Origin of the sequence: Chthonobacter albigriseus (genome assembly GCF_013839445.1) — a bacterium.
Lineage (GTDB): Bacteria > Pseudomonadota > Alphaproteobacteria > Rhizobiales > Pleomorphomonadaceae > Chthonobacter > Chthonobacter albigriseus.
Genome location: NZ_JACDIT010000008.1, coordinates 57,472 through 172,814 on the forward strand (window position 1 = coordinate 57,472; position 115,343 = coordinate 172,814).

Annotated in this window: 99 protein-coding genes, 1 tRNA gene and 1 pseudogene (1 of these 101 running past the window's edge); 56 read left to right on the forward strand and 45 right to left on the reverse strand. The window is 67.2% G+C overall.

The genetic code is table 11. The features are described from left to right. Positions 1-65: 65 nt before the first annotated feature. Entirely contained in the window at positions 66-1,055 is a 990-nt protein-coding gene (gene iolG, locus HZ321_RS17915; RefSeq protein ID WP_181703773.1) for an inositol 2-dehydrogenase, read from the reverse strand. Positions 1,056-1,206: 151 nt separating this feature from the next. Here iolG and HZ321_RS17920 point away from each other — a divergent pair, with 151 nt between their 5' ends. The 5 genes from HZ321_RS17920 (at position 1,207) to iolB (ending at position 8,018) form a co-directional block, all read left to right on the forward strand. Next, complete coding sequence (locus HZ321_RS17920; RefSeq protein ID WP_244635977.1) at positions 1,207-2,070, forward strand: MurR/RpiR family transcriptional regulator; 864 nt, start codon at positions 1,207-1,209, stop codon at positions 2,068-2,070. Between the two features lie 152 nt (positions 2,071-2,222). After that, a complete protein-coding gene (locus tag HZ321_RS17925; protein WP_181703774.1) occupies positions 2,223-4,133 on the forward strand; it encodes a bifunctional 5-dehydro-2-deoxygluconokinase/5-dehydro-2-deoxyphosphogluconate aldolase in 1,911 nt (636 codons plus the stop codon). Between the two features lie 49 nt (positions 4,134-4,182). Beyond that, entirely contained in the window at positions 4,183-6,057 is a 1,875-nt protein-coding gene (gene iolD / locus HZ321_RS17930; RefSeq protein WP_181703775.1) for a 3D-(3,5/4)-trihydroxycyclohexane-1,2-dione acylhydrolase (decyclizing), read from the forward strand. A 266-nt stretch (positions 6,058-6,323) separates the two neighbouring features. Further along, positions 6,324-7,208, forward strand: coding sequence for a myo-inosose-2 dehydratase (gene iolE, locus HZ321_RS17935; protein ID WP_181703776.1), 885 nt, complete (start codon positions 6,324-6,326; stop codon positions 7,206-7,208). Between the two features lie 12 nt (positions 7,209-7,220). After that, positions 7,221-8,018: a 5-deoxy-glucuronate isomerase gene (gene iolB / locus HZ321_RS17940; RefSeq protein ID WP_181703777.1), complete on the forward strand. Its 798-nt coding sequence runs from the start codon at positions 7,221-7,223 to the stop codon at positions 8,016-8,018. Positions 8,019-8,025: 7 nt separating this feature from the next. On the opposite strand, the gene HZ321_RS17945 is transcribed toward iolB, so the two are convergent. The 14 genes from HZ321_RS17945 to HZ321_RS18010 form a co-directional block, all read right to left on the reverse strand. Continuing rightward, on the reverse strand, positions 8,026-8,340 hold the full coding sequence (locus tag HZ321_RS17945) for a Dabb family protein (RefSeq protein ID WP_181703778.1): 315 nt from the start codon (positions 8,338-8,340) through the stop codon (positions 8,026-8,028). Further along, positions 8,337-9,998, reverse strand: coding sequence for a GMC family oxidoreductase (locus HZ321_RS17950; RefSeq protein ID WP_181703779.1), 1,662 nt, complete (start codon positions 9,996-9,998; stop codon positions 8,337-8,339). Before HZ321_RS17950 ends, HZ321_RS17945 begins: the two co-directional genes overlap by 4 nt. Before the next feature lie 46 nt (positions 9,999-10,044). Further along, positions 10,045-10,809 (reverse strand): 3-ketoacyl-ACP reductase, encoded by a 765-nt coding sequence (locus HZ321_RS17955; protein ID WP_181703780.1) that lies wholly within the window; start codon positions 10,807-10,809, stop codon positions 10,045-10,047. Beyond that, positions 10,806-12,326: a GMC oxidoreductase gene (locus HZ321_RS17960; RefSeq protein ID WP_181703781.1), complete on the reverse strand. Its 1,521-nt coding sequence runs from the start codon at positions 12,324-12,326 to the stop codon at positions 10,806-10,808. Before HZ321_RS17960 ends, HZ321_RS17955 begins: the two co-directional genes overlap by 4 nt. A 68-nt stretch (positions 12,327-12,394) precedes the next feature. Then, on the reverse strand, positions 12,395-13,510 hold the full coding sequence (locus HZ321_RS17965; protein WP_181703782.1) for an ABC transporter ATP-binding protein: 1,116 nt from the start codon (positions 13,508-13,510) through the stop codon (positions 12,395-12,397). A 5-nt stretch (positions 13,511-13,515) separates the two neighbouring features. Then, positions 13,516-14,397 carry a carbohydrate ABC transporter permease gene (locus HZ321_RS17970; RefSeq protein ID WP_181703783.1) on the reverse strand — a complete coding sequence of 294 codons (882 nt, stop codon included), beginning with the start codon at positions 14,395-14,397 and terminating at the stop codon, positions 13,516-13,518. Further along, positions 14,387-15,316, reverse strand: a complete 930-nt coding sequence (locus HZ321_RS17975; RefSeq protein ID WP_342343874.1) for a carbohydrate ABC transporter permease — start codon at positions 15,314-15,316, stop codon at positions 14,387-14,389. The genes HZ321_RS17970 and HZ321_RS17975 overlap by 11 nt, the downstream gene beginning before the upstream one ends. 171 nt (positions 15,317-15,487) lie before the next feature. Continuing rightward, on the reverse strand, positions 15,488-16,729 hold the full coding sequence (locus tag HZ321_RS17980) for an ABC transporter substrate-binding protein (protein ID WP_181703785.1): 1,242 nt from the start codon (positions 16,727-16,729) through the stop codon (positions 15,488-15,490). Between the two features lie 101 nt (positions 16,730-16,830). Further along, positions 16,831-17,898, reverse strand: a complete 1,068-nt coding sequence (locus tag HZ321_RS17985) for a LacI family transcriptional regulator (protein ID WP_181703786.1) — start codon at positions 17,896-17,898, stop codon at positions 16,831-16,833. A gap of 33 nt (positions 17,899-17,931) precedes the next feature. After that, positions 17,932-19,458: an aldehyde dehydrogenase family protein gene (locus HZ321_RS17990; protein WP_181703787.1), complete on the reverse strand. Its 1,527-nt coding sequence runs from the start codon at positions 19,456-19,458 to the stop codon at positions 17,932-17,934. A 1-nt stretch (position 19,459) separates the two neighbouring features. Next, entirely contained in the window at positions 19,460-20,239 is a 780-nt protein-coding gene (locus tag HZ321_RS17995; RefSeq protein ID WP_181703788.1) for an enoyl-CoA hydratase/isomerase family protein, read from the reverse strand. Then, positions 20,236-21,819, reverse strand: a complete 1,584-nt coding sequence (locus tag HZ321_RS18000) for an acyl CoA:acetate/3-ketoacid CoA transferase (protein WP_181703789.1) — start codon at positions 21,817-21,819, stop codon at positions 20,236-20,238. Before HZ321_RS18000 ends, HZ321_RS17995 begins: the two co-directional genes overlap by 4 nt. 52 nt (positions 21,820-21,871) lie before the next feature. Further along, positions 21,872-22,870: a Gfo/Idh/MocA family protein gene (locus HZ321_RS18005; RefSeq protein ID WP_181703790.1), complete on the reverse strand. Its 999-nt coding sequence runs from the start codon at positions 22,868-22,870 to the stop codon at positions 21,872-21,874. Then, on the reverse strand, positions 22,867-23,886 hold the full coding sequence (locus HZ321_RS18010; RefSeq protein WP_425305418.1) for a LacI family DNA-binding transcriptional regulator: 1,020 nt from the start codon (positions 23,884-23,886) through the stop codon (positions 22,867-22,869). Before HZ321_RS18010 ends, HZ321_RS18005 begins: the two co-directional genes overlap by 4 nt. 211 nt (positions 23,887-24,097) lie before the next feature. Here HZ321_RS18010 and HZ321_RS18015 point away from each other — a divergent pair, with 211 nt between their 5' ends. From HZ321_RS18015 to HZ321_RS18025, 3 genes are all read left to right on the forward strand, one after another. After that, complete coding sequence (locus HZ321_RS18015) at positions 24,098-25,267, forward strand: dihydrodipicolinate synthase family protein (RefSeq protein WP_181703791.1); 1,170 nt, start codon at positions 24,098-24,100, stop codon at positions 25,265-25,267. 122 nt (positions 25,268-25,389) lie between these two features. Next, positions 25,390-27,774 carry a methyl-accepting chemotaxis protein gene (locus HZ321_RS18020; RefSeq protein ID WP_181703792.1) on the forward strand — a complete coding sequence of 795 codons (2,385 nt, stop codon included), beginning with the start codon at positions 25,390-25,392 and terminating at the stop codon, positions 27,772-27,774. Between the two features lie 383 nt (positions 27,775-28,157). Next, positions 28,158-30,785: a metallophosphoesterase family protein gene (locus tag HZ321_RS18025; protein WP_181703793.1), complete on the forward strand. Its 2,628-nt coding sequence runs from the start codon at positions 28,158-28,160 to the stop codon at positions 30,783-30,785. 18 nt (positions 30,786-30,803) lie between these two features. Here the strand turns inward: HZ321_RS18025 and cobD are convergent, their stop codons facing one another. Then, positions 30,804-31,823, reverse strand: a complete 1,020-nt coding sequence (gene cobD / locus HZ321_RS18030; protein WP_342343875.1) for a threonine-phosphate decarboxylase CobD — start codon at positions 31,821-31,823, stop codon at positions 30,804-30,806. Positions 31,824-32,070: 247 nt separating this feature from the next. On the opposite strand from cobD, the gene HZ321_RS18035 reads away from it, so the two are divergent. The 4 genes from HZ321_RS18035 to HZ321_RS18050 are packed head-to-tail and all read left to right on the forward strand — an operon-like array spanning position 32,071 to position 35,279. Continuing rightward, complete coding sequence (locus HZ321_RS18035) at positions 32,071-33,591, forward strand: 4-hydroxyphenylacetate 3-hydroxylase family protein (RefSeq protein ID WP_181703794.1); 1,521 nt, start codon at positions 32,071-32,073, stop codon at positions 33,589-33,591. A gap of 35 nt (positions 33,592-33,626) precedes the next feature. After that, positions 33,627-34,154, forward strand: a complete 528-nt coding sequence (locus HZ321_RS18040; protein ID WP_181703795.1) for a flavin reductase family protein — start codon at positions 33,627-33,629, stop codon at positions 34,152-34,154. 29 nt (positions 34,155-34,183) lie between these two features. Beyond that, positions 34,184-34,600 carry a RidA family protein gene (locus tag HZ321_RS18045; protein ID WP_181703796.1) on the forward strand — a complete coding sequence of 139 codons (417 nt, stop codon included), beginning with the start codon at positions 34,184-34,186 and terminating at the stop codon, positions 34,598-34,600. A 4-nt stretch (positions 34,601-34,604) separates the two neighbouring features. After that, positions 34,605-35,279 (forward strand): DUF1028 domain-containing protein, encoded by a 675-nt coding sequence (locus HZ321_RS18050; RefSeq protein WP_181703797.1) that lies wholly within the window; start codon positions 34,605-34,607, stop codon positions 35,277-35,279. On the opposite strand, the gene HZ321_RS18055 is transcribed toward HZ321_RS18050, so the two are convergent. Continuing rightward, entirely contained in the window at positions 35,216-36,358 is a 1,143-nt protein-coding gene (locus tag HZ321_RS18055) for a glycosyltransferase family 2 protein (protein WP_342343876.1), read from the reverse strand. The genes HZ321_RS18050 and HZ321_RS18055 overlap by 64 nt on opposite strands. 228 nt (positions 36,359-36,586) lie before the next feature. Here HZ321_RS18055 and HZ321_RS18060 point away from each other — a divergent pair, with 228 nt between their 5' ends. Then, positions 36,587-37,564: an NAD-dependent epimerase/dehydratase family protein gene (locus HZ321_RS18060; RefSeq protein ID WP_181703799.1), complete on the forward strand. Its 978-nt coding sequence runs from the start codon at positions 36,587-36,589 to the stop codon at positions 37,562-37,564. Between the two features lie 19 nt (positions 37,565-37,583). Continuing rightward, on the forward strand, positions 37,584-39,374 hold the full coding sequence (locus HZ321_RS18065) for an ATP-binding cassette domain-containing protein (RefSeq protein ID WP_181703800.1): 1,791 nt from the start codon (positions 37,584-37,586) through the stop codon (positions 39,372-39,374). 22 nt (positions 39,375-39,396) lie between these two features. Here HZ321_RS18065 and HZ321_RS18070 read toward each other — a convergent pair whose 3' ends face one another. After that, a complete protein-coding gene (locus tag HZ321_RS18070; protein ID WP_181703801.1) occupies positions 39,397-40,875 on the reverse strand; it encodes a DUF2264 domain-containing protein in 1,479 nt (492 codons plus the stop codon). A gap of 135 nt (positions 40,876-41,010) precedes the next feature. Between HZ321_RS18070 and HZ321_RS18075 the strand changes: the two genes are divergently transcribed. From HZ321_RS18075 to HZ321_RS18140, 14 genes are all read left to right on the forward strand, one after another. Continuing rightward, positions 41,011-42,009, forward strand: coding sequence for a LysR family transcriptional regulator (locus tag HZ321_RS18075; protein WP_181703802.1), 999 nt, complete (start codon positions 41,011-41,013; stop codon positions 42,007-42,009). A 209-nt stretch (positions 42,010-42,218) separates the two neighbouring features. After that, positions 42,219-43,205: an ABC transporter substrate-binding protein gene (locus HZ321_RS18080; protein ID WP_181703803.1), complete on the forward strand. Its 987-nt coding sequence runs from the start codon at positions 42,219-42,221 to the stop codon at positions 43,203-43,205. 65 nt (positions 43,206-43,270) lie between these two features. Further along, positions 43,271-44,059, forward strand: coding sequence for an ABC transporter permease (locus HZ321_RS18085; protein WP_342343877.1), 789 nt, complete (start codon positions 43,271-43,273; stop codon positions 44,057-44,059). Then, positions 44,047-44,886, forward strand: coding sequence for an ABC transporter ATP-binding protein (locus tag HZ321_RS18090; protein WP_181703804.1), 840 nt, complete (start codon positions 44,047-44,049; stop codon positions 44,884-44,886). The genes HZ321_RS18085 and HZ321_RS18090 overlap by 13 nt, the downstream gene beginning before the upstream one ends. A 108-nt stretch (positions 44,887-44,994) precedes the next feature. Continuing rightward, a complete protein-coding gene (locus HZ321_RS18095) occupies positions 44,995-47,091 on the forward strand; it encodes an oxidoreductase (RefSeq protein ID WP_194304064.1) in 2,097 nt (698 codons plus the stop codon). Next, positions 47,088-49,181, forward strand: coding sequence for an oxidoreductase (locus tag HZ321_RS18100; RefSeq protein ID WP_181703805.1), 2,094 nt, complete (start codon positions 47,088-47,090; stop codon positions 49,179-49,181). Before HZ321_RS18095 ends, HZ321_RS18100 begins: the two co-directional genes overlap by 4 nt. Positions 49,182-49,572: 391 nt before the next feature. After that, on the forward strand, positions 49,573-51,933 hold the full coding sequence (locus tag HZ321_RS18105; protein ID WP_181703806.1) for a polysaccharide biosynthesis tyrosine autokinase: 2,361 nt from the start codon (positions 49,573-49,575) through the stop codon (positions 51,931-51,933). 23 nt (positions 51,934-51,956) lie between these two features. Next, positions 51,957-52,775 carry a hypothetical protein gene (locus HZ321_RS18110; RefSeq protein WP_181703807.1) on the forward strand — a complete coding sequence of 273 codons (819 nt, stop codon included), beginning with the start codon at positions 51,957-51,959 and terminating at the stop codon, positions 52,773-52,775. Between the two features lie 518 nt (positions 52,776-53,293). Next, entirely contained in the window at positions 53,294-54,151 is an 858-nt protein-coding gene (locus tag HZ321_RS18115) for a WecB/TagA/CpsF family glycosyltransferase (protein ID WP_181703808.1), read from the forward strand. Positions 54,152-54,320: 169 nt separating this feature from the next. Further along, on the forward strand, positions 54,321-55,178 hold the full coding sequence (locus tag HZ321_RS18120; protein ID WP_181703809.1) for a glycosyltransferase family 2 protein: 858 nt from the start codon (positions 54,321-54,323) through the stop codon (positions 55,176-55,178). Between the two features lie 414 nt (positions 55,179-55,592). After that, on the forward strand, positions 55,593-56,762 hold the full coding sequence (locus HZ321_RS18125) for a glycosyltransferase family 4 protein (RefSeq protein WP_181703810.1): 1,170 nt from the start codon (positions 55,593-55,595) through the stop codon (positions 56,760-56,762). Between the two features lie 19 nt (positions 56,763-56,781). Then, positions 56,782-58,161: a hypothetical protein gene (locus tag HZ321_RS18130; RefSeq protein WP_181703811.1), complete on the forward strand. Its 1,380-nt coding sequence runs from the start codon at positions 56,782-56,784 to the stop codon at positions 58,159-58,161. A gap of 106 nt (positions 58,162-58,267) precedes the next feature. Beyond that, positions 58,268-60,217 carry a right-handed parallel beta-helix repeat-containing protein gene (locus tag HZ321_RS18135; RefSeq protein ID WP_181703812.1) on the forward strand — a complete coding sequence of 650 codons (1,950 nt, stop codon included), beginning with the start codon at positions 58,268-58,270 and terminating at the stop codon, positions 60,215-60,217. A 20-nt stretch (positions 60,218-60,237) separates the two neighbouring features. Further along, complete coding sequence (locus tag HZ321_RS18140) at positions 60,238-61,374, forward strand: glycosyltransferase family 4 protein (RefSeq protein ID WP_181703813.1); 1,137 nt, start codon at positions 60,238-60,240, stop codon at positions 61,372-61,374. A 138-nt stretch (positions 61,375-61,512) separates the two neighbouring features. Here HZ321_RS18140 and HZ321_RS18145 read toward each other — a convergent pair whose 3' ends face one another. The 6 genes from HZ321_RS18145 to HZ321_RS18170 form a co-directional block, all read right to left on the reverse strand. Further along, positions 61,513-62,028, reverse strand: coding sequence for a D-glycero-alpha-D-manno-heptose-1,7-bisphosphate 7-phosphatase (locus HZ321_RS18145; RefSeq protein ID WP_181703814.1), 516 nt, complete (start codon positions 62,026-62,028; stop codon positions 61,513-61,515). Between the two features lie 135 nt (positions 62,029-62,163). Beyond that, positions 62,164-62,709: a DUF4256 domain-containing protein gene (locus tag HZ321_RS18150; RefSeq protein WP_181703815.1), complete on the reverse strand. Its 546-nt coding sequence runs from the start codon at positions 62,707-62,709 to the stop codon at positions 62,164-62,166. A 91-nt stretch (positions 62,710-62,800) separates the two neighbouring features. Further along, positions 62,801-63,865 (reverse strand): aldo/keto reductase, encoded by a 1,065-nt coding sequence (locus HZ321_RS18155; RefSeq protein ID WP_181703816.1) that lies wholly within the window; start codon positions 63,863-63,865, stop codon positions 62,801-62,803. Positions 63,866-63,878: 13 nt separating this feature from the next. Continuing rightward, entirely contained in the window at positions 63,879-64,319 is a 441-nt protein-coding gene (locus tag HZ321_RS18160; RefSeq protein ID WP_181703817.1) for an RbsD/FucU family protein, read from the reverse strand. A gap of 29 nt (positions 64,320-64,348) precedes the next feature. Continuing rightward, positions 64,349-65,275 carry a ribokinase gene (rbsK, locus tag HZ321_RS18165; protein WP_181703818.1) on the reverse strand — a complete coding sequence of 309 codons (927 nt, stop codon included), beginning with the start codon at positions 65,273-65,275 and terminating at the stop codon, positions 64,349-64,351. Between the two features lie 36 nt (positions 65,276-65,311). Continuing rightward, positions 65,312-65,764: an RbsD/FucU family protein gene (locus HZ321_RS18170; RefSeq protein WP_181703819.1), complete on the reverse strand. Its 453-nt coding sequence runs from the start codon at positions 65,762-65,764 to the stop codon at positions 65,312-65,314. 475 nt (positions 65,765-66,239) lie between these two features. Here HZ321_RS18170 and HZ321_RS18175 point away from each other — a divergent pair, with 475 nt between their 5' ends. From HZ321_RS18175 to HZ321_RS18205, 7 genes are all read left to right on the forward strand, one after another. Beyond that, entirely contained in the window at positions 66,240-67,226 is a 987-nt protein-coding gene (locus tag HZ321_RS18175) for a sugar phosphate isomerase/epimerase family protein (RefSeq protein ID WP_181703820.1), read from the forward strand. Positions 67,227-67,257: 31 nt separating this feature from the next. Then, complete coding sequence (locus tag HZ321_RS18180) at positions 67,258-68,118, forward strand: MurR/RpiR family transcriptional regulator (RefSeq protein ID WP_181703821.1); 861 nt, start codon at positions 67,258-67,260, stop codon at positions 68,116-68,118. A 3-nt stretch (positions 68,119-68,121) separates the two neighbouring features. Next, positions 68,122-69,015 (forward strand): PfkB family carbohydrate kinase, encoded by an 894-nt coding sequence (locus HZ321_RS18185; RefSeq protein ID WP_181703822.1) that lies wholly within the window; start codon positions 68,122-68,124, stop codon positions 69,013-69,015. Positions 69,016-69,080: 65 nt separating this feature from the next. After that, positions 69,081-70,133, forward strand: coding sequence for an ABC transporter ATP-binding protein (locus tag HZ321_RS18190; protein ID WP_181703823.1), 1,053 nt, complete (start codon positions 69,081-69,083; stop codon positions 70,131-70,133). A gap of 231 nt (positions 70,134-70,364) precedes the next feature. Further along, the gene (locus tag HZ321_RS18195; RefSeq protein WP_181703824.1) at positions 70,365-72,020 is read left to right on the forward strand and encodes a type 2 periplasmic-binding domain-containing protein; all 1,656 of its coding nucleotides are present in this window, start codon (positions 70,365-70,367) and stop codon (positions 72,018-72,020) included. A gap of 160 nt (positions 72,021-72,180) precedes the next feature. Next, positions 72,181-73,227, forward strand: coding sequence for a carbohydrate ABC transporter permease (locus HZ321_RS18200; protein WP_244635979.1), 1,047 nt, complete (start codon positions 72,181-72,183; stop codon positions 73,225-73,227). A 17-nt stretch (positions 73,228-73,244) separates the two neighbouring features. Continuing rightward, positions 73,245-74,171, forward strand: coding sequence for a carbohydrate ABC transporter permease (locus tag HZ321_RS18205; protein WP_244635980.1), 927 nt, complete (start codon positions 73,245-73,247; stop codon positions 74,169-74,171). A gap of 19 nt (positions 74,172-74,190) precedes the next feature. Here HZ321_RS18205 and HZ321_RS18210 read toward each other — a convergent pair whose 3' ends face one another. Both HZ321_RS18210 and HZ321_RS18215 read right to left on the reverse strand, forming a co-directional pair. Then, positions 74,191-75,348 carry a DUF1972 domain-containing protein gene (locus HZ321_RS18210; protein WP_181703826.1) on the reverse strand — a complete coding sequence of 386 codons (1,158 nt, stop codon included), beginning with the start codon at positions 75,346-75,348 and terminating at the stop codon, positions 74,191-74,193. A gap of 468 nt (positions 75,349-75,816) precedes the next feature. Continuing rightward, entirely contained in the window at positions 75,817-77,361 is a 1,545-nt protein-coding gene (locus HZ321_RS18215) for a xylulokinase (RefSeq protein ID WP_244635981.1), read from the reverse strand. A 136-nt stretch (positions 77,362-77,497) separates the two neighbouring features. Here HZ321_RS18215 and HZ321_RS18220 point away from each other — a divergent pair, with 136 nt between their 5' ends. The 14 genes and pseudogenes from HZ321_RS18220 to HZ321_RS18285 form a co-directional block, all read left to right on the forward strand. Further along, the gene (locus HZ321_RS18220) at positions 77,498-78,142 is read left to right on the forward strand and encodes a helix-turn-helix domain-containing protein (protein ID WP_194304065.1); all 645 of its coding nucleotides are present in this window, start codon (positions 77,498-77,500) and stop codon (positions 78,140-78,142) included. Positions 78,143-78,238: 96 nt separating this feature from the next. After that, positions 78,239-79,138 carry a class II glutamine amidotransferase gene (locus HZ321_RS18225; RefSeq protein WP_181703827.1) on the forward strand — a complete coding sequence of 300 codons (900 nt, stop codon included), beginning with the start codon at positions 78,239-78,241 and terminating at the stop codon, positions 79,136-79,138. After that, entirely contained in the window at positions 79,135-79,836 is a 702-nt protein-coding gene (locus HZ321_RS18230; protein WP_425305417.1) for a protein glxC, read from the forward strand. Before HZ321_RS18225 ends, HZ321_RS18230 begins: the two co-directional genes overlap by 4 nt. Positions 79,837-79,853: 17 nt before the next feature. Then, positions 79,854-81,188: an FMN-binding glutamate synthase family protein gene (locus tag HZ321_RS18235; protein ID WP_181703828.1), complete on the forward strand. Its 1,335-nt coding sequence runs from the start codon at positions 79,854-79,856 to the stop codon at positions 81,186-81,188. A 145-nt stretch (positions 81,189-81,333) separates the two neighbouring features. Further along, positions 81,334-82,629, forward strand: a complete 1,296-nt coding sequence (gene glnT, locus HZ321_RS18240; RefSeq protein ID WP_181703829.1) for a type III glutamate--ammonia ligase — start codon at positions 81,334-81,336, stop codon at positions 82,627-82,629. Positions 82,630-82,638: 9 nt separating this feature from the next. Next, on the forward strand, positions 82,639-83,889 hold the full coding sequence (locus HZ321_RS18245; RefSeq protein WP_181703830.1) for a sarcosine oxidase subunit beta family protein: 1,251 nt from the start codon (positions 82,639-82,641) through the stop codon (positions 83,887-83,889). Positions 83,890-83,900: 11 nt separating this feature from the next. Further along, a complete protein-coding gene (locus HZ321_RS18250; RefSeq protein WP_181703831.1) occupies positions 83,901-84,179 on the forward strand; it encodes a sarcosine oxidase subunit delta in 279 nt (92 codons plus the stop codon). Beyond that, on the forward strand, positions 84,176-87,151 hold the full coding sequence (locus tag HZ321_RS18255; protein ID WP_181703832.1) for a sarcosine oxidase subunit alpha family protein: 2,976 nt from the start codon (positions 84,176-84,178) through the stop codon (positions 87,149-87,151). Before HZ321_RS18250 ends, HZ321_RS18255 begins: the two co-directional genes overlap by 4 nt. After that, positions 87,141-87,626, forward strand: a complete 486-nt coding sequence (locus tag HZ321_RS18260) for an aminomethyltransferase family protein (protein WP_181703833.1) — start codon at positions 87,141-87,143, stop codon at positions 87,624-87,626. The genes HZ321_RS18255 and HZ321_RS18260 overlap by 11 nt, the downstream gene beginning before the upstream one ends. Positions 87,627-87,758: 132 nt before the next feature. Then, a complete protein-coding gene (locus tag HZ321_RS18265; protein WP_181703834.1) occupies positions 87,759-89,081 on the forward strand; it encodes an NAD(P)H-dependent oxidoreductase in 1,323 nt (440 codons plus the stop codon). 89 nt (positions 89,082-89,170) lie between these two features. After that, complete coding sequence (uxuA, locus tag HZ321_RS18270) at positions 89,171-90,349, forward strand: mannonate dehydratase (RefSeq protein WP_181703835.1); 1,179 nt, start codon at positions 89,171-89,173, stop codon at positions 90,347-90,349. A 148-nt stretch (positions 90,350-90,497) separates the two neighbouring features. Beyond that, a tRNA-Arg gene (locus tag HZ321_RS18275) sits at positions 90,498-90,574 on the forward strand. 323 nt (positions 90,575-90,897) lie between these two features. Beyond that, positions 90,898-91,335, forward strand: coding sequence for an RrF2 family transcriptional regulator (locus tag HZ321_RS18280; RefSeq protein ID WP_181703836.1), 438 nt, complete (start codon positions 90,898-90,900; stop codon positions 91,333-91,335). Between the two features lie 11 nt (positions 91,336-91,346). Next, positions 91,347-91,511, forward strand: a pseudogene (locus HZ321_RS18285) (FAD-binding protein); the annotation flags it as partial. Here the strand turns inward: HZ321_RS18285 and HZ321_RS21735 are convergent. Beyond that, on the reverse strand, positions 91,498-91,722 hold the full coding sequence (locus HZ321_RS21735; protein WP_244635992.1) for a hypothetical protein: 225 nt from the start codon (positions 91,720-91,722) through the stop codon (positions 91,498-91,500). The pseudogene HZ321_RS18285 and the gene HZ321_RS21735 overlap by 14 nt on opposite strands. Between HZ321_RS21735 and HZ321_RS18290 the strand changes: the two genes are divergently transcribed. Beyond that, entirely contained in the window at positions 91,708-92,208 is a 501-nt protein-coding gene (locus HZ321_RS18290) for a class I SAM-dependent methyltransferase (RefSeq protein ID WP_342343878.1), read from the forward strand. The two genes, HZ321_RS21735 and HZ321_RS18290, sit on opposite strands and share 15 nt — an antisense overlap. Positions 92,209-92,271: 63 nt before the next feature. Here the strand turns inward: HZ321_RS18290 and HZ321_RS18295 are convergent, their stop codons facing one another. Beyond that, on the reverse strand, positions 92,272-93,051 hold the full coding sequence (locus HZ321_RS18295; protein ID WP_181703838.1) for an SDR family oxidoreductase: 780 nt from the start codon (positions 93,049-93,051) through the stop codon (positions 92,272-92,274). Next, the gene (locus tag HZ321_RS18300) at positions 93,051-93,371 is read right to left on the reverse strand and encodes a nuclear transport factor 2 family protein (RefSeq protein ID WP_181703839.1); all 321 of its coding nucleotides are present in this window, start codon (positions 93,369-93,371) and stop codon (positions 93,051-93,053) included. Before HZ321_RS18300 ends, HZ321_RS18295 begins: the two co-directional genes overlap by 1 nt. Before the next feature lie 100 nt (positions 93,372-93,471). Here HZ321_RS18300 and HZ321_RS18305 point away from each other — a divergent pair, with 100 nt between their 5' ends. Both HZ321_RS18305 and HZ321_RS18310 read left to right on the forward strand, forming a co-directional pair. Further along, positions 93,472-94,374: a LysR family transcriptional regulator gene (locus HZ321_RS18305; RefSeq protein WP_181703880.1), complete on the forward strand. Its 903-nt coding sequence runs from the start codon at positions 93,472-93,474 to the stop codon at positions 94,372-94,374. 162 nt (positions 94,375-94,536) lie between these two features. After that, on the forward strand, positions 94,537-95,511 hold the full coding sequence (locus tag HZ321_RS18310; RefSeq protein WP_181703840.1) for a squalene cyclase: 975 nt from the start codon (positions 94,537-94,539) through the stop codon (positions 95,509-95,511). A 118-nt stretch (positions 95,512-95,629) separates the two neighbouring features. On the opposite strand, the gene HZ321_RS18315 is transcribed toward HZ321_RS18310, so the two are convergent. Then, positions 95,630-96,616, reverse strand: coding sequence for a threonine ammonia-lyase (locus tag HZ321_RS18315; RefSeq protein ID WP_181703841.1), 987 nt, complete (start codon positions 96,614-96,616; stop codon positions 95,630-95,632). Between the two features lie 90 nt (positions 96,617-96,706). Here HZ321_RS18315 and HZ321_RS18320 point away from each other — a divergent pair, with 90 nt between their 5' ends. Further along, positions 96,707-97,168 (forward strand): Lrp/AsnC ligand binding domain-containing protein, encoded by a 462-nt coding sequence (locus tag HZ321_RS18320; protein WP_181703842.1) that lies wholly within the window; start codon positions 96,707-96,709, stop codon positions 97,166-97,168. 634 nt (positions 97,169-97,802) lie between these two features. After that, a complete protein-coding gene (locus HZ321_RS18325) occupies positions 97,803-98,513 on the forward strand; it encodes a L,D-transpeptidase (RefSeq protein WP_181703881.1) in 711 nt (236 codons plus the stop codon). Between the two features lie 44 nt (positions 98,514-98,557). On the opposite strand, the gene HZ321_RS18330 is transcribed toward HZ321_RS18325, so the two are convergent. The 5 genes from HZ321_RS18330 to ytfQ form a co-directional block, all read right to left on the reverse strand. Continuing rightward, positions 98,558-99,280, reverse strand: a complete 723-nt coding sequence (locus HZ321_RS18330; protein ID WP_181703843.1) for a hypothetical protein — start codon at positions 99,278-99,280, stop codon at positions 98,558-98,560. Between the two features lie 152 nt (positions 99,281-99,432). After that, complete coding sequence (yjfF, locus tag HZ321_RS18335) at positions 99,433-100,410, reverse strand: galactofuranose ABC transporter, permease protein YjfF (RefSeq protein ID WP_181703844.1); 978 nt, start codon at positions 100,408-100,410, stop codon at positions 99,433-99,435. 7 nt (positions 100,411-100,417) lie between these two features. Further along, positions 100,418-101,410: an ABC transporter permease gene (locus HZ321_RS18340; protein ID WP_181703845.1), complete on the reverse strand. Its 993-nt coding sequence runs from the start codon at positions 101,408-101,410 to the stop codon at positions 100,418-100,420. Then, complete coding sequence (locus HZ321_RS18345) at positions 101,407-102,930, reverse strand: sugar ABC transporter ATP-binding protein (RefSeq protein ID WP_181703846.1); 1,524 nt, start codon at positions 102,928-102,930, stop codon at positions 101,407-101,409. The genes HZ321_RS18340 and HZ321_RS18345 overlap by 4 nt, the downstream gene beginning before the upstream one ends. Before the next feature lie 108 nt (positions 102,931-103,038). Then, on the reverse strand, positions 103,039-104,004 hold the full coding sequence (gene ytfQ / locus HZ321_RS18350) for a galactofuranose ABC transporter, galactofuranose-binding protein YtfQ (RefSeq protein WP_181703847.1): 966 nt from the start codon (positions 104,002-104,004) through the stop codon (positions 103,039-103,041). A gap of 513 nt (positions 104,005-104,517) precedes the next feature. Between ytfQ and HZ321_RS18355 the strand changes: the two genes are divergently transcribed. Continuing rightward, positions 104,518-105,558 (forward strand): rhamnan synthesis F family protein, encoded by a 1,041-nt coding sequence (locus tag HZ321_RS18355; RefSeq protein WP_181703848.1) that lies wholly within the window; start codon positions 104,518-104,520, stop codon positions 105,556-105,558. On the opposite strand, the gene HZ321_RS18360 is transcribed toward HZ321_RS18355, so the two are convergent. The 10 genes from HZ321_RS18360 to HZ321_RS18405 form a co-directional block, all read right to left on the reverse strand. Next, positions 105,516-106,439 (reverse strand): class I SAM-dependent methyltransferase, encoded by a 924-nt coding sequence (locus HZ321_RS18360; protein ID WP_181703849.1) that lies wholly within the window; start codon positions 106,437-106,439, stop codon positions 105,516-105,518. The genes HZ321_RS18355 and HZ321_RS18360 overlap by 43 nt on opposite strands. Beyond that, complete coding sequence (locus HZ321_RS18365; protein WP_181703850.1) at positions 106,436-107,488, reverse strand: GNAT family N-acetyltransferase; 1,053 nt, start codon at positions 107,486-107,488, stop codon at positions 106,436-106,438. The genes HZ321_RS18360 and HZ321_RS18365 overlap by 4 nt, the downstream gene beginning before the upstream one ends. A gap of 68 nt (positions 107,489-107,556) precedes the next feature. Further along, positions 107,557-108,606 carry a glycosyltransferase gene (locus HZ321_RS18370; protein ID WP_181703851.1) on the reverse strand — a complete coding sequence of 350 codons (1,050 nt, stop codon included), beginning with the start codon at positions 108,604-108,606 and terminating at the stop codon, positions 107,557-107,559. Next, positions 108,603-109,412, reverse strand: coding sequence for a PIG-L deacetylase family protein (locus tag HZ321_RS18375; RefSeq protein WP_181703852.1), 810 nt, complete (start codon positions 109,410-109,412; stop codon positions 108,603-108,605). The genes HZ321_RS18370 and HZ321_RS18375 overlap by 4 nt, the downstream gene beginning before the upstream one ends. Positions 109,413-109,423: 11 nt before the next feature. Next, the gene (locus HZ321_RS18380; RefSeq protein ID WP_181703853.1) at positions 109,424-110,344 is read right to left on the reverse strand and encodes a glycoside hydrolase 5 family protein; all 921 of its coding nucleotides are present in this window, start codon (positions 110,342-110,344) and stop codon (positions 109,424-109,426) included. A gap of 8 nt (positions 110,345-110,352) precedes the next feature. After that, positions 110,353-111,135 (reverse strand): TIGR04290 family methyltransferase, encoded by a 783-nt coding sequence (locus tag HZ321_RS18385; RefSeq protein ID WP_181703882.1) that lies wholly within the window; start codon positions 111,133-111,135, stop codon positions 110,353-110,355. Next, a complete protein-coding gene (locus tag HZ321_RS18390) occupies positions 111,135-111,962 on the reverse strand; it encodes a sugar phosphate nucleotidyltransferase (RefSeq protein WP_181703854.1) in 828 nt (275 codons plus the stop codon). Before HZ321_RS18390 ends, HZ321_RS18385 begins: the two co-directional genes overlap by 1 nt. Positions 111,963-111,966: 4 nt before the next feature. Further along, positions 111,967-113,070 carry a glycosyltransferase family protein gene (locus HZ321_RS18395; protein WP_181703855.1) on the reverse strand — a complete coding sequence of 368 codons (1,104 nt, stop codon included), beginning with the start codon at positions 113,068-113,070 and terminating at the stop codon, positions 111,967-111,969. Beyond that, entirely contained in the window at positions 113,067-113,669 is a 603-nt protein-coding gene (locus HZ321_RS18400) for a histidine phosphatase family protein (RefSeq protein ID WP_181703856.1), read from the reverse strand. The genes HZ321_RS18395 and HZ321_RS18400 overlap by 4 nt, the downstream gene beginning before the upstream one ends. After that, on the reverse strand, positions 113,669-114,769 hold the full coding sequence (locus HZ321_RS18405) for an inositol-3-phosphate synthase (RefSeq protein ID WP_181703857.1): 1,101 nt from the start codon (positions 114,767-114,769) through the stop codon (positions 113,669-113,671). The genes HZ321_RS18400 and HZ321_RS18405 overlap by 1 nt, the downstream gene beginning before the upstream one ends. A 192-nt stretch (positions 114,770-114,961) precedes the next feature. Between HZ321_RS18405 and HZ321_RS18410 the strand changes: the two genes are divergently transcribed. Then, positions 114,962-115,343: the 5' portion of an IclR family transcriptional regulator gene (locus HZ321_RS18410; protein WP_181703858.1), read on the forward strand. 422 nt of this gene lie beyond the right edge of the window; the window shows 382 of its 804 coding nt (coding positions 1-382); it begins with the start codon at positions 114,962-114,964; the stop codon falls past the right edge of the window.

Sequence of the window (115,343 nt, forward strand, 5' to 3'; positions counted from 1 at the left end):
CGAGAAGGAAGCGGCGGCGACCGTCACCCCGGCGCCGCCGCTTCGATTCCAGGATCCTTGCGGGTTCAGAGCGTCACGACCCGCTTTTCCGTTGCGCTGAGCACGGCCGCCTCGGCGATAAGGAGCGCCTTCAGGCCGTCCTCGCCCGAGGGGGCGAGCGGAGCGTCGCCGCTCACGCCCTTGAGGAAGGCGGCGATCTCGTTGGCGTAGGCCTGGGTGTAGCGGGTCATGAAGAAGTCGAGCAGCGGATCGCGGCGGTAGCCGTCCGCGTCGGCGACCTCGACGGTGGTGGCGCGCAGGTTTTCCGCGGAGACCATGCCCTTGGAGCCGAGCACCTCGATCCGCTGATCGTAGCCGTAGCTGGCGCGGCGCGAGTTGGAGATCTGGCAGATCCGCCCCGAGGCGGTGGTCAGCACCACGGAGGCGCTGTCGACGTCGCCGAGTTCGCCGATCTTCCTGTCGACCAGCACGGAGGCGGCGGCGTAGACAGTCACCGGTTCCTCGCCGAGAAGGAAGCGAGCCATGTCGAAGTCGTGGATCGTCATGTCCCGGAACATGCCGCCGGAGCGCGGGATGTAGTCGAACGGCGGCGGGCCCGGATCGCGGGAGGTGATGGAGACCATCTCCACATCGCCGACGACGCCGGCGTCGATGCGGCGGCGCACTTCCATGAAGTTGGGATCGAAGCGCCGGTTGAAGCCAACCATCAGCTTGGCGCCGGTCTCCTCGACGACGGCGAGGCATTCCCGGACGCGGGACACGGAGAGGTCGACGGGCTTCTCGCAGAAGATCGCCTTGCCGGCCCTGGCCGCCTGCTCGATCATGGTCGCGTGCAGGTCGGTGGGCGTGGTGATCAGCACGGCGTCGATGTCGCTGGCGCCCATGATGTCGTCGACGTCGCGGACCTCTGCGCCGTACTGACCGGCGAGCGCCGCGGCCGCCTCCGGGAAGGCATCGGCCACGGCGACCAGGCGCGCGCCGGGGTTGGAGGCGATCGCCCCGCCATGCACCTTGCCGATGCGCCCGGCGCCGAGAAGTCCCAGTCTTACGGTCATGCTGCTCTCTCATCCCCCGCGGCCGGCGCGAGCCGGGATACGGAACCAGTTTACTATTTTTGACGATTGTGGAATTGGTATTCTGATTTCGGCGCGCGAGTCAAGCTGCGTTCCCGTGCGGACCCGGGCTGGCAGAGGGGGATGACGGGGCATGGTCGACGACCTTGGAGATGGATACCCGGCGATGAGCGAGGGCCTTCCTCCGCGCGACTTCCAGTCCCTTCGGGACCTGATGGTCAGCCGCCGGATCAAGCTGCCCAAGCGGCTGGCGCAGGTGGCGTCCTTCGCGATCGGTCATCCCGACGAGATCGCGTTCGGAACCGTCGCCAGCATCGCGGAGAAGGCCGACGTGCAGCCGTCGACGCTGGTGCGCTTCTCCCAGGCGATCGGCTTCCAGGGCTTCTCGGACCTGCAAGCGATCTTCCGCGAGCGGCTGCGCGACCGGGTGTCGACCTATGACGACCGGATCCGGCGCCTGCGGTCGGACACGAGCCCGGATTCGCGGACGGCGCAGCTTTTCGACGGCTTCTGCCAGGCGGCCAGTGCCTCGATCGCGGCCATGCACGACCGGATCGAGATCCGCACGATCGAGGCGGCGGCGCAGCGGCTGGCGGCGGCGGAGACGGTCTACCTGATCGCGCAACGGCGGTCCTACCCGGTCACCGCCTATATGAGCTACGCCTTCGGCAAGCTCGGCGTGAAGACGGTGCTCGTCGGGTCGGCGGCCGGGACCGATGCGGAGACGCTCTCCTTCGCCACGGACAAGGACGCAGCGGTCGCGATCAGCTTCACGCCTTATGCCTCCGCCACCCTCGCCCATGCCCGGCAGGTGGCACAGCGCGGCACGCCGCTGGTCGTCATCACCGACAGCCCGTTCAGCCCGCTGGTGGCGGACACGGACGTCTGGTTCGAGGTCGTGGAGGCGGACTTCCAGGGTTTTCGCTCGCTGTCCGCCACGCTCGCCCTGGCGATGACGCTGACCGTCGCGGTGGCCGAGATCAGGGCGGACCAGTAATGGAATGATTGTTCCAGATTGACGCGATCGGAAACGTGTGCTTCATTCCGACGCGATAAAGCTCCGCCACCCCACAGCTTGGCGCCGGTCCGTCCGGCCGGAGAGCGGCCATCCCGCCAAGCGCCCGAAGCGGACGGCGGACGGAGGATTCCATGCAGCGAACTCTCGACGTCGTGACGATCGGACGGTCCTCCGTCGACCTCTACGGCCAGCAGATCGGATCGCGGCTGGAGGACATCACGTCGTTCGCCAAGTCGGTCGGCGGCTGCCCGGCGAACATCGCCATCGGCACGGCGCGGCTCGGCCTCAAGTCCGGCCTGATCACCCGCGTCGGGGCTGAGCAAATGGGCGGCTTCATCCGCGAGCAGCTCGCGCGCGAGGGCGTGTCGGTCGACGGCGTGAAGACCGATCCCGCGCGGCTGACCGCCCTGGTGCTGCTGGCGGTGGAGGACGAGGGCGTCAGCCCGATGATCTTCTACCGGACCGACTGTGCCGACATGGCGCTCGACGAGGGCGACATCGATGAGGCGCTGATCCGCTCCGCCGCGTCGATCGTCGTCACCGGCACCCACTTCTCGCGCCCGAACAGCGACGCGGCACAGAAGAAGGCGATCCGCATCGCCAAGGCTGCCGGCACCAAGGTGGTGTTCGACGTCGACTACCGCCCGAACCTCTGGGGCCTCGCCGGCCACGACGCGGGCTTCGAACGCTACGTGAAGTCCGACAGGGTCTCCGCCCACCTGAAGGCCGTCCTGCCGGATTGCGACCTCGTCGTCGGCACCGAAGAGGAGATCATGATCGCTTCCGGCGAAGGCGACGTGCTTTCCGCTCTCAAGGCGATCCGCGCCGTCTCCGATGCCACCGTCGTTCTCAAGCGGGGCGCGATGGGCTGCATCGTCTACGACGGGCCTATCTCCGACGACCTGGAGGACGGGATCGTCGGCCGCGGCTTTCCGATCGAGGTCTACAACGTGCTCGGGGCCGGCGACGCCTTCATGTCGGGCTTCCTGCGTGGCTGGCTGCGGGGCGAGAGCCTCGCCACCGCCGCCACCTGGGCCAATGCCTGCGGTGCCTTCGCGGTCTCGCGCCTGCTCTGCTCGCCGGAGTATCCGACCTTCGACGAGCTGGAGCTTTTCCTCGCCAAGGGGAGCCGGTTCCGCGCCCTGCGCCTGGATCCGGACCTCAACCACGTGCATTGGGCGACCACGCGCCGGGCCCAGCCGGACAGCCTCGTGGCACTCGCCATCGATCACCGCATGCAGCTGGAGGAGGTGGCGGACCGGGTGGGCGCCTCGCGCGAGCGGATCGCCGACTTCAAGGTGCTCGCCGTCGAAGCCGCGGCGCGGGTGGCAAAGGGCCGGCCGGGCTTCGGCATGCTGCTCGACGGCACGCATGGCACGAAGGCGCTGTTCAAGGCCGCCCGGCAGGGCTTCTGGATCGGGCGGCCGGTGGAGAAGCCGGGATCGCGCCCCCTCGACTTCGACGGGATGCCGGATCTCGGCAGCCACCTGACGGAATGGCCGATCGGGCACACCGTCAAGTGCCTCTGCTTCTACCATCCCGACGATCCTGAGGACCTGAAGGCGAAGCAGGAGCGGGAGTTGCTCCGGCTGAACGACGCCGCGCGCACCGTCGGTCGGGAGCTGCTGGTGGAGATCATCGCGGGCAAGCACGGACCGCTGACCGAGACCACTGTGGCGGACGTCGTGCAGAGGCTCTACGATCTCAAGATCCGGCCGGACTGGTGGAAGCTGGAACCGCAGGAGAACCCGGCCGCCTGGCGGCGGATCGAGGCAGTGATCCGCGCCAATGACCCGTATTGCCGGGGCATCGTGATGCTTGGCCTGGAGGCGCCGACGGAGGCTCTTCAGGCGGCGTTCCGGGCCGCGTCGAGCTCCGCGCTGGTCAAGGGCTTTGCCGTGGGGCGGACGATCTTCGCCGATGCGGCCGCCCGCTGGCTCGCCGGGGAGATCACCGACGAGGCGGCGGTGGCCGACATGGCCGGGCGGTTCGAGACGCTGGTCCGGGCTTGGTCCGAGGTCGTCCGCACCAAGGCCGCCTGAGCGCGAACAACAAGGCCGCAAGGGCCGACCGGAGGCAGAGGAAACCGCAATGACAACGATCCGCCTCACCATGGCGCAGGCGCTCACCCGCTTCCTTGCCGCCCAGAAGACGGAGATCGACGGAGAGGTCGTGCCGATCTTCGGCGGCGTGTGGGCGATCTTCGGCCACGGCAACGTGGCCGGGCTCGGGGAGGCGCTCCACCAGATCCGGGACGAGCTGCCGACCTTCCGCGCCCACAACGAGCAGGGCATGGCGCACGCCGCCATCGCCTACGCCAAGGCGAACTTCCGCCGGCGCATGATGGCGGTGACGACATCCATCGGACCCGGCGCGCTCAACGTCGTCACCGCCGCCGCGCTCGCCCACGTCAACCGGCTGCCGATGCTGATCCTTCCCGGCGACGTGTTCGCCAGCCGTCGGCCGGACCCGGTGCTGCAGCAGGTGGAGGATTTCGGCGACGGAACCGTTTCCGCCAACGACTGCTTCCGCCCGGTGTCGCGCTACTACGACCGGCTGACTCGGCCGGAGCAGCTCGTCCCGGCGCTCACCCGCGCCATGCAGGTGCTGACCGACCCCGCCGACTGCGGACCGGTGACGCTGTCGCTCTGCCAGGACGTGCAGGCGGAAGCCTACGACTATCCCGAAACGTTCTTCGCTGAGCGGGTCTGGCGGTCGCGGCGGGTACGGCCGTCGGAGGACGAGTTGGCGGAGGCGGTTCGCGCACTGCGGGGCGCGGCGCGGCCGCTGATCGTCGCCGGTGGCGGCGTGCTCTACTCGGGCGCAACGCAGGCGCTGACGGCTTTCGCGGAGAAGCACGGCATTCCGGTTGCCGAAACGCAGGCGGGCAAGTCCAGCCTGCCGCACGATCATGCGCTCAACCTCGGCGCCATCGGCGTGACGGGCTCGTCGGCCTCCAATGCACTCGCGGAAGAGGCGGACGTGATCCTGGCCGTCGGATCGAGGCTGCAGGACTTCACGACCGGCTCCTGGGCGCTCTTCAAGGACGAGCAGGTGCGGATCATCGGGCTGAACGTGCAGCCGTTCGACGCCGGCAAGCACAGCGCGCTGCCGCTCGTCGCCGACGCGCGGGCGGGTCTCGGAGAGCTCTCGCTGGAGCTCGGATCCTATGCCGCCCCCGCCGATTGGCAGGCGCGCGCCGCCCGCGAGCGGGACGGCTGGCTTGCGGCGGTGGCCGACGCGACAGCGTCGCGCGAGACCGGCGGCGCGGGCGAGCGGGCCGGCAACAGCCTTCCGTCGGACGGGGAGGTGATCGGCGCCGTGCAGCGGGCGTTCGGCTCGACCGCCACGCTGGTCTGCGCATCGGGCGGGCTGCCGGGCGAACTGCACAAGCTTTGGCAAGCCGGCGCGCCGGGCAGCTATCACCTGGAATACGGCTTCTCGACCATGGGCTACGAGATCGCCGGGGGCGTCGGCGTCAAGATGGCCAAGCCGAATGAGGAGGTCGTCGTGATGGTCGGCGACGGCTCCTACCTGATGATGAACTCGGAGATCGCCACGTCGGTCATGCTCGGGCTGAAACTGACGATCGTCGTGCTCGACAACCGCGGCTTCGGCTGCATCAACCGGCTGCAGATGGCGACCGGTGGCGCGAACTTCAACAATCTCCTGGAGCACACGCGGCACGTCACGCTGCCCGACATCGATTTCGCCCGCCACGCCGAAGCCCTCGGCGCGATCGCGCGGAAGGTCGGCGGGATCGGAGAGCTTGAAGCGGCACTCGGCGAAGCGAAGGGCAACGACCGCACCACCGTCGTCGTGATCGACACCGACCCGCTGATCACCACCGAGGCCGGCGGCCACTGGTGGGATGTCGCCGTGCCAGAGGTGAGCGTTCGGCCGGAGGTCAACCGCGCCCGCTCGGCCTACGAGACGGCCGTCCAGCGGCAGCGGCTGGTGAATTGAGAGGATGGTGCGTTGTTTGGGGACAGCCGCGCCGTCGATGGCTTCGACCGGACGGTTGATGTCTTCGTCTCCACCGCTCGTCGTCATGGTCCGCGCAGGCGGACCACCCACGCATGTTTCCGGCGCAACCGTGCCGGACGCGCTGCGGGGCCGATGACGGAATGCGTGGGTGGTCCGCCTGCGCGGACCATGACGTGTTTCGATCGGCACCGCGACCATTCAGCGGCACGCGCCGCCCTTATGTCTGACCCGGGAGCAAACCATCCATGATCCGCATCGGCGCCAACCCGATCTGCTGGTCCAACGACGATATGATCGAGATCGGCGGGAACATCCCGCTGGAGACCTGCCTGTCGGAGGCCAAGGCCATCGGAATCGAGGGCATGGAGCTCGGCAACAAGTTCCCGAAGACGGCGGAGGCCCTGAAGGGCAAGCTGGCCGAGTTCGGGCTCGTGTTCGTGTCCGGCTGGTACTCCACCTTTCTCCTGGAGCGTGACGCCGAAGCCGAGTTCGCGGCTGCTGCGGACGCCATCGCCCTTCGCAAGGGGGCGGGAGCGGAGGTGCTGATCGTCTGCGAGTGCACCCGTACCGTCCATGGCGTGAAGTCCGCGCCGCTCTCCACGCGGCCCGTCATGACAGAGGCGGAGTGGGCGGTGTTCCTGCCGCGCATGACGCGCTTCGCCGAGCTGGTCCGGGAGGCGGGGCTGCAGCTGGTCTATCACCACCACATGGGAACGGTGATCCAGACCGAGGCGGAGATCGACCGGTTCATGGCCGGTACCGGCCCGGCGGTGAAGCTGCTGCTCGATACCGGACATGCGACCTGGGGCGGTGCGGATCCCGTGCGGCTCGCCCGACTCTACCGCGACCGGATCGGCCATATCCACTGCAAGGACGTGCGCGAGGCCGTTCGGGCGGAGAGCGAGGCGGGCGACTGGTCGTTCCTCGACAGCGTGCTCGCCGGGGTCTACACGGTGCCCGGTGACGGACGCGTCGACTACGTCTCCGTGTTCAAAGAACTCCCTGATTATTCCGGCTGGGTGGTGATCGAGGCCGAGCAGGATCCGGAGAAGGCGAACCCGAAGCAGTATGTCACGCTGGGCTACGCCAACCTTGTCCGCTTCCTCGCCGAAGCGGGCCTCAAGCGCTGAAGGGCGGGACCCATGTCGAAGCTCCTCGTCAAGCCGTCCGGTGACCATGGCCCGATCGTGTCGGTGACGCCGGAGACCGCCGGCTGGACCTATGTGGGGTTCGAGCTGCAGCGGCTCGCGCCCTACGACCGTATCGCCGGCGACACCGGCACGCGCGAGGTCTGCCTGGTGCTGGTCGAAGGCAAGGCGCACATCTCGGCGGGCGGTGTCGACTTCGGCATCGTCGGCGAGCGGATGTCGCCCTTCGCCGGCAAGCCGCATTCGGTCTATGTGCCGGCCGGCTCGGACTGGAGCGTCCGGGCGGACACGGCGGCAACCGTGGCGATCTGCTCGGCGCCCGGGGTGCCCGGTGCGCGCCCGCCGCGGCTGATCGGCCCGGACCAGGTCTCACAGGAGGTACGCGGCAAGGGCTCCAACACGCGCCACGTCACCAACATCCTGCCTGAGGGAGAGCCGGCGGATTCGCTGCTTGTGGTGGAGGTAATCACCCCCGGCGGCAACACCTCCAGCTATCCGCCGCACCGGCACGACGAGGACGACCTGCCGCGCCAGTCGTTCCTGGAGGAAACCTACTATCACCGGCTGAACCCGCCGCAGGGCTTCGCCTTCCAGCGGGTCTACACGGACGACCGGTCGCTCGACGAAGCGATGGCGGTGGAGAACGGCGACGTGACGCTGGTGCCGAAGGGGTATCACCCCTGCGCCACCATCCACGGCTACGACCTCTACTACCTCAACGTCATGGCCGGTCCGGTGCGGACCTGGAAGTTCCACAACGCCCCGGAACACGAATGGCTGCTGAAGGCGTGAGCCAAGGTCAGTCCGGGGTTTCCAGGTCGAAGACGATCAGGCCGTCGATGCCGCCCTCGGCGGCTGAAACGAGGCGGGCGCCGACGCGGCCGTGCTCCTCGTCGGCGAGGTAGCGGTCGCGCCCCTCGGGGCTATCGAAAGTCACGACGAAGCCTTCCGTGAAGCCGCGGTCGAGGTTCTCGGGCGACACGTTCGGCCCGGCGGCAAAGGCGAGGAAGCCCGGGACGCGCGCCTTCAGCGCCGCCAGATCGGCGAAGATCTCGTCGCGCTCTTCGCGCGAGACGTCGCGGGCGAACTTCACGAGCACCACGTGTCGGATCATGCGGAAACCTCCTGCGGGACGGCGGACCGGGCAGCCGCGGCCTGCCGATTCAGCGTTACCTTTGGCAGCATCGCACGGCCGCGGATGTGATCGGCGGCTTTTTCCGCAATCATGATCGTCGGGGCGTTGGTGTTGGAGGAGTTGACGCGCGGCATCACCGAGCTGTCGCAGACGCGCAGGCCGGGCAGGCCGTGCACCGTCAGGTCCGGCGCGACCACGGCCATGGGGTCGACGCCCATCTTGCAGGTGCCGGCGGGGTGGTGGTCGGTCTTGGCGTTGGCGCAGCCGTAGTGGAAGAGATCCTCGTCGGTCATCCGATCCGGGCCGGGCAGCACCTCGCGCATCACGAAGGGCTCCAAGGCCTTCTGACGGACGATCTCGCGGGCGAGCTTCAGGCCTTCGATGGACATCCTGCGGTCGTACGGGTCCTCCCAGTAGTTGGGATCGATCAGCGGCATCGCCGCCGGATCGGCGGAGGCGAGGCGGACGGTTCCGCGCGAGCGTGGGCGCAGGAAGGCAGAGTTCAGCGTCACGCCGGGGTTGGACATCTTGGCAACGCCCGCCTCGATGCCGGAGCCCTGGCCGAGGTGGAACTGGATGTCCGGCGAGCGGGCGGTCTTGTCGGCGTACCAGAAGCCGCCGGTCTCGAAGAGGCTGGAAGCGGCCGGGCCACGCTTGAAGAGGAGGTACTGGAGCCCCGCCCAGGCGGTGCGGTGGAGCTTGGCGTAGTTGTCGTAGGTGTGGTCGCCGGTGCATTCGGCGATGACGAAGAGGTCCAGGTGGTCCTGCAGGTTGGAGCCGACGCCCGGCAGGTCGTGGACCGGCTCGATCCCGACCGAGCGCAGGTGGTCGGCCGGGCCGATGCCGGAGAGCATCAGGAGGCGCGGCGAGCCGATCGCGCCGGCCGTGACGATCACCTCGCGGTCCGCGCGCGCGACCAGCTTCTGACCCGAGCCCTCCAGCGCATATTCGACGCCAACGGCCCTGCCCTTCTCCACCACGACCCGCAGCACGTTGGCGCCGGAGGCGACCGTCAGGTTCTTCCGGTCGCGGATGGGGTTGAGGTAGGCGACCGAGGCAGAGGAGCGGCGGCCGTTCTTCTGGGTGAGCTGGTAGGGGCCGATGCCGTCCTGGACGGCGCCGTTGAAGTCGTGGTTGTAGGGGATGCCGAGCTCCTGCGCCGCGCGGAAGAAGGCATCGCAGATCGGCAGCATGGCGAGCGGGTTGGAGACGCCGAGCGGCCCGCCGTAGGCGTGGTAGTCGTTGACGAAGGACTGGTTGTCCTCGGCGCGCTTGAAGTAGGGCAGCACCTCCTCGTAGGACCAGCCGGAGCAGCCGTGCTCGCCCGCCCACTCGTCGTAATCCGCCCGGTTTCCGCGGGTGTAGAGCTGGGCGTTGATCGACGACCCGCCGCCGATCACCTTGGCCTGGGTGTACCAGAGCACGCGGTCCTGCATATGGCGCTGGGGTACCGTCGACCAGCCCCACGAGGCGATGCCCTTGGTCATCTTGGCGAAGCCCGCCGGCATGTGGAACAGGAAGTGCCGGTCGAGGCCGCCGGCCTCCAGGAGGAGCACGGAGACGGTGGGATCCTCCGACAGGCGGTTGGCCAGCACGCAGCCCGCCGGGCCGCCGCCCGCGATGATGTAGTCGACCATGGCATTCACCTCTTGCGGTCCCGGCCGGGACCCATTCCTCAACGTGTCAAAGCCGCGGCAGCGAAAGTCCGCCGCCGACGTCGACGATCTGGCCCTGGCTGAAGGCGAGGTCGCCGCGCGCCAGCATCACCACCGCCCGCGCCACGTCGGCCGGCTCGCCCCAGCGGCGCTGCGGGACGAGGCCGCCGTCGATCAGCCTGTCGTATTTCTCCGCCACGCCGGCGGTCATGTCGGTGCGGATGATGCCGGGCCGGACTTCGTAGACGCCGATGCCGGTGTCGGCGAGGCGGAGCGCCAGCGTGCGGACGAACATGGAGAGCCCGGCCTTGGAGATGCAGTAGTCGGCCCGTTCGGGGCTGGCGGCCTCCGCGCTCACCGAGGAGATCGTGACGATCGAGCGCAGATGCTCGGACGGCGTCTCCAGCATGCGGCGAACCACCGCCTGGGTGAGGAACAACGTGCCCTTCAGGTTCACGTCCATCACCGCGTCGAAGTTCTCCGGCGTGAGGTCGAGCAGGTCGCCGCGGACGACGGCGCCGCGGCCGGCGTTGTTGACGAGGCAATCGATGCGGCCGAGCGCCCGCTCGATGCCTTTGAGCGCCTCCGCGTGGCCGGCGACGTCGGCGACGTCGAGCACCTCGGCATGGGCGTAGGCGCCGTGCTTCTCGACGGCGGCGACCGCCTCGGCCATCGCCTCGTCGGCGACGAGGTCGGCGATGGCGATGTCGAAGCCGGCAGCGGCGAGCTGTTCGGCGACGGCCCGGCCGATGCCGCGGCGGCCGCCGGTGACGAGGGCGACGGGCCGGCTCATGCTAGGCCTCCGGCGGCTGCGAATTCGGTCTTCAGCACGTGGTCGGCCGCCCGGAGCGCCTGGGCAGCGACGGTGAGCGCCGGGTTTACCGCGGCGGAGGTGGGCAGCACACTGGCATCCACCACGAAGAGGTTCGGGTGCTCGAAGGCGCGGCTGAAGACGTCGAGCGGCGCCTCCGCCGGGTCGCGGCCGATACGGACCGTGCCGCACTGGTGCGACGGCGTGCGGCGGTCGAAGCCCTTGGCAAGCACGATCGGAAAGCCCGCCGCCCGGCAGCGCTCGCGCATGACGGACACCAGCCGGGCATGCGCCTTCATGTTGGACCGCTTCCAGTTCAGGCGGATGCGCGGGCCGTCGAGCGTCACTCGGCTTTCCGGGTCGGGCAGGTCCTCGCTCATGAGGTACCAGTCCACCGCGTGGTCCGCGAAGGGCTTCAGCGCGAACTCCGGCAGGCGCGGCAGGTTGGCCTTGAGGATGGGCGCGGTGACGCGGCCGAGCAGTTGGACGTTGCCGAGCGGCGGGCCGCCGGCGCCGTCGGTGAAGTAGAAGTCATTGATGCCGAGCGTCTTCTGGTAGACGGAGGTGTTCCGCCAGCGCGGGTCGATGGCCAGCATGGCCGACGAGTTGTGGTTCATGAAATTGCGCCCGACCTGGTCGGAGCGGTTGGCAAGTCCGGTCGGGTGCGCCTCGTCGGCGGAGGCGAGCAGCAGGGCGGCCGACTGCACGGCGCCGGCGGCAAGTACGACCAGCTTGGGCGTCAAGCGGTGCACCTCCCCGCCCTTCTCGTACTCGACGGCCGTGATTTGGCCACCCGCCCCGGCGACCAGCCGGGTCACCCGCGCGCCGGTGACGAGGCTGATGTCCGGGTCCTTCAGCGCCGCCTTGAGGCCGCAGGTCTCCGCGTCGGACTTGCCGAAGTCGGTGTTCGGATAGGCGTCCCACGGCGTCGAGGCCCGCTTCAGCCAGCGTTCGATGTCGACGCCGAGCGGAAGCGAGAAGGGCCGCAGGCCCGCTCGGGCCATGCGCTCGCGGACGATGGCGATCGCCGGTTCGTCCGGCACCGGCGGGTGGGGATAGGGCGCGGAATGCGGCGGCTCGGTCGGGTCGTCTCCGGCCTTGCCGCGGACTTCGTAGAGCCGTTCGGCGGCGGTGTAGAAGGGTTCGAATTCCTCGTAGCTCACCGGCCAGGCGGGCGAGACGCCCTCCATGTGCTCGAGAACGTCGAAGTCCTCGCGCCGATAGCGGATCAGCACCGCGCCGTAGAACTTGGTATTGCCGCCGACATTGGCGTAGTTGCCGGGATTGAACGGCACGCCGGCCGCGTCCACCCACATCTCCTTCGGGCGGAAATGGCCGCGCTGGAAGATGGCGCGCGGGTCGCGGTTCTCCGGCAGGTCCGCCAGCCGCTCGCCGCGCTCCAGGATGGTCACCCGCGCGCCGTGCCCGGCGATCCCGGCGGCGAATGTGGCGCCGCCCATGCCGGAGCCGATGATGACGATGTCGGGGGAACCAGTCATATTGGAACGTTCCAAATCTTACGCCTTGGAGTGCCCGGCGTCTGCCGCCGGGCCTCGACGAACCATTGTCAGGCGACGCGAGCCTGGGTCGCCGGATCGAAGAACACCGCCTTGTCCATGTTGAAGGCGAAGTCGACCCGCTCGCCGGGGCGGACGCGGGCGTCGGAGCGCATGCGCGCGATCACTTCGCGGGCGCCAAGGCGCGTCACCACGAAGGTGTCGGATCCCGCGGGCTCCACGACGTCGACGTGGCAGCCGGCGTGGACCACCGTGCGCGCGGTGCGGTCGGCGCCGTCGGTGTCGGTGATCGCCTCAGGGCGGATGCCGAGCAGAATCTCGCGGCCGTCGTGGCGGGCGAGCGACGCAGCGCCACGGCCGGCTTCCAGGAGAAGATCCGGCTCGTTGTCGCGCTTTAGGGCCACCGCCACCGCGCTGCCGTTGGCCGTCACGCGGGCGGGGACGAGGTTCATCGCCGGCGAGCCCATGAAGTCGGCGACGAAGACGTTGACCGGGTCGTTGTAGATCTCCGCCGGGGTGCCGAACTGCTGCAGCACGCCATCCTTCAGCACGGCGATCTGGGTGGCGAGCGTCATCGCCTCGATCTGGTCGTGCGTCACGTAGACGATGGTGGTGCCCATCTTCTGGTGCAGCCGCTTGATCTCGGTGCGCATATCGACGCGCAGCTTGGCGTCGAGGTTGGAGAGCGGCTCGTCGAACAGGAAGACCTGCGGGTCGCGCACCAGGGCGCGGCCCATGGCGACGCGCTGGCGCTGGCCACCGGAGAGCTGGCTCGGCTTGCGGTTGAGGAGGTGACCGATCTGCAGCATGTCGGCGACGCGGGCCACCGCCTTGTCGCGTTCGGCCTTGTCGACACCGCGCATCTCCAGGCCGAAGGCGATGTTCCCGCCCACCGTCATGTTCGGATAGAGCGCGTAGGACTGGAACACCATGGCGATGTCGCGCTGGGACGGCGGCAGCTCGTTGACCCGCTTGCCCTTGATGCGGATCTCGCCCTCGCTGATCGTATCGAGGCCGGCGATCATGGACAGCAGCGTGGACTTGCCGCAGCCGGACGGGCCGACGAGCACCAGGAAGCCGCCCTCCTCGACCTGGAGGTTGATGCCCTTCAGCACCTCCACCGGGCCGAAACGCTTGATGAGGCTGTCGATCTCGAGGAATGCCATTGGTTTCAGCCCTTAACTGCGCCCGCCATCAGGCCGCGCACGAAGTAGCGTCCGGAGACGATGTAGACGACGAGGGTGGGGAGCGCGGCCATGATCGCGCCGGCGAAGTGGACGTTGTATTCCTTCACGCCGGTGGACGAGGACACCAGGTTGTTGAGCGCCACCGTCATCGGCATGGAGTCGAAGTCGCCGAACGAGGCACCGAAGAGGAAGTCGTTCCAGACGTTGGTGAACTGCCAGATGACGGTGACCACGATGATCGGGCCGGACGACGGCAGCAGGATGCGGAAGAAGATCTGCCAGAAGCTCGCCCCGTCGATCTGCGCGGCCTTCACCAATTCGGTCGGGAAGGCCTCGTAGTAGTTGCGGAAGAAGAGCGTGGTAAAGCCGATGCCGTAGACCACGTGCACCATCACGAGCCCCGGCGTGGAGCCGGCGAGGCCGACGAGGCCGAGGATGCGGGCCATCGGGATCAGGACGATCTGGAACGGAATGAAGCAGGCGAGCAGCATCATGCCGAAGACGATGTCGTGGCCGGGGAAGCGCCACTTGGTGAGCACGTAGCCGTTGATCGCCCCGAAGACGGTTGAGAGCGCCACGGCCGGCACCACCATCAGGATGGAGTTGATGAAGTAGGGCGAGAGGCCGGTTGGCGAGACGCCGATCTGCGCGGAGTTCCAGGCGGTCAGCCAGGGCTCGACGGTGAAGAGCTTGGGCAGTGCAAGCATCGCCCCACCGCGGATCTCGTCCAGCGGTTTGAACGAGTTCACCACCATCACGTAGAACGGCAAGAGGTAGTAGACGGCGAAGACGATCAGCAGCGCGTAGATCAGCGCCCGCGTCACCCGGCCCGTGCGGACCGCCGTATCGGGAGAGCTAACGGCCATTGGACTGCCCTCCTTTCACTTCCGCGTAGATGTAGGGGACGATCACAGAGGCGATCATCACCAGCATGATGACCGCCGAGGAGGCGCCGATGCCCATCTGGTTGCGGGTGAAGGTGTAGGAATACATGAAAGTGGCGGGCAGCTCGGTCGCCCGTCCCGGGCCGCCGTTGGTGAGCGCCACGACGAGGTCGTAGGACTTGATGGCGAGGTGCGCCAGCACCACGAAGGCGCTGAGGAACGCCGGCTTCAGGAGCGGGATCACGATGCGGCGGTAGAGCTGAAAATTGGAGGCGCCGTCGATCTGCGCCGCCTTCAGTATCTCGTTGTCGATGCCGCGCAGGCCGGCGAGGAACATCGCCATCACGAAGCCGGAGGACTGCCAGACGGCGGCGATGACGACCGTGTAGATCGCCATGTCGTTGTTCTTGATCCAGTCGAAGGTGAAGGTCTCGAAGCCCCAGGAGCGGACGATCGTTTCCACGCCGATGCCGGGATCCAGGAACCACTTCCAGGCGGTGCCCGTGACGATGAAGGAGAGCGCCATCGGGTAGAGGTAGATCGGCCGGAGCAGGCCCTCGCCGCGGATCTTCTGGTCGAGCAGGATCGCGAGGCCGAGCCCGACAATCGTGCAGATCACGATGTAGAGGCCGCCGAAGATGGCGAGGTTCGACAGCGCGGTCCACCAGTTCGGCGCGGCGAACAGCTTCTCGTAGTTCTGCAGGCCGACAAAAGTGAAGTTCGGCAGGATCTTCGAGTTGGTGAAGGAGAGATAGAAGGTGAAGAGGATGAAGCCGTAGACGAACAGCAGCACGGCCGCGAAGCTCGGCGCCAGGACGAGCCTCGGCAGCCAGCCCTGGAGCCGCTCGCGCGCGGTGGCCGTCGTCACGATCGGCACGGTTTCGGTCTGCGTGATCGACACGGGTCTATCCTCGCGGGAGATGTCAGGGGGATCCCCGGCGGACGAGCCGCCGGGGACAGATCGAGATGCGGACGGTGAAAGCCCCGGGGGCACCCGGCAACGCACCGGGAGTCCGCGGTGGTCCGGCATGGCGGGCGAGCGCCGTAACGCCGCCCGCCAAGACCGCACCCGTCACTGCGCGGCGGCGACCGCTTCCACCAGCTGCTTGGTGGCGGCCGCCGGATCGACCTGGCCGTTGAAGGCCGCGGTGACCACGTCGTAGACGGCCTGCTTGACGGCAGCCGGGGCGGCGTGGCCGTGGGCCATGGAGCCGAACAGCTTGCCGGAGGCGGAGGCCTCGGCGAGGTCCTTCATGCCTTTCTTGCCGCAGTCGTCGAAGTCGGTGTCGGGCACGTCGGTGCGTGCCGGGACCGAGCCCTTGACCACGTTGAAGGCCGACTGGAAGCCCGGCTCCGCGATGGCGGCGGCGAGCTTGACCTGGGCGGCCTGCTTGTCTTCACCGACCGAGAACATGGCGAACTGGTCGGAGTTGAAGGTGACCGTTCCCTGGGTGCCCGGGAAGCGGAAGCAGCTGAAGTCGACGCCCGGCTTCTGGCCGGCCTTCAGGAACTCGCCCTTGGCCCAGTCGCCCATGAACTGAACGCCGGCCTTGCCCTCGATGACCATCGCGGAGGCGAGGTTCCAGTCGCGGCCGGAGAAGTTGTCGTCCACATAGGTGCGCAGCTGCGCCATCCGCTCGAAGGCGGTCTTCATGGTGTCCGAGCCGAGGGCCTCGGGGTCGAGGTCCACCAGCGCCTTCTTGTAGAAGTCCGGTCCGCCGGTGGACATCACGACGGCGTCGAAGATGGTCGCGTCCTGCCAGGGCTGGCCGCCGTGGGCGACGGCGACCTTGCCGGCGGCCTTGATCTTGTCGAGCGCGGCGATCAGCTCGTCCCAGCTGGTGGGTTCGGCGATGCCGAGTTCGTCGAAGATCTTCTTGTTGGCCCACACCCAGTTGGTGGAGTGGACGTTGACGGGCGCGGCGACCCACTTGCCGTCATACTTGGAGAACTTCTGCAGCGCCTCGGGGACGACCTTGTCCCAGCCTTCCTTGGCCGCGAGGTCGTTGAGATCGGCGAGCGCACCCTGCTCGGCCCAGTCGGTGATGTCGAAGCCGAGCATCTGCACGGCCGTCGGCGGGTTGCCGGAGGTGACGCGGGCGCGCAGAACGGTCATGGCCTGCTCGCCACCACCGCCGGCAACCGGCATGTCCTGCCAGGCGACGCCTTCCTTCTCCAGGTTGCCCTTGAGCACGTTGAGCGCCGCGGCTTCACCGCCGGACGTCCACCAGTGCAGAACCTCCACCTGCTCCGCAGCCATTACGGATCCGGTGAGCGCGACCGAGAACACGGTCCCCATCAGAAGCTTATACATATGTTCTTCTCCTCCCATGCCCCATTGTATAGGGCTTCGGCCATATGGCCTGTGCTACCTGTAACGTTGCAGGTGACCGCCTGTCAACGAACCAGGATCTCTCATCCGACCGGTTGCATGGCCGCCCTCAACCGTTGCGTCGCGTCGGGCTGCTCCACCGCCTGAAGCGTCGCCGGGTCCTCGCCTGCGATCGCGCGCAGCAGCAGAGCCGCCAGTTCGCGGCCGGCGAGGCGGATGTCCTCGCCGATCCGCCCGACGGCCGGCATCTGCATGCCGAGGATCGGCAGCGTCTGCTTGGCAACGATGTGGTAGTCGCGCCCGATCACCAGTCCCTCGGCCTGGAAGGCGGAGACGATGGCGGCGGCCGACACGTCGCCCGGCAGCACGAAACCGTCCGGGCGGTCCGGCCCGAGGGCGATCCGACGGGCCTCGGCGACGATCGCATCCACGGGGGTGTCGAGGTCGATGCCGGCGAGAATTTCTCCGGAGACGCCGTATGCTTCGACCGCCGCGCGGAAGCCGTCCACCGTGTGACGGTGAAAGGTGAGCGCGGGGGACGGCTCCAGCAGCGCCAGGCGTCGGGCGCCCGCCGTTACGAGCCGCTCCACGGCCATCCGGGCGAAGGCCTCGTTGTCGTAATCGTAGAAGGCGTGCGGCTCCGGCAGCGCCGAGCGTCCGTGAGTGACGAAGGGAAAGCCGTGCCGCTGGAGATAGGCGATCCGTTCGTCGTCGGGGCTGGTGCGGGTGAAGATCACGCCGTCGGCGGACTTGGTCTCCACGAGGTAGCGGATCGGGGCCATGGTGTCGCGATCGAGGAAATGCGGCGTGACCACCAGGTGGTAGCTGGAGCCGCGCAGCACCTCGGAGATGCCGTAGATCAGCTCCAGGCCGAAGGAGATCAGCTCCTCATGGGGCGAGAGCACCAGGCTGATGACATTGGTGCGGCCTGTGCGCAGGCGCACGCCGGCCCGGTTCGGGCGATAGCCGATCTCGTTGGCGATGCGGCGGACGCGCGCCTTGGTGGCCTCGCCGATGTCGGGTGCGTCTTTGAGCGCCTTCGACACTGTGGTGACGCCGAGACCTGCGATGGTCGCGATCGTGCGCAGGGTGGCGGACCCGGGCGGGTGCGCGACGGCGGCGTCGTCGGTCGGCATCGGCTCCTCCGTCATCGGGTTTCCTCTCTCGTTCACGATCGGTCGCGCTCAGTCTACGGTGGCCGGGGTGGCCCACCAGCCGGTACGCGGGCCGGCGTGGAACTGGATCGTTTTCGTCTCGGTGTAGTCCTCCACGGCCGCCTTGCCGAGCTCGCGGCCGAGGCCGCTCTGCTTGGCGCCCCCGAAGGGAAGTTCCGGATATCCGTCCATGAATGTGTTGACCCACACCGTACCGGTCCGGGCGGCGCGTGCAAGGTTCATGCAGGTGTCGATGTCGCGGCTCCAGACGCCGGCCGAGAGGCCGTAATCGGTGCCGTTGAGCAGCTGCGCCGCCTCCTCCGCCGTCCGGAAGGAGAGCACGGAGAGCACCGGCCCGAAGATCTCGTCGCGGGCGACCGGCATCTCGGGCTTCACGCCGGCGATCACGGTCGGGCCCATGTACTGGCCGGCTGAGGCTCCGATGCCGCGTCCGTCGGCAAAGAGGCGCGCGCCGGCGGCTTCGGCCGAGGCGACGGCGGCATGGATCTGGCGGAGATGGTCCGGCGTGATGATCGCGCCGACCTTGGTGCGGGGATCGAGGGGATCGCCCACGACAACGTTGCGGGCGCGCACCTCGAAGGCCGCCAGGAACTCGGCCTCGAGACCCTCCTGGAGAATGACGCGAGAGCCGGCGTTGCAGCATTCACCGGCGTTGAAGAAGGCACCGAAGACGGCCGCGTCCACGGCGGCTTCCAGGTCGGCGTCGCGGAAGACCACCTGGGCGTTCTTGCCGCCGAGCTCAATCGCGACCTTCTTCAAGGTCGGCGCGGCGGCCTGCATGGTCGCCTGGCCGACGCGGGTGGATCCGGTGAAGGAGACCATGTCGACGCCGGGATGGGCGGTCATGTGGGCGCCGACGTCCGGGCCGGTGCCGAGCAGGATGTTGACGGCGCCGTTCGGCAGGCCGGCTTCCATCAGGATCTCGCCGAGCACCACCGTGGAGGCGGAGGTCATCTCCGACGGCTTCACCACGGCCGTGCAGCCGGCGGCAAGCGCGAAGGGCAGCTTCTGCGCGATGATCAGGAAGGGGAAGTTCCAGGGCGTGATGAGCGCGACCACGCCGATCGGCTCGCGCAGGACGACGCCCAGCATGTCGTCGCCGAGATTGGCGTAGCTCTCGCCGTGCAGCGTGCGGCAGAGGGCTGCGGCGTAGCGCCAGATGTCGGCGGCGCCGGCGATCTCGCCCAAGGCCTGGGAGATCGGCTTGCCCGACTCGATCACGTCGAGGCGCGCGATCTCCTCGCGCCGACGGTCGATGATGTCGGCGGCCCTGAGCAGCACAGCGGACCGCTCGGCGGCTTTCAGGCGCGGCCAGGGGCCCGTGTCGAAGGCACGGCGGGCGGCGGCGACGGCACGGTCCACGTCGACGCGCGTGCCGAAGGCGTAGCGGCTCACCTCCACCCCGTGGCCCGGCGAGACGCGCGACCCTTCGCGCCCCTCCGCACCGTCGACGAAGGCGCCGTCGATCAGCATGCGGTAGCGCGTCGGGCCGGCGGCGGCCTCGGCAAGCGCGGCGGGGTTGATGGCGAGCGTCATGTCAGCGGTCCTTGAATGCGGCGGGGCGTTTCTCGCGGAAGCTCGCGACGCCCTCCTTGAGGTCTTCCGTGGTGGCGACGAGCGCGCCGGCGATCGCCTCCATGGCGGCGTCGCGCTCCTCGCCCTCGGCGGCGTTGATCAGCGCCTTGGCGACCTGGACGGCGACCGGTCCGCGCGCGGCGATGCCGTCGGCGAGGGCGAGCGAGCGGGCAAGGCCCTCGCCAGTTGCGACCACCTCGTCGAGGATGCCGGCAGCGAGCGCTTCCTCGGCGTTGTACATCCGGCCGGCCAGCGACATGCGCTTGACGGCGCGGCTGCCGAAGCGGCGGACGAGACGCTGGGTGCCGGACCAGCCCGGTACCATGCCGAGACCGCTCTCGGGCAGGCCGACGCGCACGTGTGCCTCGGCAATGATCAGATCGGCGGTCGCGGCGAGTTCCAGACCGCCGCCGAAGGCGTGGCCGTTGAGGACCGCCACCAGCGGCTGGCGCAGCCGGGCGAGCCGGTCGAACACGCGGTGGCCGTTGCGCACCCAATCGCGGCCGAAGCCGATGGGGTCCATCCCGGCCCAGGCGTTGATGTCGCCGCCGGCGGAGAAGGCCTTCTGCCCGCTGCCGGTGATCACCGCTGCGCGCACCGTGCGGTTCGCCTCGGTCGCGTCGATCCAGGCCTCGATCTCCTCGATCAGGGGCTGGTCGAGCGCGTTCAGCTTCTCCGGCCGGTCGATGGTGAGGATGGCGACGTGGCCGACGATCTCGGCCTTGAGGCGCGACGGGGTCATGCGGCGCCTCCGAGGTCGAGGCCGATCGGCTCCGGCCGGAACAGCCGCTCCGGCATGACCTTGAGGTCCTTCGCCACGATCAGCGGCACGTCGGACTGGGCGAGCACGTCGCGCTCCAGGTCGATGCCGGGGGCGATCTCGGTGACGACGATGCCGTCCGCGGTCAGCGTCATCACGCAGCGCTCGGTGACGTAGGTGATGTCCTGGCCCTGCGCGACCGCGCGGCGGCCGGAGAAGGAGACGTGCTCCACCTCGGGCACCAGCTTCTTCACCTTGCCTTCCCTATCGATCCGCACCGCGCCGTTCTCCACGGCGAGCTTCGCGCCGGCATTGAAGTAGCCGGAGAAGACGATCTTCTTCGCCCGCGCCGTGATGTCGACGAAGCCGCCGGCGCCGGCCGTCACGTGCGGGCGGACGGAGAGCTTGGAGACGTTCACCGAGCCGAAGCGGTCGATCTGGAGGAAGGAGAGCAGCGAGCAGTCGAAGCCGCCGGCCTGGAAGTAGGTGAAGTTGTAGGGGCTCGGAACGATCGCCTCGGCATTGGAGGCGCAGCCGAACTGGAAGTCGAGAAGCGGCACGCCGCCCACGGCGCCCTGCTCGATCACCCAGGTGACGTCGCCGTGCCGGCCCTCCTCAAGGAGGATGCGCGGCACGTTGGCGGAGATGCCGAAGCCGATGTTGACGGCCCACCCGGCCTTCATCTCCATCGCCACCCGTCGGGCGATCACCTTGCCGATGTCGAAGGCGGGGATCTCGAAGCTTTCCAGCGGGCGGAAGATCTCGCCGGAGATGGCGGGCTCGTAGACAGTCTGGGTGGTTTGCATCTGGTCCGGGGCGACCACCACATGGTCGACAAGGATGCCGGGAACGTAGACCTGCTGCGGCTTCATGGTGCCGGATTTCGCCACCCGCTTGACCTGCGCGATGACGATGCCGCCGTTGTTGTGCGCGGCCATCGCCTGGTCGAGCGGTCCGAGGAAGGCGCCCTCGTGCTCGTAGGTGAGGTTGCCGCGCTCGTCCGCCGTGGTGGCGCGGATGATCGCGACGTTGGGCGTGATGGCGCGGAAGTAGAGCCATTCGTCGCCGTCGAAAGTCTGCCGCGAGACGATCGGGCGGGCGGCGGCGCGGGCGTTCATGGCGCAGCCCTCGCGCGCCGGGTCGACGAAGGTGTCGAGGCCTACCTTGGTGAGCACGCCGGGGCGCTTGGCCGCCGCCTCGCGGTGCATGTCAAACAGGATGCCGGAGGGGATGTTGTAGGCGGCGATGCTGTTGTCGCCGATCATCCGCCAGATGGCTGGCGGCTCTGCCGACGACGGTCCGGAGGGATAGGAGCCGGCCAGCACGGTGGAAAGCAGGCCTTCCCGAGCGATGTGGTCAATGCCCTTGATGCCCCACATGTCGCCGGCCGCGATCGGATGCAGCGTGGTGAGGTTGCGCGGGTGCCCCTCGGCCTCGAAGCGACGGCCAATGGCGGCGAGCACCGCGTCCGGACAGCCGAGTCCGGAGGACGAGGAGACCGTGACGACGGCATCGTCGGGGATGAGGGCGGCCGCCTGGTCGGCGGTGATGATCTTCGACATCGGGCTTCTTCGCGTCTCTTCAGTCTTTGGTCTCGTCGGCCGGCGTTTTCGCCTATCCGAGCTTCACGGTCCTGCCGGTGCGTGCGGCCTCCAGCACCGCCAGCCCGAAGGCCAGCGAGCGGATACCGTCGTCGGCGGTGGCAGCCGGCTGGCCCTCGCCGCGCACCGCCGCGTGGAAGGCGCGGAGCGCGCGGACGTAGAGGTTCTCGCGGTCGACCTCCAGCTCCCGCTCACCGTCGGCATTGCGGAGGACCACCGAGCCGATCGGCTTCTGGGTCATGCAGTCCCGCGCGATCAGCGAGCCTTCCGTGCCGTGCACCTCGAGGCCGGTTCCGGCGAACTTCGCGGTGAAGGCGTCGTGGGTCTGGGCGATCAGGCCGGAGGCGAAACGCACGGTGGTCATCACCGCGTCCTCCAGCCCCTCGCTCGCCATGCCGGACGACTGGACCAGGGCGGCGACCTCGACCGGCTCGTCGTCGAGGTCGAAGCGCAGCGTGTCGGCGTCATGGACGGCGATGTCGAGCACGACGCCGCCGCCGGCACGCGGGTTGGTGATCCGCCAACCCTGCAGGTGCGGGGGCAGGTAAACGGCGTGGAACACTCGCGCCGCCAGCGGCCGGCCGATGAGGCCGTCCTTGATCGCCTGGCGGATGGCACGGTGGGTGCCGGCGTTGCGCAGGTGGTGGTTGGTCGCCATCACGACCCCCGCAGCGGCGCAGGCATCGCGCATGGCGATCGCATCGTCGAGCGTGAGGGCGAGCGGCTTCTCGGCCAGCACGTGCTTGCCGGCCCGGGCGGCGGCGATGGTCTGGTCGCGATGAAGCTCGTTGGTGGTGGAGATGTAGACCGCGTCCACCTCGGAGTCGGCAAGCAAGGCATCAAGGCTGTCGAAGGCACGCGGAATCCCGTTCTCCGCCGCATAGGCCTTGGCGCGGTCGGCGCTCGACGACATCACGGAAACGACCTCGCCGCCCGCGTCGCGGATTGCGCCGATCACCCACTCCCGGGCGATGGTGGAGGCACCGATCAGGCCCCATCGGATGTTGGTCATGGCTTTCCTCCTTCGGCCGCGCCGCAGCTTTCGCGGATGATCAGGGAGACGTCGCCGACGTGGTCCTCCGCCCGCGTGTCGCCATGGATCATGCGCAGAACGGTGTGGGCGGCACGCTCGCCGAGGCCTTGGCTGTCGACGCCGACCGTGGTGAGCGGCGGGCTGGTGAAGCGGGCCTCGCGCACGTCGTCGAAGCCGATCAGGCCGAAGTCGACGCCGGCCCGCAGGCGGCGCTCGGCGAGACCGTCCATCACGCCGAAGGCGACCACGTCGTTGAAGCAGAGCGCGGCAGTGGCGCCGGTGGCGATCAGGCGGGCGACGGCCATGTGGCCGGTCTCGCGGTTCGGCGCCCCTTCGACGACCAGCGACGGGTCGGCGGCGATGCCGGCGCTCTCCAGCGCGGAGAGATAGCCGCCACAGCGCTCGTTCTGGGCGATCATGTCGGCGTAGCCGCCGACGAAGGCGATCTTCCGGTGGCCGAGGCGGATCAGGTGCTCGGTGGCGCGGCGGGCGCCGCGGACGTTGTTGGGCGCGACGCTCGGCAGGCGGGTGCCGGCGAGCTTGCGCATGGCGGTCACCACGGGCATGCCGGCCTTTGCCAGACTGGCGAGGTCCTCGCCGCGGGTGCCCCGGGCCGGGCAGACGATCAGCCCGGCGATGTCGTGCTCGCGCATCGACTTCAGCACCTCGGCCTGGCGCGCCGGGTTCTCCTGGGTGTTCGCCATCAGGGGAATGAAGCCGGCGGCCTGGAAGACGCGCTCGATCCCGACGGCGAGCTCGGCGAAGAAGGGGTTGGCGAGATCGTTGATGACCATGCCGACGATGTTGGTCCTGGCGCGCCGGAGGTTGGCGGCGCCACGGTTGTAGACATAGCCGAGCGCATCGATCGCCGCGGAGACCTTCTCCCGCGTCTCCGCCTTCACCAGCGGACTGCCCTGCAGAACCAACGAGACGGTGGACTTCGACACGCCGGCGTGGCGGGCGATGTCGACCATCGTTACCCTTCCCGCCGCCAAGATGTCGCCGTCGATGCTCACGCCGTCCGCCCGCCTGTTTTGGAACGTTCCAGTTCAATAGGCGCGATCACCCGGTCCGTCAATCCCCTGCAAATCCCCGAACGGCGTTGATGCGGCGCAGCAATCAGCCGGAGGAGCCGCGATCGACGGTCAAATGCGGTTGACAAGTTTGGAACGTTCCAATTATTGAGACCGGAAAAGGGAGCGTCTCATGCCGGTCGAACTCCGACTTCCCACCGCGGTGCGCAGCCTGGAACGGTTCGTCGTGCCGGAGCCTCGCGGCTTCGGTCCTGTTGATCCGGCGCGCTTCAACCGTGTCGCCTACGCAGCCGCCCATGTGGTCGCGGACCCGCTGGCAACCGGCAACCCGTGGTCGGACGTCGCTGTCGACTGGGACGCGACGCTTGCCTATCGGCGGCACCTGTGGAGCCTCGGCTTCCGGATCGCGGAGGCGATGGATACCTCGCAGCGAGGCATGGGTTTTGCCTGGGTGAACGCGCAGGAGCTGATCCGGCGCTCGATCGCCGAGGCCCGGACGATCCCGGGCGCAGATCTCGCGTCGGGCGTCGGCACCGACCACCTCCCCGCCGATGCACCGCTCACCCTCGACGACGTGATCTCCGCCTACGAGACGCAGCTCGCCTTTGTGGAAGGCCTCGGCGGCCGCGCCATCCTGATGGCGAGCCGGGCGCTGGCGCGCACCGCCCGCGGCGCCGATGACTACATCCGCGTCTACGACCGGATCCTGTCGCAGGCCTCGGGCAAGGTCGTGCTGCACTGGCTGGGAGACATGTTCGACCCGGCCCTTTCGGGCTACTGGGGCGGCACCGATTTCGAGACGATGCTGCCGACGGTGCTTGCGATCATCGAGGCCAATCGGGACAAGGTGGAGGGCATCAAGATCTCGCTGCTCGACGCGGCCTACGAAGTCGAGCTACGGCGCCGGCTGCCGGAGGGCGTCTTGATGTACACAGGCGACGACTTCAACTACGCGGACCTGATCGCCGGCGACGGCGAGCGGCACAGCCATGCCCTGCTCGGCATCTTCGACGCGGTCGCACCGGCGGCAGCGGCGGCGCTGACCCGGCTCGGCGATGGCGACGAGGCCGGTTTCCGGGCGATCATCGAGCCCACCGTGCCGCTGTCGCGCAAGATCTTTGAAGCGCCGACCCAGTACTACAAGGCCGGCGTCGTCTTTCTCGCCTGGCTGAACGGGCACCAGGACCATTTCCGGATGGTCGGCGGCCTGGAATCGAGCCGCTCGATCCTGCACTACGCCGAGGTGTTCAGGCTGGCCGCGGCCGCCGGCCTGCTTGCCGATCCGGAGCGTGCATCCCATCGGATGCGGCTGCTGCTCGGTGTCTCGGGTATCGCGGGATAAATGCGCGTTAATCCGTGCATATATGTGATCTGCAGTTCGTCCGGACCAACATATTATAAATAAATACGCATTAGGGTTTGCCCTCACAACCGGCAGCAGTCCGTCCTGAGGGAAACGTCTCCATGGCATCACGCGATCCTTCCGTCACCCGGCCGATCGGCCTGAAGATCGGGGCCGGCGTCGCCGGCCTTGCGGCGGTGGCCGCCCTGGTGGGAGCGGTGGGCTGGACCGGCCTTTCGGGGATGGGCCGTGCTGTTGAGCAGACCGGCCTTTCCGCCAAGATCCTGTCCGACGTCAACGGCGCGAGCGCTTCGGTCAACGCCTTCCTGGAGAACCGCCGACCGGAGGTGGCCGAAGGAGCCAAGACCGCGATCGCCAAGGTGGTGACCGACGTCGGGGGGCTAGCGGCGACCGGGGATCCCAAGATCGCGGAGGCGAGCGAGAGCGTCCTGCGCTTCGGCACGGCCGTCGACACGCTGGCGGTCAAGACGGTGGAGAGCGACGCCGCCCTCGCCGCGGCGCTCACGGCCCTGGCGGATCTGCGCGCGATCGGGGAGCGCGTTCAGTCCGACAGCTTCGCCAAGGCGGACAGTTTCGCAGCCGAGGCCGACAAGGTTTCGCGCACGCTGTCGGAGGCGCGCGTGATCGCCGGCCAAGTCGGGCAGGTCCAGATCGCGGGCCTGCGCACCGCCGCCGCGCTGAAATCCCATGCGCTCACCGGTGAGGACCGCTTCATCAAGGCGGCCGGGGCCAGCGTCGGCGGCATGGTTCCCCTGGTCAAGAAGGTCTCGTCCGGCCAGGTGACCGAAGCCGCCAAGCCGCACATGGAGACCCTGGCGGCGGAGACGAAGACGCTGGTTTCGCTCGCCGGAAAGCTGCGTGCGGCCGATGCGGCCACCGTGCCGGCCCTGCGCGACCAGACCATTGCGGCCGTCGACAAGGCGATGGCGGCCGCCGACGAGATCGGCCGGCTGCAGGCGACCGCGGCGGAGAAGATGGCCTACGAGGAGCGCGCCAAGAATGCCAAGCGCGCCGAGGCGATCACCACCAGCAAGCTCGGCGCGACCTTCAGCGCCCGGATCGCCGCGCTGGCGGCGGACACCTTCCTCTACCGGCTGGAGGGATCGGACGAGGCGGAGAACCGCATCGACGATCTCGTCTCCGAGCTCAAGGCGTCGGTCGGCGACATCGTCAAGGCCGGCTTCCCGGAGGCCGCCGACAAGGTTGCGGCCTTCGCTGCCGCGTTCGACGACCTGGCGGTCGCCTCCACCGGCTTCGCCAAGGCCCGCACCGACGCGCGCAGCGCGGCGATGAGCGCCACCGGCGCCATCCGCGGGGTGGTCGAGACGCTTGCCGGCTCGGCGGCGGAAACCCGCCAGACCGCGACGCTCGCCATGGCGGCCGCCGTGGTGGTGGCGCTGTTGCTCGCCGCAGGGATCGCGATCGGTCTCGATCGCGCCATCGCCCGACCGATCCGCGGCATCACCGGCGCGATGCGCCGGCTGGCCGACGGCGACACGGAAATCGCGCTTGCTGAAACCCGGCGCCGGGACGAGATCGGCGGCATGGTCGAGGCGGTCCGCGTGTTCCGCGACAACGCGGTGGAGCGGGTCGCGCTCGCCGCGGCTTCCGAGCGGGAGAACCACCAGCGCGCCGCGCGGCAGGAAAGGATCGAAGCCCTGATCTCCGGGTTCCGGACGGAGATGGCGGGCCTGCTTGAAGCGGTGGGCGGCAACGCCGATCGGATGGAGCGGACCGCCAACGGGCTCGCCGAGACGGCCGCGCAGGCGGCCGGCCGCGCCCGGACGGCAACCGACGCATCCGGCGCGGCAGCCGGATCGGTGCAGACGGTGGCGTCCGCGGCCGAGGAGCTTTCGGCGTCGATCCAGGAGATCGCACGGCAGGTCAGCGGCGCCATGCAGGTGGTGTCGGCGGCCACCGGCAACGCGCGCGCCACCAACGCCACGATCGGCGAACTCGCCAATGGCGCATCGCGGATCGGGCAGGTCGTGTCGCTGATCCGCGCGATCGCCGAACAGACCAACCTTCTCGCCCTCAATGCCACGATCGAGGCGGCACGGGCGGGCGAGTCCGGCCGCGGCTTCGCAGTGGTCGCCGGCGAGGTGAAGAGCCTCGCCAACCAGACTGCCAAGGCGACCGACGAAATCGCCCAGCAGGTCGCCGAGATCCAGCGGTCCACCCAGGCCGCGGTGGACGCGATCCAGGTGATCGTCGCCAACATGACCGACGTGGACAGCTACACCTCCACCATCGCCGCGGCTGTGGAGGAGCAGGGCGCTGCCACATCGGAGATCTCGCGCAACGTGCTGCAGGCCGCGGGCGGAACCGAAACGGTTGCGGAGGCGATGGACGTGCTCGGCGAGGCCGTCGGGGCGACCAGCCGGTCGGCCGCCGACGTGCTCGACGTATCGCGCGACGTCAACGGCAAGGCTGGCGATCTTCGCGCCGCCGTCGACCGTTTTCTGCATCAGGTCGCAGCGGCCTGATCAATCGGCGGCGCCGCCGACGTCAGATCCATGGAAATCAAGAAGGCCCGCCGGGGGGCGCCGGCGGGCCTTCTTTTCTTTTGTCAACGCTGCACCGAAAAACAATGGCGGCGATCGGCTGGGCCATCGACCTCAATAGACTGTAACGCATCATCAATTTGCCGCCACGGTGACTGCCGAACTTCAGCCCCGCCCAAAGCGGCGTCCATGCGATCAAAACGGATGGGGACAAGCGCCTATTCCCTCGTGCGTTATTTTTTTGTAACACCAGGAATGCGATTCGCCCCAATTCGGCACAGTCAGGTCACCGAGCCTAAATGCGGGGAGACATCTGGCCGTCGTTGCGTTAACCTGAACGCAATTGATGTACGGATTATTTTATCATGACGACCCATTTCAAGACACATGGCTACCAGCCCGCGGGCAATAGTCCCGATAGTGGCCTCCATCGTCTCCTTCCGGCGAACGCGATCGTCTATGCCGTCGGCGACGTGCACGGATGCCTGCGCGAGCTGATCGAACTGGAGCGCCGGATTGTTGCCGATGCGGCGAGCCATGCCGGTCCCCGCTATATCGTTATGCTGGGCGACTACGTGGATCACGGCCCGGATTCGGCCGGCGTGATCGACCATCTGCTGACCGAGCCCCCGGCCGGTTTCAAGCGCATCTGCCTGAAGGGCAACCACGAGGCCTTCTTCGAGAACTACCTGCAGTCGCCGTCCAGCAACGCGTCGTGGCTGCAGATCGGCGGGCTGGAGACCCTCGCATCCTACGGTGTCGAACAGCTCGGCAAGCCAGGCCGTTCCGACCGCAAGCGGATCGCAGACGATGCGCGCCATGCCGTGCCGCGGGAGCACCGCGAGTTCCTGGCCGGCCTGCCGCTGACGGCACGCATCGGATCCGTGTTGTTCGTGCACGCGGGCCTCAAGCCCGGCGTGCCGCTGGAGCGCCAGTCGCCCACCGACCTCCTGCTGATCCGCCATGAGTTCCTGGAGAGCGACCACGACTTCGGTATGCTCGTGGTGCACGGCCACACGGCGCGCCTCAGCCCGGAGGTGCGCCGGCATCGGATCGGCATCGACACCGGCGCCCACCGCACCGGCTGCCTCACCGCCTTGAAGGTGCACCCGGGCGGCCTGCACATCCTCTCCACCGTGGATGCGCGGCCCGTGTCCATTCCGCGTGAAGCGGTCCAGCGCGGTCCCGGTTCGATGAGCGCGCTGCCGGAGTGGGTGGAGCTCGCGCTTCCCGCCTCCGGACACAAGCACATCACCCCCGGCGCCGTCACGGCGGCGCGACGCATCCTGCCGCGCGCCATGGCCTCGGCCGTCGCGGCCGTGTCGCTCGCCGCCATTGCGCTCGGTGCCGAGCCGCTGATCCGCTCCAGCTGGTCCAGCTGGTTCCCGGACGCCACGACGCCGCCGGTGCAGACCGCCAGTGCCGATCCGCAGGATGTGACCGGCGCGCTGCCGCCGTCCGCGGAGCCGCGAACCACCGTCACGGCGCTTGGTTCCGAAAAGCCGGCGCTTCCGCCGCGCGCCGACGACGTGGCCGAAGCGGATATCGTCGACGTCGCCGCGCCGATCGAAGACCCGGTCGACCGCCGGCCGATCCTTGCGGCGGACGAGGCGATCCTGCCGGAGGAACCGGTCACCCCGGCGCCGCGTCCGGAGGAGATCCGGACCGCCGCTGCGCCGACCGAGATCCTCGAACCCGTTCCCGTTGGGCCGACGGCGGCCGTGGCTGTGGAGACGCCGCCACCTGCAGAGGTCGCCGCTCCGGCGATCGTTCCGCGCGCTCCGTCTCAGGCCGCCAAACCGGCCGAGCCGATCGTCACCGCGGCGATCGAACCGGAGACCACTACACCTGCGAAGATCGCGAGCCCGTCGACGGCGCCGCTGTCTGTGCGCTCGGTCACCGTTCCCGGCGCCGGCGCGACCCAGACGTCGGCGAGCAACCGTCCCGCCAGCGTGCCGATGAAGGCGCCGACGCCCGATGCCGCCACCGCGCTTGCGCCGACGGCCATCGTCATGCCCGAGCCGACACGGACGACGACGCCGGACGCCGCGCCCGCGCGGCCGGTCGAGGTCGCGGCGATCGATCCGGACATCGCCAGCGATGCCACCGCCCCCCTTGTGGGCGAGTCGGAAGCCGCGCCGAGCTTCACGACGCTGACGCCGCCGCTGCCGACGCCGCGTCCGCGCATCGCAACGCTGCCGACGGTGACGACGCCCGAGGCGACCACACCGCGCAAGCCCGCCAAGCCTGCCCAGCAGACCACCCGCAAGCCAGCGACCACCGAGACGGCCGCTCGCAAGCCCGCAACCCAGCCGCAGGCCCGGGTCGCGGCGGTGGAACCTGCTCCGCAAGCCCAGGCGCCGGCCGTGCGTCGCCAGCAGAAGGCGGCGCCGGTGCTGATGAAGGTTTGCGAGAAGAAGCTCTTCTGGGAGAGCTGCGAGTACATGATGGTCGAGGCCGACCAGCTGCAGCCGATTGAGCGGCCCCGGGTGGCCCGGTCCGAGAACCGCAGGGACAACAGCGATCGCGGATCGTCGGACACGGACAACCGGAACTCCTCGGTCGACAACAGCACGACGGGTGGAAACACAGGTAACACCCCCGGCGGCTCGGATGGTACGGGCGGGACCGGCGGCTCAGGTGGGACCGATGGAACCGGTGGCACGGGCGGGACTGGTGGCACGGGCGGAACCGGTGGCACGGGTGGAACCGGTGGCACGGGCGGAACCGGTGGCACGGGTGGAACCGGTGGCACGGGCGGAACCGGTGGCACAGGCGGAACCGGCGGCACGGGTGGGACCGACGGCGGTGCCGGGTCCGGCTCGGGCGGCTCCGGTTCCGGTGGGTCCAGCAGCGGCGGGTCCAGTTCCGGTGGGTCCAGCAGCGGCGGGTCCAGTTCTGGCGGGTCTGACTCCGGCGGCGGGTCTGACTCCGGCGGCGGCGGCGGTTCCGGCGGCGGCGGCGGTTCAGACGGCGGCGGCGGGGAAACCTGACAGGCGTCGAGTTGAACTTCAGCCCGACAATACGGCGTTCACCCTCGCCCAATCCCCTTCCCCGGGGATGCCGAACCTCAGCCAGTCCGACCGGTAGCTGAACGGTCGGACGAGCACGCCGGCAGCCGCCAGCCTGTCGAACCAGGCGGCGGCCTCAGGCGCCTCGGCCAGTCGGAACAGCGGCGTTCCCCCGACCACGCGCAGGCCCGCGGCAACCAGAAGCGCATCCAGCTTTTCCGCATCGGCCACCAGTCGGCCGACGAGCCGCTTGCTCCAGTCGGTGTCGGACAGCGCCCGGCGACCGATCTCCAGTGCCGGTCCCGGCACCGCCCAGGGCCCGAGCAGAGCCCGCAACCTTCCAATCCGATCTGCGCTTCCGAGCGCGAAACCCAGCCGCACGCCGGCGAGGCCATAGGTCTTGCCGAACGAGCGCAGCACCAGCACGTTGTCGGGCAGGCCGGCGGAGAGCAGGCTGGCGCCCGGGATCACATCCACGAACGCCTCGTCGACCACCAGCGTCGCGCCACGCCGGGCGAGGCGGGCGGCCTCGTCGAGGAGGTCCGCCGATGCGACCAGCCGGCCGTCCGGGTTGTTCGGGTTGACCAGGACCACCACGTCCGCGTCCCCGGCCGCGTCCAGCGCCGGCGCCTCCGTGACCGCTGAGCCGCCCGCAATCCAGGCGGCCGCGTGCTCGCCGTAGGTCGGCCCGACGACCGCCACGCGGCGGGCCGGCAGGATGCGCGGCAGCAATTGGATCAGGATCTGCGTGCCCGGCGCCGCGACGATCGCGACGTCGGCGGGCGCCGCGTAGGCGGCGCGCGCGGCGCCCAACAACGCAGCCTCGGCGTCCGCCTCCGGCAGGCGGGTGAAGCAGGCGGAGGGCAGGTCGCCGAAGGGGTAGGCGTAGGGGCTGATGCCTGTGGAGAGGTCGATCCACGGTTCCGGCGCCCGCGGGAAGGCGCGGCGCGCGGCAGCGAGGTTGCCGCCGTGGCGGCTCATCTCAGCCGCGACATCAGCCGAACCGTCTGCGCACGTCACCGGAGTCCCCTTCTTTCGGCCGCGTCGGGCGGTGGATGCATCCACCAGAACAGCGTGGGAATCAAGCCGGACGCTGGTCGGGGCCGCGGCGGAGGGCCCGGACTCCGTCCAGCTGCGACCGCCGTGGTTCGGAAAACCCGAACCTCGGCTCTTGAAACAAATATTTTCCTGAAGGGGCCTGCGGCGCTTTCATCAGGCGGATACCGCAGCAGCGGTCCCCCACGCTCCTCTTCCGGGACCTCAATCCATGATCCGCACAGGCGCCGAATACAAGGACAGCATCCGCGACGGCCGGGAGGTCCACGTCGGCGGCGAGCGGGTGAAGGACGTCACGGCCCACCCGATGTTCAAGCCGCTGGTCGACATCCGGGCGCGGATCTACGACATGCAGCACGAAGCGGCGACGCGGCATATCCTGGCCTTCGAACAGGACGGCGAGACCCACGCGGTCGCCAACAAGCTGCCGATCACCCAACAGGACTGGTGGGACAAGCGGCGGGCGACCGACACCGTGCTGGAGACGATCGGCGGCGTGGTCACCCGCGTCGGCGACGAGACCGTGGGCGAGATGTGGTCGCTGTTCGACGGGCAGGACGTGCTCAACGAGGTGGACCCGCAGTTCTCGGCGAACATTCGCACCCATATCGACAAGGTGCTGCACACCGACCCCTTCCACGTCTCGGCCAACACCGATCCCAAGGGCGATCGCTCCAAGCCGCCGCAGGACCAGGACCCGGACATGCTGCTGCATGTGGTGCGGGAGACTGATGCCGGCATCGTCGTGCGCGGCGCCAAGTACGAAACGGCGGCCGCCTACGCCAACCAGGCCTTCACCAAGCCGACGATCGCCAACTGGGGCAACTCGGCGCTGTCCGACTATGCGGTCGGCTTCATCTGCGACCTCGGCTCGGCGGGCCTGAAGTTCATCTGCCGCACGGGTTTTGCGGGCCGCGCGCCGGCGGAGGACTACCCGCTCTCCAACCGGTTCGACGAGGTCGACACGCTGGTGATCTTCGACGACGTGCTGATCCCGTGGGAGAACGTGCTGTTCTACCGCCACACCAAGGCGGCGATGTTCATCCGGGCGACGCTGCACCGCTATTCGGCCTATGCCTTCGTCCAGCGCAACCTGAAGCTCGCCGACATGCTGATCGGCGCTGCCCTCTTCAACGCGCGCCAGACCGGGCTGGACAAGCAGCAGGCCGTTCAAGAGAAGCTCGCGCAGCTCGCCGTCTATCGGGAGGGCATCAACGCTCACCTGACCGCCGCGATCGCGCTTGCCGAGCGCTCGCCGGGCGGCCTCCTGATGCCCAACCAGTCGCTGCTCTATGCCGGGCGCGTGCTCGCCTGCTCGCAGCTGCACGAGATGATGCACATCGCCCGCGAGCTCTGCGGCGGGCAGATCTGCGTGACGCCGGACAAGGCTGCGTTCGACGCGCCGGAGACCAAGCCCTGGCTCGACAAGTACTACACCGTCAACGAGGACTGGGTGGCAGACGACCGGCGCAAGCTGCTCGCCTTTGCGCGCGACATGCTGAACTCCGACTACGCCGGGCACCGGCTCACCTTCCAGCTGTTCGCCCAGTCGCCGCCCTATGCGCATCTGGCCGCGGTCTACCGGAACTTCGACTGGGACGGGCCGCTGGAGTTCGTGCAGAAGGCGGCCGGCCTCTCCGACAGGGTGCTCGGCGCCACGACGCGCACGCCCGGCGACAGCGCGGTCAGCCGCTGGTTCAACGCCGGGATCACCCGCACCGCGGCGGAATGACGAGCGGTCGGCCTCGGCCGGGAAAGGGCGGTCCGATGAACGCGGTCGCAAAGCATGAGGGCGATCCTCTCAAGGCGAAGTTCCTCGGCGGCATGAGCTCGGCCGCCGCCACGGTCAACGTGGTGACCACGGACGGGCCGGCCGGACGCTTCGGCGTGACCGTTTCGGCGATGTCGTCGGTGTCGGCTGACATGGAGCAGCCGACGCTGCTGGTCTGCGTGCACGAGCGGAGCGCCACGGCCGGGGCGATCCTCGCCAACGGCGTATTCTGCGTCAACGTCCTGCGCGACGACCAGGCCGAGGTCGCCGACGTCTTCGCCGGACGACGGCCCGCAGAGGCCGGCGACAAGTTCTCCGGCATCGGCTGGACGCCCGGGACGACCGGCGCCCCTGCCCTCGCGGGCGCGCTCGTGGTGTTCCACTGCCGCCTCCTCAGCCACCAGCAGGTCGGCACCCACCATGTGCTGATCGGCGCGGTGGAGGACGTGACCCGGGGGCACGCCGGCCTGCCGCTGATCTATCAGGATCGGTCCTACGGCCGGCCGGCGCGCCTCTCCCCCTGATCCCCAGCCCCCTTCCCCAAGGATCGACGATGGCCGTCCACAAGCGCATCCGCCCGTTCAACACCGGCGCGACCTATCCGGAGCAGAAGCTCGACAACGATCTCTGCCAGGTGGTGGTGGCCAAGGGCACCTTCGTTTTCTGCCGGGGACAGATCGGGCAGAACCTCGACACCAGCGAAAGCGTCGGCATCGGCGATGCGGCCGCCCAGACCGAGCAGGCGATGGCCAACATCAAGATGCTGCTGGAGGAGGCGGGGTCCGACCTCTCGCACATCTGCAAGATCACCATCTACATCGTCGATCCGCGCTACCGGGAACCGGTGTACCGGGTGGTCGGCAAGTGGCTGAAGGGCGTGTTCCCGGTCTCCACCGGCATCGTGGTGTCCGGCCTCGCCCGTCCGGAATGGCTGGTGGAAGTGGACGCCACCGCCGTGATCCCGGAGTGAGTCGATGACCTTTTCGATCTCCGCCCGCTGCCCGCGCACCGGCGCCTTCGGCATCGCCATCTCGTCTTCCTCGCCGGCGGTGGCGGCGCGCTGCTCGCACGCGCGGGCCGGCGTCGGGGTGGCGGCGAGCCAGAACATCACCGATCCGCGGCTGGGGCAGCGGGCGCTGGAGCTGATGGCGGAGGGCCTTTCCGCGGATGCGGCGCTCACCGCTCTTCTGGATGGTTATCCGCACGGCGCGTACCGCCAGCTGGCGCTGGTCGACGCCGACGGCGGTGTCGCCTTCCATTCCGGAGAGAAGGCGCTCGGCACGGTCGGCGCGGCGATCGGCTCCGGTGTGATCGCGATCGGCAACCTGCTCGCCCACGCAGGCGTTCCGCAGGCGATGGTGGAGGCCTATGAAGCGGCACGCGGGCCGTTTCCGTCGCGGCTGCTGGCGGGGCTGGAAGGCGGACTGGCGGCGGGCGGCGAGGCGGGCCCGGTTCATTCGGCCGGGCTTCTGGTGGTGCGCGACGTTCCCTGGCCGATCGCCGACCTCCGGGTCGACTGGGCCGACGACGACCCGATCGGCGCGCTGCGGCGGCTCTGGGACATCTACGCGCCGCAGCTCGAGGCCTACGTCACGCGCGGACTGGACCCGACTGAGGCGCCGAGCTTCGGCGTGCCGGGCGACCCCTGAGCCGGCGCCATGTCTGCAACATCAGGCAGGGCCCGCGAAAGTCCGGATTCATCGACTTCACAGAGCCGCTGGAAGCGCGCGGTCTGGAAGCGGCCGATCGGGCCGCGCGAGGCAAACTCCAGCGGGTCGGCTTCCAGGTAGGGTATCCTCGGCTCCGGCTCCCGATTGCGCAGCAGCCTGATCGGGTTCAACGAGCCGATGAGGTTCATGACGAAGTGCTTGCCCATCCGAAGAAGCACCGGCGGGTCCAGGCGCGCCAGTTCCCAGGTGGACGCGAAGAAGCGGTCGAAACGGCGCGCCCTCAAGAAGTTGACGCGGGCATAGTGGAGCGCCCCCGCCATGATCCAGCGCCTGGTCTCCTCGGACAGCTGGGGATTGGCCTCCAGATGGTTGCGGGTGGTGGCGATCATGCCCTCGGCCATTCGCGCCCGGTTGCTGGACATGCTGCCTTCATAGACGCGGTAGCCAACCAGGAACTCGGGCACGAAGGCCACCTTGTAGCGGGCGACGATCTTCATCTCGAAGTCGAAATCCTCGCAGCCGCCGATCCCCGCGGCGCGGTAGGAGCTGTCGTAGCCGCCGACCGCCAGCGCAGCGTCTCGGCGCACCAGAAGGGCGCTGCCGTTGCCGACGCTCTTGAAATAAAAATGCCGGGCAAGGATATCGCCGCTGTAGATCACGGTGGCGCCCTGGCTGATGACGTCGTCGAACTCGTCAATCCGGCGGTGGAGCGTGAACACAGCGCCCCATTCCGGGCCGTTGCAGCTTCGCAGAGCATCCACCTGCCGACGGATCTTCTCGGGATGCCAGAGATCGTCGGCGTCGAGGAAGGCGACGAGTTCTCCGGCGGCGGCGGCAAGACCGGCGTTGCGGGCGGCGGCCACACCGCCGTTCGGCGTGTTCAGGATCCGGATGCGCGGATCCGACGCCGCAAACTCCTGAGCGATACTCAGAGTCGAATCCGTCGACCCGTCGTTGACGATCAGGATCTCGACGGTGCGGTAGCTTTGATGAACTGCCGTGCGGAGCGTTCTCGCCAGATAGGTTTCAGCGTTGTACGCCGGTATGATTATGCTCACCAACGGATCTTGGCGATCTCCAGCGATCTCTTCACTTCCATGCATCGCGACGACCTTTTGTCAGCCTTTGCGACACATGCTAACAGGCAAATGTTTTTCTTCCGCAGCCAGACACGATAAAAATGCGATTAAACATATCGATGTATATTCACAATATGTGATGTTTCCACTTTTTCCCGACAATCGGGATGTTATGGTGAAGACCTATTGCCGATAGGGGTCTTTGCCGTGAAGAACATACTAGTTGCCGGGGGATGCGGTTTCATTGGCTCCCACCTCTGCGATCACCTTCTTCAACGTAGCGACGTAGGGTTGTGCGTCGTTGTCGATAATCTCTGGACCGGCCGCAAGGAGAACCTCGCCCACGTCCAGGATCCACGTCTCAAGATCGTGGTCACTGACGTCGAGGCCTTCCAGAGCGACGTTCTCTTCGACGAAGTCTACCACCTCGCCTCGCCGGCTTCGCCGCCGTGGTACATGACCGAGCCGAAGCGGACGATCTCCGCCAACCTCCTCGGCGCCATGCGGCTGCTGCACCTGCTGAAGCCCGGCGGCCAGTTTGCCTTCACCTCCACGTCGGAGGTCTACGGAGACCCCCTCGTTTCGCCGCAGCCGGAAAGCTACCGGGGTTCGGTGGATTGCACCGGCCCGCGCTCGTCCTACGACGAGAGCAAGCGGTGCACGGAGTCGCTGCTGTTCGAGATGCGCCGCACCGAGAAGCTTAACGTTCGCGTGGTGCGCCTCTTCAACGTCTACGGGCCGCGGACGCGCCCGGACGATGGGCGCGCGGTGTCGAACTTCATCACGCAGGCTCTGGCCGGCAAGCCGATCACGATCTACGGCGACGGCATGCAGTCCCGCAGCTGGGGCTACGTGGACGACATCGTGGAAGGCCTCGCCCGCTTCTTCTGGCGGGACCAGCACGGCTACGACGGCCCGCTGAACGTGGGCAACGAGCGCGAGATCCCGGTGATCGAGGTGGCGCGCCACATCGCCCAGCTGGTGCCCGGCACCACCCTGGTCCACCGCGATCCGGTGCCGCAGGATCCCACCAACCGTCGTCCCGACCTCACCATCGCCAGAAAGGTGTTGCCTGGCTGGGAGTGCCGGATACCCTACGAACTCGGCGTCCAGCTGAACCTGGAGTGGTTCAAGGACCACCTCAAGGCCGGCGGCCCGGACCAGCAAGACGTCCGCGTGGCCTGACGCCAAGAACGGATGACCCGTGGTCCGCCTGCCTGACTTCAGCTACGAGCGTTCGATCGTCTCCCTGCTCCTGAGGATGCTCGGCGGGAAACGGTTGACGCTCGTGCTCGTCGTTGTTCTCGGGCTGCTGGCGTCGGCCTTCGAAGGCGTCGGCCTCTACCTTTTCCTGCCGCTGCTCGACGCCCTGGACGGTCCGGTCGACCTTTCCCAGCTGCCGGGCTGGCTGCGCGCCGCGGTGCAGGCCATCCCGGAGGGTTGGCTGGTGCCGGCGCTCGTCGGCCTGGTGCTTCTCAGCGTGATCGCCAAGAATGCGATCGGCTATCTCAACGCGGCGGTGTTCACCTCGCTCGATACGGCCGCCGCGCATACGATGCGCCGCGAGTTCTACAGGAGCGTCCTCCGGGCGAGCTTCGGCTTCCTCAATGGCGAGCCCTCGGGGCGGATCGCCAACGCTCTCTTCTCGGAGACCTGGCGCGCGGCGAGTGCGCTCGGCGTGGTCTATGCGCTGATCACGGACGCCACCGCGGCCGTCATCCTGATCGCCGTGCTGGCCTACATCTCGTGGTCGACCACGCTTCTGGTCATCCCCTTCGTCGGGTTGATCCTCGTCGTGCTGCAGCTGCTCACCCGGCAGGCCAAGGACCTCGGCCGCAGCGCCACCGAGGCCAACGCGGCGCTCACCAAACGCGGCTGGGAGGGCCTGGCGGGCCTGAAGACCATCCGGCTGTTCGGACGGGAGTCCTACGAGCTTGACCGCTTCGCCGCCGCCTCCGACACGGTGCGTAGGTGCTTCCGCCGGATGAACCTGATCTCGCTGACGATCCAGCCCGCCTTCGAGGTGCTGATCGCCTTCGCAGTCTGCACCTGGATCATCGTGCTGCACCAGACGGGAACCGGCCTTTCGACGCTGGCCGTGTTCCTGCTGGTGCTCTACCGGCTGCAGCCGAAGGTGCGCGGGATCATGTCGGCCCGCATCGCACTGCTGGAACATGGCAGCGCGGTGCTGGAGATCGATCGCCTGCAGCGGGCGTCGGCGGTGTCGCACATCGCTTCCGGAACGACCCCGATCCCCCGGTTCCGCCGCGAGATCCGCTTCGACAAGGTCGGCTACAGCTACCCGGGCAGCGACACGGCCAGCCTGCACGAGGTGGACCTGACGATCCGGCACAACGCCACCACCGCGGTGGTCGGCCGGTCGGGCGCGGGCAAGTCCACGCTCCTCAGCCTGGTCTGCCGGCACATGGATCCGACCTCGGGGTCGATCACCGTGGACGGCATTCCGCTCGACGAGCTTCGGCTGGACGACTGGTACGAGCGGATCGCGGTGGTGACGCAGGAGGTCCACCTGTTCGCCGCCACCGTTCGCGACAACATCGCCTACGGCCTCGTCGGCGCCACCGATGCAGACGTCGTGGAGGCGGCGCGGCTGGCCAATGCCGACGAGTTCATCCGCGCCCTGCCCCGCGGCTACGACACCGAAGTGGGCGACCGGGGGATCCTGCTGTCCGGCGGTCAGCGGCAGCGGCTGGCGTTCGCGCGGGCGATCATCCGCAAGCCGGACCTGCTGATCCTCGACGAGGCGACCAACGCCCTCGACAGCTATGCGGAATCGCTGATCCAGGACGCGCTGCGGACGATCGGCAGCAAGGCGACCATCCTGATCGTCGCGCACCGGCTCTCCACCGTCCGCGACGCCGACGAGATCGTGGTGCTGGATGCGGGGCGGGTGGTCGAGCGCGGACCCTACGACCAGCTGATCCGGCGGCGGGGCGCTTTCGCCGAGATGATGGCGCTGCAGACCAAGGGCTGATCCGGCGGAGGTCCGCCCGACCTCACGGCCGTCCCGATGCGCTGCCGTAGGGGTCGGCGGAGGAATAGCGGTTCAGCCCGTAGCGGGCAGCGTCGTTCGGCGGGCGGGCCGGCCGCTGCCTCAGCGTCTCCCAGAGCTTCATGGAAAGCGACTGGTCCTCCAGGCCGGCGGCCGGGAGGGTATTGGCGGGGATCTCGATCCGGATCTCCCCGGTTTCCTGGCTGCCCGATACCACCCAGCCGAGCTTGGGCAGGTCCAGGCGGAAGTCGGCGCGCTCGACGGGCAGCGGCACGGCCGGGGCGGTCCAGAACGGATCGACGGGCGGCTGCATGATGGCCAGCGTCAGCGACCGCAGACCCCAATGGCAGCTGCCGGGGCCGGTGTAGCGGTCGACGAGGCGCAGATCGGTTTCCAGGTAGCCCATGGTGAGCGAGCCGTCGCGCAGGACGTCGCGTTCCACGAAGTAGGTCCAGGTGGCGTCCAGCGCGCGGCGGGCGAGGCCGGGCGGTATGGCGGCGGGATCGAGCATGGAGGCGGCGAGCACGGGGCTCGGAACCGCGGTGCGGTAGCAGGCGCTGCGACCGAGGATCGGGATGCCCCGCGGTGAGACGAGATGGGCGGTGAGGCGGCCGCTTTCGACCAGCGCAGGGACCAGGAACGCCGGGTCGAAGTCCGGCTTCATCTGGTGAATCCAGAACAGGTCGTAGCTGATGCCCCAGGCGTTGTAGAAGTCCACCTCGCCGGTCGGCCCGTCGGTGAACCAGCCGCTTTCGCGCAGGTTGGCGATGAAGGTGCGGTATCCGTTGCGCTCGACCTGTGGAATCCGGCCGACGGTGTCCAGGAAGGTCGCCACCACGACCTGGAACAGGTCCCAGTTGTTGCGGAAGGTGATCTCGGCGCGAACCGCCTGGAGGAGCCAGGCCGCGACCTGCGCCTGCTCGGCCTCGCCGAGCCGGTCCCAAAGCACCGGCCGGGTGAGCCAGAGGAGGCGCGCGATGTCGGCGCTTTCCACGATCCGCTGGTCGTCGCCGCGCACATCGCCCCAATAGGACGGGCCGTCGGGATCGGTTCCGGCCAGGATGCCCTGGCGCAGGACCGCGACGAGGTCCACCGGCTCGCCGCTCGCCGGGTCGGGGATCACCGCTGGCCGTCCGCTGTGGATCCAGGCGCCGAGGAGCGGCGCGGTGCGGGCGAAGCCCTCCAGGCCGCTCACCCGGAATCCGCGGTCGGACGGCAGGCCGGTGTAGTCGACGCGGGCGAAATCGGCCGAGGCGTTGGCGACGAAGCCGGCCAGGAAGTAGCCGAACAGCGCCTCGAAGCGGGCGGCGGGCGCGGCGCGGCCGTCGAGGAAGGCGGCGGCAGCGGCGCGATCGGCGGCAGTCGGCCGCTCGCTCATGGCGCGGTAGCTGGACCAACCGTCCACCGCGTCCCGACGGACGATCGCGGCGGAGAGCACGCCGGCCAGCACCAGCACCGACAAGGCCGCGATCCACCGCCGCATCGTCCAGGCGCCTCCGTTCACGTTGTTGCTGTGCAAGGTACAGCATCGCTTGCGGCCGTCCCACCCGCGTTCGCGGCCCCGTGTCGGATTGCCATCGCAGGCGCGCTCGGGCAAGGTTCCCCAGGCGGGGGCGGCATGCGTTTCACCTTCAGGCAGCTGGAGTATTTCATCGCGGCGGGGGAGACCGGCTCGATCACGCTCGCCTCCGAGCGGATCAACATTTCCCAGCCTTCGATCTCCACCGCGATCTCCCAGCTGGAGCAGGAACTCGGCGTCCAGCTCTTCATCCGCCATCACGCGCAAGGGCTATCGCTGACGCCGGCAGGCCGGGTGCTGCTGGGCGACGCCAAGCGGTTGATCGAGCAGGCGGAGGGTCTCTACACATCCGCCTCGGAGGTGACCGACCAGATCCGGGGGCGGCTTTCCGTCGGCTGCCTGGTGACGCTGGCGCCGATGGTGCTGCCGGAGCTCAGCTACTCGTTCACCGCCGCCTTTCCGGCGACCACCGTCCGGCATCACGAGAACCACCAGGAATGGCTGCTGGAGGGGCTCAGGCGGTCGGAGATCGACGTGGCGATCACCTACGACCTGCAGATCCCGGAGGGCATAGCGTTCACCCCGCTCGTCCAGTTGCCGGCGCACGTGGTGGTGAGCGAGTCGCACCCGTTCGCGCGGCTCTCGGCGGTGACGCTGCAGGAACTGGCCGGCGAGCCGCTGATCCTCCTCGACCTGCCGATGAGCAGGGAGTATTTCCTCGCCCTCTTCATGGCGGTCGGGATCCAGCCGACGGTGCATTCGCGTTCCAGCCACCAGGACGTGGTGCGCACGATGGTCGCCAACGGCTACGGCTACACGCTCGCCAACGTGCGGCCCCGGTCGGACTTCGCGCTCGACGGGCGGAAGGTTGTGCGGGTGCGGCTGGCGGGCGACCACCGGCCGATGACGATGGGGCTGGTGACGCTCGCGCGGCTTAAGAAATCGCGGCTGCTGGAGGCGTTCGAGCGGCACTGCCAGTCGTTCATCTCGGACGCCTACATCCCCGGCATGGTGGCACCGGCACTGGAGCGGCGCTCGCTCCGCGCGAAATCGGCCGGCGACGGGGTTGGTTTTAAAAAACCGAACCAGGAAAATTGAAAAGACTATTTTTTCCGACCCAAGGACGGTGATTGGATTTGCCGATCGAGACGGAGAGGGCGGCAGGAAAAGGCCGGTCCGCCGCCGGTGCGCGCTCCAGGGACGCCGATTTTCTACAAGGCGGGCCGCGCCGGACGGAATGCTCCCGCCGCTCGGCGACTGATTTCGCGCCCGGCATGAGCCGAGGCCATCCAGGGGGGTCCAAACCGATGACCATTTCGTCCGCGATGCGCGCCGCCGCCGTCGCTCTCGCCGCATCCGCTTCGCTCGCCGCCGGCGCGGCGCAGGCCGAGCCGCTGCGCCTCGGCATGACCACGTGGGTCGGCTACGGCCCGTTGTTCCTGGCCCGCGACATGGGCTTCTTCAAGGAATATGGCGTCGACGTCGAGCTGCAGATCATCGAGGACGCCTCGCTCTACATGGCCGCGGTCGCCGCCGGCAACCTGGAGGGCAACGCCTCCACGCTCGACGAGATCATGAAGTACCGTTCGCCGGAGTTCTGCTTCAAGGCGGTTGTCGCGCTCGACGACAGCCATGGCGGCGACGGCGTGCTGGTGGCCGACGGCATCAATTCGCTGCAGGACATCAAGGGCAAGGAAGTCGGCATGAACGAGGGCTCGGTGAGCCAGTTCTGGTTCAACCAGCTGCTCACCAAGGAAGGCATGACGGAAGCCGACGTCACGATCACCAACATGACCGCCGACGACGCCGCTGCCGCCTTCATCGCCGGCCGCATCCCGGTCGCCGTCACCTGGGAACCGCACCTGACGCTGGTGCGCACCCAGAAGACCGGCAAGGTGCTGATCGACTCCTCCACCACCCCCGGCGCGATCGTCGACGTGGTCGACATCACCTGCGACTACATCGAGAAGCACCCCGACAAGGTCGAGGGCTTCGTCAAGGGCGTCTACAAGGCGATGGACTACATCAAGGCCGAGCCGGAGAAGGCCTACGAGGTGATGGCCAAGGGCGTCGGCGGCTACCTCTCCAACCCGGCCGACTTCGCCGGCGCGGCAGCCGGCGTGCGGTTCTACGACCGGGCCCGCAACATCGAGTTCTTCGGCACCCCGGAGGCTGGCGAGGCGAAGGACCTGATGGCGCTCGGCGCCAAGATCTGGGGCGGCTTCGGCAAGCTCAAGATGGAGATCGGCTACGCCGACCTGATCGAGCCGAAGTGGCTGACCGTCGAGCCGTGACCGTCTGAGCCAACCGGCGCGGCACCAGCCGCGCCGGCCCGCCTTTCGCGAAAGAGCGCCATCCCGTGAAGAAGAAGAGCCTCTTTATTCCCTTCGGCGACATTCCCGGCCGGATCGTGATCGGGGCTGGGGTCACCGTGTGGGTGGCACTGCTCGCCGCCTGGGTGTTGGTCAGCAACGCCGGCGTGGTGCCGAAGATGTTTCTCCCGACGCCGCAGGCCGTGATCGGCGCGGCTCAGGAGCTCGGCGGCGACGGGCGGCTTCTCACCCACACGCTCGCCAGCGCGCAGGTCGTGCTGCTCGGCTTCTTCATCTCGTCGGCGATCGCCGTGCCGGTCGGGCTCTGGATGGGCACCTACAAGGTGGTGCAGGCCGCGTTGGAGCCGGTGGTCAACTTCGTGCGCTACCTTCCCGTCTCCTCCTTCGTGCCGCTGTTCATCCTGTGGATCGGCATCGGCATCGAGCAGCGGGTGGCGGTGATCTTCTTCGGCACCTTCTTCCAGCAGCTCGTGATGATCGCCGACAGCGCGCGCAGCGTTCATCCCGACCTCATCAACGCCTCCTACACGCTCGGCACCAAGCGCTCGGAGGTGGTTTGGCACGTGATCTTCCCGGCGGCGCTGCCTGGGATCATGGACACCCTCCGCGTGACGATGGGCTGGGCCTGGACCTATCTGGTCGTCGCCGAGCTGGTCGCGGCTTCCTCCGGCCTCGGCTACATCAGCATGAAGGCGATGCGCGGCTTCCAAGTGGAGATCATCTTTCTGGCCATCGCCACCATCGGCCTGCTCGGCCTGATCACCGACCAGGCCTTCCGCCATCTCCGGACCCGGGTCGCGCCATGGGCACGGTGAAGCAGTTCCGCCCGGTGCCCGAGCCGGGGGCGGCCGACGCCGCGCCGCGCAGCGGCACCGCGACAAGCCTCTCGGTGCGCTCCGTCGACCTGCAGTACGGCGGTCCTCAGGGAACGCTGGCGCTCGACCGGGTCTCGTTCGAAGTGCCGGAGAACCAGTTCTGCGTCCTCGTCGGACCCTCGGGCTGCGGCAAGTCCAGCCTGCTCTACCTGATCGCGGGGCTGCACGAGGTCACCAACGGCACGATCGCCGTCAACGGCAAGCAGGTCGACGAGCCCGGCCGCGACCGCGGCATGGTGTTCCAGAGCTACACCCTCTTCCCGTGGCTCACCGTTCGCGAAAACGTGGAATATGGCCCCAAGCGGCAGGGCATGGACGCGGCGACGCGGCGCGCCATCGCCGACCGCTTCCTCGCCGAAGTTGGGCTCACCCAGTTCGCCGACCACCACCCGAGCCAGCTTTCCGGCGGCATGAAGCAGCGCGTGGCGATCGCCCGGGCGCTTGCCAACGACCCGGACGTCCTCCTGATGGACGAGCCGTTCGGCGCGCTCGACAGCCAGACCCGCGGCGTGATGCAGAAGCTGCTGCTGCGGGTCTGGGAGCACAGCCACAAGACGGTGCTCTTCGTCACCCACGACATCGACGAGGCCATCCTGCTCGGCGACAGGGTGCTGGTGATGACCGCTCGCCCCGGCCGGATCAAGGCGGACCTCCTCGTCGACATCCCCCGGCCGCGCTCGATGGACATGGTGCTGGAGCCGGAGTTCATCGCGCTCAAGCGCAAGATCATCGGCCTCCTCCACGACGAGATCGACGAGGAGCACTAGCGGCCGGCCCGGCCGGCCCGAGCCTGCCCTCACCTTGCGGCCTCCCACGACCGCCGGACCCGCAACCGCCGTCGCGGCGAACGGCGGCGCATACCCCGGATGCATGCCATGCTCGACAAGCCCGCCGCCCAGCCGTCCACCGTGCGCGATCCGCGCTTCGACATCCTGTTCGAGCCGGTGAAGATCGGGCCGGTGACGGCACGGAACCGGTTCTATCAGGTGCCGAACTGCAACGGCATGGGCTACCGGGATCCGTCCGGCGCGGCGATGATGCGCAAGATCAAGGCCGAGGGCGGCTGGTCGGTGGTCTGCACCGAGCAAGCGGAGATCCACCACAGTTCGGAGATCACGCCGTTCATCGAGGCGCGGATCTGGGGCGAGGACGACATTCCGGCGCTCGCCCGCTCGGCCGATTGGATCCATGAGCATGACGCGCTCGCCGGCCTGGAGCTCTGCTACAACGGCGCCAACAGCCCGAACTTCACCTCCCGCGAGATCCCGATGGGGCCGGCGGACCTGCCCGTCGCGACCTTCACCTTCGATCCGGTGCAGGCCCGCGCCATGGACCGTACCGACATCCGCAATCTCGTCCGTTGGCACGGGCAGGCCGCCCGGCGGGGCAAGCGGGCAGGCTTCGACATCCTCTACGTCTATGCCGGCAAGTTCCTGGGCGGGCCGATGTTCTTCCTGTCCCGGCGCTACAACCAGCGCACCGACGAATACGGCGGCAGCCTGCAGAACCGCGTCCGCCTCCTCAAGGAGCTGATCGAGGAAACTAAGGAGGCGGCCGGCGACCAGTGCGGCGTCGTCTGCCGGATCTCCACCGACGAGCTGATCGGACCCGCGGGCCTGCACCGGGAAGAGGCCAAGGAGATCATCGCGCTCCTCGACGAGTACCCTGACATGTGGGACCTCACGCTGTCCGGCTGGGAGAACGACAGCCAGACGTCGCGCTTTGCCGAGGAGGGCTACCAGGAGCCCTTCGTCACGACAGTCAAGCAGGTGACAAGGAAGCCGGTGGTCGGCGTCGGCCGGTTCACATCGCCGGACCTGATGGTCCGCATGGTCCGCCAAGGCATTCTCGACATGATCGGCGCGGCGCGACCCTCGATCGCCGATCCCTTCCTGCCAAAGAAGATCGAAGAAGGCCGGATGGAGGACATCCGGGAGTGCATCGGCTGCAACATCTGTGTTTCCGGCGATTTCACGATGTCGCCGATCCGCTGCACCCAGAACCCCACCATGGGCGAGGAATGGCGGCGTGGATGGCATCCGGAACGGATCCGTCCCAAGGAGGCGGAAGGAACGGTCCTCGTCGTCGGCGCCGGACCGGCCGGCCTGGAGGCAGCGCTGTCGCTCGGCCGTCGCGGTCACGAGGTCAAGCTCGCGGAAGCCGGCACCGTGCTCGGTGGGCGGGTCGAGCGGGAATGCCGCCTACCCGGCCTGTCGGCCTGGGGCCGCGTCCGCGACTACCGGGTCGGCCAGATCGGCCGGATGACCAACGTGGAGGTCTACCGCGACAGCCGGCTCTCGGCCGACGACGTGCTCTCCTTCGGCTTCGAGCATGTCGTGCTGGCGACGGGGTCGCACTGGCGAGCCGATGGCGTCGGCCGCTTCCACCAGTCGCCAGTCGCGATCGATCCGTCGATGCCGGTGCTGACGCCGGACGACGTCATGGCCGGACGTACGGCGACCGGGCGGATCGTCGTGTTCGACGACGACCACTACTACATGGGCGGCGTCATCGCGGAGAAACTTGCGCGAGACGGGGCCGCGGTCACGCTGGTCACGCCCGCTCTGATGGTTTCCGCGTGGACCATCAACACCATGGAGCAGCACCGGATCCAGGCCCGCCTGATGGAGCTCGGCGTTGAGATCCTGGTCTCCAAACTCCCCACTGACGTCGGGGCCGGGCACGTCGGTCTCGCCTGCACCGTGACCGGGCGGGAGAGCACTCTTGAAACGGACGGCGTGGTGATGGTCACCGCACGCACTCCCGATCTGGCGCTCTTCCACGCACTCTCCGCACGCGAAAACGAGTGGGCCGGCGCCGGCATCCGCTCGGTCACCCGCGTCGGCGATGCCGTCGCGCCAGGGACCATCGCAGCGGCCGTCTACTCCGGCCATCGCTATGCCGAGGAACTCGGCGCTGTCATCGATCCCGACGTCACCCCCTTCCGCCGCGAAGTTGCGAGGCTCCTATGAACGCGCCCGTCACCACCGCCCGGGATCCGCGGTACGACATCCTGTTCGAGCCGGTAAAGCTCGGTCCGAAGGTCACCAAGAACCGCTTCTACCAGGTGCCCCACTGCAACGGCCTCGGCTACCGGGACCCGACCGCCGCCGCCGTGATGCGCGGCATCAAGGCGGAGGGCGGCTGGGGCGTGGTGTGCACCGAGCAGGTGGAGTTCCACCACACGTCGGAGATCACGCCGTTCATCGAGCTGCGGCTGTGGGACGAGCGCGACATCCCGGTGCTGGCGCGGATGGCGGAGCACATCCATGCCCATGACGCGCTCGCGGGGGTGGAGCTCGCCTACAACGGCATGAACGGGCCCAACCTCTACAGCCGCGAAGTGCCGATGGGACCCTCGCACCTGCCGGTGATGACCTTCACCTACGATCCCGTGCAATCGCGCCGGATGGACCTTGAGGACATCCGCAACCTGCGCCGCTGGCACCAGACGGCCGTCCGGCGCGCCAAGACGGCCGGGTTCGACATCATCTACGTCTACGCGGCGCACACCTTCGGCTTCCTGCATCACTTCCTCTCCCGGCGCTTCAACGATCGGACGGACGAGTACGGCGGTTCCATCAAGAACCGCGTCCGGCTCCTGAAGGAGGTGATCGAAGATAGCCTGGAAGCGGCGGGCGGGGATTGTGCGATCCCGGTGCGGATCTCGGTCGACGAGCTCCTGGGCGAAGCGGGCCTCCACAAGGACGAGGTGGAGGAGATGATCGGCGAGATTGCCGACCTGCCCGACTTCTGGGATCTCACCCTCTCCGGGTGGGACAACGACAGCCGCACCTCGCGCTTCGCCGAGGAGGGGCACGAGGAGCCGTTCATCTCCGGCATCAAGAAGCTGACCGGCAAGCCGGTCGTCGGGGTCGGCCGCTACACCTCCGTCGACCGGATGGTGTCGCTGGTGAAGAAAGGCATCCTCGACCTGATCGGCTGCGCCCGGCCGTCGATCGCCGACCCGTTCCTGCCCGCCAAAGTCAACGAGGGACGGATCGAGGACATCCGGGAGTGCATCGGCTGCAACATCTGCGTTTCCGGCGACCTGACGATGTCGCCGATCCGCTGCACCCAGAACCCGACCATGGCCGAGGAGTGGCGCCGCGGCTGGCATCCGGAAAAGGTCAGGCCTGCCCGGTCGCAGGAGCCTGTGCTGATCGTCGGTGCCGGGCCCGCCGGACTGGAGGCCGCCACGGTGCTTGGAAAACGCGGATATCCGGTAACGCTCGCGGAGGCGGGCACGGTGCTCGGCGGGCGGGTGGTCCGGGAGTCCCGGCTGCCCGGGCTCGCCGCCTGGATCCGGGTGCGCGACTACCGGCAGGGCCAGCTCACCAAGCTGCCCAACGTGGAGATCTACTTCGACAGCAAGCTCACGGCCGACGACGTGCTCGGCTTCGGCTTCCCCCGCGTGCTGATCGCCACCGGCGCCACATGGCGGCGGGACGGCATCGGTCACCAGCACACCACCGTCCTACCACCGCTTGAGAGAGGCGGGGATATTCTGACGCCGGACGACATCATGGACGGTTGCCTACCGAATGGGCGGACGGTCATCGTCTGGGATGACGACCACTACTACATGGGCAGTGTAGTCGCGGAAAAACTCGCTACAGAGGGCTACGTAGTGCACTACGTAACGCCGGCGCCGGAGGCCGCAACCTGGACGCGCGCTACCATGGAGCAGACCTTTATCCAACGGCGCATGCTGGAGGCTGGAATCCGGATCACGGTCGCCAGGACCTTGGCTGCCTACGGCAACCGAGAAGCTACCTTGCGTTGCATCTATACCGGCCGTGAGGAGACCTGCCCTGCCGACAGCCTCGTGCTGGTGACCGCTCGGCTGCCGAACGCGGGCCTCGCCGATGAGCTCAGGACAAGCAAATCAATCTGGCTCTCCAAAGGGCTGCGGGACGTTCAAGTCATCGCTGACGCGCTTGCGCCAGCCACGATCGCTCACGCAACCTATGCTGGCCGCAAGTATGCGGAAGAATTGGACGCTCCGATTGCTTCAGACGAGGTACCGCCCTTCCTTCGCGAGATTACCCAGTTGGCCTGACGTCGGGATGGCTTAGAACCGTACCCACGTTTTCGGCCCATCGAAGCTCCGGAATTACTGGGCGATTACGCCGCAGAGCAGCGTGCAGTTTCGCGCGAACAGTGCCGTCCCTCGCAGGCCGGGAACCCTGCCGCCTTTTCATGCATCACTGGAATCGATTTAGTCAAACGATACAGTCGTGTTGCTTGACGCTGTTTTATGACATTTATGCCATTTGTTATTTTTGTCTACGTTTGCCTTGATGGCATCTCGGCGATTGTGATATTGACGGATATACCCTGCACGGTTTTGTCGGCGATCTCTCCATATACACGTCTTATCAGGTTCTGATTATCTTTGAATAACCAAAGTCAATCAGCGGTTTTGACCTGCGGACACGCGTGGAGGCTGGATGTTGAAGGAAGTCGAACCCCAGGAACGGCCCAATGATCTGGAGGCAACGACCAATGGGTTCAACGTCGCGCTCTATCTGGGTATTCTGCGTCGGCAGATTTGGGTGCTGGCGGGCGGCGGTTTGATCGGTGCGTTGTTGGCGCTCCTTTATCTCTGGGACGCCCCGCCGCAGTATCGTGCGACGACTCAAGTGTTGCTGGACGGTCAGAAGGCCAGCGCTGTTCAGGATCTGACAACCGGCGCCGCGTTCATGTTCGAAACCGGCGCCGTCGACAGCCAGGTTGTGTTGATCCAATCCACCAACGTCGCCGCCAAGGTTCTCAATCGTCTACAACTTATGGAAGATCCGGACCGGCTCCTGGGCAAGCCCGGCCCGATTTCCGGTGCGATCAAGGACATCAAGACGTTCGTCTCCGATCTGCTGTCCTGGAGTTCGGCCGAGCCGGAAGCCAGTCCGCAGATCAAGGAGTATATCACCCGACGCCAGATCCTCGGCGCCCTCGCCGGTGGTATCGAAGTCCGTCGTCTCGGCCGTACCTATGCGTTGGAGTTGAGCTTCACGGCGCCCGATCAGATCCTGGCCGCAGAGATCGTGAACGCCTTCGCGGAGGCCTACATCGAAGATCAGTTGGGGTCGAAATACGACGCCACGCGGCGCGCAACCGATTGGATGCAGTCGCGAATCAACGAATTGAGAGACAAGGCCCTGTCGTCCGACATGGCCGTCCAGCGATTCAAGGCCGAAAGCAACCTGACGTCGACCGACGGTCGTTTGCTGGCCGACCAGGAGCTTTCGCAGGTCACGAGCCAACTTGTTCTGGCTCGTGCCGACAAGAGTTCCGCCGACGCCCGCTACAAGCAAATCCAAGATCTCATCGCGAGTGGCGACCCGGATTCTTCCATCGCGGAGAGCCTGAACAACTCCGTCATCAGTGAATTGCGGGGGCGCTATCTCCGCGCCTCCAAGATGGAGGCCGACTTCTCCGCCCGCTACGGGCCGAACCACATCCAGGCGCGCAACCTGCGCGACGAGATGGGTAACTACAAGCGCCTGATGCTGCTGGAGCTGGAGCGTGTCGCGCAGACGCTGAAGAGCGAGGCGGAGATCGCCGCCAAGCGTGTTGAATCGCTGGAGAACGGGCTGAGCGGACTGTCGACGCGCAACATCGCAGACAACGAGCAGATGGTTAACCTTCGCGAACTCGAGCGCGAGGCTGCCGCCTACGACAGCCTCTACCAGGAGTTTCTCAAGCGCTACCAGGAAAGCATCCAACGGCAGTCGTTCCCGATCTCGGAAGCTCGCGTGATCACCCCCGCGGAGGTCCCGCTTGCTCCGAATACTCGAAAGAACTCAGTCTCCGCGGCGCTTCTGCTGGTCGTCGGACTTGCCGGCGGGGCGTGCGTGGCGGCCGCCCGCGAGTACCGGGATCGCGGATTCCGGACCAGCGAACAGATCAGCAGCCATCTCGGGATCGAGATGTTCGGCATGGTGCCGAAGACGGCGAACGATCCGAAACCGGAGCGACCCTCGTTGTCTGCGGAAGGCCGGAAGAGAGGGGCGGGCCAACAGCCCGTCATTCTTGCAAACCGGACGCCGCTGTTCGTGGACGCCGCCGACTTCGGCAAACGTTCTGTTCCGATCCTTCCGCCGGTGTTGTCTGCCGCCCTCGACGCACCGCATTCACAGTTCGCCGAAACGATGCGGGCGGCCAAGATGGCCATCGATGTGAGCCGTGTCGGCCGGCCATCAAAGGTGATCGGGATCGCTTCCTTGCTTCCGGGCGAGGGCAAGACCACCATCGCCAAGAACCTCGCTAGCAACATGGCGCATTCGGGCGCTCGTACCATCATCATCGATGCCGATCTGAGGAATCCGGGCCTCACGCGCAGCGTCACGCCCTTCGCCGATGCCGGACTGGTCGAAGTTCTTCTTGGCGAGCGGAACCACAAAGACCTCATCTATGTGGAAAAGGCATCCGGACTGCATGTCCTGCCCGGCGCGATGGAGCGACATTACATCCCGCATACCAGCGAAGTCCTGTCGTCCCCAACGATGAGCAGCCTTCTTGCCGATCTAGGGCGGGAGTACGAGTACGTTCTGCTTGATCTCCCGCCGATCGGACCTGTCATCGATACGCGCGTTGTATCTCAGATCATCGACAGTTTCGTCTTCGTCGTCGAATGGGGAGCGACCTCTCGATCGTCCATCGTTGATGAACTTCGAAAGCAATTCGAAGTTCGCAACAAGATACTTGGAGTTATACTTAACAAGGTCGATCCGAAGCGACTAAGTCTCTATCAGAGCGCGGGTGACGTCAGCTATTACTCGGCTCGATACAAATCATACCTGAAGAATTGACTTGATGTTCAACAGGACGAACCATGACGGCCATTGCTACTCATCGCCAGGAAAAGACGGCCGGCGTGAACACAGCGGCGCTGGTCCTGCTGATCGGTCTGTTCGCCAATGCTCATATCGTCGCGAGTTATGGCCTGCTTCTGAAGGGCGACTTCGTCGCGTTTGCAACAAAAACCTTCGGCATCAACGTCGTCGCATTGTTGGCCATGTATCGGGCCATCCAGCTCGTTCCGCAAGACGAGCCGCTTTTTGCAGACCGCTGGCGGGTCGGCCTGATCGGCGTCTGCGCAATCTTGATGTTGGTGCCGTTGACGGTCGCGTCCTGGCTAGCCGTCACGCTTGTCGGGTTGTACCTCACCATCGGTCGGCGCCAGTCGGGCACCGGCTGGGCTCTCGGCAGCATCCTGCTCGGGCTCGCCTTCAGCGGGCAATGGGCCCGCTACATCGCCTCCATCTTCCGACCCTACATCCTTTCGGCCGACGCCTTCGTCATCGGCGTCTTCGCCGGAACAGGGAGCCAAGGAAACCTGGTCTATTCCACGGACGGATCCACGGTCTTGCAGGTTCTGGAAGCCTGCTCTTCGTTTTCCAATCTCTCCTGGGCCATCCTGGCGTGCGTGACCGTAGCCAGTTTCTTTCCCGAAAGCGGCAAGTATCGCCTTGTTTCAGCAATGCTGCTGTCTTGCGTCGTCGTCGTCCTGATCAATACCATTCGGATCGGCATCATAGCGCTCGATCCCAATCTTTACGACTTGGCGCATGGCGAAGTCGGCACGACGATTGCCGGGGTGACAGGCTCCATCGCCGCCTTGCTGGTTCCCTACATGGTGCTCAGGCGATGACCCGGAGAGGACTCATCGCACTCACTCTGTTCGCCGTCGGCGGGGCAATCCTCAAAGCCGCGATGCCCGAACGCTCCGTTCAACTCGATCCTGGTCGGCTTGAAGAGGTGCTCGCCGGCGCCCTCATCGAACAGGGTTTCGTAACCGTCCGAAACGCTGATGGCATCATCGGGGCCGCATCAAAGTCCTGCATGCTTTGGGTGCGATCTTCCCGGCTCGACAGTGATGATTCCGTATTTATCCTACAGTACGGGATGAACGGTCATCATATGTATGTATTCATGAATACTAGTACCGTTGATCGCCCTGTTGTTTCGATCTTGGCGCGGAACGTCATCGAGCGTTTCACATCCTTATGGACCGGAGAGCGGTTCATGTTGCCTCTCTACTCTTTGATAGTCGCAGACCAGTGTTCAGAGTTGCCTCGCCTCCCGGCTTCCTTGGCCGTCGCTGAAGGGAACTGAAGTTTCAACCGCATTTCCGTTGTCGATGTACACAAAGAGAACAGGTGTGGTGCGATGACTGGAAGCTTAGGTGATCATGGTCTTCCATTGCCGATCCACCAGATCGACGCCCGAACTGATGATGGCACCTTCGCTCCGCGGAACATTGACATACTCGGCGTGCCGATCAGCCTTGTGACTCCTGAGCGGGCTCAGTCGATCGTGTTGTCCTGGGCAGCCGAAAGGCTGCTGCGTGTCGTCTTCGTCAGGGATGTTCACGGGCTCATGCGCGCGGTCGATGATCCCGAACTGCTGGGGCTCCATAGGAGAGCGCACATGGTCGTGCCCGATGGCATGCCGCTGACCTGGGTCGGGCGGCTGCGGGGCCACGGGCGGGAAATCGGGCGCACCGCGGGCCCGGATCTCGTGGACCGCGTATGCGAGGCGACCTCGACCACGACCATGCGCCACTTCTTCTATGGCGGTAAGCCCGGAGTCGCCGAAATGATGGCGCAGGAGCTCAGCCGACGGTACCCGGGCCTCAAGGTCGCGGGATGCTTCACGCCCCCGATTCGGGACGTTCCGTTGAACGACGCGCCGTCGGACGAGGAGCTGCAGGAGTTCGAGCTCATCCGAAAATCCGAAGCCCATTTCGTGTGGGTCGGCCTTTCGAGCCCCAAGCAGGAGCGCTGGATGATGCGGGCCGCCCCACACCTTGGCAGCGGTGTCCTTTTCGGCGTCGGTGCCGCGTTCGACTTCCACGCCGGCTCCATCAAGCGGGCCCCGGTGTGGATGCGCGAGAGCGGGCTCGAATGGCTCCATCGCCTTTCTTCCGAACCGGGACGGCTTTGGAGGCGCTACCTGTTCTATGCACCGCGCTTCGTCCTGGCCGTTGCGCTGGAGCAGGTTGGTATCAAGCGAGCAGGCCAATGAACCGACTTCGTCCGCCACTCGGGCAAGCCATTTCATCTCCGCGGTTCGGGCCGGTTGACGACACCGCCTGGACCGGCTCGGACTGCCGCCCGCGATGCGGCCGCCGGTCGGCGGCCAGCGCCTGCAGGCTGGACGGCCGCACGACTGAAGTCGCCGCGAGACCGCTCGCATGACATCCGTCGCCGTCTGCATCGCATGCCACAACCGAAAGGACCGGACGCTCGCCTGCCTTGGCCGACTTCTGGCGTCGACGACGGCCCCGGAAATAACACTGCGTGTCCATGTACTCGACGACGCGAGCAGCGACGGTTCGGCCGAGGCGATCCGTCAAGCCTTCCCGGATGTCCTCGTCCATGCCGGCGACGGCACTCTGTTCTGGGCCGGAGGCATGCGTGTGGCCTATGGGGCCGCTCTGCGGGAAAAACACGACTTCTACCTTTGGCTGAACGACGACGTGGAGTTGTTTCCCGATGCCCTCCAGCGCGCGCTGGACACCTATACGAGGCTGAAGGGCTCGCACGGCGGCGAACACATCGTCGTCGGCGCCATGCGCGCACCCGACTCGCTGCGAACGACATACTCCGGCTACCGCCGGGCTTCCCCGATCTTCACCTGGAAGTTCCAGATGGTCGAACCGAACCTGAACGAGGCAACGGAATGCGCGACGGTGAACGGAAACTTCCTTCTGATTCCGTCCGCGGTCGCCGACGTCGCCGGCAATATCCCCGAAGCCTTCACGCATACTCTCGGCGACTTCGATTTCGGCCTGCGAGCTCGCAAGGCGGGTGTTCGCAGTTGGGTGATGCCCGGCTATGCCGGTGTCTGCGAAGCCAACACCACCGGCCGAAGCAACTTCAAGGCGCCCGGCCTTCGGTTCAGGGAGCGGCTTGCCAAGATGGAGCATCCCCTGGGCCATCCCTTAAGGCCCAGCCTCGCCTACGCCCGGAATTTCGGCTTGTGGGCCCCTGCGGTCGTTCTCGCGCCCTACGTCGGGTTGCTGCGCGCCACGTTTTCCCGACGGCGATAAGTCTGACGGAACCGCCTCGCGTTCGATGCCGCACGAGGCTCAGGCCATGATCGGACAGCAAGGCGGTTCCATCCGACCGGATCGAATCAAGGAGAGGCCTATCTTGACCGCGGAGTCATCGTTCCGAACGACCGGAAGCGGCACGCCGCAGCGCCCGTCGGGGGCATCGGGCCGTTCGGACCCGACGATCAGCATCGTGATCGATCCCCCGTCGGCGTGTCCGGCGAGGGACGCCCGATTCCAGATCGCCGGAGCGTGTCCAGCCGCCGCGGACCGGTTGGTCGCCGGATCTCGGGACAGTCGATCGGCGCGCCACACCTTCGTCCGGCCCCACCATGTTCCGACGCGACTGGAGGCCGCCATCGGGCGCGGCAGATCGGCTGGCGCACCACTCGAACCCACCGAGTGCCACCGATGAAGATCACATTGGCCGGGCCGTTCGACACCGCTGCCTTCTCGGCCCTTTCCGGCCTGGATCTCGAGGGTTACCCCGCCGGCGCAGCGGGCGGCGTCGTGGTTCCCCTGCTGGCGCATCAACTGCTGGAGCGGGGCCACACCGTCAGCGTCGTCTCGTTGGATGCGACCATCGACACGGTTTCGAGGGTTGCCAGGGACCGGTTCGCTTTGACCTACGTGCCGCTTCGCGGCGCGCCGAGATACCGCGCCCGGGTGCGGGCGATGGACTTGTTCTCCAAGGAAATCAGAGCGCTGGAGGCGGAGATTCGAGCCGTCTCTTCGGACCTGGTCCACGCCCACTGGACCTACGAGTACGCCGAGGCGGCCGTTCGCAGCGGTATTCCGCACGTCGTGACCATGCATGACGTAGGCTGGGACAACCTCTGGCTATATCGGGACGCGTATCGACTGATGCGGTTGATCATGATGCTGCGGGTAATGCCGCGCATCCAACGGCTGACTGTCGTTTCCCCGATGATGAAGCGTCTGCCACGGCACTACGGATACTTCGGCCCCGTCGACGTGGTCTCCAACGGTGTCTCGGTTCCGACGGCCGAACCACAGGCCGACCGGGACCTTTCGAAACGCTTCAACCTCGTCACCGTGGGAGACGCGACCCGGCGCAAGAACGTCCGCGCCAGCGTGCTGGCCTTTCGGGAGGTGAAGTGCCGGCTGCCGCATGCCGAACTCCACCTGTTCGGGCCCGGCCTCGAAACCTCGTTCGCCCACGGCGAACCGGGGGTGGTCGGACATGGACCGGCCGCCCATGAGACTTTGATGTCGTTTCTGTCCGATCACGCCGACGTGCTGGTGCACCCCTCGTTGCAGGAGACGTTCGGCGTGATCATCGCAGAGGCGAAGGCGCGCGGTGTCCCCGCGATCGGAGGGGTGAATTCCGGCGCCGTGTCCCACGTCCTCGGGGAGGCGGGGCTGGCCGTCGACGTGAGGAACCCGGACGCCATCGCCAACGCGGTCCTTCATCTCCAGTCCGATCTAACCGCCTATCAACGGCTCCGCGAGGCGTCGCGGCGCGACATCGAACAGCGGTTCGATGTCGAGCGTACCTCGTCGGTCTACATGGACGTCTACACGACGATACGGCCTCAAACCGACACGGCCGGCCCTTAGGCCGCCCAGGAGCTGTTGCATGCAATCGCGCCGGATCCCCTACATTCCAGCGGATCTGTTCGGCCCTGCCAGTGCCGAACGGTGGATCCACTTGGCGATTTCCGTGGCGCTCCTTTCCGCCTTCTACCGCGAGGTGGTGGGTCACTATTCACTTGCCATGCTCGGCAACTACAACCTGACGGTCAGCGAGATATCGCTGCTCTTCAACCTGATCGCGCTGTGGGTCAATCTTCTTCACAAGCGCCCGTCTATGAATATTGTTACCGGCGCCGCCTTGGTTCTCCCGGCGATACTTGTCTTCGGAGTTCTCCGTGGCTTTGGAGATTTCTTCGCTTCGATCATTTCTCTCAGGGCGCACGGGTCGACGATCTGCATCCTGCTTCTCGCACCCTTCATTCCAATGCGAGACGATTTCAACGCCACAGTGAGACTGGCTTTCATTCGTGCAGGACTTGGGCTGGTCGTACTCACACTCCTCCGCGCAGTTTTCGGTCCCGGTTTCCTGATGCAGCATGAGGTTTTTGACCCTCTCGACGTCAACGAAGGTGGGCGTGCTCTATCTTCCAGTGGAGCTTTCATCGTTGGAATAGCGCTTCTATACAGTATTGACCATATTCTTTCAAACTTTCAAAAAAATATTCAACCAATCCGTCTCCAGTTTACAGCCGTCATTGCCTTCTCTTTTCTATTTACACTGATCCAGGTCAAGCAAGGCACTGCTACCTTTGCTGCAGCTTCAGGCCTGATTTTCCTGGTTTTATGCGGGAACGGTCGCTTCAGAGACCTTCGTGGCGCTACCACGCTGTTCCTTTCGTTCCTGATGTTGTTCTGCATCTTCTTCTACTCGGTTGAGATCGGGGAGCAGATTGAACGCTTAGCAGCGGAAACGCTGCCGAATTCACTTTCGGACTGGCTCAGCCGGCGATCGAGGACAATCGAGACACGACAACTCGTATGGGAAGGTCTTCTCATGGATTTCCACTCGAACTGGACTTCCTTCCAGATGTTCTTCGGGCTCCCAGCAGGCCAGAAGCCATTCATATTCATGAGTAATACCCAGGACCTGTGGGAACATTCTATGCATAGCATGTACTACGGCCTGCTTGCCTTGAGCGGGATTGTCGGGTTGAGCGCATACATGGTCCTTCTCGCGCTCTGCTTCCTGACCAATATCCGCGCAGCCGTTCACGGCCTGGTCGACACTCGCGTTCTTTCATCCAGTCTTGCGATCGCCTTTACCGTCACCTGTGCCGTGTTCGGATACGGCTATGATATCCGCGGCGAAGCGATCTGGGTTCTGGCTTTGGCGGTTACCGCCTCTCGCCTCCGTCTGAAAATTCGCCCGACGAGTATTCCTGGCTCTCAGTCGACCCAGAACTGGCAAACGACCAATGTGTAGTCCGACCAGAGCGCGCTCTCACCATGGGACCGTTTTCCGGCGCCTACCGGCCCCGATTTCGTCGCTCATCGTTGCGGCGATTTTCCTCTTCTCGGCGTGTCCCGACGTGGGCGCCGTTTCCGCCCTTTCGGTGCTGGACAAGAGCCAGGGCGTAACAGCCACCGTCGAGAATGGCCAGCGTGTGTTTCATCTGCCTGCGAAGACATTCGAATTGCGCTCTCCCTTGGAACTCGGCGCGCTCGCACGGGGGGGCGTGGTGCTTCGGGGAGACGTGAACGGAAAGACGCGGATCCATGGGTCCCGGTCCTATCGGGCGCGCCGGGTCGGGCCGGACGAAGCTCTCCCGAACGGGATGCGTCGCGACAAGAGCTTGTTCGTCATCGAGGCCGACAGCCTCATCCGCAAGCTTTGGATCGACGGCGGCGAGAGGAAGCCGGGTTGCCTGGCCGGCTCGCTTGTCGCGGTGTACCAGGGCGACCGCCGATTGACGTGCGCGTCCTGGCCGAAGTCCGGATACGCCAGGGCTGCAGTGCTGCGCTCGGACGATCCGGCCAGGCTCGTATTCGACGTTCCTCCCGAGAAGGCGGCCGATTGGGCCGGGGCCGGGTTGTCGGTCAGCGGCTATTTCGGCTTCGACTGGCTGCATGAGGCGGCCGACGTCAAAACGCTGAACGCCACGCTGGGCCAGTTGGCCCTCGCGCCGCTGAGACAGGCGTTCAAGCCCATGCCCGGGCTCCGCTACGCTGTTCACGGCGCGCCGGCGGATCTGACGGAGCCGGGGGAATACGTCTCAGATCCGACGACAGGCCGGATCTTCATACGGCCGCTGGACGATGCCGAGGCGCCAGAATTCCAGATCCCGGTCGCACGCTCGCTCATCAGCATCGTCGGCGGCGGTCGCGTGGTCCTGGAGAACATCCATTTCGCCTATTCCATCGGAAACGGGCTGGACTTGCGAGACGTGGAAGGCGCGGTGATCCGCGACGGCAGCGTCATGCATGTGGGCGATACCGGCATTCGCGTCCGCGGCGGTCATGCGGTCGTGGTCGAACGGATGCGGGTTTTTGATATCGGCGGTACCGGCATCGACCTGGCGGGCGGAGATCGCCAGACGCTTGCCCCGGGCGGGCATGCGGTCCGGCAGTCCGTGATCACGAACACGTCGGTGCGCAAGCGCACCTATCGTCCGGCCGTGCGGCTCGATGGTGTCGGCAACAGTGTGGAGGACACCTTCATCGCGGACCTGCCGCACAACGCGATCACATTCGCCGGCAACGACCATCGGATCGCCTTCAACGAGATCACTCGCGTCGTCCAGGAGACGAGCGATGCGGGCGCCATCTATGCCGGACGGGATTGGACCTTTCGGGGGAACGTGATCGAAGGAAACTACCTGCACGACATCGTCCCCCTGGAGGAGCCCAGCCTGCTTGCGACTCCCGACGAGCCGAAAGCCATGGAGGTGCGTGGGATCTACCTGGACGACCTGCTGAGCGGGACCAGCGTGCTGCACAACATCCTCATCAACGTCTGCCAGCCGATCATCGTCGGCGGCGGACGAGACAATCGCATCGAAGGCAACCTGCTCGCACGGCCGCCGAGAACGTCCGCCTGCCCGGCCGGGGCCATCACCTTCCATTCCTGGGGCCTGGCCGAGAAGCATCTCTACCCTCTCGATCCCAACAGCACCTTGCGGAAGGGACTCGCCGCTGTTCCCTACAACCGGCCGCCCTATTCGGACCGGTATCCAGGTTTGACCGATATCCTGAACGGCCATCCCGGCGAGCCCATCAACAACGGCTTCTCCGGAAATGTCGCTATCGGCGGACCGCTGTTCCACTTCAAGGGCGTGGCCCAGACCTATGCGCGGCTGGGGCAGAACCACGAGGGCTTGGAAGATGCGGATCTCGAAAGGGAGGATCTGCCCGCCGTCAACGCCTGGATCGATCGGACATGGCCAGACGATGTGTCGATGGATACCCGTAACGCCCTGAGGAACACGACGGATCGACTTTCCCGTAACGCAAGCGTGTGGACCGCCATCGCGCGTCGATGACACTAATGGAGATTACCGCGATGCGTTGGAAAGCCGGTTTTTACTATCCGCCTTCATATCACTACCGACAGCCGTTTCATGAGAATGTAAGATCTCTGCTTGCGTCTAGTGACGTGGATTATTGCGTTTACTATTCCGAGCCCTTCGGTTCCTACAAAATTAAGAAGGACACTGTGGAGATACCGTGGGGTCGCAAGGTTCCCTTGCTCAGACTGGGGAATAAAGGCCCGATGCTCCAAATGGCTTTCGCTGACGTGCTCGCATCGGACCTCGTGATTGTCCAGCAAGAGAACCTTCTACTGCTCAATTACTTTTGCCAAATGATCAGCCTTGCAGGACGGCAAAAGGTAGCGTTCTTCGGCCATGGGCGGAATTTTCAGTCCAGAGATCCCCATTCACTCGCCGAGCGGTTCAAGAGTGCTCTTGCCACCCGGGTCGACTGGTGGTTCGCCTATACCGACCAGACCTCGAAGCATCTGCAGTCGATCGGGTATCCGGCGGACCGGATCACGGTGTTCAACAACGCCGTCGATACGAGCACCCTGCGAAGCCAGGCGGCGGCGGTCACGGCTGAACGGCTGGCAATCAGGCGCGCGGAACTCGGGCTCGTCGGGTCGAACACCTGCGTCTACGTCGGCGGTATCTATCCCGACAAGCGGGTGCCGTTCCTGGTGGAGTGCCTGGATCTGATCCGCGCGGCGGTCCCGGACTTCGAGTTCGTCGCCGTGGGCGGCGGCGTGGATCTTCCGCTGCTGGAGCAGGCAGCCAAGGATCGGCCCTGGCTGAAGGTCACCGGGCCGCGGTTCGGCCAGGACAAGGTGGAGCTGATGGCCCTCGGGAAGCTGTTCCTGATCCCTGGCCTGGTGGGCCTTGCCGTGCTGGACGCAGGGGTGATGGGGCTCCCGGTGGTCACGACGGACTATCCCTATCACAGCCCGGAGATCGCCTATCTGGAGGACGGTCGGAGCGGGCTGATCGTGAAGCCCTGGTCCGACGCGAAGGCCTATGCCGACGCGGTGATCGGGCTGTTGGGGAGTGACCGTCTTCCGGCGATGTCCGAGGCGTCGCGCGCGATCGCCGCGCGCTACACGATCGAAGCGATGGCCGAGCGGTTCGCCGAGGGCGTGTTGAAGGCGCTTGCCGCACCGCCGAAATGACAGCCGGACGTCGGTTTCGCGGGCCCGATCCGATACCCCGCGCGGCCGAACGGCCTGGATCGCCCGGCGCCGACGGGTTCCCCACGTCGGCGGAGCGCACCCCCCGAGCCCCGGAAGCTCTCCCCCGGGCCGCCGGCCTCAGGCTGGCGGAAGAAGGCCGCGATCCAGAAGGAAACCGTGGAGGTCGCCCCCTTCGAAGAGGTGCCCGGCGATGCCGGCGCGACGGGCGGCTTCCAGGTCGCTGTCCCGGTCGCCGACCAGGAAGCTCCTGGAGCGGTCCACCGGCCAACGGTCAAGCAGGTCGAGGATCATGCCGGGCTCGGGCTTTCGCCAGGTGGACGCCTGCCGGTAGGCCTCGATTGGGGCGTCCTCCAGGTAGGGGCAGTGGCGCTCGTCGTCGATCCAGGCACCGGTTCCCGCCAGTTCGGCGCGGATGTGGTCGCGGAGCCGGGCGAAATCAGCTTCGGAATAGTAGCCCCGCGCGATACCGGACTGGTTGGTGACCACGAAGACCAGGAAATCCGCCCGGTTGGCGTGCGCGATCGCCTCCCTGGCGCCGGGAATCCAGTCGAAGCGGTCGGGCGTGCCGACATAACCGTGGTCGACGTTGAGGACACCGTCCCGATCCAGGAACATGGCAGGCTTGAGCGTCATTCAGGGTCCGGCTTTCCAGAGAAACAGCGGTCCACGCAGCCTCTCGCGTGTCCGAAGTCGCGTCGGCCGGTTTCGCCGCAGGAGGATGCCTCGTGTCAAGGGGGCTCCACGATCCAGGTTCTAGGAAAGCGACGATCACAGCGCGACGCAGCCGCGAAATCCCCGAGCCGCGTAGTAGGATTCCGCGCCGTTGTGGTAGACGAACACCTGATTGTAGCGCCTGTCGCAAAACAGAGCGCCGCCCAGCGTTCGGATCGGCGTCGGGGTCAGCACCCAACTCGACGTCTTGCGGTCGAATGCCCCGAGCGTCTGAAGCGTGCGATACTGCTGTTCGGACAGGATCTCCACGCCGATGGCCGCGGCCATTTGCATGGCGCTTCCCCGCGGTTTGTTTTCCTTCCTCGATTCAAGGGCGGCATCGTCGTAGCAGAGGCTGCGACGGTCGGCAGGACTTTCCGGCGAACAGTCGCAGAAGACGAGGTCGCTCTCCAAGGGGCCAAGCCGCACAACGTCCGGCTCGCCACCTGTCCGTTCCATCGCCAGCACCGTCTGCAGTTTTTTCGCGTCGGCCAGCAGCCTCGATTCCACGGTCTGCCAGTCCAGGTCGGCATGGCGGGTCGGATTGGCTGTGAACCTGCTTTTCAGGATGCCGAGCAGTTCCTCGGGCGTGGTCGACTCCATGTCGCTTCCTCGCAATACGCGGCCCCCGTTCCGCAAGGGATTGGTAGCTGCGCGGCGGCGGTCCGTCCACCTCAGTGGCTCGGATCTGAGGTCAGGCCGAGACGAGGCAGGCAGATGACAGGTCCGTCCACAGGGCCTCCGGAGGCGGGCTTCCATAAAGGGTGACGATGGCGGCGACCTGATCGGCGGCGACGGCACCGGGGATCACCGACGTCACCTCTGAAAAACGCAAGGGGTAGTGAAGCGCGGCGGCGGCGAGGGTCACGCCGTGCGCTTGACAGACGGTCTCGATGGCGGCGGCGCGCGCCAGCGCGTCGGGCCCCGCCGGGGCGTAGTTAAAGAGCGCGCCCGGCACGGGACCGCTTGCCCCGAGGCCGGAGGAGAAGACGCCGCCGGCGACGATGCCGACGCCGTCGCGTCGAAGGCGCGGCAGCTCGTCGGCCAGAAACGGGGCGTGTTCCAACAGCGTCAGGCGGAGGGCGACAAGGAAGAAGTCCAGCGGCATCAGGTCGAGGAAGCGGCCGGTGAAGCCGCACTGGTTGATGCCGGCGCCGACTGCCTTGACCGCGCCGCATGCACGGAGTTCGGAGAGCGCCCGCCAGCCGGACTGCGCGAGCTCGCGGAGACGAGTCTCGAACGCGGCTTCGTCGTGGTGCCAGTGGTCGAGGTCGTGGATGACCAGCATGTCGATCACGTCGAGACCGAGGCGCTGCTGGGAGTCCTCGTAGGACCGCATGATGCCATCGTAGGTGTAATCGAAGCGGGGCTCGAAGGGCAGGCCGGCGAGCCACTGGTCGGCGATCTCGCGGGTCACGTCCGCGCGGCGGCGGAACAGGCGTCCGACCTTGGTGGAGACGATGGCCGCGTCCCGGGGCTTGTCCCAAAGGAAGCGTCCGACCCGGTGCTCCGACTTGCCGCGGCCGTACCAGGGGGAGGTATCGAAGTATCGAATGCCAGCGTTCCAGGCCGTCTGCAGGATGGCGTCGCTTTCGGCCTCAGGCACCGGGGTGAAGAGCTCGCCGAGGCCGGCGCAACCCAAGCCTAGCGCGGGCAGTTGGACGCCGGAGCGGCCGAGCGGGCGCAGCGGCAGGTCGGACGGGGGCACTTCAGCGCCACGTCCCGCGGAGGCCTTGGCGGCGAACGGCAGGGAACTCATGGGGGTCAGACCCTCAGATGACGCCCTTCTTCAGGATGAAGCAGCCGTAGGGGCCGGGATCGGAGGTGCGGACGATGGCGAAGGCGCGCTTTGCGGCCGCGTAGAAATCGAAGCGTTCCAGCGCCTGCATGGGGACCCGGCGGCCCTCGGCGGCGTCGATCACCGCCTGCATGGCGGCGAAGATGGGCATCTGTCGGTCGGGGTCGCCGACCACCTTCATGCGGGAGACCGGCGCTTCCACGAAGGTGTCGAGCGGCATCAGCTTCAGGATCGCCTCGGCGGCGCGGGGTATGCCGCAGCCGGACACGTTCACCAGCTTCCCGTAGGTGGTCTCCTTGGCGATGGTGACCGCGGGATGATTGACGTCGCAGACGACCAGATCGTCGCCATGCCCCATCAGCATCAGCACCTGCAACAGTTCGGCGTGGACGACGGGGTCGATCCCCTTCAGCATGGCATATCACCTCCTCAAGGCCGCCGAGGTCATCCGGCGAGCAGACGATCGATCTCGGCGCGGGTCGGCATCGCGGGGGCGGTTCCGGGCTTCTGGACGGAAAGTCCGGCCACCGCGCAGCCGAAACGGACGGCGTCCAGCGCCGGGCGGCCTTCGGCCAGCGCCAGGCAGAACCCTGCGTTGAAGGCGTCGCCGGCGCCGGTGGTGTCGACCACCTTCGAGACCGGAAACGCCGGAACGAGGTGGGTGCCGTGTTCCCCGTGCAGGAGCGCGCCCTTGTCGCCGAGCGTGATCAGGGCGTTGCGGGCGCCTCTGCGAACGAGATCGACGGCCGCGCGACGGGCGTCCTCGACCGTGTCGACGGCGATGCCGGTCAGGGTCGCGGCCTCGGTCTCGTTCGGCGTGACGTAGTCGCACAGCGCGAAGATGGCGTCCTCGACCGGAAGCGCCGGCGCGGGGTTGAGCACGGTGATCGCCCCGTGTCGGCGCGCCGCGGCAAGGCCGGCCATCGCGGTTTCGATCGGCTGCTCGAACTGGGTGACGAACACCCTGGCGCCTGCGAACAGATGATCCGCCGCATTCACGTCGGCCGGCGAGAGTTTCGCCGCTGCGCCGCTTTCCACGATGATCGCGTTGTTGCCGGTCTCGGTGGAAACGAAGATGAAAGCCGCGCCGGTCGGGGCGTCCGGATCGGCAATGACGGCGGACGTGTCCACGCCATCGGTGGCCCAGGCCTTGCGGGCGATCTCGCCGAAGGCGTCCGTTCCGACCCGGGTGATGATGGCGGCCTTGCCGCCGGCCCGTGCCGCCGCGATCACCTGGTTGGACCCCTTCCCTCCGGGGCCCATGGCGAAGCCCTGCCCCAGGATGGTCTCGCCCATCACCGGGAGGCGGGGCGCACGGAAGGCAAGATCGGCGACGAAGATGCCGAGGACGACGACGTCATGACCGGCCATCGAAGGCGCTCCTGGACGGTGAAACGGGCGGTATGCTCAAGCGTCCGGCGGAATGACGCCCTTCTTCAGAAGGAAGCAGCCGTAGAAGCGCCGTTCGCCGGTGATGAGCACCGCATAGGCCTTCTTCGCGCGTTCGTAGAAGGCGAAGCGCTCCACCGAGCCCATCGGAGAGGGTTTGCCTTCGGCCGCGTCGATGGCGGCCTGAACCTCGGCCTGGACGGCCGGAATCGTGTCCGGTTCGCCGACCACTTCCATCCGTTCTGCCGGATGGGGCACGAAGCTGTCGAGAGGCATGACGGAAAGCACCGCCGCGACCGCTCCGGCCGCACCGACGCCGTCCATGCGGATCGGCCGGCCCCAGGCGGTCTGGCGGGCGACACTGTCCCCGGGGAAATTAGTATCGCAGACGACGAGGTCGTCGCCATGGCCCATCGAGCGCAACACGTTGAGTATCTCTCCGTTGAGGAGAGGGTCGAGACCCTTCAGCATGTGCTTCCATCCCTTGTCCCGGCAGGTCGCGCTCCGGCGGCCTCACGTGAATGCCGGCCCTGAGTCGCGCGCGGGAACTTTACCTTTGTTCGTTCGCTCGTGAAGCTAGGCCGAGATCTGCCTCATTGTCCAGAGGACATCGCACGGGCACCAGTCCGCTCCTGCCGCCGACAGGGTCTTGCATGCATGCACGTTCGGGCGAAGGGAGGCCGTCGATACTCGGCTCACCGATTGCGGCAGTTTTGCTGCACTTGCGAACAACACTCGTCAATCTTGCACGGCGACAGGACGGGACTTTATCGAGGATATCCTGAAGAATCCGCGCTGCAGGGCTCCCATTTGAGGCCTTGGCGAACCTCATACCTGTTGCTTTGCAGCGACGAAAGTTGACCTGGAGGGAGGACACACTGTTTACGGCTCGACCTTTTTCTGTAAAGTCCCCTCGAGACGGACTGAACAGGATGCGATGCCGGCGATGCTTCGATTTGCGACCCGACTGAACGCCTTCGCCAGTGGCGCCGAGCGCTATTGGCCAGACGCCAAGGGGCGACCCAGCGTGCTGCAGATGGCCCAGCGTGCTGCGACGGTACCGGGCCTCACGGACCTCGATCTCAACTATCCGGACCATGTGTCGGGCTCTCCTGCCGAGCTCGCCTCGCGGGTCAAGGATCTCGGCCTAGGCCTCAACGGCCTGGCGATGCGCTACTACACCAACCCTGCCTTCAAGCGTGGCGCCTTCACGAACCCGGATCCGGCCGTGCGGCGGGAGGCCATCGAGTTGACCAAGCGCGGCATCGACGCCGCGCGCGAGATGGGTTGCCCGCTGATGACGATCTGGCTCGGCCAGGACGGGTTCGACTACGCCTTCCAAGCCGAATACGCCGCCGTCTGGGAGCTGGAGATCGAGGGCATCCGCGAGGTGGCCGAGCACGACCCGGACTGCCTCGTATCGATCGAATACAAGCCGGACGAGCCGCGGTCGCGCAGCCTCCTGCCGGACTGCGCGACAACACTGCTGGCGATCTCCGAAGCCGGGTCCCCCAATCTCGGGGTGACGCTGGACTTCGCGCACGTGCTTTATGCCGGCGAACAGCCGGCCTTCGCAGCGGCGTTGATCGCTCGCCATTCGCGGCTGCTCGGCGTCCACCTCAACGACGCGCACGGCAAGCGGGACGACGGGTTGATGGTGGGTGCCGTGCACCTGCAGGAGACCATCGAACTGCTGCGGCAGATCCGCCGGGACGGGTATTCCGGCGCCATCTACTTCGACACCTTCCCGGATCTCACCGGGCTCGACCCGGTCGGCGAGTGCGCCGGCAACATCGCCTCCGTCGGGCGGATGCTCGACGTGGTCGACCGGCTGGAAGGCGACAACCGGCTGGCGACAGCCATGGCCGCCCAGGACGCCGTCGCGTCCCAGGCTATCGTGCAGGAGCATATCTTCGGACGATCCCCCAGCTAAGCAGCGCCTACTGCGTTCGCCAGGATCCACCATGGACGTTTGGGACCCAAAGGCCGTCGGGCCGCGCATTCGGATGATGATGCCGACGCTCACTCCGCTGGAGGCGCGGGTGGCGGAGTGCGTGCTGCACAAACGGAACCTGGACGAGACGACGCCGATCAAGGAAGTGGCGGACGAGGCCGGCGTGTCCGAGGCGATGCTGGTCAAGATCGCCAAAAAGCTCGGGTACTCCGGCTTCCGGGACTTTCGAGCGGCGATCAGCGAGTACAACCGGCTGCCGACCGCGGAAATGCACCAGGAGCTTTCGCCGGACGATACGGCGCCCGAGATCGTCGGCAAGGTGTTCCGCACCTCGATCCAGGCGCTGGAAGAGACACTCGCCGTTCTCGACATGGATGCCTTCGAAGCGGTGGCCGACATTCTCGCCACCGCACGACAGCGCGACCTCTACGGCGTGGGCGGCTCGGCGCAGATCGCCAGGGACGTCTCGCACAAGTTCCTGCGGATCGGTCTGCGCACCGCCGTGTTCGATGACGCGAACATGATGCTGATGTCCGCGTCCCTGCTGGGGCCCGGGGATGTGGCGGTCGCCTTCTCCCATTCCGGACGATCGACGGCGGTGCTCGACGCGGTCACGCTGGCGCGCCGGAACGGTGCCAAGACCATCGCCCTCACCAACTATCAGGCCTCGCCACTGGTGGACGTGGCGGATCACGTGTTGATCTCCACGGCGCGCGGATCTCCGCTGATGGGAGAGAATGCCGCCGCCCGGATCGCGCAATTGAACATCCTTGACGCCCTGTTCGTGGCCGTCGCCCAGCGCGACCTCGGGGCGGCGGAAAACAACCTGGCGAAGACGGTCGGCGCCGTCCGACCGAAGCGGAGGGCCTAAGAGATGCCTGCCGCACGGATCGCCGTCGTCGGGAGCCTGCACTACGACGTCATGGTCGATGCGCCCGACCGGCCGCGGAAGGGCGAAACCCTCATCGGGCGCTCCTGGTGGCCGAAGTGCGGCGGCAAAGGGGGCAACCAGGCGGTCGAAGCCCGGCTTGCGGGAGCATCCGTCGCGATGATCGGCGCCGTCGGCGACGACGACTTCGGGCGCGCGTTGATCGAAAATCTCGACCGCGTCGGGGTGGACAGGTCGGCGGTCGCCACGTTGCCTGGCGTCGGATCGGGGATGAGCGTGGCGATCTTCGACGACACCGGCGACTACGGTGCCGTGGTCGTCTCGGGAGCCAACCGAGCCATCCCGCTTGACGGGCTCACCGCGGAGCGGTTCGCGGGCACCCACGTGCTGCTCCTGCAGAACGAGGTCCCGGAGCCGGTCAACATCGCCGCGGCGCGCGCGGCGAAAGAGGCCGGTGCGCGGGTGATCCTCAACGCGGCGCCCGCCCGGGCACCGGATGCGACGCTGGTTCCGCTGGTCGACATCCTGGTGGTGAACGCGATCGAGGCGGAGATGCTGGGCGGTGGGGCTGTGTCGACGTTGCAGGACGCTGCGGCTGCCGCCGCGCGGCTGGCCGAACGGTTTGCTTCAGTGATCGTGACGGCGGGTGGCGAGGGGCTGGCCGTCTGCTCGCCGGACGCGGCATCGCCGGTGAGCCTGGCTGCCGATCGGGTGACGGTGGCCAGCACCCATGGTGCAGGGGACTGTTTCGTGGGGGTGCTCGCGGCGCACCTCGGGGCGGGTGTCGGGCTGCAGGACGCCGCAATAGCGGCCAACCGCGCCGCGGGACGGCTGGTCGCCATGGCTGAGGAAGACCGCGCCGGGCGGCTGGCCGGATAGGCTTGCGCGGACATCGGAAGGAATGACCGGCCTCACCGGTCCGGACTTGAGAGGGGTGGACGAGGATGGCTTCTGTCGACGTGGTGGAAGTGCGCAAGGCCTACGGATCGCACGCGGTCATCCACGGCGTTTCCCTGGAGATCGAGGACGGCGAGTTCGTCATTCTGGTCGGCCCGTCCGGCTGCGGGAAGTCGACGCTGCTGCGGATGGTGGCGGGGCTGGAGCCGATCACCTCGGGCGATATCCGGATCGACGGGCGGGTGGTGAACGACCTGCCGCCCAAGGATCGCGACATCGCCATGGTGTTCCAGACCTACGCGCTCTACCCGCACAAGACCGTGGCACAGAACATGGGCTTCGCGCTGAAGATGCGCGGCACGCCGAAGCCGGAGATCGATGCGCGCGTGAAGGCGGCGGCGGAGATCCTCAACCTCGGCGCCTATCTCACCCGCTATCCGCGCCAGCTTTCGGGCGGCCAGCGACAGCGCGTCGCGATGGGCCGGGCGATCGTGCGGGATCCCAAGGTGTTCCTGTTCGACGAGCCACTGTCCAATCTCGACGCCAAGCTCCGCGTGCAGATGCGTGCGGAGATCAAGGAGTTGCAGCAGCGCCTCGACACCACGACCGTCTACGTCACGCACGACCAGGTGGAGGCGATGACGATGGCCGACCGCATCGTGGTCCTGCACGACGGCCACGTGGAGCAGATCGGCGCGCCGCTGGAGCTCTACGATCGGCCGGCGAACACCTTCGTCGCCGGCTTCATCGGTTCGCCCGCCATGAATCTCCTGAAGGGAACGATCAAGGGCGACAGCGTGGTGACGGAGGATGGGATCAAGCTGCCGATCAACGGAGCGCCCCCCGGCAGCGACGGTCGGCCGGTCCGGTTCGGCATCAGGCCCGAACACCTGACGCTGGGCGGAACGATTCCGGCGGTGATCACCGTGGTCGAACCGACGGGATCGGAGACTCAGGTGTTCGCCAAGCTGGGGGAACAGCGGATCGTCGGCGTGTTCCGCGACAGGATCTCGGGCCGTGCCGGAGAGGCCCTGCCCGTCGGCATCGATCCGCGGCTGGTTCACCTCTTCGATCAGGAGACGGGACTGCGCCTCAACTGAGGAAGAGGACAGGGGAAAGGTCATGCCAGCGGAAGGCGCCCCTCCGATTTGACAGTGGAAACGTGCTTTTATAGATTAAATGACGATTTCTGGTCATATGTGACCAGGGGAACACGCCCTGACAGAACGCCGGCAGAACCGGTCCGACGCAGGGTGGGGAACGTCCGAAGGCGTGGAGGAGCGCCTCCGGACAATGGAAGCGTCGATCGTTCGACACCAAGGGAGGATAGGATGAAACTGAACGTCTACCAGCAACTGATGGCCATGCAGGCGAGCCGCCGCGCACTCCTGCGCGGGGCCGCCGGGGCCGGCGCGCTCGCCGCCACGGCAAGCCCGCTCTCGATCCGCACAGCCTTCGCACAGGGCGACATCCGGGCCGAGATCCTGAAGATCCCGGGCGTCGGCGCCGGTTCTCCGACCGACGCCGACTGGCAGAAGGTCGGCGAACTCTGCCTGGGCGGCACCAAGCAGACCGTCCAGCAGGGCGAGTTCGCAGGAGTCGAGCTGTCCTTCATGGGGCTCAACAACCAGAACCTCCACAATCTCCTGTTCCGCGGCTTCCTGAAGGCGTGGGAAGACTACACCGGCGCGAAGATCACCTGGATCGACCTTGCGCAGGCCGACTACAACCCGCGCCTCCAGCAGGCGATCGCGACCGGGACCGTCGACTTCGACATTCTTGAGATGGGCGCTCCGTTCGAAGGCGACGTCTGCGGCAAGGGCCTTGCCTCCGAGATGCCGGACTGGGTCAAGGCGCTGATCGACATGGACGACTACGTCGACTACCTGAAGGCGCCCGTGGGCACTTGGGGCGGCAAGACCTACCGCATCTCGATCGACGGCGACTGCCACAACTTCAACTACCGCACCGACGTGTTCTCCGACGCTGCCCTGGCTGAAGCCTGGAAAGCCGAGGGACACCAGGGCGAGTGGGGCGTGCCGAAAACCTGGCAGAAGGTCAACGAGGTCACCAAGTTCCTGAAGGGCAAGCAGCTCAACGGGCAGGATCTCTACGGCTACCTGGACCCGCTGAAGGGCTGGGGCGGCTTCGCCTTCTATTTCCTGGCCTCCCGCGCCACGGCCTATGCCAAGCATCCGGACGACAAGGCCTGGTTGTTCGACGCCGACACCATGAAGCCGCGCATCAACAACGAGGCGTGGGTTCGTGCGATCCAGGACGTGGTGGACCTGATCCCGTCGGGCCCGGCCGATCAGCTCAACGCGGATCCCGGCACCACGGGCTTCCAGCAGTTCCTGGCCGGCATCGGCTCGATGCTGTCCTGGTGGGGCGACATCGGCTCCAGCGCCCGCACCTCGGATTCGTCCGTGGTCGGCGACGTGGTGGGCTTCGACATCCTGCCGGGTTCGGACGACGTCTTCAACTCGAAGACAGGCAAGTGGGAGACGCTCGCCTCCGGGCCGAACTACGCGCCGAACATGGCCTACATCGGCTGGGGCGTCTACGTGATGTCGCGGGTCGACAGCGACGCGAAGAAGCAGAAGGCGGCCTGGAGCGCCGCGGCCCACATCGGCGGCAAGGACCTGTCGCTGTGGACGGCGGCCTATCCGTCGGGCTTCCAGCCCTACCGGAAGAGCCACTTCAACATCCCGGAGTGGGTTGGTGCGGGCTACGACGAGGCGTTCATCAAGTCGTACCTGGACAGCGAGTCCAACTCGTACAACCATCCGAACGCGGCGATCGAGCCCCGCATTCCGGGCATTTTCCAGTACTACTCCGTCGCCGAGGACGAACTGGCGAAGATCTTCGCCGGCGCGAATTCGGTGAAGGACGGTGCGGACGCCATTGCCGCGGCCTGGGAGAAGATCACCGACCAGATCGGTCGCGACAGCCAGGTGAAGCTCTACCAGGCTTCGCTCGGCATGTGATCCGAAGCGGCTAGCAACCGGGCCAGCGGCGGGGAACGTCGCCGCTGGCCGACACCGAGAACAGGTTCAAGGAAGGTCTGTGCGCCTGATGCAGGATCGATCGAGCAGTCTGGCCGCACCGACGGCCTCCTCCGGGCGGCAGCGTCCGGCCGATACGCGTATGGCGATCGGCCAAGGGCTGTTTGTTCTCGCCTCGCTGGGGCTGGCGGGGATCTTCCTTCTGCAGGTTCTCGACGCGGCAGGCACGGTGGCGATCGGTTTCGCCGACTGGCGGCCGGTCCTGTATGCCTATCTGTTCTGGTCGGTCGCCCTCTGCGCGCGCCAGGTACTGGTGCGGGGCGAAGAGGGACAGAAGGCTCTGTTCGTGCTGCCGGCCGTGCTGTTCACGGTGGCGATGGCGATCTTCCCGACGGTGTTCGGGTTCTACATCGCCTTCACCGACTGGAACCTCTCGTCGTCGACGGGGATGAAGTTCAACGGGCTCGACAACCTCAGGAGCCTCGTCAACGACCCGTTCTTCTGGAATGCGCTCGGGAACATGGCCTTCTACGTGGCCATGGTGCTTGTCCAGTATGCGATCGCCTTCGGCCTCGCCCTGCTCCTCAATGCGGAGATCCGGGCCCGGAAGTTCTTCCGCGTCGCGTTCCTGCTGCCGTTCATGCTGAGCCCCGTGGCGGTAAGCTGGATGATCGGCAAGTCGCTGATGGAGGTGCGCTTCGGCCCGCTCGCCTCGCTGATGAAGACGCTGGGCTGGGACAGTCCCGCCTTCTTCGCATCGCCCTGGATCGCCCGGCTGTCGATCATGGCGATGGATGCATGGGTGTGGATCCCCTTCGTCATGATCCTGCTCCTGGCCGGCCTGCAGGCGCTGCCGCACGAGATCAAGGAAGCGGCCAAGGTGGACGGGGCGACGGGCTGGCAGTCGTTCTGGGAGATCACCTTCCCGCTGATGCTGCCGGTGTCGATCACGGCGATCGTGCTGCGGATCATCTTCCAGCTGAAGCTGGCCGACATCGTCATCAACGTGACGTCCGGCGGTCCCGGCGGCGCGACGGACACCATCTCGAGCTTCATCTTCCGCGAGTACCGCGACCGATCCAACGTCGGCTACGGCACCATGGTGGCTGAAGTCTACCTCATCGTGATCATCATCTTCATCACGCTCCTCCTCAATCTCACGGCGCGCTTCATGCGCAAGCCGGATTGATCGGGAGGAACCGGACCATGGCCATGACTGCAACCAGCGCAGAGACAGCTCATCACACCAGCCGCAGCCATCGCACCGGCCTGGCTCTCGGCAAGGTCCTGATCTATGCGGCTCTGATCTTCTGGGCCTTCATTTGCCTGTTTCCGATTTTCTGGACGGTCACGACGACGTTCAAGACCGCCAACAACGTGACGCAGGGACACATCCTGCCGTTCATCGACTTCTGGCCGGACTGGAAGGGGCTGCGGTCGCTGGGCCTTTCGCCCGACACCCTGTTCGAGGTGTCCACGGTGCGCGACGAGTTCCTGAAACGCTTCCTCAACAGCGTCTATGCCTCGGTGGGCGCGTCGCTGCTTGCCATCGTCATCGGCTCGATCGCGGCCTATGGACTTTGCCGATTCGACTATCGCTTCGGCTGGATGAAGAACCGCGACATCTCCTTCTTCTTCCTGTCGCAGTTGATCCTGCCGCCGGTGGTGCTGGCGATGCCGTTCCTGGTCCTCTACAAGAACCTCGTTCTTCTCGACACGCTCACCGGGCTGATCCTGATCTACACGCTGATGGTGCTTCCCATCGTCATCTGGATCATGCGGGACCAGTTCGAGACGATCCCGGTCGAGCTGGAGCAGGCGGCGCTGGTGGACGGATGCTCTGTCTGGGGGGCCTTCTTCCGGATCGTCCTGCCGATCGCACTGCCGGGGATGGTCGCCGCCTTCATCCTCTCGGTAATCCTGTGCTGGAACGAATACTTCTTCGCCGCGCTGCTGACCTCGTCCAACGCCAAGACGCTGCCGGTGATGGTGGCTAGCCAGACGGGCTCGCAGGGGATCAGCTGGTGGTCGATGGCGGCGATCTCGACTGCGGCAATCCTGCCGCTGGTGCTGATCGGCATCTTCCTTGAGCGCTACATCGTGAAGGGGCTGACCGCCGGCGCGGTGAAGTGAGATACCGACCTCACCGCATTCAGCGACGGTGAGCCCGCGCTCCGGTCACGCCACCCGCAGTGGCCTGCCGGGCATGCGCCTCCTCCAGAAGCGTCAGGTAGGCTTCGTGGATCGCCGGCAGGGTGAACTCGGCTTCGAAGCGGGCTCGGCTGGAACGGCGCATCGCGGCGATCTTCGCGTCGTCGGAGGCGCATGTCTCGATATGCGCGGTGAAGACGTCCGGCGTCGCATAGAAGAGCTGGCCGGTGCCCGCCGTCCAGCGATTGAAATGGTTGTCGTGGGCGATGACAGCATTGCCGGCACCAACGGCCTCGACCAGCGACGGATTGGTGCCGCCGACCGTGTGGCCGTGGATGTAGGCGCGGCAATGGGAACGCAGGGCGCGTAGGACAGTCCGGTCGTAGATGGCACCTGGGAAGACGACCTCGGGACCTGCAGCCTGCCGGACCCGGCGATGGTAGGCGATGCGATCGTCCATGTTGCCGAGAACGACCAGCCTGCGGCCGCGTCTCTGCCTGGAATAGGCCTCCACCGTCTCGAGGATCATGTTCTCAGGCTCGATCCGGGCGATGCTGACGAAGTAGTCGTCGGCCTTCAACCCCAAGGGCGCCAGATCCTCCACAGGGGCGTCGACGATCGGCTCGGCACCGTATGGAATGACGGCGCAGTCGCGCCTGTAAAATCGCGACAGGTGCCGCTCGATCTCCGGGTGATCGGCGATCACAGCGCTGCTCAATCCGTAGCCGACGATCTCGTTCAGCCAGAACCAGGCCTTGGCGGCTGCATTCCACTTGTCGCGCTTCCACTCGATGCCGTCCATGTTCATGACGACCTGACGGCGCTTCAGCCGCTGCAGCGCCGTGAAGACTGCCGTGTTGTAGCCGAGAACAAGGTCGATGCCGGGACGGTTCAGGACATGGACGACCGAACGCAGGTCGAACTCCATGGTGCCCAGCGACCCGGATGTACGGGTCGGGACGTGGACGCGCTGGATACCATTCCAGACATCGCCGCGGACACGGCGTTCGGCGCGAGGGTCCGGGTCCTGGCAGTAGACAACCACTTCCCAGCCGTGGTCGATGAGGTAGGGCGCGAGATGGCTGACGAACGTTTCGAAGCCACCGTGGTTGGCCGGCAGACCGCGGATCCCGAGAATGTTGACCGTCCTGCCGTCCATGCCAGCGGTGATTTCCCGTCGGGAGTCCGAGCCGTCAGTCCTGCGGACTGGAAACCTCGTCTTGTCCGTACTGGCAAGGTTTGCCTTCCGAAACATCATGCCCAACCATGCTTCCCACCCGGTCAACCCGGGCACTCATCTCGAAATACCAACGCCACGCCTAAAAAAGCGGCCGAATTCCTCTTGCATGACACAGCTGGCCTCGGCATTCGAGTCAAATGTCCTGAAAATCGTTAGGGAATCTCGCGCATTGTTAACGCGAGAACCAAGACCCTGTCGGCGAATAGATGATGACCTTTGTTGCCTTTCGCTTATGATAGGCAACTCACCGGCAGCCTGCTTGGCTTGGCGTCATCTTCGACCGTGGCCGCGCTGTAAAGGCGAGGACACCGCAAGCGGCGTTACTGGCAGCCGATCGACCGTTCCCATCGGTCGGGCCTGCGAGAGTCCGGTCCTTCACGGAAAGGACTAGACGGCCTTCAGGCGATGAAGGGCGAGGCGGTTCGCCGGGAAAAGCTCGCGGTAGACTGGTATTCGGCCGCGATAGATCGCAGAAAGCGACGGGTCGGGTCGGGTCGTTCGCGTGGACGGGGCGATCATCTCGGCCATGGCCGTCGCGATGTCCGGATGCCAGCCACTCGCAACGGCCGCCAGGATCCCCGATCCGAGCGCCACCGCTTCCGGGACGGCGGATGTCACGAGCGGGCGCTCCAATGCCGCTGCCATGATCGCCATCAGGAGCGGCGATCGGGTTCCCCCGCCGGAGACCACGAAGCGCTCGGCCCGGCGGCCGATGCTCTCCTCCAGCGCCGCGGTCGAGAGGCTCTGCTCGAAGGCGATGCCCTCCATGACGGCGCGAAAGAGATGCTCGGGGCGGTGGCTGAGCATCAGGCCGACGATGATGCCGCGTGCCGCGTCGTCCCAGTCCGGGTTCATCATGCCGGCCCAGTAGGGAACGACCATGATGCCTTCGCTGCCGGGCGGGACCGCGGTGGCGAGGGTCGCAAGTTCGGCGAGGGTTTCCGGGTCGGCATTGCCGCGAACGAGGCGAGCTGCCCAATCGACCAGGGTCATCCCCGACCGGATCACCGTCTCGGCCATGAAGCCGACGCCTGTCGGACTGGACAGTGTGCGATAGGCGTCGGAGGTGCAGTAGCGGTCGGAGACCATGCCACTGACGATGCTCGTTCCGAGGGCGAGATAGGCCGAGCCTTCGTCGAGCGCGCCGGCGCCGAGCCCGGCGAGTTGGCCGTCACCGCCTCCGGCGACCAACGGCAGCCCTGCGTCGAGGCCGGTCTGCGCCGCGGCTTCGGCGGTCAGTTCTCCGACAACGGTTCCAGGCTGGGCGATGCGAGGCAACTGGTCCGGACGGAGGCCGACGAGCGAAACGAGTTCGTCCGACCAGACTCCTCTTTCGAGGTCGACCAGGCCAAGCGGATCCGCGGATGAGAGGCTACTCACCCGTTCACCGGTCAGTCGCCAGGAAAGGAAAGCGTGGACATCGGCCACGGCGAAGGCGGCGGCCAGACGGTCCGGCTCGTTCTGGCGAAGCCATTCGATCGCGAAGAGGGCCGGTGTCGGGTCCGGCGGCTTGCCGCTGATCTGGCGAAGGCGGTCGCGGCCGACACGCGCTGAGAGGGCGGCGACCTGGGGACGCGAGCGCTCGTCGATCCACAGGATCGCGGGCCGGAGTGCGCGCCCCTCTTCATCCAGGAGCGCAAAGGTCTCGCGCTGGTGACCGATCGCCAGAGCGGCGATGCGATGGGGGCCGACGGCCGCTGCAAGTTCACGCGTTGCCGTCGAGAGCGCCGTCCACCAGTCCTCCGGATCCTGCTCGAAATAACCCGGCGCCGGCTTGGAGAGGGGATACGTCGCTCGTTTCTCGCAGACGGGGCTGCCATCCCTGGCGAAGGCGATAGCCTTGACCGCTGTCGTGGAGGCATCGATCCCGATGACGAGGTCCCGCATCATGGTGTCCAACTGGTCCTCCGGCCGCCCGACGGCTCGGGCCATCCCCGGCAAGTGCTACATGCCTGTTCCCGCTTGCTTTGGCAACGCGGCCAGGCTCCTCGGCCGTCGGTGACAGCCGGGTTCCCCGCTGTTACCGTCCGTCCGACAACCGCCAAGTCATCAGCCTGGAGACAGTGCCTTGTCCGAGACCGATGTGGAGATCGTCGAAGGGGGGGAGGGTCTCGCCACGGGCTCCAGCGCGCCGAAGGCGCCCGACCTCTCGCTGGAACAGGCGATCGGCGCGAAGATCCGTCAGGAGCGCAAGAGGCTCGACATTACGGGCGCCGAACTTGCGGCGGCTGCCGAGATCTCGCCCAGCATGCTGTCGAAGATCGAGAACGGCCAGATCTCGCCGTCCCTGTCCACGCTGAACATGGTGGCGCGGGCACTGAACCAGCCGATCTCGGCACTGTTCACGGGTTACGAGGAGCGGCGCGACTGCTCGTTCGTGAAGGCCAACCAGGGCGTCAGCATCGAGCGACGCGGAACCAAGGCCGGGCATCACTACCAACTGCTCGGCCACTCGCTCGGCGAGGGGATCGTGGTGGAGCCGTTCCTCATCACGCTGACCGAGGAAGCCAAGCCCTATGCCTCGTTCCGGCATTCCGGCGTGGAACTGATCTACATGCTGACCGGCAAGGTGGCCTACCGCCACGCCGACCGGACCTATCCGTTGGAGCCGGGCGACACGCTGTTTTTCGACGCTGAAGCGCCGCACGGACCGGAGGAACTGATCGAACTCCCCATGACCTACCTGTCGATCATCATCTACCCGAAGGACTGATCGCCGATCCTGCTGGAGCATCGCCTTGACCCTTGAAATTTCCGTAAGTGCAAGCTAGTTTCCTCTCACGAAACACGCTGGCCTCGGAAAACCTTCATGTGCGGCATCGTCGGGCTGTTCCTGAAAGACAAAAGCCTTGAACCGGAGCTCGGCCGTTATCTGGCGGCCATGCTGGAGGTGATGACGGACCGCGGCCCCGACAGCGCGGGCTTCGCCGTCTATGGCGACGGCCGGATCGGGTTGACCAAGATCACCGTACGCTTGCCGAAAGGCGCCGATGCGACGGTGTTGACGGACAAGGTCGGCGACGCGCTCGCGACCGGCATTTCGGCGGCCGTTCGCGGATCTCACGTCGTGCTCCAGGTGCCGGAAGACCGCGTGGAAGAGGCGCTGGCGGCGATCGCGACCGTGGAACCGGGCGCAGCAGTCACCTCCGTCGGCAACGCCATGGAAGTCTACAAGGAAGTCGGTCTCCCGGCCGACGTCGCCGTGGCATTCGGGCTGCCGCAGATGCGCGGCACGCACGGGATTGGCCACACCCGCATGGCGACGGAATCGGCCGTCACCACGGACGGCGCCCACCCCTATTCCACGGGCCCGGACCAGTGCCTGGTGCACAACGGCTCGCTTTCCAATCACAACCTGGTCCGGCGCAGGCTGATCCGGGAAGGCATCGACTTCCGGACCGAGAACGACACGGAGGTGGCGGCCGGGTTTCTGTCCTGGCGGCTACGCGAGGGCGACCAGTTGGGGGATGCCCTGGAGGCTTCGCTGAAGGAGTTGGACGGGTTCTTCACCTTCGTGGTCGGCACGGAGACCGGCTTCGGCGTGCTGCGCGATCCGATCGCGTGCAAGCCTGCCGTGATGGCAGAGACGGATCGCTACGTCGCCTTCGGGTCGGAGTACAAGGCACTCACCGTGCTGCCGGGCATCGAGACCGCCCGCATCTTCGAACCGGAGCCGGCCACCGTCTACTTCTGGGATCGCGCGGCATGACCGACACTCTCTCGATGGAAACCGTCGACCTGGCGGCCGTGAGCCTGCGCGATCTCAACGCCGGCCTGCACGCCATGAAGGGGCGCAGCGGGCATGTCCGCGTGCTCAATCCGCGGGGGGCCCATTCGCTGGCGGCCGGGCTCGACGCGGATCTCACCGTCGAGGTCGATGGGGATGTCGGCTACTACTGCGCGGGCATGAACAAGCGGGCGAGAGTGCTGGTGCGCGGCAGCGCAGGTCCGGGGCTCGCCGAGAACATGATGAGCGGGCTGGTGCACGTGACCGGCGACGCCAGCCAAGCTGCGGGGGCCACCGGCTGCGGCGGCCTGCTGGTCGTCGACGGCAACACCTCGGCCCGCTGCGGCATCTCCATGAAGGGGATCGACATCGTGGTGAAGGGCTCGATCGGGCCCATGTCGGCCTTCATGGCGCAAGCCGGCAGCCTGGTCGTGTTCGGCGACACCGGGGATGCGCTCGGAGACTCCATCTACGAGGCCAAGCTGTTCGTGCGGGGGACGCCGAAGAGCCTAGGCGCCGACTGCGTGGAGAAGCCGATGGAGGACCATCACCGGGCCGCGCTGTTCGCGCTGCTCGAGAAAGCCGGCGCGGCCCACGCGGTCGATGTCGGCAGCTTCCGCCGCTACGGTTCGGCGCGCACCCTCTACCATTTCCACGTCGACAACGCGTCGGCCTACTGACGCCCGGGACGGAGTCCATGAACGACCATTCCAAGCCCGCGCGGACGGTTCCCCGCTTCTCCGCGACATTCGACCCGTACACCCTGTCGGAGATCCGCCGGGCGGCGGAGACCGGGATCTACGACATCCGCGGCGGCGGGGCGAAGCGGCGGGTGCCGCACTTCGACGACCTGCTCTTCCTCGGGGCCTCGATCAGCCGCTATCCGCTGGAAGGCTACCGGGAGCGCTGCGGAACCGACGTGGTGCTCGGCGCGCGGCATGCGAAGAAGCCGATCACCCTGAAGATCCCCGTGACGATCGCCGGCATGAGCTTCGGATCGCTGTCGGCGCAGGCCAAGGAAGCGCTCGGCCGCGGCGCGTCGGCGATGGGCACCTCGACGACGACCGGGGACGGCGGGATGACGGAGGAGGAGCGCGGGCATTCCTCCATCCTCGTCTACCAATACCTGCCGTCGCGCTACGGCATGAACCCGGACGATCTGCGGCGGGCCGACGCCATCGAGGTGGTGGTGGGCCAGGGCGCCAAGCCCGGCGGCGGCGGCATGCTGCTCGGCCAGAAGATCTCGGCGCGAGTCGCCGCCATGCGTACCCTGCCGGAGGGAATCGACCAGCGATCGGCTTGCCGGCATCCGGACTGGACCGGGCCTGACGACCTGGCGATCAAGATCGAGGAACTCAGGGAGATCACCGACTGGGAGAAGCCGATCTACGTTAAGGTCGGCGCGTCGCGCCCCTACTACGACACGGCGCTCGCAGTGAAGTCGGGCGCCGACGTGGTGGTTCTCGACGGTATGCAGGGCGGGACGGCGGCGACGCAGGAGGTCTTCATCGAGCATGTCGGGATCCCGACGCTGGCGGCGATCCGCCCGGCGGTGAAGGCACTGCAGGATCTCGGTATGCACAGGAAGGTTCAGCTGATCGTCTCCGGCGGCATCCGCAACGGCGCCGACGTCGCCAAGGCGCTGGCACTCGGGGCGGATGCGGTGTCGATCGGCACGGCCGCGCTGGTGGCGCTCGGCGACAACGATCCGATGTACGAAGAGGAGTACCAGGCGCTCGGCACCACGGCCGGGGCCTACGACGACTGGCACGAGGGCAAGGACCCTGCCGGCATCACCACGCAGGATCCGCATCTCGCGGCGCGGCTCGACCCGCTGCTGGCGGGACGGCGGCTCGCCAACTTCCTCGCGGTGATGACGCTGGAATGCCAGACGATCGCCCGGGCGGCCGGTAAGAGCCACGTGCACAACCTGGAGCCCGAGGATCTCGTGGCGCTGACGGTGGAGGCGGCGGCGATGGCCGGCGTGCCCCTGGCCGGCACCAGCTGGATTCCGGGACAGGGCGGGTTCTGAAGAGAGCGGGCGGAGCGCCTGCGGACAGCGTGCAGCAACCGACCGAGCAGGGGAAATTCCCGCCGGTCGACCAGACAGGGAACCAGCCGAAGGCCGCGGGAGGGCCGACGGTCAGCAGGGAGCGGCCTGACGGCTGCGGGGCGAGATGCTGTTGTCGGACATCGCGCGGGAGCGCGGCATCAAGTATTTCCTGATCTCCTACATCGACCTGTTCGGGACGATGCGGGCCAAGCTGGTGCCGGCGGCGGCGATCGACGAGATGGCGCGGGCGGGCGCCGGGTTCGCTGGTTTCGCGACCTGGCTCGACATGACGCCGGCCGATCCGGATCTGTTTGCGGTGCCGGACCCCTCGACCCTGATCCAGCTGCCCTGGAAGCCGGAGGTCGGCTGGCTCGCCTCGGACCTGGTGATGGACGGCAAGATCGTCGAGCAGGCACCCCGGACGGTGCTGAAGAAGGCCATCGCGGATGCCGCTTCGCTCGGCTACCAGATGAAGTCCGGCGTGGAGTGCGAGTTCTTCCTGATCACGCCGGACGGCAAGGGCATCGCGGACGCGGCGGACGACCAGGAGAAGCCCTGCTACGACCAATCGGCGCTGATGCGGCGCTACGACGTGATCGCCGAGATCTGCGACTGCATGCTGGCGCTGGGCTGGAAGCCCTACCAGAACGACCACGAGGATGCGAACGGCCAGTTCGAGATGAACTGGGAGTATGACGACGCCCTGCTGACCGCCGATCGGCACGCCTTCTTCAAGTACATGGTGAAGTCGATCGCCGAGAAGCACGGTCTGCGCGCCACCTTCATGCCGAAGCCGTTCAGCAACCTCACGGGATCGGGCTGCCACTCGCATGTCTCGCTCTGGCAGGGAGATCGCAACGTGTTCGCCGACGAGAGCGGCGAGCTCGGAATTTCCGCGCTCGGCTACCAGTTTCTCGGCGGCGTCCTTGCTCATGCGGACGCGCTCTGCGCGCTGACGAACCCGACGGTGAACAGCTACAAGCGGCTGAACGCACCGCGGACGCTGTCCGGTGCGACGTGGTCGCCGAACACGATCAGCTACACCGGCAACAACAGGACGCACATGGTGCGAATTCCGGATGCCGGCCGGTTCGAGGTCCGGCTCGCGGACGGCGCGGCGAACCCCTACCTGCTGCAGGCGTCGATCCTCGCCGCCGGCCTGGACGGTATCCGCCGCAACCTCGATCCGGGCAAACGGCTCGACATCAACATGTACGAAGAGGGGCATACCGTTGCCGATGTGAAGCGGCTTCCGCTGAACTTGCTCGACGCGCTCCGTGCCTTCGAGGCATCGGAGACCGTGCAGGCAATCCTGGGCAAGCCTTTCACCAAGGCCTATGCCAAGCTGAAGCACCAGGAGTGGAACGCCTATGCCCGGCATCTCACCGAGTGGGAACGCCAGACCACGCTGGACTGCTGACGCCATCCGATGACGTTCTCCGCCTTCGCCCTCCTGAAGAACGCGATTTCCGGCCAGACCGGCTGGCGGCCGCATTGGCGCAAGGCGGAGCCGAAGCCCCATTACGACGTGATCGTGATCGGCGGCGGCGGGCACGGCCTGGCTACGGCCTACTACCTCGCCAAACACTACGGCGTCAGCAACGTGGCCGTCCTGGAGAAGGGCTGGATCGGGTCCGGCAATGCCGGGCGCAACACCACCATCATCCGCTCCAACTACCTTCTTTCGGGCAACATCCCCTTCTACGAGCTGTCGATGAAGCTCTGGGAGGGGCTGGAGCAGGACTTCAACTTCAACGCCATGGTGTCCCAGCGCGGCGTGCTGAACCTCTACCATTCCGACGCGCAACGGGACGCCTACGTGCGTCGCGGCAATGCGATGCGGCTGCACGGCGTCGACGCGGAGCTGCTCTCCCGGGACGAGGTTCGCCGGATGGCGCCCTACCTCGATTTCGACAACGCGCGGTTCCCGATCCAGGGCGGCCTCCTGCAGCGGCGCGGCGGCACCGCCCGGCATGATGCCGTGGTCTGGGGCTATGCGCGCGGCGCGGATGCCCGCGGCGTGGACATCATCGAGAACTGCGAGGTGCTCGGCTTGCGCATTGAGGGAGGACAGGTGGCAGGGGTGGAGACCACACGCGGGGTGATCGGCGCGAAGAAGGTGGGGATGGCGGTTGCCGGGAACGCGTCGCGCGTCGCAGCCATGGCCGGGCTGACGTTGCCGATCGAGAGCTACGTGCTGCAGGCCTTCGTCACGGAAGGCATCAAGCCGCTCGTCGACGGAGTGATCACCTTCGGCGCCGGGCACTTCTACATCAGCCAGTCGGACAAGGGCGGACTGGTGTTCGGCGGCGACCTCGATCCCTTCCCCTCCTACGCCCAGCGGGGGAGTCTCGCCACATTCACGGACGTGGCGGAATGCGGGATGGCGATGATGCCGATGCTCGGCCGGTTGAAGATCCTGCGCAGCTGGGGCGGTATCATGGACATGAGCATGGACGGTTCGCCGATCATCGACAGGACGCCGGTGGACGGACTCTTCCTCAATGCCGGCTGGTGCTACGGCGGCTTCAAGGCGACCCCGGCATCGGGTCTGACCTTCGCTCACCTGCTGGCAACGGGGGACCTTCACCCGGCCGCCATGGCCTACCGGCTCGATCGCTTCGCCTCGGGTACGGTGATCGACGAAAAGGGTGTCGGCGCGACGCCCAACCTTCACTGACGGGCTCATCGATGCGCATCACCTGCCCCCATTGCGGCCCGCGCGACCTGATCGAGTTCACCGTGCTCGGCGAGGCCCGAACGCGGCCCGCGGTCGCGGTCGAGGATCTCGACAGCCCGGCAGCCGTCGATGCGTTCGCCGCCTACGTCTACGATCGCGCCAACCCGGCGGGCATTCATCGGGAGCACTGGTTCCACGGGTTCGGTTGCCAGACGTGGCTGGTCGTGACACGCGATACGCTGAACCATGCAGTGCTCGCTGTCGCGGATGTGCGAGAGGAGCGGCCGTGAGCGGCTTCCGGCTTGCCCGCGGCGGGCTGATCGACCGGTCCCGGCCGCTTTCCTTCCGCTTCGACGGCCGGAGCCTCTCCGGCTTTGCCGGCGATACGCTGGCCTCGGCGCTGATCGCGAACGGCGTTTCCACCGTTGGACGGTCGTTCAAGCTGCACCGGCCGCGCGGCATCCTCGGCGCCGGAGCCGAAGAGCCGAACGCGCTCGTGGAATTGCGGTCCGGCGACCGGCGCGAGCCGAACGTCAAGGCGACCGTCGCCGAGCTCTACGACGGCCTCGACGCCTCGAGCCAGAACCGCTGGCCGTCGCTCCGCTTCGATCTCCTCGCCGTCAACGGTCTGCTGAAGCCGGTGTTCGCGGCCGGGTTCTACTACAAGACCTTCATGTGGCCGGCCGCCTTCTGGGAGAAGGTCTACGAGCCGCTGATCAGACGGGCGGCGGGGCTGGGTCGGGCTTCCGGCCTACCCGATCCCGATCGATACGAGCGTGTCTTCGCCGCGTGCGACCTGCTGGTGGTGGGTGGCGGTCCAGCCGGCCTGATGGCCACGCTCACAGCCGGCCGAGCGGGTGCCGACGTGATCCTGGTCGACGAGGATCACCGGCCAGGGGGCCGCCTGCTTGCCGACGGCGTTTCGGCCGGCGGCATGGACGGACCGGCGCTGGCGGCGCAGCTCGTCGGCGAGATCCGGAGCCTTCCGAACGTGCGGGTGCTTTCGCGCACCACGGCGGCGGCGGCGTTCGACCACGGCACCTTCATCGCTGTCGAGCGTGTTGCAGACCACCTGCCGCTGCCTCAACCGGAGATGCCGCGGCAGCGGGTGTGGGAGATCGTCGCCGAACGGACGGTGCTGGCGACGGGTGCGAGCGAGCGTCCGCTGGTGTTCGCCGACAACGACCGGCCGGGCGTCATGCTGGCCGGCGGCGTTAGCCAGTACGTGAACAGGCATGCGGTCTCGCCGGGTCGGCGGGTCGTGGTGGCGACGGCCACCGATGCGGGATGGGCGACCGCGCGAGACCTCGTGCGGGCCGGCGTCAACGTCGCCGCCGTCGTCGATGCGCGCGGAAGTGCGCCGCGCGGGTTCGAGGACGTGGCCGCCGAGGTGGCGGTTTTCCCCGCCGCCCGCGTCGACCGGACGCTGGGGCGGGGAAAGGTGGAGGCCGTCGCGATCGCGCAGGCCGGCGGTACCGTGGAAGTGCCGGCGGATCTCGTCGCGGTGTCCGGCGGCTTCAACCCGGCGATCCAGTTGATCAGCCACTTCGGCGTGCGGCCGACCTGGGAGCCGGCGATCGGCGGGTTCGTCATCGGGGGTCCGGTGCATGGCATCCATCCGGCCGGCGCCGCCGCGGGACGCTACGATCTCGCCGCCTGCCTCGCCGACGGCGCCCGAGCTGCCGTCGCAGCCCTGAGCGAGATCGGGCGGACCGCCGCCATGCCCGACCTTCCGTCGATCGAACCCGGACCGCACGCGGCCGGCACCGCGTTCTGGAAGCCCGGGACGTTGCGGCCCGGTCGCGCCTTCGTCGATCTGCAGCACGACGTGACCGCCGCGGACGTCGACCTCGCCCACCGGGAGGGTTATGTCTCCGTCGAACACCTCAAGCGCTATACGACGCTCGGCATGGCGACCGACCAGGGCCGCACGTCGAACGTCGACGGACTTGCGATCATGGCGGCGCTGCGCGGACTGCCGATCGCCGACGCGGGCGTGACGCTCTCCCGCCCGCCGGTGGTTCCGCTCTCGATCGGCGCGGTCGCTGGGGCCCGGACAGGGCACCACTTCCGCCCCACGCGGCTGACGCCCATCCATGCATGGGCCGAGGAGCAGGGCGCCGTGTTCGTCGACACCGGCCAATGGAAGCGGCCGCAGTACTTCCCGCGGCCGGGCGAAACCAGCTGGCTCGACACCGTCAACCGCGAGGTGATGGCGGTTCGCAGCGGCGTCGGCGTCACAGACGTTTCCACGCTCGGCAAGATCGAGATCCACGGACCTGACGCAGCCGCTTTCCTTGACCGGGTCTACGCCAATCGGCCGAGCCGAATTCCCGTCGGTCGAAGCCGCTATGCCCTGATGCTGCGCGAGGATGGGTTCGTCATGGACGACGGAACCGTGGCGCGCTTTGCCGAGGACCGCTTCGCTGCGAGCGTCTCGACGGCTCACGCGGCCGCGGTCTGGCGGCACATGCTGTTCTGTCAGCAGGTGCTTTGGCCCGACCTCGACGTGTCGCTCGCGGCGGTGACGGACGTGTGGGCGCAGTTCGCCATCGCCGGCCCGAAGTCGGCCCGCGTGGTCGCCGCGCTGGTCGACGACGGCGATCCGGTCAGCCGGGAGAGCTTCGGCCCGATGACGGCGCGCGAACTCACTGTCTGCGGCGGCATATCCGCCCGACTGGCGGCGGTCTCCTTTTCGGGCGAACGGGCCTTCGAGCTCGCCGTACCCGCGTCGGCCGGCGACGCCGTTGTCCGCCGGATCATGAGGGCCGGCGACGAGCACGGCATCGTCGCCTACGGCACCGAAGCGATGGCGGTGATGCGGATCGAGAAGGGGCACCCGGCCGGGGCCGAACTCAACGGGCAGACCACCGCCCATGATCTCGGGTTCGCCAAGATGCTCGCCCGTGACAAGGACCACGTGGGGCGGGTGCTTTCGCAGCGCCCTGCCCTGAACGATCCGGCACGACCCCGCCTCGTCGGTCTGAAGCCGGTGGATCCATCCACGCCGCTGAAGGGCGGCGCCCACGTGCTGCCAGCCGGCGCGGCGGCAACCGCGGACAACGACCAGGGCTGGGTCACGTCGTCCGCCTACTCGCCCACGCTCGCCTCCCACATCGCGCTCGCCCTGGTGACGCGCGGGCCCGAGCGCCACGGCGAAGTGGTCCAGGTCTGGGACGGGATCCGCGGATCGGTCGTCCAGGCGACCATCGCCGCGCCGTGTCATCTCGATCCGGAAGGCGAGCGACTCCATGCGGGCTGACGACGTCCACACCCCATCGATCCGCGTTCGGATCGGTCCGTCCGATCCCCGCTTCCTCGTGGACGCCCGCAAGGGCCGGGCCGACGCCCTGGAGGCGCGGCTGGCCGATCTCTGCCGGAGATCGGGCGCGGCTCTGGTTCGCGTCGCGCCGGGCCGGTGGCAGGTGATCTTCGGCCCGGCCGCTGCAGAGTCTGCGGGATCGGTTCATGCCGCAACCGGGCCGGACGGCGCGGTGTTCGACGTCACCGGCGGTTTCATGACCGCCCGGGTCGAGGGGGCCGCGGCGGCGGCCGCGTTGTCGCGCGCGATGCGGATCGACGTCACCCGCCTCGCCGTCGGGCAAGGCACACAAGTAGAGGCGCATGGAACCTCCGTGCAGGTTTTCAGGATATCCGACGACAGCTACGCCGTGACCGCCCCCCGCAGTGCTGCCGCCGGCCTGTTCGCATCGCTGTTTCCGACAGCGGCCGCCTGACGAGCCGATCTCCATCCCTGGAGCACGCGTCCGCCTAGGCGCAAGCGCACCTGGCTCGTCTTGAACTTTTGCACAATCGATTGTATCGATGTTCAGGCAAGGGGCGCACGACCCCGAGGAGGAGACGGACCGATGGCGCATGCATCCCTGGTCGAGGAGATGTTGGAGCGGGCTGAAAGCAAGGGACCGATCACCATCGGCCTGGCAGGCGCCGGGCAGATGGGCACCGACATCGTCGTGCAGGTCGCGCTGATGCCGGGCGTGCGGATCGGCGCCATCTCCGAGGTGCGCGGGCAAGCGGCGATCGACGCGGCGGTGCTCGCCGGACATCCCCGGGAGGACATCGTCACGGCGAACACCGCGGCCGAGATCGACCGGGCGATCGAACGCGGCAAGATCGCCATCACGGACGACCTCAACGCCCTCAATGCCGCCGGCCGGATCGACGTGGTGATCGACGCCACCGGCAATCCGAACATCGGCACGCTGTTCGCGCTCGACGCCATGAAGAACGGCAAGCATGTGGTGATGCTGAACGTGGAGGCCGACATCACGATCGGCCGCTTCCTCAAGGAGGAGGCCCGCAAGGCCGGCGTGATCTACACGGGAGCCGCGGGCGACGAGCCGGCCTGCACCATGGAGATCATCAACTTCGCCAAGAGCCTCGGCTTCCGCATCGTCGCCGCCGGCAAGGGAAAGAACAACCCGCTCAAGTTCGACGCCATGCCCGAGGACTACGAGGACGAGGCGGAGCGGCGCAACATGAACGCCCGGATGCTGGTCGAGTTCGTCGACGGCTCCAAGACGATGATCGAGATGGTGGCGATCGCCAACGCTACCGGCCTCGTTCCGGATGTGCCGGGGATGCACGGCCCCGCCGCGTCGCGGGAGGAGCTTGCGTCCGTTCTCTGCCCCAAGGCCGATGGCGGCGTCCTCAGCCAGGTCGGCGTGGTCGACTATACGATCGGCAAGGGGGTGGCACCCGGTGTCTTCGTGGTGGTCGAACCGCGTCACCCGCGCGTGCTGGAGCGGATGATCGACCTGAAAGTGGGCAAAGGCCCCTACTTCACGATCTTCCGCCCCTACCACCTGACCAGCCTGGAAGTCCCGCTCTCGGCGGTGCGGGCGGTGCTGCACGGCCGCGCGGACATGCAGCCGATCGACCGGCCGGTCGCCGATGCGATCGCGGTCGCCAAGCGCGACCTCTCGGCCGGCGAGACGCTGGGCAAGATCGGCGAGCGGGACTACCGCGGCTGGGCGGTGACCTGGGCGGAGGGCCGGCGCACGGGCGCGCTGCCGCTCGGCCTTGCGGAACGGGCGCGGGCGATCAAGCCGATCAAGGCGGGGGAGTACCTGACCTACGACAACTGCGTGCCCGACGACAGCATGATCGTGACGCAGATCCGGCGCCGGCTCGACCAGACCGATTCCGTGTTCGTCGACAGCGCGGCCTGAACTCGACACGGTTGCTCGATCGACATCTGCCCGGTGGACCTGGCAGGCGGGGGCCTCTATCTCTGGCTGCACAGAGGAGAGGAACGTCGATGTTGCAGTCCTGGCGCTGGTTCGGTCCGAACGATCCGATCCCGCTCGCTCATATCCGGCAAGCCGGCGCGAGCGGGATCGTCACGTCGCTGCACCACATCGGCGACCGCCGCGCCTGGACCGACGCGGACGTGGCCGAGCGGAAGGCCATCATCGAGAGCGCCGGCTTCCGCTGGGACGTGTGCGAATCCATCCCGGTGAACTCATCCATCAAGCTGCGGCAGGGTGCCTGGCGGCAATCCATCGACACCTGGAAGGACAGCTTGGCCGCGCTGGGCGGGGCCGGCGTTCCGGTGGTCTGCTACAACTTCATGCCGGTCGTGGACTGGACGCGGACCGACCTTCGCTTCCCGATGCCGTCGACCGCGCTCGCCCTTCGGTTCGAGATGGCCGCCTTCATCGCCTACGATGTGTTCGTGCTGAAGCGGCCCGATGCCGAGGCCGACTACGGCGCGGACCAGATCGCCGCCGCCCGCCTTCGCCTCGAAGCGATGAGCGACGATGAGGTGAATGGTCTCGAGACCACTGTGATCGCCGGGCTTCCGGGCGGCGAGGATACCTACGACCGCGCCGCAATCGCGCGGGAGATCGGCGCCTTTGCAGGAATGACCGCCGACGAACTCCGGTCCAACCTTGTTGCATTCCTGGCCGAAGTCGCGCCCGTCGCCGAGGAGGTCGGAGTTCGCCTTGCCATCCATCCGGACGATCCGCCGATCCCGTTGTTCGGCTTGCCGCGCGTGGTCTCGACGGCCGCCGACCTTCAGTCGATCGTATCGGCAGTCGACATCCCGTCGAACGGATTGACCCTTTGCGCCGGATCCTTGGGGTCACGTGCAGACAACGACGTGCCGGCGATCGCCAGGGCCTTCGCGCCGCGGATCCACTTCGCCCACCTGCGCAACGTTTCGCGCGACGCCGACGGATCGTTCACGGAATCGGACCATCTGGCCGGCGACGTCGACATGGTAGAGGTGATCGCCGCGCTGCTAGCAGAGGAGCGGCGGCGGGTGGCCGAAGGGCGGCGCGACGCGGCCATCCCGATGCGGCCCGACCACGGCCACCTCATGGCCGACGACCTCACCAAGTCGACCAACCCCGGCTATTCGCTGATCGGCCGCCTGCGCGGCCTTGCCGAACTTCGCGGCGTCATGACGGCGTTGGACCGCACCACGCCGTAATCCCCTCATCCGCATGCCCGTTGCGGAACCGCACGACCCGCTGCCATTGAAGCCAACGACAGGGTCGCGCCACTTCCCTCTTTGCTCCTCCTGCGAACCGCGCTATACGAAACCCGTCCACCGTCGCCTCCCGCGACGCGCACGGCCTGCACCCGTAGCTCAGCTGGATAGAGTGCTGCCCTCCGAAGGCAGAGGTCACTGGTTCGAATCCAGTCGGGTGCGCCAATTTTCCGGTTGGACTGTTTTCTCTTTGCTCGGCAAAGAAGCCCCGTTCGGGGACCCTTACTTTACGGGACAGTCACCTGACAGCGGCCGCATGAGACCTTTGGCGTTTCGATGCCGGTGATGCCGATCGACTCGACGCTTCTCTAGTCTGGCGGCAAAAGCCCGAACTGTTGGAGACCGGCACTGGCTGTTTCTGCCTCGGGGCACGAACGGACTCAGCTAGCGGCCGGACCATGCCTGGACAGCCCTTCTACCGCAGCCACCGTGAACCTCCGTCGGCCCCCATCTTGACCGGTGCGCTTTATCGTAATAATTGAAGTTACATGAAACGAGACAGACGCCTTTCATCGGTGCTGCACGCGCTCCTCCACATGGCGGAGCAGGACGGGCCGATGACCTCGGAAGCGCTCGGGCGCTGCCTGGGAGCTAATCCCGTGGTGGTACGGCGGACGATGGGCTTCCTGCGCGATGCCGGGATCGTCACGGCCGACCGCGGGCATTCCGGCGGTTGGCGGATCGCGGCCGACCTTTCGTCCGTCAGCCTCCGCCATCTCCACGACGCCCTCGGCGAACCCGCGATCTTCGCCATCGGCAACCGCAACGAGGCACCCGCCTGTCTCGTCGAGCAGTCGGTGAACGCGGTGTTGGAAAGCGCTTTCGCCGAGGCCGAGGAGCTGCTCCTCAAGTGCTTCGGAGAGATCACGCTCGCCGAACTGGCGGCGGACTTCAAACGGCGCCACGCGGACCGCCGCAAGGCGTGAGGGACGATCCCATGCACTACGATGTCATCGTCGTCGGGGGCAGCTACGCCGGAATGGCGGCCTCGCTTCAGCTCCTTCGCGCCCGGAGGACCGTCCTGGTGATCGACGCAGGCCGGCGCCGCAATCGCTTCACCAGCCATTCCCACGGCTTCCTTGGCTTGTCTAGGCGGAAGCCTGACCGTCATTGAGGCAGACCGGATGCGACATCCAACTCACCCCGGTGAAGCCGGAGGGTATGCAGATCGGGTCGAGCGCCACGTACCCGGCCTGCGGGACCTGCACCGGATGGTCTGCCTGCTGCTGGCCGAAAGGGTTCCCGTCGATGGCCACGTCCTTGTCCTCGGAGCCGGCGGCGGTCTGGAGACAAAGGCGATGGCCGAAGGACATCCCGGTTGGCGCTTCGACGGTATCGACCCTTCGGCCGAGATGATCCGACAGGCGGAGATCGTGCTGGGGCCCCAGGCCGCGAAGGTGCGCTTCCACCTGGGTACGGTCGAAGACGCACCAGCGGGGCCCTACGACGGGGCGACGTCGTTGCTGGTCCTGCACTTTCTCGGTCGGGACGAGAGACTGCGAACCGTCCGAGACGTCGTGAAGCGACTCAAACCCGGCGCGCCGTTCGTGGCGGTTCATCACAGCTTTCCGAAGCCGGACGCCAACCCGGATCGTTGGCTTCGGCGCAACGCCGCCTTCCTGACGGGATCGGGGATACCCGGCCTGCGGATTGACGAGATGATCGCCGCGATGCAGGACCGCCTCCCGGCGCTCGCCCCGGAAGAGGACGAGGCCCTGCTGCGCGAGGCAGGCCTCGCGGATATCGAGCTGTTCTATGCGGCGCTGACCTTCAAGGGCTGGATCGGGTACAAGCCTTGAGCCGGGCCTCCGGACGGGTTGGTTTCCCGAGGCCCGGATCGTCAGACGGGTCGATGAGCAGGGCTATACCGTCGGAACGGTGCCCCCATCGATCACATGCTCGGTGCCCGTGATCGAGGCGGCGAGGTCGGAGGCGAGGAAGGCGATCAGGTTCGCGACCTCCTCGGGTCTCGACGGACGGCCGAGCGGGATGCCGCCGAGCGAGTCCATGATGATCCGCTTGCCGCCGTCGACATCCGTCCCGGCCTCGGCCGCGAGACGCTCCGCGAGCTTTATGGACGCCTCGGTTTCGATCCATCCGGGAGCGACGCGGACCACCCTGACCCCCTTGGGCGCGACCTCCTTGGATAGGCTCTTGCTGTACGCAGAGAGCGCGGCCTTGGCCGCAGCGTAGGCGGTCGTCGCCTCCGGAAGCGGCATGAGACGCTGGATCGAGGAGACGTGGACGATCACGCCGCGCCGCCGCTCGATCATCCCGGGCAGCAAGGCCCGATCGAGCCGCACGGCCGGAAACAGATTGAGGTCGATCTCCGTCCGCCATTGCTCATCGGTCAAGGCGGCAAAGCCTCCGGCCGGAGCCGATGATCCGCCGAGCATGTGGACGAGGATGTCGACGCCGCCGAACCTGTCGCGGACGGCTGCCGCCACCGTAGCGCAGCCCTCGGCCGTCGTGAGGTCCGCGGCGATGAAGCCCGGCTCGGCTTCGCCCTCCGGCCGCGAGCGTGCGGTCGTGAGAACGTCCGCGCCGAGGTCCCGGAACAGGCGAACCGTGGCCGCGCCCGCCCCGCGCGTTCCGGAGGTGACGAGGGCGCGCTTGCCCTGGAGCGTGAGAACGGACGTCATCAGCCGATCCTCAGGGCGGCGATCAGGCCGTTCTCGAGCGTGAACGCAAAGCCGAGCATCGCCGGGCTGTTCGGAAAGTCTCCACTGACGCGTGCCCTCACGAGGGCACGATTTCCGTCGCGCTCCATGTCGATCGGCTCTGCGACGTGACGGTATTTCGCCTTCGCTTCGAGCCACCAGGCGCGGATCGCCTTGCGTCCGCGATGGCGGCGGCCCTCGTCCTCCACGACGGCGTCGGCGGCGAACTGCACGACGAGCGTTTCGGGATCCGCTCCGCTGTCGGCGTCGAAATAGGCCTTCACAGGTTCAGGCAAGTCCATGGCGCTCTCCATCGGTGATCGGGTGACACTGAATGTGAGGCTGGACGACCGATGCGATAAGCGGGATAAAAGTGGACGAGACGTTTTGGAAATCAGGATAATGCGCAAACCGGGCCTGTCGGATCTCGAGGCCGCTCTGGCCGTTGCCCGCCGCGCGTCCTTCCGCGCGGCGGCGCTGGACCTCGGCATGTCCACGACCGCGCTCAGCAACGCGATCGCGAGACTGGAGGCGAGCCTTGGCGTCCGGCTGTTCAACCGGACGACGCGCAGCGTCTCACTCACCGACGCGGGGCGGGCCTTCGTCAACCGGATCACCCCGGCGTTGCAGGACATCGAGGGAGCCATCGAGGCGGCACGATCTGAACAGGCCGAACCGACCGGGACCTTGCGCATCAACGCCTTCGCGACTGCCGGCCGCGAAATTCTGGCCCCGCTGGTTTTCGCTTACCTTCGGCGCCATCCCCGTGTTCACGTGGACATCGTCACGGAAGAGCGGTTGGTCGACATCGTCGCCGAAGGCTTCGATTTCGGCGTTCGCTCCGCCGATCTCGTCCCGGCGGACATGATCGCTCTGCCGCTCGGCCCGCCCCTCCAGCAGGCGGTCGTCGCCGCCCCGGCCTACCTCGAGCGGCACGGCAGACCGCAGACGCCCGCGGACCTGGGGGCGCACGCCTGCATCCGCGTGCGCCTGCCGAACGGCGCCCTGTTCCGCTGGCCTTTCGCCAAGGACCGCGAGACAGTGCAGGTGGACGTCTCGGGGCCTCTCACGCTCGACGAAGCGAGCCTGGCCCGCGCGGCGGTGATCGAGGGCCTCGGGATCGGCTTCTTCCTGGAGCCGAACGTCCGAGAGGACATTGCCGCCGGACGGCTCGTGCGCATTCTGGAAGATTGGACCCCGCCGCGCGCACCCCTCTGTCTCTACTACCCCGGACGTCGCAACCATTCGGCCGCCTTCAGGGGCTTCCTTGAGCTCGCCCGTGACCTGGATTTCCGGAAGCGTTGATCCCGTGGCGAGCGGCGGCGTGCGATTTTTGCTCGATCACGCCCGGCGAGGACTTCCGGGAGCCCTCGTGGCGGAAAGGCGGGGATGCGGCCGCCTACCCGCAATAGTGCGACGATCGTCCGCGTGTCACAATTGGTTGGCTCCACAATCGGAGGGGAGACCATGACCACCGACGTGATCGCCTGGCTGCTCGATTCCGATCCGTCCATCCGCTGGCAGGTCATGCGGGATCTGCTCGACGCGCCGGAGCCGGACTGGCGGGCAGAGCGGTCCAGGATCGAGACGCAAGGCTGGGGTCGGCGTCTCTTCGACCTGCAGGACGACGACGGGCAGTGGGACGGCGGAGCCTTCGTCCCGGGGGACTTCACGGAAGAGCGGTGGCGCCGCGAGGGACAGCCCTGGACCGCGACCTGCTGGTCGCTGGCCCAGCTGCGCGAGTTCGGTGTGGAGCCAGGCTGCGCCTGCATGCGTTGCACGGTCCGCCTCGTCGGCCTCAATGCCCGCTGGGACCATGACGGTCAGCCTTACTGGTCCGGCGAGGTCGAGGAATGCATCAACGGCCGCACCGTCGCCGACGGCAGCTATTTCGGGGTCGATGTCGCACCGATCGTGCAACGGCTCCTCGGCGAGCGGCAGCCCGATGGCGGCTGGAACTGCGAACGGGAGCGAGGCTCGGCGAAATCGTCCTTCGACACGACGATCAGCGTCCTCGAAGGCCTGCTGGAACATAGGCGCGCCGCCGGTTCGATCCCGGACGTCGAAGAGGCGCGACGCAGCGGCGAGGCGTATCTCCTCAGTCGGCGTCTGTTCCGCCGTTTGAGCACCGGGGAGGTCGCAGATCCGCAGTACCTCTCGTTCACCCATCCCAATCACTGGCGCTACGACATCCTGCGGGCTCTCGACTACTTCCGTGACGTCTCGGCAGTCGCCGGTACCTCTCCCGATCCACGCCTGGGTGAGGCGATCGATGTTCTCGTTTCGAAGCGACAGGCGGATGGTCGATGGCTGATGGACTGGGAACCGCCCGGCAAGCGGTGGTTCCGGACCGATGACGGCGTCGGCCGGCCGTCGCGCTGGATCACAACGAAGGCGTTGCGCGTCTTGCGATGGTGGGAAGGGGCGCGTCCCCGGTCGTAGCGGACCGACATCGCCGGCCCGAGCACGGCGCGCTCGCCGCGATGGACGGAGGCGCGGGATGTCTAGGGCATGCCATGCGACCGACAGTGCCGTGGTCTCAGTGCAGATCGCGGAGCGTTCAGGGCGGCCCACCCCGACCACCGTCGATTGGTGCGGCGGATGGGAGCCAGGCTGCGATCTGTTGAGGCGTAAGGTTCGCGCCGCAAAGGATCGTGGCGACGCGGCGGCCCTGCAGGGCGGGCGCCTGGGCGATGACGGCGGCAAGCCCTGCCGCCCCGGCGGGCTCGATCAGACGCTGCCATGTCTCATGGGCAAAGCGCATCGCCTGGAGGATCTGGTCGTCCTCCACAAGGACGACGTCGTCGATCGTGTCCGAAAGCCAGTCGACGGCCGAGGGCACGGGAATGCGGACCGCAATCCCGTCGGCGATCGTGTGCGCTTCCGGCGTGGAGATCGCCTCGCCAGCGGCGTGGGACAATGCCATGCAAGGCGCACCCTTTGCGGCGACGGCGACGACTCTCGTGCGCGGCGAACGCGACTTGAACCAGCATCCGACGCCTGCTGCCAAGGCACCGTTGCCGAGCGGAATGTAGACCGCGTCGATATCGTCGACCTCCTCGGTCAATTCCGCGGCGATGGTTCCAGCGCCTTCGGCGATGGCTGCGCTGGCGCCGTCCTCGACGAACAACAGGTTCCGTTCCGCTGCGAATGTCCTGGCCGCGTCCTTGGCCGCATCGAAGTCATGCCCGGCGAGGATTACCTCGGCCCCGAACCTTCGCATCGCCTCGATCTTCAGGGGATTGGCGTTCAAGCTGGCGAACACCATCAAGGAACGCCCCTGCTGCGCTGCGTTGTAGGCGAGTCCCTGGCCGAAGTTCCCGGCGGACGCCGTCACCAGCGGGTTCCCATGGTTCGGGAGATCGGCCAGGAAATACCCTGTCCCGCGTCCCTTGAAACTGCGGATGGGGTTCTCTGTCTCGTCCTTGGCGACGAGCGACAGAGCGAGTCTGTCCGAGCGAAGCAGGCGGGAGCCGAGGAAGACCGGATCGATCCGCCGGCGGGCGTCGTCGATGTTCTCGACCGAGAGAGGTGTTTGTTTTGTCATGGAGTGATCGTATGCAAGGATCGCGCAGCAGACGCCGCGTGTAACGCCTTTCTGACGCGGATTATCCGCGCATTCGGAGGACTTTGCGCCGTGGATCAGACCGATCGAACCATTCTATCGATGCTGCAGAAGAATGCCGACGTGCCCGGCAAGGTCGTCGCTGATGCGATCGGCCTATCCGTTTCGGCGGTCGAGCGCCGCATCAGCAAACTGAAACAGGACGGGACGATCGAGAAGATCGTGGCAGTCGTCAGCGGAAAGGCCGTCGGCCGCGGGCTGACGATCCTTGTCGAACTGGAAATCCAGAATGAGCATCGGCACACGCTGGACCAGTTCCAGAGATGGCTGGACCGTGCATCCGAAGTTCAGTCCTGCTGGTACGTCACTGGCGACGTCGATTTCGTCCTGCTTGTCGCCGTTCGAGATCTCGATGAATACAATCAGTTCATCGAGCGTATGATGAACGATCAGCAAGCGATCGTCCGGAAGTACAAGAGCCTCATCGCGCTCAAGACCGTCAAACGCAGCCTGGAATTGCCAACCGATCGGTGACCTGACTGCAGTCAGACACGACCGGTTCCCACGAAGGGCAAGGATACCGTTCGAGCGGCCGAGTCGTTCGACGACCAGCACGATCTTCCAGACGAGAGACAAGCCGAGACGCTCGACGAGGTCGCCGGCCTGGATGTCCCGATCGGCCGGCAGCCATGGCAAGTGGCCTCGGCCCAGCGCCTCGGAAACCAGGGGCTCTGCCAGTCGGTCCGGGGCCCGAGACTGCGGACGGTGTCGTGGATGTAGACGAACGAATCGGCTTCCGGCGCTACGTAGAGACTCGGATCGGCCGGGCCGGCCAGTGCGACGGTCGCTGTTGCCGAGGAAGCCAACGCATTGCCGCCCACCTCCAACCCAGCTGCGGCGCCAGACGGCCGCCCGCGACGGGAAAGAACCGCTCGGAAAGCTTGGCGCAGCGGGGCGGGACATCCAATCTCACGACTTCCCGGGTCCGCCGATCGCGCCGGCGTGCGGATGGGGAACCGGGTGCTGCCGGATGGTGCAGCGTTCCGTTCGTCGGCCGGCGACTTGCCATCGGAGCCCGGTGACGGCAAGCTTCGCCCGGCAACGAGGTTCGGCGTGTTCGTTCCGGGACTGTCCGGGCGGACGACAACACATGGGAATGTTCTCGATCATGATGATGGACGGTGCGAGTGGCAATGCCGACGACAAAGGCGACGCGGATCTGCGAGAGTTCCGGCCCGACCGCCTCAATCGCCGGTCCTTTCTGATTGGATCCGCCGCCAGCGTCGGCGTGCTGGGGCTCGCCGGTTGTATGTCCAGCGACGCCAGGCTGCGCCGAGAGGCGGCGGCGATGTACGGGCCGGTGCCCGACGACAAGTTCCCGATCCCGGCAACGGACATCAGCAAGGTCAAGCCGAAGTATTTCCGGCAGACGGTGCGCTACGAGACCGATGAAGCGCCCGGCACGATCATCATCGACCCCAGCAACTACCATGTCTACCGCGTCGAGGGTGGAGGGAAAGCCACCCGCTACGGCGCCAACGTCGGCCGCCAGGGATTTCTTTGGAGCGGTAACGCCTATGTCGGGCGCAAGGCGGAATGGCCGACCTGGACCCCGCCCAAGGAAATGATCGAGCGTGAACCGCGGGCGGCCAAATACGCCGGCGGCATGCCCGGTGGCCCGGACAATCCGCTCGGTGCGCGCACGCTCTATCTCTATCAGGACGGCGTCTACACCCTCTACACGATCTACGCCTCGCGCTATCCGGAGACCATCGGCACCAACCTGACGAGCGGCTGCACGGGTCTGATGACCCAGGACATGATCCACCTCTACGACCAGACTCCGGTCGACACAAAGGTGATCGTGCTGCCGGTCTAGGCACCCGTCAGGCGCCGTGGAACGGAAACTGCGGCGTGTGCCCGCTACAGCGGTCCGGCCTGCGAAGAGGCGGTCGGCTGCCGGGCCGCCGCCTCGCGCCAGGCGCGGATCATGGCGACTGCAAACAGCAGCGCGCCGCCGTTCTTGGCGAACTCCTCGGTAGCCGAGAGAAACTCGAACAGGAACGCCGCGGTCTCCCCTGGGAAGCGGTCTTCCAGGAAGACGCGGCGGTTGGTGATCCAGTCGCAGGCGATCATCACCAGCGTGGCGAGGACGCCCGGCGCGAACAGGGCAAGCGGCCGCCACATGGCGGCGATCTCGTTGCGATAGAAGCCCATGACGATCACGCCGATCACCAGATAGCCGCCGATGATGAGGTCGTCGAGCTGGTCGCTGGCGTCGGTCTCCTCCCAGCCCAGCACGGTATGGATCGCATGGTCGGTCAGTTCGTGGATCCGCAGGACGTCATCGACCGCAAGGAACAGGAAGCCCAAGCTCATCAGCGCCCAGATCGCGGCGGGATCCCGCAGCGCGGGGACGGGGCCAGTGGCTTGTCCGACGGGGCGGCGGCGGAGGGCATGGACCTTCCACCCGTACCAGGCGGTCACAAGCAGGCTGGCCGCGGCGGCGAAGGTGGTGGGCCCGCCCTCGGACGACCAGCCGAGCGTTCCGTTGCCGACGAGAGGTGGAATTAAGAAGGCGATCAGGTTGAGGGCGATCAGCGCGAACAGGACCTTGCGGCCGCCCCGGTGGTCGTCATGCGTCAAGATCGGGCCCGCATCTCTCGTCGTGGTCGCGAGAGGAGGGCCATCCGTCACCGAACGTCGCCAGGGGTCTGCCGGCCCCCTCCTCCGACGCTGCGGAGCTGCAGCGTCGACGGTGCCGAACGATAACGGATCGAGATTGTTCCGACTGTCCGTCAGGTCGCCGGAACGAGGCGGTCCCGGCTCCGGCCAGCGAGATGGACGAGCACGCGCTGGAGCAGGATGAAGACGAAGAGCAGTCCGCCGACGGCGATCTTGGTCCACCAGCTGGAGAGGGTGCCGTCGAAAATGATGTAGGTCTGGATCAGGCCCTGGATCATCACGCCCACGAAGGTGCCCGCTACGGTTCCGACCCCGCCGGTGAGAAGCGTGCCCCCAATCACCACGGCGGCTATGGTGTCGAGCTCGACGCCCGTCGCTGCCAGGGAGTAGCCGGCCGAGGTGTAGAGCGCGAAGACGAGTCCGGCGAGGCCGGACAGGGCGCCGGACAGGGCATAGATTGCGATGGTGGTGCGGGCGATCGGCACGCCCATCAGTTCGGCCGAGGTCCGGTTGCCGCCGAGCGCGTAGACGTAGGTGCCGAAGCGTGTGAGGTGCGCGAGCACGATGCCGACGAGGGTGGCGGCGATCATGATGCCGGCGATGAGCGTCAACCGCCCGCCGGTCGGGATCTTCCAGCTGACCGACAGAAGAGCGTCCCAGGTGGGGTGGTCGATGGGGATGGAATCGGTGGTCATCAGGAAGCAGACGCCGCGGGCGAAGAACATGCCGGCGAGCGTGACGATGAAGGCCGGAGTCTCCAGGTAGTGGATCATCGCCCCCATGACCGCCCCGAAAGCGGTGGTGATGACCAGGACCAGCAGGATGGCGGCGATCGGATCGAGACCGGCGCGTACCGTGACGGCCAGGAAGACACCGGTGAAGGCGATGACCGAGCCGACTGACAGGTCGATTCCGCCGGAAAGGATCACGAACGTCATGCCGACGGCGGCGACGCCGAGATAGGCGTTGTCGGTGATCAGGTTGGCGGCGACGCGGGTGGAGAGCATCGCTGGGAACTGGGCGGCGCAGAGCGCCCAGGCGACCACGAAGACGACGAGGGTGGCGAAGAACGGCAGGTTGCGGCTGGTCATGACGCCCTCATGATCTCCTGAGAAAGCCGAACAGGCGGCCGGCGGCCGGCGACTGGAGCACCAGGATGGCGGCGATCACCACGGCCTTGACGATCAGGTTCAGCTCGGGCGGATAGCCGGAGAGCAGGATACCGGTGTTCATGGCCTGGATGACCAGCGCCCCGACCAGCGAGAGCAGGATCGAGAAGCGGCCGCCGAAAAGGGATGTTCCGCCCACGACAACGGCCAGGATGGCGTCGAGCTCGAGCCAGAGGCCGGCGTTGTTGGCATCGGCGCCGCGGATGTCGGAGGCGGCGATGACGCCAGCGACGGCCGCCGTCAGCCCGGAAATCATGTAGGTGGCGAGGAGCACACTGCGGCTGTCGACGCCGGCGTAGGTGGAGGCCGTGCGGTTGACGCCGATGCTCTCGATGAGAAGGCCGAGGGCGGTGAGGCGCACCAGGGCCGCGAGCGCCAGGCCGAGGACCAGCGCGATGACGACTGGCATGGGCAAGCCGAGCGCCGACGACCCGGCGACGGCGATCAGGCCCTCGTGGGTGAAGGTGACGATCTGTCCCTCTGTGACCAGCTGCGCAATGCCGCGTCCGGTCACCATCAGGATCAGCGTTGCGATAATCGGCTGGATGTCGAGAACGGCGACGAGAAAGCCGTTCCAAAGGCCGCACAGCGCGCCGACCGCGAGGGCGGCAGCCAGGATCGCGACCAGCGAATAATCGGCAGCGGCCATGGTGGCTGCGACCGCCCCGCAGATCGCCATCACCGCGCCGACGGAGAGGTCGACGCCCTTGGTAGCGATCACCAGGGTCATGCCGAGCGCCAGGATCGCGACCGGCGCACCACGGTTAAGCACATCGATGACGCTGCCGAACAGGCGGCCGTCCTGCAGCCGGAGATCGAAGAAATCCGGAAAGACGAGCCAGTTGGCCAGGAGAACGGCGGCCAGGGTCGCGAACTGCGGCAGCGCGCCGAAGGAAAGACGGCCGGGCAACGTGCTGGTCATGCCGCGGCTCCGGGGACGGCTTCGGCCGCGATGGCCCGGACGATGTCGTTCACGTTGACGGCCTCTCCCTCCAAGGTGCGGACATGCGATCGATCGCGCAGGACGACGACGCGGTCGGCATAGGCGACGATCTCCTCGATCTCGGACGAGATCACCATCAGCGCCAGGCCGTCGTCGCACAGCCGCTCGATGAGACGGATGATCTCGGCGTGGGCACCCACGTCGATGCCACGGGTCGGCTCGTCCAGGATCAGGAAGCGCGGTTCGGTGGCCAGCCAGCGGGCCAGCAGAGCCTTCTGCTGATTGCCGCCTGAGAGCAGGCGGATCGGCTTCTCCGCATCCGACGTGCGGATGTCGAGGGCGCGGATGAACCTGTCGGCAAGCGCCCGACTCTCGGTGCGGCCGAGCGGACGCAGCCAGCCACGCCGGGCCTGGAGCGCCAGCGCGATGTTCTCGCGGACGCTGAGGTCGCCGACGATGCCTTCCGTCTTACGGTCCTCCGGGCAGAAGCCGAAGCCGAGGGCGGCGGCGGCGCGCGGGCTGGAGATTCGGACAGGTTTTCCGCCGACGGCGAGAGCACCGCGGTCGGCCTGCTTGATGCCGAACAACAACTTGGCGGTTTCCGTCCGGCCGGAGCCGAGCAGGCCGGCAACGCCGATGGCTTCGCCGGGCCGGATGTCGAGGTCGAAGGGCTGGACATAGGCGCGGCGGCCGAGCCCGCGCGCGGAGACGACCGGGGGGGCGTCGACGACCTGGCGCCGGTGGCGCTTCATGGTCTCGGTCTCCAGCTCGCGGCCGAGCATCATCTTCACGATGTCGAGCCGGTTGGAACCGGCAATCTCGCGGGTGCCGACGAGCCGACCGTTGCGCAACACGGTGGCTCGGTCGGCGAGGGCGAAGACCTGGTCGAGGAAGTGGGTGACGAAGATGACGCCGATGCCGCGCGCGGTCAGACGGCGCACGATGGCGAAGAGGGTGACCACTTCGCCGGCGTCGAGGCTCGCAGTCGGCTCGTCGAGGATGAGCACCTTGCCGGAGAGATCGACCGCGCGGGCGATCGCAACAATCTGCTGGACGGCGACGGAGCAGTCGCCGAGCGCCCGGCGCACGTCGATGTCGAGGCCGTAGCCGACGAGAAGATCGCGCGCCATCGCCTCGGTCCGCCGGGCATCGCGCAATCCGAACCGCCGGGGTTCGCGGCCGAGAAACAGGTTTTCGGCCACCGAGAGGTTCGGCAGGAGATTCACCTCCTGGTAGACGGTGCCGATGCCGAGACGCTGAGCGTCGGCGGTGTCGGCGGGGGCTATGGGTGTTCCCTGCAGATGGACGGAGCCGCCGTCGCGGACGTAGACGCCGGTCAGCGTCTTGATGAGCGTGGACTTGCCCGCCCCGTTCTCGCCGAGCAGGGCGTGCACCTCGCCGGCACGGAGATCGAAGTCGACGCCGTCGAGGGCAGTCACCCCCGGAAAGGTCTTGGTGAGACCGCGAAGGGAGAGCAGTAATGGCTCGGCGTTGTCCATTGAGGATCCAGACCTTCCCGGCCTATCGGGACAGGGAAGGGCGCCGCGGGATGCGGCGCCCTCGTTCGGCAACCGATCGGGCGCCGTCGCCGGCGCCCTCCGCGGAAATCAATAACCGAGGTTCTTGCGTGCTTCGTATTCCGCCGCGGCGGTGTCCGGGAGGTAGACCTTGCTCTCCGTCTGGATCCACTTCGGCGGCTGGGTGCCGTCCTTCTTGAAGGCCATGACGGCGTCGAAGGCCGGGCCGGCCATGTTGGGCGTCAGTTCGACGGTGGCGTTCGCCTCGCCTTCCGCCATCGCCTTGAAGATGTCCGGCACCGCGTCGATGGACACCATGATGATGTCCTTGCCGGGCTTGAGGCCGGCTTCCTTGAGCGCCTGGATGGCGCCGATCTGCATGTCGTCGTTGTGGGCGTAGACCGCGCAGATGTCCTTACCGCCGTTCTCGGCCTTGATGAAGCTCTCCATCACCTCCTTGCCCTTGGTGCGGGTGAAGTCGCCGGTCTGGGACCGGACGATCTTGAGGTTGGGATGGGCGGCGATGGCCTCGTCGAAGCCCTTCTTGCGGTTGATCGCCGGGGACGAACCGACGGTGCCCTGGAGTTCCAGGATCTTGCAGTCCCTGTCACCCACGGTCTTGGCCAGGTATTCGCCGGCGACTTTGCCCTCGTAGACGGTGTCGGAGGTCACGGCGGTGAGGTAGAGGCTGTCGTCCTTGCTGTCGATGGTGCGGTCGAGCAACACCACCGGGATCTCGGCGTCCTTGGCTTCCTCCAGCACCTCATCCCAGCCGGTCGCGACAACCGGAGCCAGGAAGATCGCGTCGACGCCCTGGGCGATGAACGTCCGGATCGCCTTGATCTGGTTCTCCTGCTTCTGCTGCGCATCGGCGATCTTCAGGTCGATGCCGCGCTTCTCGGCTTCGATTTTCGATACGGAGGTTTCGGCAGCACGCCAGCCGGACTCCGATCCGATCTGAGAAAAGCCGACCGTCAGCTCAGCTGCACCGGCGGCACTGGCGACCGACAAGGCGCAAGTATACACCGCCCCCATAAGGAGCTTCTTGAAAGACATTGCTGTTCCTCCCCAATAAATCCCGATGCGATCGCCCGAATCTCGGTTGTCGATCGTCGTCCGAGGCGCGCGTCGAAGCGGCTCGTCTTGATGCGTGAGCCTCCTCTGCTCACGTTCATCAGCAACTCATAAGTATACTCCGCTCGTATAACCGTCTAATTCGAAGTGAGCGGGTGTACATAACGAAGTTGATATGTTGCAGTGCGGCAACGCGCTGCAAATGCGAATGACGGGACTGATCGTCCGGTCCTGTCGCGTCCGGGCCAGATTCGTCCTCGTCGCTAATTTTTCCATGCACACCGTGGAACAAGCCCGGGCCGGGCGGCGTATACCGCTCATGCCAGAGTTGCTGCTGGAAGAGGCCCCCACGTTCAGCTGCAGACGACACCCTCCTGCCCAAGTTTGCTGGCACCCTGCAAATCGTCGTGCTTCCCCAATGGGTTGCGTGGCGTCTTGGGGGGACAGAACCGGCATTGCCCCGAGTTCGCGTAGAGAAGGACGATGCGGCCCGCCATGAAACTGGACAGGCAATCCGGCGCTCCGAACGGGTGGGGTGAGCAGCAGAAGGCATTGACGCGGCGGATCCTGCGGCGAATGGTTCGCGCGATCTACCCCGATGTCCAAGGGCGCGTGATGCCCGAGGAGCAGGACCACAGCCTCGCGCTGCCGCTGGAGTTCGCGCATGCGGGTCCGCAGCGCAAGGACCGCTTCGCGGTGGTCTGCCACATCTACTATGTCGAGCAGGTCGGCGAGATCCTGTCTTATCTCTCGAACATTCCCGTCAAGGCGGACGTGTTCATCTCCACCGACAGTCCGCACAAGGCTCGGGTGATCGAGACGCGGTTCGGGTCCTGGCCGAAGGGGCGGATCGAGATCCGCGTCGTGCCAAACCGGGGCCGCGATATCGCGCCGAAGTATGTCACGTTTCGGGACTGCTACGACATCTACGACCTCATCCTTTTCCTGCACTCCAAGAACACACCGCAGATGAAGTCGGCGAACGAGTGGCGTCGGACGATGATGAACTCCCTCGTCGGGTCGCCGCAGACGGTCAAGGACATTCTTTATATGTTCGAGACCTATCCGGACCTCGGCGTGATCTTCCCGCAGCACTATAAATCGGTACGGCCGCATGTCCGATGGCAGGACATGTTCTACGAAGCACGGCGGGTGGCGCAGCGGATGAACATCCGCCTGCATCCGAACCAGTACATCGACTTCCCCGCGGGATCGATGTTCTGGGCGCGGAGCAGCGCCCTGCAGCCGATCCTGGACCTCAGGCTGCGGACCGAGGATTTTCCCGAGGAAGCCGGGCAGACGGACAACACCATCGCCCATGTGCTGGAGCGTCTGGTGCTTCACGTCTGTGAAAGCCAGGGTCAGTTCTGGCTGAAAGTCGCCCGACCGGGCGATGCCACCGTGGGCGGGCGCAAGCTCCAGGTCCGATCCCGGGAGCAGCTCGACGCGCTGCTGGCATCCTACGCCTCGGGCCAGCGGAGCGTGATGGCGGTTCAGGACCTTCCGCCGGGGGCCTCCGACGAGGCGATCGCCTGACCGGCGAGCGGACGGCGAGCGTGGAACAAGGTGCCGTCCCAGAGGGTGAAGGGGCGGTCCCCGACAACGAGGGCGGCGAGACCGGCAGACCGGCAAGCGGTGGCGAAGTCGGCGCTGTCGGCCGGAAAATCGTTACGGTACGACCAGTTGAAGATGACCAGGTCGCCGCCGGGGGCCAGGATCCGCGCGGATTCGGCGATCGTTCGGGCGGCGAGATCCGGGCCGACCTGGACCAGGTAGGGAAAGCAATCGACCGCCAGCACGATATCGACGGACGCCGCGGCGAAGGTGGAGAGATCGTCGCCGGAGCCGATTTCGACGGTGACGTTGGGTTCCAGCTTCAGCCGTTCGCGCGCGATTTCGACCATCCGGGACGAGATGTCGATGCCGGTCAGGGATGCGAGCCGGGGGGCCAAGGCCCTGAGAAACCTACCGATTCCGCAGCCGATCTCGAGCAGGGAGCGGTCGGGCGAGAGGACGGAGAGGCGGTCCAGGTGGGCGACGATCTCGGCGGTCAGGGCGGCGAGGCGGTCGGGGTCGCCTAAGGAGTGAAGCGCAACGGCCGCTTCCGGGGAGAAGTTGGCGGCCGCGTCGAACATGGCGGCGGTCTCCCCGAGCGATCCGGGCGTGTCATGGGACACCGCATCGAGGGTTTTTCTGATTGTTTCCAAGGCGTTGGGATGAGCGAGGGCGAGCGCGGCCAGTTCTGCGACGGCCGGATTGGCGGGCGCTGCGTCCGTGGCCATGGCAAGGGCGGCGGAGAGATCGGCGGAATCTCGGGATTCCATGCAAAGGCGGGTATAGGCCATGGCCGGGGACAGGGTCCCGGCCAGGAGGGCTTCGACGGCGGTCCGGAGCGCGGTCGAAAGAGGATAACTCATCCCATTTTCCGTGCGAGGTGTAGTCGTCCTGTTCGACGGTTTGTAGCGCCGAACCCACGTTTGTAGTCCTCCTCGCCGCGCAGGAAGTCGAACACCCTATCCCCGTCCGCGACGGCCACCTCGATGGCGTGCATCATCAGCACCGAGCCCGGGCTCTCGTAGGCGAAGGCGGGGTCGAAGCCTCCGAGGTAGGCGTAGGTGGTCCCCCGCCCTTTCAAACCGTACCAGGCGGCAACCGTCTGCTCGTCGAGGTTGAGCGTGTAGAGCCTCGCCAAGCCGGCTTCAGCCAGCCGGGGCAGCGCGGCGCGGTGGAACGTCTGGACACGGGGGTCGGCGACAATGCCTGGCTCGCCACGCTCCCTCCAACGGGCTTCGTGGAGGGCGAAGAGGACGTCGAGGAAGGCCGGAACATCGGCTGCGGGGACCGACTCGATGCGGGTGCGGCCCCGGGTCTCCAGCAGGCGACAGGCACGGCGGATCTTGCGGCGGCGGTCGGCCGGGACGGAGGTGGTGCCGTTCGCAAGATCGAGCACCGGGCAGACAGACTGGTCGGAGATATCTGCCGACCAACCGGGCGGGACCGGCAGGCGGCGGGCGACGGCGGCGGGGTGAAGGTCCTCCAGCGAGAGGATCTCCCAGTCGGGGATGGAGCCGAGGGCCTGCATCAGCGCGTCGGCGACAGCCGGGAAGGCCGGATCCAGCAGGACGTCGGCGTAGTCGGTGATGCCGATGCCGACCGGCAGCAGGCGGCGGCCGTGGGGGCCGTCCTCGAACCAGAGCGGTGCGAGAGCGACGAGCCGGCCGCCGGCCTCGACCGCGACGGTGGTGAGCCGGCCGGGGGCGAAGGCATCCCACCAAGGGATCAGCCAAGCCGGCGACTGGAAGGGCGTGGCCGCCGGCGACCGCGCGAAGAGGTCCCACCAGGCCGGTTCCAGGGCGTGAAGCCCGGCAGTGGTTTCGACGACGCGGGCGGACAGGTGCGGCGTGACATTATCCCCGCCGGCGACAGCCGGCGTAGGATCGCGATCCTCGCCACCACCGGCGAGCATGGAGGAGGCTGGCGATGGGCAAGCTCGGACCGGATCGCCCGGGGTTGGCGGATTGCGGGAATGGTCGGTCACGACGCGGCCTTCAGCCGGCCGGCGGCCAGCGCTGCGTAGGTGTCGAGATAGGTCGCGGTCATCCGCTGAAGCGAGAAGCGCTGGCGGGCGACCGTCCGGCAGTGCTCCGCAGACAGATCGCCGGCGGCCTCGATCGCCTCGGCCATTTCCGCCACGCTCTCCACGATGAAGCCGGTGCGGCCGTGATCGACGATGTCGGGAAGCGCGCCGGACGCCCAAGCGATGACCGGCGTGCCGGCGGCAAGCGCCTCCATGGCGACGAGGCTGCTGGTCTCCGCGCAGAGGCTCGGAACGAGCAGACAGCGGGCGGCGGCGAGAAGCCTGCGCTTGCGGGGAAAACCGAGCGGGCCGAGGAAGCGGCGGCGGCGGTCGAGCCGGGGTGCGACTTCATCGGCAAAGTAGCGCTCGTGGTCTGCGTAGGGGTAGACCCGGCCGCCGATCAGCAAGGGACTGTCGGCGCGGCGGGCCGCGTCAAGGGCAAGGTGAATGCCCTTCTCCGGGCAGATGCGGCCGAGCACGAGTGCGAAGTCGCGGCGGGCATGGCAGTGGGCGGCGAGCGCGTCGACGGGCACGCCGTTTCCGATCACGGGGCCGAGGGCCAGTCCGGGCGGACAGGCGGCGACCTGACTGGAAGAAACGCCGTGGAGGACGAGGTCGGGACGGGGTCTCCAAGCCTCCGCGGGATACCAGTCCGGCGGCAGGTGGACGGTGACGAGCGTCGGCCCCTCGTCGGGAAGATAGGCGGGGAAGTCTATGCCGTGGAGGTGCACGACGTCGACCGGGTGGCGGCGGCGGGCTTCGGAGATCGCGGCGCGATGAGCCGCCCAGGCGCGCCGGCGGACCGCCTCGTCGATCGGACCCGCCTCCGCCGGCACCTGGACCAGCGTGCCGGCGACAGCGGAGCCCTCGCAGGCGACGACGAGCGAACGGTGGCCGGCGGAGACCATCGCGCGGTCGATGTGGGAGAGAACCTGCTCGGCCCCGCCTACGGCGTCCGGACCAACCGGGGCGAGGGGATAGGCGACCTGGAGGACGGTGAGGGTCATGTCGTCCGGGCCAACGCGGCACGGGCGTCGGCAACGCGGGCCAGCCAGTCCTCGCCCGAGAGAGACGCACCGACCCGGGGATAGAAGAGCAGGCCCCCGTTCGGGAGCGTCGTGAAGTCGTGCACTGGGGCTGGACGGAAACGTTCGACGGCCGGGTCGAAACCGTCGAGCACCGCTGCTTGGGTCGCGTGGACGGCGAACATTGCCTGCTTGACGGCCATCGCCTCCCCGTCGACGGGCACTGCGACGCCAGGGTCTTCGCCCGGCGGGAACTCCTGGGAGACGAAGAGGTGGTCGGCATCGAGCCGGTAGAAGGGCATCTCCACAATGTCCGGCGCGTGGTCGGCGAGAAGGTCGCAGGCGGCGGAGACGGCGAAGGCCACGGCGTCGTGGTCGGGATGCCCGCCCTCGTAGGCGTGGGTGAACACGGTCCGGGTGCCGTTGACGCGGAAGAGATCCGCCAGGCGGCGGGCGATTCTGACGAGGTGGTCGGCGGCCTCCTGGTCGGGGATGCCGAGAGATACCCGCTGGGAGACCATGACCCCGGCCATGTCCAGGGCTTCGGAGAGCTCGGCTGCGCGCGCCGCGGCGTAGTCGGCGGACGTCCGGAAGCCGAGACGCTGGGCGTCGCGTCCGTCCGCCGGTGCACCGTCCGTGACGTGGACCACCAGCAGACCGGGCGCCCGCGCGAAGGTGGCGCCGAAGCCGATCGCCTCGTCGTCGGGATGGGCGACCACCAGAGCGATCCGGCCCGGAAGCGGGGGCCGGTCCGGATCCTGGAGAGCTGCGATCACGTCCGCGACCATAGACTTCGTCCCTATTCAGCCGCCGCCTTCGGCGTGACGCCGATCCGGGTGGCGTAGCGGTCGATCATGCCGGCGCAGAAATCGGCGAATTCGGCGGGATCCTGCGGGGCGCTGGTGTGGTGGGGCTGCAAGCCGCGGTGCTCCGGGGTGAAGCAGAATGTGACCGTCACGTCGAAATCGGCAAGGGCGTCCATCTGCCGGTCGAACCAGTCGAGAGCGTTGGGGCGGAAGCTGTCGGCCCAGGACAGCCCCGTACGCAAGTAGGTGACGCCCAGCCGCTTCATCCAGGCCACCGCGTCGTCCAGGCGCGGATCCTGGTAGTGGAACCACTGGCAGAGGCCGATCTCGGGCGTGAACTCCGGGAAGACCTCGACAGAGGGTTTGGGCGAGCCGTCCTCACGTAAGAGCCCCATGTAGAAGTGGCGGTAGTAGGAGGAGCCTTCCGCCTCGCGGTGGCGGGTGGTGGCGCCCCAGGCCTGCGGCAGGTCGTAGAGGGAGTACCAATGGATGCGCGGGGCGCGGCCGGACAGGAGCTCGGCAGTGCGGCGCAGGCCCCAATGCTGGACCTCCTCCGCGCCGAAGGTGGAGATGCCGACCTCGCTGACCCAGACCGGCAAGTGGGTGACGCGGCGGATCTCGTCGACCTTCTGCGGCCACTCATCGATCTTCCAGAGGTTCCAGTCGAGCGGGAAGCCATGGACCGCGACGGCGTCGAGGTGGTCGAGGACGCCCTTGCCGGCGAGGTTCATCAGGAACAGCGGGTCGATCGGGGACATGCCGCCGAGGACGCGGACAACGCCGGCATCGGCGGAGCGGATCGCCTGCCCTGCCCGGCTTGCCATGTCGGCAAAGAGAGTCCAGTCCGGGTCGATCTCCGGGTCCCAATGGGACTTGTTGTTCGGCTCGTTCCAGATCATCGCAGCTTCGAGCATGGGTGTTCCTACTCCGGGCGGTCGTTCAGATGGCGAGATATGCTTGCGGGGTAGACGGCGTTGCCCAGGGGCGTCTCGCGGCGGCGGCAGACGTAGACCTCCTCCTCCGGATGGCCGACGATGTCGAAGCCGGCGGCGCGCAGCATCGCCTCGGCGCAGGCGCGATTCGGCACCCACCAGTTCGTGGGGTCGTCGGAATAGCGGTGCTCGATGAAGTGGAGCTTGGGATAGCCGGAGCCGTCGAAGTGGGCGGTGTCAGTGAAGGGATAGTTCTCCGCCACGACATCGACCTGGCCGGCGCCGCGCTGCATGGACTGGAAGACCATGAGGTCGCCCGCGACGTGCTCGTGGATCAGATCTAGCGCGAGCAGCGGGTGGCGGAGGTGATAAAGGACCCCCATGAAGAGCACCACGTCGAAGCGTTCGCCGAGGGCGCCGACGTCGTAGACCGAGAGCCTGCGGAACTCGATGTCGAGGCCCTCGACGTCTGCGGCGAAGCGGGCCTGGGCGAGATAGTCCTCGTCGAAGTCGATGCCGACCACGCGGTCGGCGCCGCGGCGCTTCATCTCCAGCGAATAGAAGCCGCCGTTGCAGCCGATGTCGAGGACGGACCGGCCGGTGAGGTCCTTGGGGATCGCGGATTCGAAGCGGCGCCACTTCACGGCGGGGTAGTCGCCTAGGAAATGGTCCGGAGCGGTCCAGACGCCGCCGAGCTCGATGTTGTGGAACCAGGGGCCGAGCGCCTCGATGCGGGCGCGCAGGTCGTCGCGGCTGGGTTCGATCACGGTCATCATTCCGGTTTGTCGGTGGGGGTGGCGTGCAAGCCGGCGAAGGGTCTGCCCGTGGGCCAGCCGAGGGCGACGCGCGACCCGCTGGCGGGCGCATCGGACGCGGCGTTGGCCTCGGCGAGCAACCCGAGGGCGGCTCGGTAGCCGTTCAAGGTGCCGACGTCGACATAAGACTCGCCGGCGGGCACGCCGACCGCCTCGCCGCCGGCCGCCAGCCAGGCGTTGATCAGCGTGCCGACGTATTCGTCGCGGCCGTCGCGGGCCCGCCAAAGCGCGTGCAGCTCGTGCAGCACACGGCCGGGCATCTTGAAGCCGCCCCAGATCCATGGGGTGCGGGCCTCCGGGCTCTTGACCTGGATTTCGACGACGCGGCCGTCCGGCTCGGTGACGACAGCGTCGAAGACCTCGGGATGGTCGACGGGAAAGAGCAGGAAGGACAGCCTGTCGTCGGGCAGCGCAGCGAAGCCCGAGCGGGGCATCCAGACCGTGTCGGGAAGGCCGACCAGGACGGGTTCGTCCGGGGCGACCAGCGGGGCGACGCGGAAGATGGCGTCGCAGAGGCCGGCCGGCGAGGGCTGCACCACGTAGGCCACAGAGGCCGAGCCGTAGGCGCCACCGTAGTATTCCAGGATGTCGGACTTTCCCGGCGCGATGACGAAGCAGATCTTGTCCGCCCCGCCGGCGATCATCCGCTCGACCAGGTATTCGCTGACGGCGCAGGGCCGCTCCACGCCGCCATCCAGGCGGCTGCCGACGGGAAGCAGTTCCTTGGAGAAAGCGAGCGGCTGGATCCTGGTGCCGCGGCCGGCGGCGGGAACGATGCCCCACATGGGTTCAGCCCTCCAGACGGGCGGGTTCGCGGGGAAGGATGCCGACGGGTTCGCGGTCGAGGATGGCCTCGAACTCGGCGGCGCGGTGGTCGGAGGTATGCTCGGCGAGCGCGCGGTCGCGCGCGGCGCGGGCGATGCGGGACAGGTCGGCGTCGGAAAGGTCGAGCGCCATCAGCGCATCGTCGGCGGACCGGCCGATCAGGATCTCCTCGCCGGGTTCGAAGAAGGCGTCGAGGCCGGGCCACCAGTCGCTGAGGACGGCGGCGCCACAGGCGGCGGCCTCGAAGAGGCGGCCGGAGGGGCACCAGCCGGAGCGCGCCATCGCCTCGCGCGTGACGTTGAGGGTGAGGCGGGAGGAGGCATAGAAGGCCGGATGGGCTTCGGCGGCCAGGTGGCGGACGAAGAAGATGTTGTCGCCCCACGGGAAGTCGTCCGGGTACTGGGCGCCGGCGATGACGAAGCGGCTGTCCGGCCGGCGGCGGGCGGGGGCGACGAGCAGCGTCTCCAGCGCGGCCTGCCTGTCGGCGGCGAAGGTGCCGATGTAGGACATCGCGCCGGCGAAGGCCGGATCCGGGGCGGCGGGACGATGCACGTCCGGATCGACGTGGCCATAGAGGGCGGCGGTCGCAGGGGCGCCGAGGTGGCGCTTCAGGGCATCGAGCGCCGGGCCGCCGGTGTAGCTGAGGACGAGGTCGAAGTCGGCAAGGCCGCGCGCGCCGATGTAGGGCAGGCTCTCGCCGTCGCCGAGGCGGGCCAGCGTGACGGGCGTGTCGAGGTCGTAGAAGAGGCGGCGAGGACGAGGGGCGGCGAGGACGAGGTCGGTGGCGGCGATGCCGTCCGGGCAATAGGAGGTGACCATCGCGACGTCGGCGTCGGCGAGGTGCCGCTCGGCGTGTTGGCGGAAGTCGGCGAGATCGCGGTAGAGCACGAGTTCGCCGCCGGGGATCGCGTGGTAGTCGCGGGCGCCGGCGTACCAGGAGACGTCCTTCTCGTAGAAGACCACCGTCCAGCCGCGGCGGGCGAGCGCCTTGACGAGGCCGCGCCAGAGGGTGGCGTGGCCGTTGCCCCAGGATGAGGAGATGGTGAGGCCGAAGACGACGAGCTTCACGCGCGCTCCTCCCCGTGGACGACGTTGAGGCTGACGAGGCGGGGCGGGGCGTCGCCCAGGCTGAGGGTGGTGACCGAAGCGGGGTCGACGTCGAAGCGGTGGATGGCGGCGAGGGGAAGGCCGAGGACGTGAACGACAGCCGCCTTGATCATGTCGGCGTGGGTGACGGAGGCGACGACGCCGCCCTGGTGGCGGCGGGCGAGGACGGCGAGATGGCGCAGGATCCGCGCCTGCGCCTCGGCCATGGTCTCGCCGCCGGGGCAGCGGGCGGTGTCGCGGTCGTCGTTCCACGCTCGCCAGTCGGGGTCGTCGGCAAGGTCGTCGAAGGTGCGGCCGGTGAAGGCGCCGAAGTCGATCTCGTCGAGATCCGGGGCGATCTCGACGGCAAGTCCGTGCGGGGCGGCCACGGCCTCGGCGGTCTCCACGGCGCGCTCGCGCGGGCTGGCGTGAACGGCGTCGAGCGGCAGGCGGGCGAGCGCGTGGGCGAGCGAGCCGGCTTCAGCGCGGCCGCGGTCGCTCAACGACAGGCCGGGCTGGCGGCCGGAGAGGATATGGCCGACGTGGCCGTGCGCGGCGTGTCGGACCAGGTGGAGCACCATCAATGCTCGGTCTCCGATGCCTCGTCGCGGCCCGCGATGAAGGCGAGCGTGCGCCGACGGGCCTCGTCGTCGGTGAACTGCACGGGCGGCGACTTCATGAAGTAGCTGGAAGGCGCGACGATCGGGCCCTTCAGGCCGCGGTCGAGGGCGAGCCTGGCGCAGCGGACGGCGTCGATGACGATGCCGGCGGAGTTCGGGCTGTCCCAGACCTCCAGCTTGAGCTCGGCGTTCAAGGGCATCCCGCCGAAGGTGGTGCCCTCCATGCGGATGTAGGCCCACTTGCGGTCGGTCAACCAGGGGACGTAGTCGCTGGGGCCGACGTGGACGTCGTCGGGATCGAGGTCGACGTCGAGCTGGCTGGTGACCGCGCGGGTCTTGGAGATCTTCTTGGATTCAAGGCGCTCGCGCTCGAGCATGTTCTCGAAGTCGGTGTTGCCGCCGAAGTTGAGCTGGTAGGTGCGGTCGAGCCGCACGCCGCGCTCGCGGAAGAGGTTGGTGAGCATGCGGTGGACGATGGTGGCGCCGACCTGGCTCTTGATGTCATCGCCGATGATCGGCAGGCCGCGCGCCTCGAAGCGGGCGGCCCATTCCGGGTTGGAGGCGATGAACACCGGCATGCAGTTGACGAAGGCGCAGCCGGCTTCCAGTGCCCGCTCGGCGTACCACTCGGCCGCCTTCTGCGAGCCGACGGGGAGATAGGAGACCAGCACGTCGGTGCGGGTCCGCTCCAGGATGGCGGTGACGTCGGCGACCGGCTCGTCGGATTCGGCGACCTTGTCCTTCAGGTACCGGCCGATCCCGTCGAGGGTGTTGCCGCGGGCGACGACGACGCCGGTGTCGGGTACCGCGGAGAAACGCTGGGTGTTGTTGGGGCCGGCGAAGATCGCCTCGGAGACGTCGCGGCCGACCTTGCGGGCGTCGACGTCGAAGGCGGAGGCCACCTCGATGTCGCCGACGTGGTAGCCGCCGAGGTCGACGTGCATCAGGCCGGGGATCGGCTCGTTGCCGCGGGCGTCGCGGTAGTAGGTCAGCCCCTGGACGAGGGACGAGGCGCAGTTGCCGACGCCGACGATGCCAAGGCGGATGGTCCTCTGGCCCATGAAAACTCCCGGTCTCGCCGGCCGCGCCGGCGCGACCCCTCAGGCGCGCCGCGCACGACCTTGGGGGTAAGCGCTGCGGGGCAAACAGCGGTCGGCGAGAAATGTTCCGGGATCAGGGTCGAGAGCCCGCGACCGCATCGGGAGCGATGCGGGGGGCTTGCATCCCGGCGGCTTCGGTTTCATAGATGAAACATGCGCGACGATAATCCTTCACTTTCAACCGGTGATCCCATCCTGCCGGAGGCCGACGGGGGGCGGCGGTACAGTGCGCCGGCGCTGGAGAAGGGGCTGGATATCCTGGAGGCGCTGTCGGCGAGCCGGGAGGCGATGACACTGAGCGAAATCGCCGAGGCGCTCGGGCGGAGCAAGGGCGAGATCTTCCGGATGGTGGCGGTGCTGGAGGCGCGCGGCTACATCGAGCGCGGCGACGACGACCGGTTCCGGATGGCCGGCCGGCTGTTCCGACTGGGGCTGGAACGCCCGGGCACGCGTGATCTCCTGGACGTGGCGGCTCCGGTAATGACGGCGTTCGCCGACGCGACGGGCTATTCCGCGCACCTGGCGGTGGTTTCAG

Bases quoted from the DNA above. Each gene is read 5' to 3' on its own strand.
- iolG (WP_181703773.1), bottom strand. From the start codon at position 1,055: ATGACCGTAAGACTGGGACTTCTCGGCGCCGGGCGCATCGGCAAGGTG.
- HZ321_RS17920 (WP_244635977.1), top strand. From the start codon at position 1,207: ATGGTCGACGACCTTGGAGATGGATACCCGGCGATGAGCGAGGGCCTT.
- HZ321_RS17925 (WP_181703774.1), top strand. From the start codon at position 2,223: ATGCAGCGAACTCTCGACGTCGTGACGATCGGACGGTCCTCCGTCGAC.
- iolD (WP_181703775.1), top strand. From the start codon at position 4,183: ATGACAACGATCCGCCTCACCATGGCGCAGGCGCTCACCCGCTTCCTT.
- iolE (WP_181703776.1), top strand. From the start codon at position 6,324: ATGATCCGCATCGGCGCCAACCCGATCTGCTGGTCCAACGACGATATG.
- iolB (WP_181703777.1), top strand. From the start codon at position 7,221: ATGTCGAAGCTCCTCGTCAAGCCGTCCGGTGACCATGGCCCGATCGTG.
- HZ321_RS17945 (WP_181703778.1), bottom strand. From the start codon at position 8,340: ATGATCCGACACGTGGTGCTCGTGAAGTTCGCCCGCGACGTCTCGCGC.
- HZ321_RS17950 (WP_181703779.1), bottom strand. From the start codon at position 9,998: ATGGTCGACTACATCATCGCGGGCGGCGGCCCGGCGGGCTGCGTGCTG.
- HZ321_RS17955 (WP_181703780.1), bottom strand. From the start codon at position 10,809: ATGAGCCGGCCCGTCGCCCTCGTCACCGGCGGCCGCCGCGGCATCGGC.
- HZ321_RS17960 (WP_181703781.1), bottom strand. From the start codon at position 12,326: ATGACTGGTTCCCCCGACATCGTCATCATCGGCTCCGGCATGGGCGGC.
- HZ321_RS17965 (WP_181703782.1), bottom strand. From the start codon at position 13,510: ATGGCATTCCTCGAGATCGACAGCCTCATCAAGCGTTTCGGCCCGGTG.
- HZ321_RS17970 (WP_181703783.1), bottom strand. From the start codon at position 14,397: ATGGCCGTTAGCTCTCCCGATACGGCGGTCCGCACGGGCCGGGTGACG.
- HZ321_RS17980 (WP_181703785.1), bottom strand. From the start codon at position 16,729: ATGTATAAGCTTCTGATGGGGACCGTGTTCTCGGTCGCGCTCACCGGA.
- HZ321_RS17985 (WP_181703786.1), bottom strand. From the start codon at position 17,898: ATGACGGAGGAGCCGATGCCGACCGACGACGCCGCCGTCGCGCACCCG.
- HZ321_RS17990 (WP_181703787.1), bottom strand. From the start codon at position 19,458: ATGACGCTCGCCATCAACCCCGCCGCGCTTGCCGAGGCCGCCGCCGGC.
- HZ321_RS17995 (WP_181703788.1), bottom strand. From the start codon at position 20,239: ATGACCCCGTCGCGCCTCAAGGCCGAGATCGTCGGCCACGTCGCCATC.
- HZ321_RS18000 (WP_181703789.1), bottom strand. From the start codon at position 21,819: ATGTCGAAGATCATCACCGCCGACCAGGCGGCCGCCCTCATCCCCGAC.
- HZ321_RS18005 (WP_181703790.1), bottom strand. From the start codon at position 22,870: ATGACCAACATCCGATGGGGCCTGATCGGTGCCTCCACCATCGCCCGG.
- HZ321_RS18015 (WP_181703791.1), top strand. From the start codon at position 24,098: ATGCCGGTCGAACTCCGACTTCCCACCGCGGTGCGCAGCCTGGAACGG.
- HZ321_RS18020 (WP_181703792.1), top strand. From the start codon at position 25,390: ATGGCATCACGCGATCCTTCCGTCACCCGGCCGATCGGCCTGAAGATC.
- HZ321_RS18025 (WP_181703793.1), top strand. From the start codon at position 28,158: ATGACGACCCATTTCAAGACACATGGCTACCAGCCCGCGGGCAATAGT.
- HZ321_RS18035 (WP_181703794.1), top strand. From the start codon at position 32,071: ATGATCCGCACAGGCGCCGAATACAAGGACAGCATCCGCGACGGCCGG.
- HZ321_RS18040 (WP_181703795.1), top strand. From the start codon at position 33,627: ATGAACGCGGTCGCAAAGCATGAGGGCGATCCTCTCAAGGCGAAGTTC.
- HZ321_RS18045 (WP_181703796.1), top strand. From the start codon at position 34,184: ATGGCCGTCCACAAGCGCATCCGCCCGTTCAACACCGGCGCGACCTAT.
- HZ321_RS18050 (WP_181703797.1), top strand. From the start codon at position 34,605: ATGACCTTTTCGATCTCCGCCCGCTGCCCGCGCACCGGCGCCTTCGGC.
- HZ321_RS18070 (WP_181703801.1), bottom strand. From the start codon at position 40,875: ATGCGGCGGTGGATCGCGGCCTTGTCGGTGCTGGTGCTGGCCGGCGTG.
- HZ321_RS18075 (WP_181703802.1), top strand. From the start codon at position 41,011: ATGCGTTTCACCTTCAGGCAGCTGGAGTATTTCATCGCGGCGGGGGAG.
- HZ321_RS18080 (WP_181703803.1), top strand. From the start codon at position 42,219: ATGACCATTTCGTCCGCGATGCGCGCCGCCGCCGTCGCTCTCGCCGCA.
- HZ321_RS18090 (WP_181703804.1), top strand. From the start codon at position 44,047: ATGGGCACGGTGAAGCAGTTCCGCCCGGTGCCCGAGCCGGGGGCGGCC.
- HZ321_RS18095 (WP_194304064.1), top strand. From the start codon at position 44,995: ATGCTCGACAAGCCCGCCGCCCAGCCGTCCACCGTGCGCGATCCGCGC.
- HZ321_RS18100 (WP_181703805.1), top strand. From the start codon at position 47,088: ATGAACGCGCCCGTCACCACCGCCCGGGATCCGCGGTACGACATCCTG.
- HZ321_RS18105 (WP_181703806.1), top strand. From the start codon at position 49,573: ATGTTGAAGGAAGTCGAACCCCAGGAACGGCCCAATGATCTGGAGGCA.
- HZ321_RS18110 (WP_181703807.1), top strand. From the start codon at position 51,957: ATGACGGCCATTGCTACTCATCGCCAGGAAAAGACGGCCGGCGTGAAC.
- HZ321_RS18115 (WP_181703808.1), top strand. From the start codon at position 53,294: ATGACTGGAAGCTTAGGTGATCATGGTCTTCCATTGCCGATCCACCAG.
- HZ321_RS18120 (WP_181703809.1), top strand. From the start codon at position 54,321: ATGACATCCGTCGCCGTCTGCATCGCATGCCACAACCGAAAGGACCGG.
- HZ321_RS18125 (WP_181703810.1), top strand. From the start codon at position 55,593: ATGAAGATCACATTGGCCGGGCCGTTCGACACCGCTGCCTTCTCGGCC.
- HZ321_RS18130 (WP_181703811.1), top strand. From the start codon at position 56,782: ATGCAATCGCGCCGGATCCCCTACATTCCAGCGGATCTGTTCGGCCCT.
- HZ321_RS18140 (WP_181703813.1), top strand. From the start codon at position 60,238: ATGCGTTGGAAAGCCGGTTTTTACTATCCGCCTTCATATCACTACCGA.
- HZ321_RS18145 (WP_181703814.1), bottom strand. From the start codon at position 62,028: ATGACGCTCAAGCCTGCCATGTTCCTGGATCGGGACGGTGTCCTCAAC.
- HZ321_RS18150 (WP_181703815.1), bottom strand. From the start codon at position 62,709: ATGGAGTCGACCACGCCCGAGGAACTGCTCGGCATCCTGAAAAGCAGG.
- HZ321_RS18155 (WP_181703816.1), bottom strand. From the start codon at position 63,865: ATGAGTTCCCTGCCGTTCGCCGCCAAGGCCTCCGCGGGACGTGGCGCT.
- HZ321_RS18160 (WP_181703817.1), bottom strand. From the start codon at position 64,319: ATGCTGAAGGGGATCGACCCCGTCGTCCACGCCGAACTGTTGCAGGTG.
- rbsK (WP_181703818.1), bottom strand. From the start codon at position 65,275: ATGGCCGGTCATGACGTCGTCGTCCTCGGCATCTTCGTCGCCGATCTT.
- HZ321_RS18170 (WP_181703819.1), bottom strand. From the start codon at position 65,764: ATGCTGAAGGGTCTCGACCCTCTCCTCAACGGAGAGATACTCAACGTG.
- HZ321_RS18175 (WP_181703820.1), top strand. From the start codon at position 66,240: ATGCTTCGATTTGCGACCCGACTGAACGCCTTCGCCAGTGGCGCCGAG.
- HZ321_RS18180 (WP_181703821.1), top strand. From the start codon at position 67,258: ATGGACGTTTGGGACCCAAAGGCCGTCGGGCCGCGCATTCGGATGATG.
- HZ321_RS18185 (WP_181703822.1), top strand. From the start codon at position 68,122: ATGCCTGCCGCACGGATCGCCGTCGTCGGGAGCCTGCACTACGACGTC.
- HZ321_RS18190 (WP_181703823.1), top strand. From the start codon at position 69,081: ATGGCTTCTGTCGACGTGGTGGAAGTGCGCAAGGCCTACGGATCGCAC.
- HZ321_RS18195 (WP_181703824.1), top strand. From the start codon at position 70,365: ATGAAACTGAACGTCTACCAGCAACTGATGGCCATGCAGGCGAGCCGC.
- HZ321_RS18200 (WP_244635979.1), top strand. From the start codon at position 72,181: ATGGCGATCGGCCAAGGGCTGTTTGTTCTCGCCTCGCTGGGGCTGGCG.
- HZ321_RS18205 (WP_244635980.1), top strand. From the start codon at position 73,245: ATGGCCATGACTGCAACCAGCGCAGAGACAGCTCATCACACCAGCCGC.
- HZ321_RS18210 (WP_181703826.1), bottom strand. From the start codon at position 75,348: ATGGACGGCAGGACGGTCAACATTCTCGGGATCCGCGGTCTGCCGGCC.
- HZ321_RS18215 (WP_244635981.1), bottom strand. From the start codon at position 77,361: ATGGCCCGAGCCGTCGGGCGGCCGGAGGACCAGTTGGACACCATGATG.
- HZ321_RS18225 (WP_181703827.1), top strand. From the start codon at position 78,239: ATGTGCGGCATCGTCGGGCTGTTCCTGAAAGACAAAAGCCTTGAACCG.
- HZ321_RS18230 (WP_425305417.1), top strand. From the start codon at position 79,135: ATGACCGACACTCTCTCGATGGAAACCGTCGACCTGGCGGCCGTGAGC.
- HZ321_RS18235 (WP_181703828.1), top strand. From the start codon at position 79,854: ATGAACGACCATTCCAAGCCCGCGCGGACGGTTCCCCGCTTCTCCGCG.
- glnT (WP_181703829.1), top strand. From the start codon at position 81,334: ATGCTGTTGTCGGACATCGCGCGGGAGCGCGGCATCAAGTATTTCCTG.
- HZ321_RS18245 (WP_181703830.1), top strand. From the start codon at position 82,639: ATGACGTTCTCCGCCTTCGCCCTCCTGAAGAACGCGATTTCCGGCCAG.
- HZ321_RS18250 (WP_181703831.1), top strand. From the start codon at position 83,901: ATGCGCATCACCTGCCCCCATTGCGGCCCGCGCGACCTGATCGAGTTC.
- HZ321_RS18260 (WP_181703833.1), top strand. From the start codon at position 87,141: ATGCGGGCTGACGACGTCCACACCCCATCGATCCGCGTTCGGATCGGT.
- HZ321_RS18265 (WP_181703834.1), top strand. From the start codon at position 87,759: ATGGCGCATGCATCCCTGGTCGAGGAGATGTTGGAGCGGGCTGAAAGC.
- uxuA (WP_181703835.1), top strand. From the start codon at position 89,171: ATGTTGCAGTCCTGGCGCTGGTTCGGTCCGAACGATCCGATCCCGCTC.
- HZ321_RS18280 (WP_181703836.1), top strand. From the start codon at position 90,898: ATGAAACGAGACAGACGCCTTTCATCGGTGCTGCACGCGCTCCTCCAC.
- HZ321_RS18290 (WP_342343878.1), top strand. From the start codon at position 91,708: ATGGCCGAAGGACATCCCGGTTGGCGCTTCGACGGTATCGACCCTTCG.
- HZ321_RS21735 (WP_244635992.1), bottom strand. From the start codon at position 91,722: ATGTCCTTCGGCCATCGCCTTTGTCTCCAGACCGCCGCCGGCTCCGAG.
- HZ321_RS18295 (WP_181703838.1), bottom strand. From the start codon at position 93,051: ATGACGTCCGTTCTCACGCTCCAGGGCAAGCGCGCCCTCGTCACCTCC.
- HZ321_RS18300 (WP_181703839.1), bottom strand. From the start codon at position 93,371: ATGGACTTGCCTGAACCTGTGAAGGCCTATTTCGACGCCGACAGCGGA.
- HZ321_RS18305 (WP_181703880.1), top strand. From the start codon at position 93,472: ATGCGCAAACCGGGCCTGTCGGATCTCGAGGCCGCTCTGGCCGTTGCC.
- HZ321_RS18310 (WP_181703840.1), top strand. From the start codon at position 94,537: ATGACCACCGACGTGATCGCCTGGCTGCTCGATTCCGATCCGTCCATC.
- HZ321_RS18315 (WP_181703841.1), bottom strand. From the start codon at position 96,616: ATGACAAAACAAACACCTCTCTCGGTCGAGAACATCGACGACGCCCGC.
- HZ321_RS18325 (WP_181703881.1), top strand. From the start codon at position 97,803: ATGATGATGGACGGTGCGAGTGGCAATGCCGACGACAAAGGCGACGCG.
- yjfF (WP_181703844.1), bottom strand. From the start codon at position 100,410: ATGACCAGCCGCAACCTGCCGTTCTTCGCCACCCTCGTCGTCTTCGTG.
- HZ321_RS18340 (WP_181703845.1), bottom strand. From the start codon at position 101,410: ATGACCAGCACGTTGCCCGGCCGTCTTTCCTTCGGCGCGCTGCCGCAG.
- HZ321_RS18345 (WP_181703846.1), bottom strand. From the start codon at position 102,930: ATGGACAACGCCGAGCCATTACTGCTCTCCCTTCGCGGTCTCACCAAG.
- ytfQ (WP_181703847.1), bottom strand. From the start codon at position 104,004: ATGTCTTTCAAGAAGCTCCTTATGGGGGCGGTGTATACTTGCGCCTTG.
- HZ321_RS18355 (WP_181703848.1), top strand. From the start codon at position 104,518: ATGAAACTGGACAGGCAATCCGGCGCTCCGAACGGGTGGGGTGAGCAG.
- HZ321_RS18360 (WP_181703849.1), bottom strand. From the start codon at position 106,439: ATGAGTTATCCTCTTTCGACCGCGCTCCGGACCGCCGTCGAAGCCCTC.
- HZ321_RS18365 (WP_181703850.1), bottom strand. From the start codon at position 107,488: ATGCTCGCCGGTGGTGGCGAGGATCGCGATCCTACGCCGGCTGTCGCC.
- HZ321_RS18370 (WP_181703851.1), bottom strand. From the start codon at position 108,606: ATGACCCTCACCGTCCTCCAGGTCGCCTATCCCCTCGCCCCGGTTGGT.
- HZ321_RS18375 (WP_181703852.1), bottom strand. From the start codon at position 109,412: ATGGTCGCGGACGTGATCGCAGCTCTCCAGGATCCGGACCGGCCCCCG.
- HZ321_RS18380 (WP_181703853.1), bottom strand. From the start codon at position 110,344: ATGCTCGAAGCTGCGATGATCTGGAACGAGCCGAACAACAAGTCCCAT.
- HZ321_RS18385 (WP_181703882.1), bottom strand. From the start codon at position 111,135: ATGACCGTGATCGAACCCAGCCGCGACGACCTGCGCGCCCGCATCGAG.
- HZ321_RS18390 (WP_181703854.1), bottom strand. From the start codon at position 111,962: ATGTGGGGCATCGTTCCCGCCGCCGGCCGCGGCACCAGGATCCAGCCG.
- HZ321_RS18400 (WP_181703856.1), bottom strand. From the start codon at position 113,669: ATGGTGCTCCACCTGGTCCGACACGCCGCGCACGGCCACGTCGGCCAT.
- HZ321_RS18405 (WP_181703857.1), bottom strand. From the start codon at position 114,769: ATGGGCCAGAGGACCATCCGCCTTGGCATCGTCGGCGTCGGCAACTGC.